Consider the following 115,343-nt stretch of genomic DNA (forward strand, 5'->3'; position numbering starts at 1 on the left):
ACTTTCGTCCATTGCGGATGATTCCCTACTGCTGCCTCCCGTAGGAGTCTGGGCCGTGTCTCAGTCCCAGTGTGGCCGATCACCCTCTCAGGTCGGCTACGCATCGTTGCCTTGGTAGGCCGTTACCCCACCAACTAGCTAATGCGCCGCGGGCCCATCTGTAAGTGATAGCAAGAAGCCATCTTTCATCATCGGTTCATGCGAACCGATGTGTTATCCGGTATTAGCCCCGGTTTCCCGGAGTTATCCCAGTCTTACAGGCAGGTTGCCCACGTGTTACTCACCCGTCCGCCGCTCGTTCCACAGACGTCCTCCCGAAGGATTCAGTCTGCTTCCCGCGCTCGACTTGCATGTATTAGGCACGCCGCCAGCGTTCGTCCTGAGCCAGGATCAAACTCTCCATAAAAGTAGTTTGATTGGCTTGTTTGTTTCGTCTTAGTAACTTTCCACCAACCGTTGAAAGTTACCGAATTGACGACAGGCTATTTTGTTTAGTTTTCAAGGTTCGAATGTCAGTCGCATCAAAAAAGCGACTCAATCATCATAACAACTTCTCTTTTGTGTGTCAATAACTTTTTTATGTCTTTATTAACTGAAGAAACTGTTGGTGCCGCCTCAAAACAGCGACTTTATTAATATAACAATTAATCAATTGAAAGTCAATAAATTTTTAAGTTATTTATTAATGATTTTTGTTATGCTGAGTTGCGTTATTGTTTCCTTAACGCGACGATTAATAATTTATCATGGTTTTAAATCTATGACAATAGTTTTTATTGATTTTTTCAAAGAAAGTTTATTCTGAAAGTATTATTCAATTCATTCTGAGTTAAACAAGCTGCTCGCATACCGTCGCATCACATCATAAGTCTTCCATTCTACAACACTATAAGTTTAATTCTATCCTTATCAATACACCGTTTCTTTTTCATTAAAACCAAATAAAAAACTGCTTGCCACAACTCTTTTATAGAGTGCGACAAGCAGTTAGTAATATACATTATTTTTTAGCCACGATTACGCATTTGCGGGAACAGTAATACGTCACGGATTGATGCAGAGTTTGTTAAAAGCATTACTAAACGATCAATACCAATACCTAATCCACCAGTTGGAGGCAGGCCATACTCTAATGCTTCTAAGAAATCATCATCCATTAAGTGAGCTTCATCATTCCCTTGTTCACGTTCTTTTAACTGAGCTTCAAAACGTTGACGTTGGTCAATCGGATCATTTAACTCAGAGAATGCGTTAGCATGTTCCCGTCCAACGATAAATAATTCGAAACGATCCGTGAAACGAGAATCTTCTTCATTCTTTTTAGCTAATGGTGAAATTTCTACAGGATGTCCATAGATAAATGTAGGTTGCACTAAAGTATCTTCTACTTTTTGTTCAAAGAATTCATTAACAATATGACCATATGTCATGTTTTTGTCTACATCTACTCCGTGTTCCTTAGCTAGAGCATGAGCTTCATCATCAGACATTTCTGACCAGAAATCTACACCAACCACTTCTTTAACAGCATCAACCATATGCCATCTCTTCCATTGAGGTGTTAGATCTACTTCTTCTTCACCGTACTGAACCTTTGTTGTACCTAGCACTTCTTCTGAAATATGAGCAATAACGTTTTCAGTTAAATCCATAATGTCATGGTAGTCTGCATAAGCTTCGTATAGTTCAATCATTGTAAATTCCGGGTTGTGTCGTGTAGAGACACCTTCATTACGGAATACTCGTCCAATTTCATAAACTTTCTCCATTCCACCTACGATTAAACGTTTCAGGTGTAGTTCAATAGCAATACGCATATATAATGGTATGTCTAATGCGTTATGGTGTGTTTCGAATGGACGAGCTGATGCTCCACCTGGAATAGCGTGCATCATTGGGGTTTCTACTTCTAAGAAACCTTTATTATCTAAATAACGACGCATGGACTGAATTATTTTACTGCGTAAGATAAATGTCTCGCGACTTTCTAAATTAGTAATCAAATCTAAATAACGTTGTCGATAACGTTGTTCAACGTCTTTAAGGCCATGGAACTTTTCAGGTAAAGGACGTAGTGATTTTGTTAAGAAGAAGAACTCATCAGCTTTAACCGATAGTTCGCCTACATTTGTTTTAAACATAACACCTTTTACCCCTACAATATCCCCTAAATCTGCTTGCTTGAAAACTTCATAAGCCTCTTCGCCTACACGGTCTTTACGTACATAAATTTGGATTTGTCCTTCTAAATCTTGAATGTGCGCAAAACCGGCTTTACCTTTTCCGCGTTTAGTCATAATACGACCAGCTATAGTTACAGGGAATTCTTTCTCCTCTAATTCTTCTTTAGAATACTGGTCATACGATTCTTTTAGTTGATCAGACAAATGTGTACGGTTAAATTTATCACCGAAAACATTTACACCTGACTCTTGCAGTGCACGTAATTTTTCAATACGTGTTTGCATTTGATCATTTAGTTCTTCTGACACGATATTCACCTCAATAATCTTCTATTATTAATATAAGTTACGACGCTTTTGTAGCAACTTTTACTCTTAAACATTTTCATCTAATATTTCGATTAGCTTTTCTTTCAAGTTACAGTCGTTAATACGTTTTCTAACTTTACCATTACCTTTTAGGGCTTTCAAGTACCATGCTGCATGCTCATGCATTTCAAAGCACGCTTACCCTTCAATCTAATCATAACTTCTTATTATATAACCTAACATCATCTATATCACTTTGCGACAACATTTGATACCATTGTTCAATCGTTAAGTTGCCAAACGTAATGCCTGGAGCAATTTCTTTTAATGGAACCAAAACAAACGCCCGTTCGTGCATTCTCGGATGAGGCACGGTTAGGTCTTCCATTTCTATCGTCTTATTATCAAACAATAATATATCTAAGTCAATGGACCTTGGACCGAACCTGATTTTCCGCTCTCTTCCTAATTCTTGTTCGATCTGCTGACAATAATTTAATAAAGCAAAAGGTTCTAAGCTTGTCTTCGCTTTAACGACCATATTTAAAAAGTCAGCCTGCTCTAAGTAACCAACAGGTTTCGTTTCATATATAGAAGAAAGACTAACTAATTCCAGTTCTTTATGGTCACTTAACGCTTGAATGGCATCTGACAAATGTTCCATCCTCGGTTCGATGTTTGTTCCTAATGCTATAAACACATCATGCATAATCTTGTCTCTCCCGAGTTATTTCAATCGCAACTTTATCATAGTAACCTGGAATAGGAGGTCCTGGTTTATCAACTTTTACCGTACACGCTTCTAGTTTGTCAAATTGATCAAACAATTGATGTGCAATATCCTCAGCAACAGCTTCCACGAGATTTTTCGCTTCACCTTCAACGATCTTCTGAACGAGTTGATACACTTGACCGTAATGTATACTGTCGTTCATGTCGTCTGTTTCTCCTGCTTTTTTTAAAGCTGTCATTAGTTCGACGCTTACCGTAAAGCGTTGTCCCAGCTTATTTTCTTCAGGATACAACCCATGATAACCGTAAAACATCATATCCTTAACTATAATTTTATCCATGCAGGTAGTCTCCTTTTCCCATCATTAAATCCATCATTTTAACTGCTCGTTGGACTTCTTTTACATCATGAACACGCACTAGATCAACACCTTGTTGAATACCATAGCAAACTGTAGCGATGGTACCTTCCACACGTTCTTCAGCTGGCAAATCCAGAGCATGTCCAATCATTGATTTACGAGAAGTTCCTAATAAAATTGGATAGCCTAATACTTTTAGCTCGTGCAAACGTCGCATAGCTAATAAGTTTTGCTCATAGGTCTTTCCAAAACCAACACCCGGATCTAAAATGATGTGTTCATCAGGTACACCATGTTTTTTAGCAATCTCTATACTTTCAGAAAGACTCTTCTTCATATCCTCAATCATGTCATCATATTTAGTTTCGGTTTGATTGTGCATAAGGATTATTGGGACGTCATGTTGTTTAGCTACAGCAGCAATTTCGGGGTCTGCCTTAGCTCCCCAAACATCATTAATGATGGAGGCACCTGCTTGAAGAGAGGCATCAGATGTTTTGGCTTTAAAAGTATCAATAGAGATCGGTATGTTAACTTGGTCTTTTAATTGTTCAATAATGGGGACCACTCGATCAATCTCTTCCAAGGCATCAACCGGTTCGTGCCCTGGACGTGTAGATTCACCACCAACATCTATGATTTTTGCGCCATTAGCTTCCATCTCTTGTGCATGTTGAACAGCCTTTGACGTTTCATTAAACTGACCACCATCTGAAAATGAATCAGGTGTGACATTTAAAATCCCCATAATCACTGTTTCTTTGTCAAAATTTAATTCGTATTGATCTTTAATGTTTAACTGACGCACATTAATCCCGCCTTACTGCTTTAACTGCTCTAAATCTTCAGCACTAAAATGATAGACTTCATGACAAAATTGGCAAGTTGCCTCTGCTCCGTTGTCTTCTTTTATCATTTGGTCAATCTCTTCGTTCCCAATGCTCATAATAGCTGTTTCTAGACGTTCTTTTGAACATTTACATTTAAATTGAACATCTGTTTTAGATAACTGCTTCCATTGTGAGTCTTCGAAAATCTCATTTAAAATATCTTCAGGCGTATAACCATCATGAATCAAAGCTGAAATCGGACGAATTTCTCCTAACCTTTTCTCCAGCTTTTTCACCGTTAATTCATCAGCATCTGGCATCATTTGAACAATAAACCCACCTGCAGCCAAGATTGATAAATCCGGGTTCACTAATACTCCCGCACCAACTGCTGAAGGAACTTGTTCGGATGAAGCGAAGTAATACGTAAAATCCTCACTAACTTCCCCAGAGATAATTGGTACTTGACCAGTGAAATTACTTTTCATCCCTAAATCTTTTACAATACTTAGAGTCCCACTCGTACCTACCGCACGACGAACATCTAATTTGCCTTGTTCATTTAAGTCAAAATCAACATGTGGGTTTTTAACATAACCACGTACATCACCGTGTGCGTTACTATCAGCAATCACGTACCCAATCGGTCCGTCACCTTCTAGTTTAGTTGTTAACTTGTCTTCTCCTTTTAACATCGAACCCATCATAGCTGCAATCGTCATTGTTCGTCCAAGTGCAGCTGAAGCCGTTGCCCACGTTTCCTGTCTTCGGCACGCTTCATTAACTAACTCAGTTGAACGAATAGCAAATGCACGAACTTGGCCATCGTAGGCTGTTCCTCGAATCATATAATCACTCATGTTGTTCACCCTTCGTTTTTCTTATTAATACAGTATATTTCATATAAACCTTTTAGTGTTAATGCTTGATCGACATGATCAATTGTTTTAGAACCTTTAGCGATGAGTTTAGAAAGTCCACCGGTTGCAATGACTGTAGGTGTTTGATTAGCTCTATCTTTCATACGATTAACAACTTCGTCAACTTGTCCAATATACCCAAAATAAATACCTGATTGCATCGCTTCTACAGTAGAGCTTCCCACTACATCAGCTGGCCTGGCAATTTCAATTCTAGGTAGCTTCGCAGCTTGTGCATAAAGAGCTTCTGTCGAAATATTAATACCTGGGGCAATAGCGCCACCTTCATAAGCTCCATCTTCATTGACATAACAATACGTAGTTGCCGTACCGAAGTCTATAATGACTAAAGGAGCACCATATTCCTTGATAGCACCAACAGCATTAACAATTCTGTCAGCCCCAATTTCCTTTGGGTTCGGATAGTTCATTTTAAGGCTAGTTTCTACAGAAGTATGACCAACAATAATTGGTTCAAGGTGGAAATATCTTTCACACATTTTTTGTAAAGAAAACATTATTGGAGGTACAACTGAAGATATAATGACTCCTTCAAAGTCTTTGAAACCTAAATCATTATGTTCTAACAATGATTTAACCTGCATCGCATACTCGTCTTCAGTTTTATGACGATTAGTTGCGACTCGCCACTGATAAACTAATTCCCCTTCGTCAAAAACACCTAAAACCGTATTGGTATTTCCAACGTCTAAAACAAAAATCATGCCTTCAACCCATTTCTTTATATTTAAATTGATTACACTACTTGTATTTTAGTGAAGTTTAACACGTAAATCATAACATAAATTATTTAAACTGTGTGGTTTGAAAGTTTGGTAACAAGAGTAAAGAAACGAATGAGGTTTTCTGGTTTAATTTAATGACTGTCTTAGTGCTCAAGTTCAAAAAAGTAGTGCTTAAGCTTGCCATTTTAGTACTCGAGTTATACAGGCATTTACCCATGTTCATGAGTTAAGTACTCAAGACCATATGCTTACAGTCGTTTAACCGAATGATTCTGCCCCTAATTCATCTCAAAAAAAAATCCTCACTGCTACCAGTGAGGATTTTAATTTATAATTATTCTTTTCGATTAGAGTCATCATCTTCATCGGATAGCGGTTCTTCTTCACGCTTTTGAATGTTGACTTTAACATCATGTTCTTCAGATTTAGTCTCTTCTTCAGAAGATTGCTCATCAGGTTGGTCATCAGTTGCAGATAACTCGTCTTCCTGATCATCTTTTGGTTTCTCAGGCAGTACACCTTTTTCAAATAATCCATGAATTTGAGCGGCATCTAACGTTTCAACTTCTAATAACGTTTTCGCTATTAGTTCAAGTTGTTGTTGATGCTCAGTTAGGATATTTTTCGCTCGCTCATAGCAAGATTTAATAATCGATTGAATTTCCTGGTCAATTTCATATGCAATTTGATCACTGTAGTTAGGATCATTTTGAATATCACGACCTAAGAACACTTGCCCACCGGTACTACCAAATTGTAATGGTCCTAGTTTGTCACTCATACCAAACTCAGTCACCATTTTACGTGCTATACCTGTTGCACGCTGGACGTCATTATGAGCACCTGTGCTCACTTCACCGAAGATGATTTCTTCAGCGACACGACCACCAAGTAAACCGGTAATCTTATCTAGTAATTCCGGCTTCGTCTGGAAGTAACGGTCTTCTTTAGGTAGCATCACCGCATAACCACCAGCTTGACCACGTGGTACAATCGTTACTTTGTGAACCATATCGGCTTCATCTAACACTTTACCGATGACTGTGTGACCACTCTCATGGTATGCCACAATGTTTTTCTCTTTCTCAGAGATGACTTTACTCTTCTTAGCAGGACCTGCAATGACACGGTCGATTGCTTCATCAACGTGTTCCATCGAAATTTTCGTCACGTCATCACGAGCCGCAACAAGTGCCGCTTCGTTTAATAAGTTCTCAAGATCCGCACCAGAGAAACCTGGAGTACGCATCGCAATTGTTTTTAGATCCACTGTATCATCTAATGGTTTGTTCTTGGCATGTACAGCTAGCACCTCTTGACGACCTTTAACATCTGGAGCATTAACCGTTATTTGACGGTCAAAACGTCCCGGACGTAATAATGCCGGGTCAAGAATATCCGGGCGGTTGGTCGCAGCAATCATAATGATTCCTTCATTAACACCAAAACCGTCCATTTCAACTAGTAACTGGTTTAATGTTTGTTCACGCTCATCATGTCCACCGCCGACACCTGCGCCACGTTGACGACCTACAGCATCAATCTCATCAATAAACACAATACATGGTGCATTTTTCTTCGCATTTTCGAATAAGTCACGTACACGTGATGCACCAACACCAACAAACATCTCTACGAAATCAGAACCACTGATTGAGAAGAATGGTACGCCCGCTTCACCAGCTACAGCTTTTGCAAGTAATGTTTTACCTGTACCAGGAGGTCCCACTAATAGGATCCCTTTAGGAATTCTTGCCCCAAGCTCAGTGAACTTGCGAGGGTCTTTTAAGAAATCGACCACTTCAACGAGTTCTTGCTTCTCTTCATCAGCCCCTGCAACATCAGGGAATTTCGTTTTCTTTTTATCTTCGGTATACATCTTCGCCTTACTCTTACCAAAGTTCATCATGCGGCCACCGCCGCCTTGCATTTGGCCTAGTAAGAAGAAGAATAGGATAAACAGAATAATAAATGGAATTAACGTGGTAAAAAAGCGTGCCCAGGCACTCGGCTCTTCAGCTTTCTCAATCGTTAAAATGGCTTGCTCTTCAGCCTGCTCAATAATATTACTTACGACTTGATCATTCGCAGGAATTTCAGCACTGAAAGCTGTCGTTTCTCCATCTTTCACATACTGACCTCTTGCTTCGTAAGCTTCATTTGTATATTGTAAGGTCATTTCTTCAACCTGACCTTCAGATAGTGCATTTGTAAATTCAGTATAATTTAACTGTTCCGTTTCCGGGCTTGGGTTATTTAACATCCCGATAATGGCTATAAGCACTAAAAATATAATAAAGAAAAAGAATGTATTTCGGAACACTCGGTTCATTACGTACCTCCTCCTAAGCGACAAAACTAAACTAATACTACCATAATAATTTCGGTACTCTCAACTTATAGCAGTTGAACATTTTCTGACAATTCGTACAAGCTATCTAATTCAATTTATGAATAGATTTCTGGTTTTAATACTCCGATATAAGGAAGGTTACGATATTTTTCCTGATAATCTAACCCATACCCTACAACAAAAGCATCTGGTACTTCAAAACCGACTAAATCAGCTTTAACATCAGACTGTCTTCCACTTGGTTTATCTAATAAAGTAACAATCGTGATTGAATTTGCTCCACGATATTTAAATAAATCAACTAGGTAACTTAACGTTAAACCACTATCGATAATATCCTCGATAATGAGTAAGTCACGACCCTTAACTTTTGTATTTAAATCTTTAATAATCTTAACTTCACCAGTTGAACGCATACCGCCTTCGTAACTGGACACATCCATAAAATCCATTTCAATGTGAGTGTCCACACGTTTAAGCAGGTCGCTCATAAATGGCATTGCGCCTTTTAGAACTCCTATAGCTAATGGAAACTTTCCATCAAACTTCTCAGTGATTTCAGAAGCTAATTCCTTTGTTTTAACTTGAATATCTTCTTCAGGTATTAAAATTTCTTTAATCTCATCGTGCATGGAGATCCCCCTAATCATTGTTATCGATTGTTATTTGAACAAGCTTATTATGGCTATCTTTTACTAAGTGACTCTTACAAATGTATGGTACCCAAATAATTTCACCATCTCCATTAACGATAATGGGCCATTCATCTCTTAAGTACTCAGGAATCTTTTGATCAATAAACAAACTTTTTATTTTTTTATGACCATCCATACCTATAGGTTTAATACGATCACCACTTTGTCTCGTTCGCACAGTAAGCGGGAACTCCATGTGATTTTTATCACATAAAATTTGATTAGAAGACATATTTGAAGGTGATTCTACTTCATGGACTCGTACCACCCACCCGTTAGGAAGGGTTAGTGCATCCCCTATTGATAGTTGTAATTCATAGGGCTGAGTCTTAAAGGAGCCTTTGATGATCTGACATTCATCATAAGCTTTAACAAAGGTAAAATGGTCAGATATTCTATACTGACTATTCGATTGTGTTGAATAAAGCCATTCAATAAACGGCTCAAAATAATCTTTATCAAACGAATAGGCAGAATGAAGATAGTTTAATATTAGATGAAAGGTTCGTCTTTGTAAAGACAATGACATTCCTTTAAACTCACTAATTAAAAAGCTGACTTTTTCTTTGTGAAATGTAGCGATTTTTTGTAATTCTTTACTCGCTAAGTCCATTAACAATTCGTCATCTTCAAGCAGTTGTCCTTGAAGTTGAGCCATACTTTTCTGTAAGTTCGGGTTCTCACTTTTTAATAATGGAATCACATGATGTCTAACTCTGTTACGTGTATAATCATCTTCGTCATTTGATGAATCGATTCTTGGAGATAATTGATGCTCTTTTATATATTGCCATATATCATCCTTCGTCAAACATAGAAATGGACGAATTATAATATGGTTGTCGAATGAACGTTTTACAGGTATGCCATTCGGTCGAACACCTTTAGAAAATTGCATCACCATCGATTCGACTAAATCATCCTGGTGATGACCAAAAACTAATTTTGCTTCTGAGTGTTCTTGCATTTGTTCTTTAAAAAATTGATATCTCAACTCTCGTGCAGCCACTTGAGTACTAACTCGGTTTAATCTTTTATAAGCAGCTACATCAACTTGTCCTATTGAACAAGGTACACCCAGCTTCTCGCACACCTCTTTAACAAATAATGCATCATTTAAAGAATCTTGTCCTCTTAGTTGATGATCCACCGTTAAGGTATATAACTTCAAATTCCAGGAAGCTTGAATCGAGACAAAATAATATAAGAGTGCTAACGAATCCGGCCCACCAGACACAGCTAAAAACAATGTATCACCTTGTTCGAATAACTGATGTTTCTGATTGTATTTATCTATTTGTTTGTTCATAACTGGTACACCATCTTCGGATTATTACTATTCTTTTATCGTATCACTTTATAAAAAAGAAGTTCAATAAAAGTACACTCCTAATTTTACATGATAAAGAAATAAAACAATACCAAATGAATGCTTAAAATCGAACTTATTCCAATCACTTCTGGCCAAGGGCTTGGTGTGCGCTTGTTTTTTCTTTTTTTAGGAGAGCGTTGTTTTTGTACACGCGCCTGACGACTATTAACTTGCTCAATGTCTTTCTTCATGTCATGGGCGGAAAGATACTGTCCTTTTAAAGCTTTATAAATCACAGAATGCAATGGTTTTAAATTAGTTGCCTGTTGTGTAAGTTTTATTATATCTTTCTGACCAGGTTTATGGATTTTAATATGTGGGTCCATACTTAACATACAGACAGCATAGGCAAATAAATCATACTGGGGTTCTGCTCGCCGATCTCCCATTTTCCAATACCCTCGGTCAAACCAGGTGGTATATTCACGGATAGCTCGACCTCTTTGAGTGACACCCCCTACATCTACTAACCTCGCCCGTTTAGTTTGTTTATCAATCAAAATATTGTCCGGCTTTAAATCTCCAAATATGTATCCTAACTCATGTAGTTGCTTCAATTGTGTGAGTAGCTGTGAGCTTATCGGAAATAACCAAGACAGACCATGACTTTGAATCCAATCCCCTAGTGGGACACCATCAATAAACTCCATGACATAGAAGGCGTGCTTTTGACTATGGTTAATCGTTGCATCATCCACATCTAATAAAAGAGGTCCAAGTGGCATACCTTGGACCTTCTTCAAAGCTTTAAGAACATTCACCTCCGCCGCTATGACAGAAGAGTCTTGACTAATTTTTAATGCGACTTGTTTTTGACCGACTGTTGCTAAATAAATTGACCCTCGAGCACCTTCACCGAGTAATTTCACAATTGAATAAGTCCGTTTATTCCATATCCCTTTTAATCTTTGGTGCTTAGTAAGACGAACCGTAGGATGAATCGATGATGTCATCTGACTCTTCCCTCCACTCCTCTAATGCAGGTACCTCTTGGAATGAACGAACAACCTGTTTTAATGCAGCCCCAGTTGGCGTGATGCCTCCTGCAGCTAGTTTAGGAAACACTTTAGCCACACGCTTACCATCATTCGTCCATGGGAGTAACTCTTTAACAATTTGATTTCGAGCCGGAAATTGAAAGATGGAGTAATGATGATTCCCAGTTCTAGCTTGTAAGCTTAAAATAAAATCATCAATGGCATCTTTCACACCTTCCATTTTGTGTTGCATACTTGCACTTGTATCAACCAGAATCAAAACTTGTAAATCTACTGATTCTCCTAAATCTTCGACCACACGCTGAACTTCCCCTCGTGTTTCTGGTGGAAGATCCTCTTCATCCGTTTCTTTCCCAAAAATCTCTTTTAATTCTTTAGAAACAAAACCTTGAATGGTTTGTGTCATTGCCTGACGTGTAACTGTCTGAACCGTTTCAGATAAGACATCTGCATAAACAATTCTACTAATACCATTACCAGCTTTAGCAATGTCATTAACTTCTGATAATCCAACAGGCTCCTCAGTCTGATCATCATCAAGGACTCCGATTACATTTACAGCAATTCCTTTTTGAGAAATCATTTCACTCACTTGAATTGGGTCTTCCCCTTGGTTTGAACAACCATCTGTAATTAATAAAATTTGACGTATCGTTCCAGCTTTCATAATAGCGCCTCCTTCATCTTTTTAACCATTGTTAACTAAAAAGGCGCTTGATATACCACTAGATTCAAAGATTTATACACTATATGAATAGGCAAATGATGCCCACTTTGGTTTACTTTTTTCAACCCGTGTTACCAAAACGGTCATATCATCAATAACTTTTCCGTGATTGCTCCTTACTACTTCTTCCAGGATTAAGTCTGCGATTTCTTGTGGATCATCCGTTTGCATCTCTCTTAACTTCCGTTTAAGCCACACTTCTCTATTTTCCTCAATTCTGGTGGTTTCCAATACCCCATCGCTAACCATCACCAAAATATCCCCATCTTTAAGTGATTCATTGACTGGATCAACATCAAATTCATCCAAGATCCCTATTGGAACATTACTTCCTTCAACCGGATAAACGCCACCCGCTCGAATGATATAGCTGATTGAAGCTCCAATTTTCAGGAAGTTTGCCCTCGGCTCTTGAAGGTCAATGATAGCCAAGTCAAGCGTGGCATAAATTTCATCAGAGGTCCTAAGAGATAAAATTGAATTGATAGATTGGATCGCCACGCGTTCATTAATACCAGATTGTAAAATTTGTTTTAATAGTTTAAGCGTTTCAGAACTTTCTAAGTATGCTCGTTCACCATTACCCATCCCATCACTTATGGCTACAGCATAACGACTTTTTCCAAGCTCCAGCATTATATAACTGTCACCCGACAAGAAGTTGCCATTCTTAGCTGCATGTGCAACGCCTGTTGTGAGCTGATATCGCTTAATTGATGAAAAGTTAAATGTACGATAACCACTTGTTTGATCAGCGGGGTCTTCTGACTCAATAATAATAGATTCATCAAACAGCTCAGATAACATTGGAGCAATAAGTTTTTCACCTTCTCCCCGATAATCAGTAAAGTGAAGGGTCATTTCTATATCCACATTTCCTTGATCGATTGAATACAATTCCAGGCGGTCAAGAGACAAGTTCAATTGTTGAATCATTTGTTTAATTTCTTCTTCATGCCAATCATGCTCTTGTCTTTCCTTCATGATTTCCTTAGCAAAATTATTCATCACTTCTGATACACCATTTAACTGTTCTGATACAAACTTACGACTTTCTTTAACTTGCTGTTTAAGCCTTTTATTAGCCTGATAAAAAGAAAGCTCATATCTCATTTGATCAACCATTTGATCTTGTTTAATACAGAAGTTTTTTAATTTCCCAACGTTGAAATTTAACTCAGAGGTATCATGATCTTCAATAGATTGAATCGTATTTTGTAAAACTGAATAAGTACGATCGAAATTGTTCACCCAACAGTTATGTTTTTTCAAGCACGTCTGACATGTTTTTTCCGTAACTCGACTTAAGTATTCATCAACTTCAGAAGTTGATTCTAAATTCTTTTGCTCTAAATCATAAAAAGCAAAGCTATGTGATAATGCCTGAAACATTTCAGAAAAACGTTCAACACGTTCAGCTGTCGCATTTCTAACTTTCTTTACATATTGTTCCTGGGCCTCTTTTTCTTCTTCGGTGCCTGGAATAAACGTTGCAATCTGCTTGATCACTTTCTTCGGAGTCAAAATAAACACCATAGCTGCAACAGCAGACTCAATTAATAGTTGCTCAAAAGATAATAAATCCACTTGATATAAACCAATAAGTACAGTTGCCACAAACATCCCAAGAACGACTCCATATTTATTTGTGACTTTTAATAAACCTCCCAGTAAGCCTGCTAATGCTAATAAACTGACTTGATATAAATGGAAAGTGCTAACTAAGCTGAGCATTAACCCGACAATAACTCCAATAGCTGACCCTACTGTAGCACCCGCAATAAATGCACTTAATAAGATAAAATATTTCGACCCAACTTGCTCTAGCCCAATACCCGACACTGTAATTCCAACGAATCCAGTTAACACAGCTGTTGTCAAAATAACTAAACAAATTAGCTCCTCAACTTTCACCTTAACTGTTGGTCGTTTATTTGATAAATAAGGAAAAGAATGAAGAAAAATCATAATTAAAAAGGCACTCAAAACAGCTTCAACAGCTAGTATCGCTGAATCGTACATGACCATATTACCTTGCTGTAAATAATACAGACCTCGTCCAATAACAGAACTGATTAAAGTTGCTGCAATCATAGGACCTGTTAACTTAGCCATTTTAGTTAAAAACAATTTATAAAAGAACATAAGAATGATGCCTGCAGATACAATATAAATGGCTTGATTTAGATTAATCGATACAGCTCCTAGAGATAAAAAAAGAAACACAGCAAAAGCTGACTGTTTCCTTGTAATAATGGTAGCTGCTAAAAATGCCAGAGCAAACGGAGACAGTGAAGATAAAATAATGGCCCTTCCTAAGAAAAAGCCAATAATATAAAGTAACCAGCCTTGATCAAACAGCTTCTGATAGACAAAAGATTTAATAGATTGAGAGATTTGATAGGCTTTTTGGAATTTTGGTTGTTCAGTAGCCACTGTGCCAACTTTTGATAACATGTCCATTTCCACGACCACTCCTTTAACATTGATTCAAACACATTCTCTATTAAATTTTTTGTCAAAATAGAGTGGTATAATAAAAAAACTTTTCGACTTTTTATAACCGCATTTCTACAAGTTTATGTAAAACGACAAGTTTTTTAAAATAAACCTGTCAATTAACCAAAAGTTATTAAAAAAATTGTTGACACAATAAATATCGTGTTGTACTATAATTTTTGTGCTTGAAAAAATTAAATGAACACATTTACTTAATGGCGGTGTAGCTCAGCTGGCGAGAGCGTACGGTTCATACCCGTGAGGTCGGGGGTTCGATCCCCTCCGCCGCTACCATTTTAATAAGGCCCGTTGGTCAAGCGGTTAAGACACCGCCCTTTCACGGCGGTAACACGGGTTCGAGTCCCGTACGGGTCATCACAAAAAACCTTCAATCATAAATTGAAGGTTTTTTAATATTCGTTTGACTCTACTTCGAAAATTCAGCTTTTACTAAAAAAGCAACATCATATTGTTGCAATTCATCAATATGACTATTGAAGTCTTCATAGAAATCTCTTGTTAGTGAACTTATAAAACCCTTATCACTAAAACATATATTTGCTAAAACTACTTCACCTTCGTCCAAAGTTTTACTTTCGTATATATTTCCACTTATGCTCGTCATCTGATCAAATTCACCTGTGTTGATATCAGGTCCCTTTAGCGTTCCTATTCCAAAATCACTTTGAATTCCAATGTTAAAGTATGGATTCTGTTCTTTGTCCTTCGTATTCGAAATTATTATCGAACCATTTCCATCAATTTGGGTTTTTAAACGATTTAATTTTCCATCTACCAATTCACCTAGTTCGTATTTTTCAATCCACACAGCGACTTCTTTGTAGTCACGATTAACACTAAAATCAAATACAAACGATTGATCTGAAGTAGTTTTAAGTATGGCATTCTCCCTATCTGTTAATTCAACAAGAGAAATGGTGTTTGTTTTAGAATTATTAACACAAGAACTTAAAGTAAAAACCATTAAGACCAATAAAACAGCAATTAACTTTTTCAGCTTAACCCCTCCCTTTCTGTAATCTATTCTCGACCCTATTTATCAGCATAAATCCACAAATGAAAACACCACTATTTTAACATATATATCCATTTGTTTTTAAAAATCTATTCATTTAATTGAATGTAGAAGTTTGGACACTTACCTGATACTCACGAACCCACCATACAAAAACTATAATTTTCCAAATATAAAACTACCTATCGCACTGATAGGTAGTTTAGTTTATAAAATCTTTATATTATCGACTCACAAATCTTTTTTCGACAGCAAGTTATCCTCTTTTAGCACCTCGACCTCCACGGCGGGATTCCGTATGCTTTTTAAGTGACGCTAGCTTATCTTCGCTTTCTTTTAGAAATTTATTCATCTGAGTTTCGAAGTTTTCGCTACGTTTCTTCTGTACTTGTTTTTCATACTTTTCATTAGCTTTCTTAATTGATAAGCCAATTTTCCCGTCCTTCTCAACATTTAAAACTTTTACTTCGACTTCGTCTCCAACAGAAAGGTGTTCGTTAATATCCTTAACGAATTTATTAGCAACCTCACTAATGTGCACTAATCCTGTAGAGCCGTCTGGTAGTTCAACGAATGCTCCAAAGTTTGTTATGCGGGTAACCTTACCACGCAACTTGCTGCCTACTTCAACTGACATAAAAGAAATGCTCCTCCTTAAAAATTTAAAAGATATATTCTTATATATTATATATAAGAAAAGAAATAAGTGTCAATAAGAAGGGTCCTCATCTGGTAACTTAAAAATAATTTCTCCATCTTTAGAGAAGAAATAATCCTTTCTGGCGATTTGTAATAAGTAATCTACATCACTTAACAACTCTATTTCTCGCTTCAGATCGGCATTTTCTTGTTTGTATTCTTCTAATTGAGCTATTTTTTTATGATATTCTTGTTGCTTTTCATCCATTTGAGCTCTTTGATTCATATGGGTCATGAACAAGGAGCCAATTAACACAAAGAAAAGCACACCAAAAGCGGTCAAACGACGAATTAAACGTTTCTTTTCTCTCGTTTTCCTTGCCAATTGCTGTTCATGTTCTTGTACGTACGATGATTCAATTTTTGTGACGTTACGTTTATTACGAATCGGCTTCGTCATCTTTCCGCCCCCTGTTTTTCCAAAGGTTAAAGATTCCCTGCTTTACTTTATATACCATTCTACTACATGTCTTAAACAAATTCAGTAGGTATTTTTGGAGAAATTTTGGAATAAAAGGTCGAATCAGAAGAATAATTAATCGATAAATGACATCGATTATCTTCCATAATATGGTCAGTGTTCCAACAATTAATGCAACAAGCAGGCGAATAACCCAAAAGACAGGTTGCAATATTAGTCGGTCTATAACATTTTTAAGGAAATTAACAATTCCTATAAATAATTTTATAAATCCTTTTAATAATGGAATATAAACGGGCTGCAACAATGCAAAATAAGCAGAAATACCTAATAATACTGCCAAAAATAAATAAAACCTTATCATGCCACCATTAGTTAAAAATAGAAGGTAAAAAATTAAGCAGCCTTGAGTTAAGAAAAACAATGTATCGACGATCACTCGGTTCCAATAGGTGGACGGGCGAAGCAACAATTTATAGGTATCAAACATGGCTGTTACAAACACACCCGCCCCTACCATTGTAACTAACGTCATTAATTGAGTATCTAGATTCATTATTTAAATATTTTGCTTAAAAAGCCTTTTCCTTTATTTCCTTGGTGATCATCGATATAACTAAAGGCTTCAATCTTCCCTTGAATCGTCAATAACCCTTCTTCAACATTGAGGTTTTTCATGTGTAAGTTCTCTCCACGAACGACAAGGTAGCCTAAAGTTGTTTGAAGTAAAAACTCCTCTGTGTCAAAGCTATCAACATCCTTAACTCCTGTTAGTTCCATGCGTCGTCGGTTAACTAATTTTAACTCATGATCACGTTCGCGATCTCTTTCATTTTTATATCCATTTGCATCAAATTGCATGTCCAATCCCTCCTATCACTATTCCTATGATAGAAAGGACAAGATTAGCACTAAAAATTGATAGTTTTAGTACTAATCTGCTTGTTGTTGAGAGACTTTTTCTTCTTTTACGACCGTATATAATGTATTTGCTTCATCTTTTCTTACTTGTTCACTTAAACGCTCAATACGTATCGTAAGCAAGGTGTGTCCGAAGCGAATTTTCAACTCGTCACCTACTGTTAGCTCTGTTGAAGCTTTAGCGGGTCTTCCGTTTAATTCAATTCTCCCTTGACTTGCCACTTCTTTTGCGACTGTCCTTCTTTTTATTAATCGTGATAGTTTTAAAAATTTATCTACTCTCATAAGTACACTCCTTGATTGTTTATAATTGTTTAGCTTTTTCCCAGTATTGATCCATCTCTTCTAATGATGCTTCAGTAATTAATTTTTGGTCTTCTACCATCATTTGTTCAACCTTTTTAAAACGTTGAATAAATTTATGACAGGTGCGATGCAATGCGAGCTCTGGATCAATTTTATAAAAACGAGCGGCATTAACTAGTGAGAAGAGTAAATCACCGAACTCCATCTCAGCCTCATCAAGTGAACCATTCGACAATTCCGCTTCAAATTCCTTTATTTCTTCTTTTACTTTATCGAACATTAACTGCGGTTCGTTCCAATCAAAACCAACTTTAGAAACCTTTTTCTGAATCTCTTGAGCAAACAATAACCTTGGCAGTGACTCATTTAAGTCCTCTAATACAGAATCTAGCTTTGGTCTATCTTTCTGTTTGATTTCTTCCCAATTCGCTGTCACTTCATCAGCAGATGCTACGTCAATATCCCCAAATACGTGAGGGTGGCGTTCAATCATTTTATCTGTAATAGAACGTATGACATCATCTACCGTGAAAAAACCACTGTCTTCAGCTATTTGGCTATGTAACATTACCTGTAGTAACACATCACCTAATTCTTCAGCTATATGATCGTCATCTTCTTCATCTATTGCCTCGATCACCTCATAAGCTTCTTCGATAAGATATTTTCTTAGTGATTCATGTGTTTGTTTTTTATCCCACGGACACCCATAAGGCCCCCTTAGTGTCGCCACGACATCTCTTAACACCGAAAATTGATGATGTAATACAGCGTCATCAGCTGGTTTTACATACAATGTTGTTAAATTAGAGAACTCAAAATCACGGTCCAATTCATATAATGGGACGGTTTGCACTTTTTGTTGTTCTGTACCTGCTGCTTGTACAATCGTAATGGGGTAATCGTAAGGCAAATCCTCCATTAGCGTAATTTTAACATCAGCCGCTACCATACCATCATATACCTGACCGATGAGCAAGTGCTGACGATATTGAATGGTGTGACGCTGTAAATTTGTCCCATCCAATAGCTGAAAACCTTCAATCGGGTCCGCTTCAACTGCTGTAAACAACGCATCAAGGAAACTTTGGCCACCCAAAATATCGATTTCAATCTTTTCACTTTTTGACTCCAACAACAGTTGAACGGTCTTTTCTGCTACCATGGGATGACCAGGAACAGTGTAAATAATATCCTCGTTTTGACTAACTTTTATTAATTCGTCAACAATCCCTTGATAAACCATTTCAAATTGATCATGAGACTCATATATATCATCCATAAACTCAAATTCAATGCCTTCTTGCGCTAATTCTTTAACGACAGGATGCTCAATCGTACGGGTAAATATTTTTTGATTAGCCTGTTTTAATTGGCGATAAACACCGAGCGGAATTTCATTAATGGTGCCCACGCCCAGCCCTATTACTGTTATTTTTCCCAAGCTATATTGCTCCCTTCACATCAATTGCCTTTCAATTCTTTCAAATCCTGCTGATTGAATAGTTTTAATACGAATAAACCGATCCCAACAATAATGACTCCTAATATGCAGAGTATCAAAGTTAGAATAGCTAAAGTCAATCGAGACGGTTCAATAACATAATCTGTTAGAGTGGATTGAGTGAATGTTACTACTCCCCACATGACTAACAGTATAAATATAGATTTTATTATAAAAAGGATTGAAGCATTTATTTCAGAAATAACCTTCCACTTCCATAGAAAAACACATAAGAGAAATGCAGCAGCTCCAATATAAGCCCAACTAGAGCCAATTATTCCGAATTTAGGGATAAGGATTAGATTTAATATATACTTAATTCCAATCATTATTAAGATCCATTTCAGTTGCTGTAGACGATAATTATACTGCTGTAAAAATACAGATAACATAATAATCATCGAAAGCAAAAACACGATCAGCATCATCCACTGTAAAGCTGCTGTTCCATCATTGGTTTTAAATAAAAGTGGATTCATAAGTGGCATAATTGCTATTAAACCAATAGATGCTCCCAATGATAACAAGAATGTCCATTTAAAAGCGAGTTCCATCCTCAGATGGTTTTGACCTAGCGTTGGAATTAAAGCTAAAGCTAACGATGAACCAATAACGAGTCCCATTTGAATAATCGGGTGACTACGGTCAAATATCCCTTTCATGCTTTTAGCTTCTTCAAACGAGAACCCAAATTGTTGTAACAACTCAACCATTGTAAATACATCAACCACTTGTAAAACCAGATGCATCATATAAATTAAACTATAAATCGCTACTCCAATTAACAACACCTGAGTTAGTGAACGATTAAGTTTAAAACGATGGAACTTGATGGTTCTTCTCTTCCAAAAATACAATCCTATTAACATAATACATGCAACCATAGTTCCAATTATTGTGGACCACGCCGCATAAGAACCTATTTGATATACAGATAAATTGGTATATTGAATAATCCAATAAGTCATTACAATAATTAATACAACTCGAATAAATTGTTCAATAATCTGGGATATCGCTATATATTGGGGTAAATTAACGCTTTGAAAGACTCCCCTTAAAGTAGAAGATAAAGGGATTAACAAGAACATCGCACCTGCTACTTGAATTGAACCATTTAGATTAGGGTCTCCCATCCACTGTGCAAATAAATCAGAGAAAAAATAAAAACCTAAAAATAAAGCTACTCCTAAACCAAATAATATGGAAAACACCATCCACTCATGAGGAACATGGTTAGAGGCGGTTGACTTACGATTTGAGCCTATTTGTGATATAGCACTAGGTATACTATAGATTGATAAGAGTAATGCGACAGATAGTATAGGGTAAATTTGCTGATAAATATATAACCCCTCATCGCCCGCCATGTTTTGCAACGGCACCCGATAAATCATGCCCAGGACTTTACTAATAAAACCTGCAATTGTTAAAAATATAGCCCCTCTCACCCATAATGCTTGCTGACTCATATGAAACCCCGTTCTAATTATATTTTGCATTTATTATAGCACACCAGAAAATGAATAAAGTCCGGAAAACAACATAAAAGGTCCGGAAAAATGCTGTTTTTAAGGGTTTTTGACAAGATTCGACCCTGGAAAACTAACCAAAAGCTCCGGAAATATCAAAAAAGGGTCCAGAACTTAACCGTAGGGTACCTTATAAAAGCAAAAAAACAGTAAGGGTTTACCCCTTACTGTAAGCTTCGAACTATTCCATTTGCCTGGCCAAAAAGTTTGCAGCTGCTTGACATACTTTAACTTCTACGTCCGTTAAAGCACCTTTGTCCATAAGTAAAATAACACTACCCACTGGGTCACCATTCGATATGATCGGTTGAATAAGATACGATGAAACCGTCTCCTCTTTGCCTTCTACAATTTCAATAGATGACTCATTTTTTTCAACTTTACCTTCACGCTTGTCCATTGATTCCTCAACGACTTTACCGACATTTTTGTTTAAGTACTCTTTTTTTGATGCTCCTGCAATAGCTATAACTTCATCACGATCTGATACTAGTATTTTTTGGCCTAAGGAATCAAATAATGCATGGGCATACTCTTGTGCAAATTCACTTAATTCATTGATTGGTGAATATTTTTTTAGGATGACTTCACCTTCACGATCGACGAATATTTCTAATGGATCCCCTTCACGAATACGTAACGTTCTTCTAATCTCTTTAGGGACAACAACTCTGCCGAGATCATCAATACGGCGTACAATTCCTGTTGCTTTCATTTCTTGAAATCCCCGCTTTCTTTGATGTACTTGCATAGGTGTGATGACATATACTGAACACCTGCTAGTAATTTTTAGTATGAGACAAGAAACATAATCTATTCATGGGTTAGCTGTTTTTTTGTTTCGCCGAGTTTTGATAATAAATCTTCAACGATGTCATATCGCTTGTGTTTATTGTTTCTTTGGAATTGCAACTTCAATTTTAATTGCTTTCCTTCAGTTGCTAGCTGAACCATTCTACCATAGCTATTAGCCAGTTCAAACAGCTGAGCACCGTCAACTTTTTGACTTTCTTCAGTCTGCATTAGAAGGTCTATCTTATTTTTACGTTCCTCAATATGTTCGATTCGCTCTTGTTGTGCAAGTAGACGAATACGAGATACTTGTAATAAATCTTCAACTTCTTTAGGGTACTCACCAAATCGATCAATTAATTCATCTTTAATGTCGTATACTTCATTAATGTTATCCATTGCTTTAATTTGTTTATACATCTGAATTTTTTGAGCTTCATCAGTGATATACTCAGAAGGAATATAAGCATCAATGTCTAATGACATTTCAACTTCGAAAGGTTTGGTTTCCTCATATGTTTTCCCTGCTTGTTTTGCTTGAATAGCATCATTCAACATTTGTGAGTACATGTCAAACCCGACTGAATCAATAAAGCCATGCTGTTCTGTACCAAGTAAATTACCTGTACCACGGATGGATAAATCGCGCATCGCAATCTTAAACCCTGAACCTAATTCCGTAAACTCTTTAATCGCTTCTAATCGCTTTTCTGCCACTTCTGTTAAAACTTTATTCTGTTGATAAGTAAAGTAAGCATAAGCCAGTCGGTTCGAACGGCCTACGCGCCCTCTTAACTGATAGAGCTGACTTAACCCCATCTTATCCGCATCATAGACGATTAGTGTATTTACATTAGGGATATCTACCCCTGTTTCAATAATCGTTGTACTTACTAGTACATCAAAATTCCCCTCTAGGAAATCAAACATGATTCCTTCAAGTTGACGTTCATTCATTTGACCATGCGCAAAGTTCACTCGGGCATCATCTACGAGCATATCTATTTCACCGGCTATTTTTTCAATCAAGTCTACTCGATTATACAAGAAAAACACCTGTCCACCACGAGCCAGCTCTCGTTCAATCGCTTCCCGAATAAAAGCAGGGTTGTACTCCAGCACATAAGTCTGAATAGGAAATCTGTTTTCCGGTGGTGTTTCAATCACTGATAAATCACGCACTCCGACCATCGACATGTGTAATGTTCTTGGAATAGGTGTTGCCGTTAGAGTTAGCACATCAACATTTGTCTTAAGTTGTTTGATTTTCTCTTTATGTTTAACTCCAAAGCGTTGTTCTTCATCAACGACCAGTAAACCAAGATCTTGAAATACAACATCCTTAGATAACACACGATGCGTACCAATAACGACATCAATTAAACCTTTTCTCAGCTTATCGAGTGTTTCTTTTTGCTGTTTTGGTGTACGGAAACGACTGAGCAAGCCAACATTTACACCAAACTGCTGAAAACGCTCTTGGAACGTTTCAAAATGTTGTTGCGCAAGAATCGTTGTTGGGACTAAAACGGCTACTTGTTTATTATCAAGTACGGCTTTAAATGCTGCTCTGATGGCAACTTCCGTTTTTCCATAACCAACATCCCCACATAATAAGCGATCCATTGGGCGTTCTCTTTCCATATCAGTTTTAATTTCTTCAATACAACGTAATTGATCTTCAGTTTCTTCATACGGGAATGCCGCTTCAAAATCACGTTGCATCTCTGTATCTTCAGAGAATGCATGACCTTTAGAAGCTTCACGCTCAGCGTATAACTTAATCAAATCATCTGCAATATCTTCAACAGATGATTGAACACGAGATTTAACTTTTTTCCATTCGCTTCCGCCTAATCGATATAGCTTAGGCTCTTTTCCTTCTGACCCAACATACTTTTGGACCTGGTCAATCTGATCAACAGGTACATATAATTTATCATTACCCGAGTAATTAACGACCATATAATCTTTATGGACGTCATTCACTTCAAGCGTTTCAATACCTAAGTATTTACCTATCCCGTGGTTAATGTGAACGACATAATCGCCCACTTTTAACTCTTGATAACTCTTTATCCGTTCAGCATTAGATATCTTTTGTCTTTTTCGCTTTTTAGGTTTTTGTTTTTTAAACAATTCTTCTTCAGTTAACACCGCAAACTTAAAAGCAGGCATTTCAAACCCTTGGTTAAGAACACCTTGTACGACTATAGGTTCATTTACTGGTAGCTCCTGATCTTGATCAACTTTATAAGCAGTCATTTCATAGTCATCTAACACACTTACAATGCGGTCCATTCTCTCTTCACTTGATGCAAGAATGACGACAGAGAAGCTGGCATTTGTCCAACGTTCAATTTCACTTTTAAGCATTGGCATTTGCCCATGGAAAGTCTGCATTTGTCTACTGGATAAATTAATAATATTCTCAGGTTTTGTATTAGGAATATGTCTTAAGAAAAGTGAAAAATATACCTTTTGATAATTAGTTTTTTGCATGACAGTAGCCCAGTCAAAGGTTAACGTTAGCCCGTTAACTAATGACTGGGTTTCTAGCATATCTGTATACCAATTGGCTTCTTCACGGTCGAGTTGTTCTGCCGTCTCACTTACCCGACTCATTTCATCAAAAATAACTACGGTTTGATCTGAGACATAATCTATTAAACTATGTACTTCATCATAAAATAGTGAGAGATATTTGATCATGCCAGGGAAGTGTTCGCCTTGTTCCAAACGCTCTATATCATATGAAATAGTTTCTCTAAGCTTTTCTTGGGCTTCTGGTTCTTTTATTTTCTTTAATGACTTCGCTAATAAATCTTTTAATTTTTGAGCACCTTCGTCCATTTGTTCTTGAGTTAATAAAAACTCATCAACTGGACCAATTTGAATATCTTCTAACTCTTCTTTAGAACGTTGATTTTCAGCATCAAAATATCGAATAGATTCTACTTCATCATCAAACCACTCTATACGAACAGGGTAATTTTCAGTTAATGGATATAAATCTATAATCCCACCGCGTCGACTGATTTCCCCAGGAGATGTAACCATATCCGTAAACTTATACCCCATCGAGATAAATTGTTCGACTGACTCTTCATACGAGTGTATTTCCCCTGCTTTTAAATAAGCTGTTGTTATTTGGTTTGAATTTTTCGGAGGTAATACACGTTTAAGAGCAGCTACAGGAGCAACTAAAATACCTTCCTCTTGCCGCTGCCACTTCTCCCATACTTCTAAGCGTTGTGCTTTTAATTCAGGAGAAGCTGTCTCGGTTTCTGCTGCTAGTAATTCATTGACTGGATATAGATATACATTTTCGTGACTGGATATTGAATGAAGTTCATCATAAACCTTCTGAGCTTGTGATAAATTATGAGTGACGTATAAGACAGGACGTTCTGTCTTTTCCTGGAGAGCGGATACAAGTAACTGTCTAGTCGTATTCGTTAAACCAGCTACTAACTGCTCATTCATGCCGTCGTCTAGTCCCTCAATAAGATTGACGATATCATCTTGTTCAGTAAGGTATTGTTTTAAATTTAACAAAAGCTTTCTCCCCTATCTTATAGCAAAACATCTCATGAGAAAAACAGAAAAATGCTTTGGTGAACAACCAAAGCTTAAGTACATTTTATAGTTTTATTAATGAATAAATGTATCATTTTCAAATAAATTAGGATTTTGAGCAAGAATTTCTTCACAATGTTCGCAAATGAGTTGAACAGACACTTCACCTTCATCATTCAACTGAACAATATCTAATGCAAAAGGTTGTTGTCCTATTAAATCATAGACTCTGTCTTCATCTTCTATGACACCCATCGATTGCTGACAGTGTCTACATTTCATATTAACTGCCACCATATAACCTCCCTTGGCAAACTACTAGTTAGTTTTTCCAAACTGCAGGAGATTTATGCAGCTAACTTACTGGTTATACGTGTTCATCACTTCTAGGAAAGGTTTTTTCATCCAATCCTCTACAGCATGTGATGAGCGTTCAATGGCTACATCGACTTCTTTACGAGTCGCCTTTGGAAATTTCCCAAGAACATAGTCAACCACAGGCAGATCATTTTCAGGGCGTCCGATTCCAAAACGAATTCGGTTAAACTCTTTCGTGCCAATTTGTTCAATAATGCTTCTAATACCATTATGACCACCATGGCCGCCTTTTTGACGTAAACGAATCTTACCAGTAGGTAAATCTAAATCATCATAAATAACCACTACATCTTCTGGCTCTAAGTCATAGTAATCCATCACTTTTTTAACGGCTTGTCCAGATAAATTCATGTAAGTTTGTGGTTTAATTAGTATGATTTTTTCTCCGTTTAAGTGCTCAACTGTGTAATGTGATTCAAAGCCACTCTTGCTTAATTTCCAGCCATGATCTGATGCAATATGGTCTACAACCATAAAGCCTATGTTATGGCGTGTCTTGCGATATTTAAATCCTGGATTCCCAAGGCCTACTATACACTTCATTTTTTGTGACTCCTTTATTGATTAAGAAAAGTAAAAAATTCCTCACTAAAGTTTGATATTTTTTAGTGAAGCTACAGGCGGACGCTTTCCGCGGGCACGGCTTCAACGAAGGAACATCAATGAATAATCTCCATTGCACCTTTGCACCGAGGAAGCTTACTTCGAAGCATTCCTAGAAGACGCAGGTGCATCCCGCGTGAATTTCGGCTCGTGCTTTTCCCGCGAAGACCTGGACGGTCAAGTGTCGACGTTGGCCACAAAATCTACTTGCTTTACTTCTTTGCGTTATTTTGCGCCGAGTAACCGCAGGCGCAGGACGTGGCCGTTTTTAGTCGACCAGGAGTCGTCGCCTTTCGCTCAATAATTACTTTAATATTCATCACTTAGCAAAATAAAAATTAACAGAATCAAAGAAAAAAAGATCGAAGTCTATGATAGTGTGACTTCGATCCCTTTATTAGTATTTTGAAATGAATTAAGAATTATTCTTTGTCATCATCAGATTTTTCATTAATGACTTCTGGCTCTGCATTTTCTTCTGCAACACCTTCGTCACCTTCTTCAGGTACTTCCTCTTGCTGAGGTGGAAGGATCGTAATGATTGTTGCATCATCATCATCTAAGATTTCATAGTTCTTACCAGATTTTAAGTCACCAACAGTTACACTGTCACCAATATTTAGTTCTGAAATATCAATTGAAATTTCTTCAGGAATATTATTTGGTGTAGAACGAACGTTTAGTGTGTGCATAGCTTGCTGCTTCACACCGCCGTCTTTAACACCTTGTGACTCACCTTCAAAGTTAATGTTAACTTCTACATCAACTTCAGTAGACATATCTACTTGATAAAAGTCAGCGTGAACTAACTTATCTTTAATTACGTCTGATTGGTAATCGTAAAGCATTACGCTTAACGAATCTTTACCTTCTACTGCTAATGAAAATACAGCGTTACGACCTTCGTCGCGAACGTTTTTAATTAGTTCAATTTCTTCTACTGCTACTGTAACAGGTTCTTTCCCTTTACCGTAAACTACGGCTGGAACGTAACCTTCTTTTCTTAAATTTTTAGTTTGATATCTTCTTAAATCAGATCTGTCTTTGGCTTGAATAGTTGCTGCCATGTTTTCTCAACCTCCGTTAATAAAATACTCTATTTATATCCCTTACCCTTTATTATACCTTTTTAAACGGAGATGTAAAATTTTTTAGTCGAATAGGGTACTAATTGAACGGTGTTCATGTACTCGTTTAATGGATTCTGCAATCAATTTACCTACCGACAATTGTGTAATCTTAGACGATTGTTTCTCTTCTGATAATGGGATAGTATTTGTCACTGCAAGTTCTTTAATCTTCGAGTTATCAATGCGCTCAATCGCCGGACCAGATAACACCGGATGAGTACAACAAGCATAAACTTCTTTTGCACCGTTTTCCATCATCGCATTAGCTGCTAGCGTAATAGTACCCGCTGTATCAATAATGTCATCAATTAAAATTGCAGTTTTTCCTTCTACTTGACCTACGATATTCATAACCTCAGCCACATTTGGCTTTGGACGACGTTTATCAATTATCGCAATCGGCGCTTTTAAGCGATCAGCCAATTGTCTTGCTCTCGTCACACCGCCGTGATCAGGTGACACAATGACAACGTCTTCTAAGTTCTTTTCTAAGAAATGTTCGCTTAAGATTTTTACACCAATTAAGTGGTCAATTGGAATATTAAAGAATCCTTGAATTTGTGCTGCATGTAAATCTAGAGTAATTACTCGGTCAGCGCCTGCTGTTTCTAGTAAATCAGCAACTAATTTAGAAGTAATTGGCTCTCTCGAACGTGCTTTACGATCTTGGCGAGCATAACCATAATAAGGCATTACAATGTTAATGGTTCGAGCAGATGCACGTTTTAATGCATCAATCATAATAAGTAATTCCATTAAATGTTCATTTACCGGAGCACTTGTCGATTGAACAACAAACACATCACATCCACGGATGCTTTCTTCAATATTGATTTGAACTTCACCATCACTGAAACGTTTAACCGAACACTTACCAAGTTCCACACCAGCTTGGTCAGCGATTTCTTGAGCTAATGCTGGGTTTGAGTTCAAGCTGAAGACTTTTAAGTAAGGGTCATTATAATGATTAGACATAGATTGAGAACCTCCAAAAAGATTTTTATTATTTACGTTTATTTAAACGTTCTACATAACCTTCTTTATTTTCTTGACGAGAACGTGCAATGGATAGAGCCTTTTCAGGAACATCTTTAGTAATGGTTGATCCAGCAGCTACATAAGCACCTTTTTTCACAGTTACTGGGGCTACTAAGTTAGAGTTACAACCGATAAACGCCTCATCTTCAATGATGGTTTTATATTTATTTTTACCATCATAATTAACCGTAATCGTACCACAACCAATATTTGCATCTTTACCAACTTCGGCATCACCAATATAAGAAAGGTGAGAAACCTTACTATTAGAATCTATTTGAGATTTCTTAACTTCTACAAAGTTACCTATTTTCACATGGTCCCCGACATCACTTGCTGGACGGATGTGGGCGAATGGTCCAATGTTTACACTTTGTCCGACTTTACTTTCAGTAACCACACTTTGTTTAATGACGGTGCTTTCACCAATATAACTATCCATGATTTCACTATTCGGACCAATGGTTGATTCGTCTTTAATAGTAGTTTTCCCACTAATTTTACAACCAGGTTCTATGATAACGTCTGAGCCAATAATTACGTCTGGGCCGATATAAGTATTATCTACATCGATGATTGACACACCTTGACGCATATGATGCTCGTTAATACGTTGTTGCATGATCTTCTCTGCTTTTGATAGAGCGACTCGGTCATTAACACCTAATGTCTCTTCAAAGTTTGGTGTCGTATAAGCTACAACCTTCTGACTTCTCTCTTTTGCAATGGATAGAACATCAGGTAAATAGTACTCACCTTGCGAATTATCGTTCGATACAAGATCTAATGCGTCAAACAGCAGTTCATTATCAAAACAATAAACCCCTGTATTAATTTCATTTACTTTCAATTCATCATTATTAGCATCTTTATGCTCAACTATTTTCTCTACTTCGTTATCGTCATTGCGAATAACCCTACCATAACCAGAAGGATCATCTAATTTTGAAGTTAAAACAGAGACTTGAGCTTGTTCGTTTTCATGGAAATCCATTAATTCTTTTAACGTTTCTCCTGTTAGAAGAGGTGTATCTCCACAAACGACAATCGTGGTACCTTTTTTATCTTTAAGATATGGCTCAGCCATTTGAACAGCATGACCCGTACCTAATTGTTCTTCTTGGAGTACATATTTCGTGCGACTGCCTAGTTGTTCTTTAACTAAGTCAGAACCAAAACCGATAATGGTAATGATCTCGCTAAGATTGAGATCTGTTAACTGATCCACCACATGTTCAACCATTGGTTTCCCGCATACCGGATGTAGAACTTTGTACAACTTCGACTTCATGCGTGTACCTTTTCCAGCCGCAAGTACTACGGCATATCTATTTGACATGTTTTTCCCTCCAACACATTCATCCAATATGAATATATCTTAAAACATGAGCAGTTGCAACTTAATCGAGTACTGAAAGATTTAACAATTTTGTGAGATTAATTAGCAGACGTTTTACCAATTTTAAAAGTAAACTAACAGATTTAATATAATTAAATTTTTTATAAAAAAGAGGTTTATAAATTTAATTGAGGGGTACTTTTTAATATAAATAATAGGTTGAGAAGAAGTAATAAATTATGCGCTGCTAAAATTAAGAGAATGCTAAGTAGGATATTCTTCTAGGAAGAGCGAAAGGCGGTGACTCCTGGCCACGTCCTGCGCCTGCGGTTACTCGGCGCAAAATAACGCAAAGAAATAAAGGAAGTAGCTTTTGTGGCCAACGTCGACACTTGACCATCCAGGTCTTCGCGGGAACAGCACGAGCCGAAAATCAAAGTAGGTGCACCTGCGTCTTCTAGAAACGCTTCGAAGTAGGCTTCCTCGGTGCAAAGGTACAGTGAAGAGTGTTCATTGAAGTACCTTCGTTGAGGCCGTGCCCGCGGAAACGTCCGCCTGTAGCGATTCGTAGAATCAACATCGAACTATAACAGAGCCAAAACAAAAAAGAGCCTAACCCTTGTCCGATTAGACTCTTTTTAGAGATTAAGAAGCACCTGCTTCTTCATATTCAACTTCTTCACCGACGCGGTGGTATTCTTCTAAGACTGCATCTTGAATTTTACCACGTGTGTCTGAATTGATAGGGTGAGCGATATCTCTGAATTCCCCATCTGGAGTTCGTTTACTTGGCATAGCTACGAATAAGCCATTATTACCATCAATGACGCGAATGTCGTGTACGACGAACTCCCCATCCAATGTGATCGATGCAATAGCACGCATGCGACCATCCGTGTTCACACGGCGCAATCTTACGTCAGTTACTTGCATTATGTCTCACCACCTTTTAAGATTTCTAGGCTTCAGTCACCAAAGCCTCTTCAAAAGCTCGATAGATTGAAAAAAGATATAAAATCAATCTAAATATAAGGACTTTGTTATCAATTTCCACATTGTTTTTAAAATTCCTGCAATATTTTTAAAAAAATTTTAAAAAATCTTTAAAAATTATAAATTTAGCTAGATTTGTCAATGTTTATTAAATAAAATAATTACCTTTTGAAACTTGAATCGTTTGTTTGACTTCATCTACTTCTACAAATTTTAATAGGGATATATAATCATCTACTTTACGATCCTCATCTTCATCTTCCGCTTCAGCTAAAACACCGATCCCTTTTACTGTTGCATTAAATTCCTGCATGAGGTTCATCATCCCTTTGATTGTACCTCCTGCTTTCATAAAATCATCAACAATTAATACATTAGAGCCTTCTTCGATACTACGTTTAGCTAAAACCATAGTCTGGATTTTTCTCGATGAGCCAGATACATAATTAATACTAACTGTTGAACCTTCTGTAACCTTTGGATCTCGGCGAATAATAACTACCGGTACACCTAACACCTGAGCAACAGCGTAGGCTAGTGGGATGCCTTTTGTAGCTACTGTGACAACATAATCAATATCTAAGCCATGAAAAGCAGCTGCAAATACTTTACCAATTTCACGAATATGTTTTGGGTGACCTAATATATCACTCATATACACATAACCACCCGGCAGAATGCGAGCAGGGTCTTTAAGCAATTCAATTAATTCTTCCATACAATGATTGGCATTTTCTTTAGATAAGTCAGGTATGTATTGAACACCGCCAGCAGCACCAGAAACTGTAGTAAGCTCTCCAATCCCCATTTTCTGGAACATTCCATCTATTATGTCTATATCTTCACTAATGGATGATTTTGCTGCTTCATATCGATTCACAAAATACGGTAAAGAAAATAACTCTCTGGGGTGTTCTAAAAAGAAATTAGTCATAGCGACCAATCTTTCACTTCGTTTCATGATTCATTCCACCTTAAAAACCGAATATTTTATTATAATATAACATTATAATTCGGTTAATTCCATACATTCAACCTAATATTCGGACCATATACACTTCTGAACAAAATCCTCTCAAACTGTTATAAATGCGCTCTGCCTTTTCTTCTTTTGCCACTAATGAAAATACAGTTGGACCGCTTCCGCTCATTAATACACCTGTTCCACCTGCTTTGTTCATGCGCTGAATGATTTGTCTAACTTGATGATGCATGGTAGAAGTAATCGGTTGAAGAACATTACCTAAATGTTTACAAATACCTTTAAAATCATGATTCTCTAAGACCTCAATCATAGCTTGAGTATTCGGGTGATTTAATTGTTCTAAATTAACCTTACTATAAATGTCTTTTGTAGATACACCAATGCTCGGCTTAGCTAAAACCACCCAACAGGCTGGAGGAGACGACAATGGCTGCAATTCTACACCACGCCCTTTTGCCAGGGCTGTCCCACCCATGACACAAAAAGGGACATCCGAACCAATCTCAGCCCCAATTTCCTGTAATTCTTCTTGACTTAATCCAATATTAAACAATCGATTTACACCACGCAATGTAGCTGCAGCATCACTACTACCCCCAGCTAAACCAGCAGCAACAGGAATATGCTTATCCAGATGGATACGTACCCCTTGTTTAATATCAAAACGTTCTTTAATAAGGGTTGCTGCTTGAAAGGCCAGGTTTCTTTTATCATTAGGTACAAAGCGATTTTCTGAAGCAATCTCTACACGATTACTGTTCATTACTTCAAACGAAAGTCGATCGGCTAAATCGATGGTTGTCATGACCATTTCAACTTCATGATAGCCATCGTCTCTTTTATGTAAAACATCTAAAGTTAAATTAATTTTTGCTGGCGCCTTTTCGTAAATCAATTGATTTCACCTACCTAAGATTCGTCTTTACGATTGTATCACATCTAAAGGTTTAGATTAATAAGATTTAAAAAAGGATAGGTCATTACGACCTATCCCTTTGCATTTGCTCTTGTGCCATTTGCACGGCGCGTTTGACCATATTTCCGGCATCTCGAGACTTAATTCCGCCCCATCCTTCTTTTTGTACCGTGTCGTAAAAACCTAATTCCTTTGCGATCTCTTCCTTCAAACGATCAGACATAACGCCTCTTCGCTTTCCCATCGGCTGATCACAACTCCTTTTGTCGTTTTTTACGACACTCTTAGTATATGTAATTGTTAGGATTTAAACTTGGTAATGGATGGGGTACGTAAAGTTTGAATGTTATAATTACGCCATCTTGGTGACTTCATCTGTGAAGGTAATTTCTACCGTTTCAGTTAAAACATCGGTATAACTGTAAGAAACACGTTCAAATGCGTGTTCTTCTTGATCAAGCTCAACGATAAAAACTGAAGGATAAGTTTCAGCAAGTATACCTGAACGTTCGATTGTTTTACGACGTCCTCCATTTGCTTTTAACGTTAGTCGATCGCCTATTCTGTGATCTAAAACTTGTTTAATTTCCGCTAAGGTTTTTCCCATTAGACTCCACCTCACTAGTAATAATATACCACACCAACCAACCAAAAGTCAAATGAAATTTTATATTATATCAATTGGCGATAGTAAATGTCAACATTATTTTAATCTTTTTTTAATTTTACCTAGTTTTGAGAAATCATACACATTATTACCAAAAACTTTGGGCGTGGCGGGAATTTAAAGCCATATACTATATCTTATTCATCTTTTGATTTTTCGTTAGTGACAGGTAACTCTTTCATATATGGAAGTCCAACACGAAATAAACCTCTCGTTTCAATACCACCGATACCTTTTTCACGAGTGATGGTTTTACTAACTACATCAAATATATCGACCTTCTCCATAAAAGGCGTATAACCGACTTTAGCAACAACATAAACCGGATCCAATGCGTGAATATTGATACGAGTGGGTGAACTTGCAAAATTTGCACCAGCTTTGATTAGCGATTCAAAATGCGACTGACACGCACCAGCAAAAATTACTAATTGGTCTAAGCTCGGAGCATACTTGCGCGCTTCTCTAACCGCTTCAACAAAATATTTGCTGTTTCTGTAAGCTCGAATATCTTTTTCATCACCTTTTTGTTTAGAGTAAGAGTCATGCCCAGTGATTACTAAAATATCAGGCTGTACCTTATCCATCAGCGCTTTAACTTTCTCAGGCATTTGAGCTTCTTCAACATATATTCCGTGAACTTGCAAACCTAATCGTTTATAAAGCTGAATACATTTTTTTAAAAATAAAGAATCTCCGTCAATATGCAAAACTTTAGGACATATTCTAAATTGAGAAATGCTTTGCTCTTTCTCAGAAGTCGGTTGTGCATAATCACGAAATGATCGCAAATAATAATCTTGACGAAACATACGATAGGAGAGATCCTCTTCTTTTTTCATTTCTTTACGTTTTAAAAAGCGATCGCTTTCAGTAACTTTTTTAAGGTCTTTTAATGGTGCATCGGCTTTTAGCCGGAAGTCCTCACCAAACAGCATTACTTGATCTTCTTTTATTTCCTGAATGCGAAATAATAAGTCATGATCGTAAGAATACCTTGTTACAATATCTCCTTTTAGCCACTTCATGATTTTCTCCCCTTCTCAATACCTTCTCTTATACGATATTGAAAAGAGGAGAAAAATGTGCCTATATAGGGTTAATTCATTAATCGGCTGCATACATTAGCTAAGATCGCAAATTCTTCAATTGATAAAGACTCTCCTCGACGTGAAGGTTCTATATCAGCTCCCTCGAATAATTCCTGCAGTTGCTCCTTGCTTAACCGATCACTAAAAGCGCGTTGAAGATTATTTTTAATAGTTTTACGACGTTGCCCGAAGCTCGCTTGTACTAATTCAAAAAATATTTCTTCATCATCTACAATTGCCGCTGGTTGTTCACGTTTAGTTAATTGTAAGATGGCTGAATCCACATTCGGTTGTGGCATGAAACATGTTTTAGGAACTGTCATCACAACTTTAGAATGCGTGTAATACTGAACGGCAATTGATAATGAACCGTATTCTTTCGTATTTGGACCCGCAGCCATACGTTCAGCCACTTCCTTTTGCATCATTACCGTCATCGAGTCTATTGGAAGACGAGCCATAAGCAATTTCATGAGGATCGGTGTCGTTATATAATAAGGCAAATTCGCAACTACCTTGGCGGATTGTCCTTCATTCAAATGTTCAGATAAAAACTTATCTAATTCAACTTCAAGAATATCTTGATTAATGACAGTGATATTTTCGTAAGGACTTAATGTATCATTTAAAACTTCCATTAATCTCTGGTCAATTTCAAAAGCATAAACTTTTTGCGCTTCAATCGCTAGTTGTTCAGTTAAAGCTCCTATGCCTGGTCCAATTTCTAACGCAACCGTTTCGTGGTCGACCCCTGCTTTATCTACAATTTTCTTTAAAATATTTGTATCAATGATAAAGTTCTGACCGAGACTCTTTTTAAAGCCTAATTTATATTTATCCATTATTTCTTTCGTTCTAGAAATAGTTGCAATAGGTTTACTCAAACCGTTTCCTCCTCTAACACTGACTGCATCGTTTGTTCAAATGTTTGAACATCAATTTGAAACATATGTAAACGTTTTGCTAGTTGTTTACCATTAGCATAACCGATATTTAATCGCTCGCCTAACTGTTTTCTTCGTTCTTTAGCTTTACTCCCACCAATGAGTCCATACTTCAATAAATACGGTTGCCAATCGACTTGCTCATGTTCTTCGGGGTGATTTATTTCATAAACCTGACTTAAAGCTTCTCGAATATCCTCAACGGATGCATGTTCAATACCAACGCCTCGTTTGCCTAGAGCTTTTTTCTTCGGTAAGAAAGCATGCTTACAACCTGGAACATATTGATCAATCAAACGCCTTAAACGTTCGCCTGGATAGTCAGGGTCTGTAAAAACAATCACACCCCGTTTATCTTTAGCATGACGGATTTGATTATAAATTTGTGTGTTAATTGCTGAGCCATTTGTTTCGATGGTGTCTGCATCTACAGCTAATTTAATTTTAGCCGTATCATCACGACCTTCAACAACAATTACTTCTTTTATTTTCATATCTCAATATACCTCTTCACAAAAAATTAAGGATAATCCTTAGTATAGCAGGATTATCCTTTTCAATTAATACTTTTATTTTAATCAACAACTCTTACTTGAACGCTACGTCTACCCCAACGATAAGCATCGGAAGTTGAGTCAGTTAGAATATCAATTTTCTTACCTTTGATAGCTCCACCTGTGTCTAAGGCAATCGCTGTAAAGGTGTTATTTCCAATCTTAACCTCTACTTTCGACCAAAGTGGTATCACGTTAGGATCAACCGCAATGACTCGCAAACCATTATAATAAATGGAATTGGCTACATTTATTCCTGTAGCTGTGACTCCCGTACAACCAGAAGGACAAAACGCTGTGTACTTCGTTGACGAAAACGTCATCCATTCTCCGCTATCGGCAGAAGCTTGTTGAACTGGAACTTTTGTCCCTTCAGCAACAACACGATTAACACTTTCCTGAACGACTTTCTCTTCAACTAGATCTTTCGAAACGACTTCTCCATTTTCCTTAGTAATTTCATAAGTTAGAACCTTTTTGCCTTCCTGACCCGATTTTACTACTTTAGATTTTCCTCTAAGCATATCAGAATCTTCTTTTCTTTCAGTTTGAAAAGGAACAGCAACTTCTTCGGTTTCTGTTTCAGTCGTCACTCGTACGATTTCAATTGAACGTTTCTCTTTAACTGGATCATCTAATTTAGCATTAATACGGTCTTGTTCATTCAGGTCAATATCAAGACTTGCCAGGAATTCACCAACTGTTTGATTTGTAACTTTAGCGGTTTTAGTTTCACCACCATCTTTTACAGTTACTTCAAAAGCTTTATCAATCTGAACTTCTAGTCCTTCTTCAATAGGTGCTTCCATATCAACAGAAATCTCATCATATTTACCTAGTTTAATAGATTTCTCTTTTAAGAATTGTTGAACCGTTTCTTTTGTTGTGTAAAATTCTTTAGTTTCTTGATCAATCGTCACATTGACTTGATTTGCTTTTGTATACTCAATGACCATTCCGTCTTGGAGTTCTTCGTCTAAATTAACAGATAGATCATCATGTTTTGATACCTCTATGCCGAGTTCATTCATTACTTCACCGACATCTGCTGCGGTTGTTGTTGTATTTATTTTCTCACCATCTTGAATGACTTGGACATCTGCTGTCACTGTCTCGAATGTTATGTAACTTACTGTTCCCAAAAAGATGATGGCTGATAGTAAGATTAGTAGTGTTTTTTTGAGGCCAAAACGCTTTTGTTTCGGGTTAGCACCCCTTGTCGTGCTCATACATATGCCTCCTTCTTGTTACGCATTCGATTATATTGGACAAATCTAGCGTAAGTCAATTGATACCTGATTGATATACTAGTTTTATAGCACACAAACCCTGTAATTACAGGCGCTTTCCGCTTTATTAAGAATTTATTACAGAAGATAAAAAACGCGCGTCAGGTATCTAAAAGCATCATGGCCAAACCATGCCTTTTTTATACTTACGCGCGAAAAAAATTATTATGTCCACTATTACTTAATTGAAAATACATTTTTGGCATTTTTGGTTGTTTGTTCTGCTACTTCCTCTAGTGTAACCCCTTTGAGTTCAGCGATTTTTTCAGCGACTAACTTAACATACGCTGGCTCATTTCTTTTGCCTCGATTCGGGTGAGGGGCCAAGAATGGACAATCAGTTTCGATTAATAATCGATCAAGCGGGACTTCCTCTGCAACGATTTTAGGGTCTGTCGCATTTTTAAACGTGACTGGTCCTCCTAATGAAATGTAGAATCCAAGGTCTAAACACTCTTTGGCGTATTCCACCACATCATTATAGCAATGCATAATACCGCCGCATTCTTGGGCATTTTCTTCTTTTAAAATTTGTACGATATCTTCAGTAGCTTCACGATTATGAATTATGATTGGCATATTCACTTTTTTAGCCAACTGAATTTGTTTACGGAAGACATCTTTTTGAACATCATGAGGGGATTTGTCCCAATGATAATCAAGGCCCATTTCACCAATCGCTACTACTTTAGGATGATTGCTTAATTCTTCAATCCAGGCTAAGTCTTCATCTGTCATATCGATTGCATCAACTGGATGCCACCCAACAGCTGCATAAATAAAGTCATGTTCTTCTGCAATTTCAATAGCTAGTGGAATGGTTTTTCTGTCAAAACCAACGACCACCATTTGATTAACACCTTCGTCTAATGCTCGTTGAATAACTTCTTCTCGATCTTCCATGAACTGATCTGCATTTAAATGTACGTGAGTATCGAATAGCATGAATATTCACTCCTAATAATTTGTTTAAAAGTCCGGAAAACAGTATTTTAAGTCCGGAAAAACGGCCGAATCAATGAAAAGAAAACCTTCTAAGTGAAACAAAAGGGACGAATCCTCTCGTCCCCTTAAACTTTGGCTATGTTAAATATTATTGTTGATTCTCCGAATCGCTACAGGCGGACGCTTTCCGCGGGCGCGGCCTCAACTTCCCAAAACTCACTCCCGTTCGTTTTGCGTGATTTTCGGCTCGCGCTGTTCCCGCAGGAGTCGCCGCCTTTCGCTCTTCTTAGAGATTCTATTTCATTTTATCAACATTGAGCTTTAACAGTGCTTTAAATTATTATTTAATTTTCGCTCCGTTTGGTAATGTTTGGTCAACTGATGCTAATGATAGGTTACCTGAATCATCTTCACCGGCTAACACCATACCTTGTGATAACTCACCGCGAAGTTTTACGGGTTTTAAGTTAGCAACTAATACTACTTTGCGGCCCACTAACTCTTCAGGTTCATAATATTTCGCTATACCTGAAACCACTTGACGCTTTTCTTCGCCGACATCTAGTTGTAATTTAAGAAGCTTATCAGCCTTTTTCACCTTTTCGGCTTTCACAACTTCTGCTACACGAAGATCAACTTTGAAGAAATCATCAATTGTAATTTCGTCAGATTGCTCTTCTTCTTTTGGCTCTTCCGGTTCAGGCTGTGGTTTTGAGTTCTTAGTCATCATTTTCTTGATGGCTTCTACTTCTCTTTCAGTGTCTAAACGAGGGAAGATTGGTGTACCTCGTTTTACGACTTCTCCGTTTTTATATGCTCCGAATTGATTTAAACTTTCCCAAGCTTGAAGCTCTTCATCTGCAATTCCTAACTGTTCAAAGATGTTCTTAGGCGTAGAAGTTAAGAATGGCTGTAACATAATGGCGATTTGGCGAAGTGATTCAACTAAGTGTGCCATCACATTACCTAGACGTTCTTTTTTAGAGTCATCTTTAGCCAATACCCAAGGTTCATTCTCATCAATATATTTATTTGTACGGCTCACAAACTGCCATAACGTTGTTAGTGCTACAGAAAACTGCATATTTTCCATTGCATCTTCGACATCCTGGCGTGTTTGTTCAGCTAATTGCTTTAAGTTTGTATCGAATTCTGTTTCATCTGCTTTAAGGTTAGGAATTTCACCGTCAAAATATTTATTAATCATAGCCACGGTACGGTTCAGTAAGTTCCCTAAATCATTCGCTAAGTCATAGTTCGTACGTTCAACGAAAGCTTCAGGTGTAAATACCCCATCTGAACCAAATGGTACTTCACGTAGTAAGTAATAACGTAATGCATCGAGACCATAAATATCAATTAAATCAACAGGGTCAACCACGTTCCCTTTTGATTTAGACATTTTACCGTCCTTCATTAATAACCAGCCGTGCGCAAAAACCTTTTTCGGTAATGGTAAATCAAGTGCCATTAACATGATTGGCCAGTAAATCGTATGGAAACGAACAATTTCCTTACCAACTAAATGAACATCCGCCGGCCAGTACTTCTGATACTTTTCATCTTGATCCGTGTTGTAACCAAGTGCTGTAATGTAGTTGGTTAGAGCGTCAATCCAAACATAAATGACGTGTTTAGGATCGCCAGGCACTTTAATTCCCCAATCGAAGGTCGTACGTGAAACAGCTAAATCTTCCAGTCCTGGCTTAATAAAGTTATTTAGCATCTCATTCTTACGAGCTTCAGGTTGAATAAATTCAGGATTTTGATCATAAAACTCGACCAGACGATCCACATATTTACTCATTCTAAAGAAATAAGACTCTTCTTTTACCTTCTCTACAGGACGTCCACAATCTGGACAATTACCATCCTCTAATTGACGATCCGTAAAGAAAGATTCACATGGTGTACAGTACCATCCTTCGTATTCATCTAAGTAAATATCACCTTGTTTAACTAAGCGGTCAAATATTTTCTCAACGATTTCTTTATGTCGGTCTTGAGTCGTTCTAATAAAATCATCATGGGAAATATCAAGTTTGCTCCAAAGATCTTGAATGCCATTTACAATGTTATCAACATATTGTTGTGGCGTAACACCGTCATCTGCGGCTTTACGTTGGATTTTTTGGCCGTGTTCATCCGTACCCGTTAAATACATAACATCGTAACCTCTTAAACGTTTATAACGTGCCATCGCATCGCCAGCGACAGTTGTATAAGCATGACCAATGTGTAAATTTCCACTTGGATAATAAATAGGTGTCGTAATGTAAAAAGTTTTGTTATTTTCAGGCATTTTTGTAGACCTCCTTAAATTTTTGGTATCTTTTTGAAAATATTGTTTTCTATTTTTCAGAAATTTGGTAAACTATTGAACAGATGCTAGGTACTATTGTAACTATTTCATTATATTATTTCCATAAGTATGAAAAAATTCAGCGAAGCAAGTCATAACAAAAGATAGAGAACATATTTCAATTACTTAAAATAATTGATAAAACTTGGTATCGTTGGAATTTTTTGATTGACTGGAAATTTAAACAATGGTAATCTATCATCAAAAAGATAGCGATAATGATCGAGAGGAGAGAAAAAATGAAATCAACAGGTATTGTAAGGAAGGTAGACGAACTTGGAAGAGTCGTCATACCAATCGAACTACGTCGTACATTAGACATTAATGTCAAAGATTCATTAGAAATCTACGTAGATGATGACAAAATTATCCTTAAGAAATACAAGCCTTATATGGCTTGTGACATCACAGGTGAAATCTCTGACAGCAATGAAGCTGTTGGCGATGGCAATATCGTCTTAAGTAAAGAAGGCGCTCAGAAACTAATTTCTGAGATTCAAAAGAAGTTTAGTATTTAAGTCTTAAATATTACGGTTACAGCATCCTGCTGTAGCCTTTTTTTATGTCTATGGATTTGTTAAGGCTTTATCTTGATTCTATCGAATCGCTTACCGGCGGACTCTTTCCGGAACATCAAACCATAACTTTTACTTAATTTCTTTTATCACACCTATTGATGATAAGCTTGGTATACTTCATTCTTTGACTGATTTCGGTCTTTTGAAACCTTCTTAATCGCATCTTTTTTTGAAAACCCATCTGAAACATAATGATCCACATGTTCGATTAACGTTAATTCACTCCACCAGCTTGACTCTGTTGTTTGAAATTCTTCTTTACCTTCTACAATGATACAGAACTCTCCTCTTAGTTCCGCTTTTTCCGATTGCATAAATAGGTTAACCTCATCTAAGGTTCCATACACGTATTCTTCAAATTTTTTTGTAAGCTCTCTAGTCACTGCTATTTTTCGATCATTTGAATAAGTTTGCGCTAATACCTCAACCGTTTGTTTAACTCGATAAGGCGATTCATAGAAAATTAATGTGTGGTCCGTCTTTCCTAATCCTTCTAAAACATTTACCATATCCTTTTTCTTTCTTGGTAAGAAACCATAAAACGTAAACGTTTGTGATGCGATGCCTGAACCCACCAAAGCCGTTAAAGCAGCGTTAGCGCCTGGTAAGACTGTGACATCAATTCCTTCTTCTCTTGCACGCTTAACTAATTCAAACCCAGGATCAGATATAATAGGCATGCCCGCATCACTCACAAGAGCAATTTTTTGACCTTCCTTAAGCTTTTCAATGATTGATTCTTCACGATTGTGCTTATTATGCTCATGATAGCTTAGTAAGGGCTTGTCAATGTTAAAGTGATTCAATAGCTTCGATGATTGACGTGTATCCTCACAAGCAACTAAATCAACCGATTCTAACGTTTTTACCGCTCTAAATGTCATATCATCTAAGTTTCCGATTGGAGTCGGGACAATATATAATAACGGGTCATTAGAGTCGAAACTTTTCTGAACTTGAACCATGTAAACGACTCCCTTCTTCACCATACAATAATTTTGCAACCTCTTCTGTATAGTTGCCTTCGTGGTCATGAATATAAATCGGTGGTAAGACCTTCATTTCTGGACTGCCGTCTCGAATAAACTCCAATAAAACGATATTCGCTTCTTTCTCTGCTTTAGGATGAACAAGCTGCATTCGTTTTGGTTCTAATTTATACTGTTTTGCTATTTCGATAATCTCAGCTAACCGATTCGGTCTGTGAACAATCGATACTTTTCCGCCTGATTTAACGAGTTGACTGCAAGATTTTAATACATCATCTAATGTACAGTAGATTTCATGTCTTGCGATTGCTAAATGCTCATTATTATTACGTTTATCTAAATCAATCGTTTTAAAATATGGTGGATTACAAGTTACTAAATCATATCGATGAAATCCTATTTTATGGGCTAACCCGATTAAATCCTCATTAAGGATATCAATCTGGCTTTCTAGATCATTTAGTTTAACATTACGAATAGCCATATCATATAATCGCTCTTGTAGCTCAACACCAGTCATATGAACTTTAGAACGTTTCGATAAAAATAAAGGAATCACACCATTGCCTGTACATAGGTCTATAACCTTCCCTCGTGTAAGAGGTAAGTATGTAAAGTGTTGCAGGAGTACAGCATCAATCGAAAATGCAAATACAGATTGACTTTGTATAATGCGGCGTTTTCGATCTGCTAATAAATAATCTATACGCTCATCATCTTTTAGCTCTACCATTTGAGAAATTCCTCTCTACTTTCATACTACAAAACGAAACACACCCAACATCCGTTACAGGATATAGGTGCGTTCCCCCTAAAAGTATTATCCGAAAAATTTTAAACAAAAGATACAATCTTCTTCTTCACGTGGTGTACCAAAATACACATGACAAATATGAAATCCTTCTTCATAAATTCTGGCCAAATTATCATAACCTTCACCTATGGAAGGGTCATTACTATCTTTATGTTGATCTTTTGTTTTGAACTCTTGTTGATTAGAATCAGGTGTTAAATCATCAAGACGTTGGCGTAAATGATGATTCTCGTGTGCCAACTGATGATTTTCTTCTACAAGTTGAACAAGATCCTTTTTGATTGTTACAAAGTCTTCTTGTAGTTCTTGAAAACGTTTTTCAAGTAACGAAAAACGCTCTAACATTTCTTTTTTATTCACGTCATCCACCTCATTATTCTGTGGCTGGTACGGAAATGGCTCCTTCTTCGATTAGTTCATCTAATGTGTATTCTACAACACGTTCCATTTCAGACAATTCAACTTGTACTAGCTTTTCTAAAATATTTATGCCGACAACTTTACCTTTGCCGTTTGCTGTTGTCATGATTTGACCGATGTCTGGTAGTTCTTGCTTAGCATCTTCATACATGTCATTTTCATATTTTAAACAACACATAAGGCGTCCACAAAGACCTGAAATTTTCGCAGGATTAAGTGATAAATTTTGGTCTTTTGCCATTTTAATTGAGACAGGCTCGAAATCTCCAAGGAAAGTGGAGCAGCAAAGCATACGACCACAAGGACCGATGCCTCCTAACATTTTCGCCTCATCACGCACACCAATTTGTCTTAACTCAATACGAGTTTTAAAAATGGCAGCTAAATCTTTTACTAACTCACGGAAGTCTACTCGACCGTCAGCAGTGAAATAGAAAATAATCTTATTGCGGTCAAAAGTGAATTCAGCATCAACTAAATTCATATCAAGATTATGTTCTTTAATTTTGTCCTGACAAACTTGATAAGCTTCTTCTGTTTTTTCTTTATTTTCACTAACAGTAAGCTTGTCCTTATCATCCGCTAAACGAATGACTTTCTTCAACGGTAAGACGACATCTTCTTCGTCCACTTGTTTATTGGCAATAACAACCTTGCCGAACTCAACGCCTCTAACCGTTTCTACGATGACATAATCATCCGTTGTCATCTTAGTATCTCCTGGATCAAAATAATATATTTTACCCGCTTTTTTGAAGCGGACTCCAATAACTTCTACCAAAACGTTCACCTCACCTTTGTAACTGAAGGATTAAATTTTCCATTGCTAATGTCGGATGTACGTTTTGTGCTAGTCTTCTTTTTGTGTATAAAACTTCGTATATTAATGTTTTTGCTTCCGACAATGACACAATATAATGAAACTGTTCCAATCGTTCCATCTGATCAATTAAAACAACCGAATCTTGCTTATCTAAATGGAGCGAAATGATGTCTTGAAACCATATAAGTAAAAGTTCCAAGCCAAACTCTAATGATTCTCGCCCCTGGAAATGTTTTAAGTATACTTGATGTAAGTAAAGATATCCTTCTTCATTAGAATTCATTACTTTATCCATTAATTGTATCACTATTTTTCGTGCTTCGGCAAACCAGTCGTCTTCATTCCATTCAACAGCCTGATTAACGTCCATTTTCATAGATGAGAAAAGCTTTGCCGTTGATTCTGCAAGCCCTTGATCTAATAATTGCTGATATAAATGTTCCCCAGAAAGTGTATGAAATTGAATACGTTGACACCTGGAAACAATTGTATCGAGCATTTGACCCGAATGTTCTGTGATTAACACTGCTACTGTATCTTGACTTGGCTCTTCTAAAAATTTTAGTAAGCGATTGGCGGCATTTACTGTCATTTTTTCCGCTTGTTTGACAACATAAAATTTTTGATTAGATTCTAAGCCCGTATATGTGAATTCTTTCTGTAGATATTCAATCTGATCTTTTTTTATAGACTGCCCATCTGGTTCAATCCAATGAAGGTCAGGGTGGTTACCCGATTGAATTCTTTTACAGGACACACATTCATGACATGGTTCAGAAGAGTGTTCATCTTTATTTTCACAAAAGTAACGCATCGCAAATAAAAGACTGGCCTCTTGCTTGCCAGTCCCTGGTGGCCCATGAAATAAATAGGCGTGAGCTATACGTTGTCTTGTAATACTGTTGTTAATCATCTTAACCGCAACTGGTTGGAACTTTTCCAATTCAACCCATGTGGTCATGTTCGTTCATCCTATCTATATTAAGCTTGTAAATTTAATAAGAGCCCTTTTATTTCTCCAATAACATCAAGCACATCAATTGAAGACTTTTGTTGGTCCAATACATCATCTGTTAATTGGATTAATTTTTCATCAACTTGCTTAACCAGCATTAATTTTCGATTATCACCATTCATACTCCAGCTTCTCTGTTGATCAAGTTCGAGACCATATTGAACGGCTTCTTCCATAAACTGTTGAACCATTCGTTTATAACGGGCTAAATCTTTAAACGATCTGAACTTAGCAACTTTCTCCCCTTGGGCTGAAAGGTCCCCTAATAATCGATTTAACTGAGCTTCATGCATTTTTTGTTTCTCTTGGCTCACGGTTTGTTGAAAAGACATAGTTGTTCCATTAGTCTTATTCGCATTAGCCTTTGATGTATCTAATTGTGTTTTTAAATCCTGACTAATTTTCATTTGCCGCTCACCTCAACTTAAAAATGATGAAATGCTTCAACGGGTAGCACAAAGACTGTAGCGCCTCCAACTTCTACTTTGACAGGTTTAGGGATATACGAATCCGCATTACCACCCATCGGAGAGATCGGCGCCACCATTTGCTCACGTTGACTGCAATTATCTCTAATGACTTCCAATGCTTGATCGACGTACTCGTCATCTACACCGATCATAAGTGTTGTATTTCCTTCTTTTAAGAAACCACCACTCGAAGCTAATTTAGTCGTTTTAAATTCGTTTTCAGATAAAGCATCCTGTAAACGATTCACATCTTTATCTTGTACGACTGCAAGGATTAGTTTCATCCTTTTCCTCCTTCAAACGTCTTTTATACTATTATAACAAGTTGTCTGAAGATTTAGCAGTAATTTATGGCAAAATTTTATTTTGATAAGTAAGAATTAATTAATCCTAAGCACTCACTCTGAACTTCTTCTTGTGTTTGATTGGCATTGATCGCTTTAATACGCTTAGGAAATCTCTCGACTAAAATCTGATAAGCCTCTGCAACTTTCTCGTGGAAGCTCACTTTCTCTAAATCCAGTCGATTCTGTTCTCGACCTTTATTATCAGCAATTCGCTGAAGACCAATTTCAGGATCCAACTCAAAAAGAACGGTTAAATTAGGCATGCAATTTTCAATAGCAAACTCGTTGATCGCATAGACTTCATCCATCCCTAAACCACGAGCATACCCTTGATAAGCTAAACTGCTGTCAATAAAGCGATCGCAAAGAACAATCTTTTCTTCATTTAATGCTGGAATAACACGTTCAACTAAATGTTGTCTTCTCGCAGCCGCATATAGAAGAGCCTCAGTACGACCGTCCATAGCCGTATGATTTTTATTCAAGATAACTTCACGAATTTTTTCAGATATATCTATTCCACCAGGCTCTCTTGTTTTTATAACATCGTAGCCTCGTGATTTTAATTGTTCATAAACATAATTTAATATGGTCGTTTTTCCGGCTCCTTCTGCCCCTTCAAACGTTATAAATAATCCACTCACAGAATTAAACCCCTTATTCTATAAAAATTTCTATTCCATTTTCTAAATCTTTTCCTTGATATTGAATATGTTTCCTTGATGAGATCAAGTTTAAAATCGTATCAACATGTTCTTGTTGAATACGTTCACCTTTTAATAATATAGGTATACCAGGCGGATAAGGAATAACGGAAGATGCTGTAATTTTTCCAATGGCACCATCCCAATCAACCCATGTTGAATGTAGTTTCTTCAACGACTGGTAATCATAATCAAACGCTTGAATATCTACAAAATTTGTTTCGTTATTTATTGTATCATGTTTAATTGTTTTATCGGCTTGCAATAAATAATCTTTTAAATTTTGAATCCAATTCAATTCAAGTGGCTTTGTTTGCAATCCAATCATTAATAATAATTGGTTTTCTTGAACCATTTCAGGAAAAACACCAATTTCATTTAATAAAACTTCTATATGACTCATATCCCAGTCATCTGACGTCAATGTGATTTTTAAAGGGTCATCAATTCCACTTCTTAATGGTAGTAATTCTATAGAAGGTAATGCCTTAAGCGCCTCCCTTAGTTTATTAACATTCATCATAATTTCATCATACGCCCTGCCAGTCAGTGAAGCCGCATACTTTCTCGCCAGATCTAAGGATGCCATAATTGGATACGAGGGACTGCTAGATTGTACAATTTGGAGGAAATTCTTAACTGTTTCATATGAAACATACTTGCTTTGTATGTGTAATAAGGATCCCATTGTCATAGCTGGTAATGTCTTGTGAGCTGAATGCACAACTAAATCTGCACCAAGCTGTAAAGCTGATTGTGGAAAATGATCACTTAGAGGAAAGTGAGCTCCATGTGCTTCATCAACTAATACTGGCATATCATAATGATGAGCTGACTCTATTATTTTTGATAACTCAAACGTTGAACCAAAGTAATCTGGATATGTTAAGAAAATCCCTTTAGCATTTGGGTGCTCGTGAATAGCTTCGATGACTTTTTCTGCCTCTAACTTTGAATACCGATTCGTTGTTCGATCATAATCCGGCGATACGAAAATCGGCTTAGCACCAGCTAGTTCTAATCCGTTCATGGCAGACTTATGACAATTCCTTTGAACGATTATAGAATCTCCTGGCCCGCAGACACTCAGAATCATCGCCAGGTTTCCAGCTGTTGAACCGTTAACCAGAAAAAAAGTATAGTCTGTTTGATATAAGTCAGCGGCTAGTTCTTCCGCTTCCAAGATAGCACCTTCGGGTTGATGCAAGTCATCCAAGCCTGTAATTTCGGTTAAATCATAAGGTAATATAGTTGAAAAAGCTTTCACGTTTGGAAAAATACGACCATTTTTATGTCCAGGTACATGATAAGAAATAGGATTTATCTCGACATGTTTCATTAAAGCTTCATACATTGGTGCTCTCGCCTGATCCATTTTTATTCACCTCTAATAAGATTCATCTTTATCATACCATCTATCACAGGTTTTCACGATTTAAACTCAATAAAAAAAGAGCGTGCATAATAGACGCTCTTAAATCCTAATTATTGAATTAATAGACTGGATACATGGCTTCGTTTCATTCGGTCAATATAATATTGATAACGTTCATCCTGAGGGTCGGTATCTAAAATCTCTTTTTCACAATCCGAGCAAATAAAAGATATGAGTAAATAAATGCCTTCGTTCTTCCATTCTTCACAGATTTTACATTGTTTCATAGATTTTTGTTCCACGTTCCCCACCTCCATCAACTAGGATGGCCACGTGAATATAGTTTTATACACGAAATCTATGATTTTTTTTATGAATTTTTATTACCAAAAACAACCACAGACTACTAATCTGTGGTTGTTCATTAAGGAATAATCAGTAAGTGAATAATGAGTAAAGCACCTACGCCAAAAATCCCCAGGAATCCTGCTATAGCAGAGGTGATTAAATTAATAGGAATATGAAGGCCAAACATTGCTCCAAATACATTAGCAAAAAAGATAAACAAAGCACCAATCACAATTTTAATGACACCTAAAGATGTCCAACGCATCACTTTTAAAGGCGGTCCAAAGAACAACAATAAAACCATAATAGCTACAAAAGCTAAAATAATGACTATTGGATCCATACCGAATCTCCTTTCGCTTGTCCTACTTTAACGTATGCAATTAATAGGCTAAGTAGAACAAATCAATCAGAGATTATCTAAACGAATTTTTAATTGCATAAGATAAGCCGATGAGTTTGAGTTGTAGTTGAAACATGTTATTATGTTCATCTATAAATATCCACATCTTAAAGGTGGTGCTAATATTAGTAGAATAAATATTGATTATAAATCTCCTAAAAAGATTCTAACCCCGACTAGCGGCTTTTTATATGACTATAGCCATTCATTAAACCCCTATACTGGCTGTGCATTTGGTTGTTCATACTGCTATGTAAGACAAAGCCCGGTTGGACTTTTTAGAAAACAAGAGTGGGGAACTTGGGTTGATGTCAAACAAGACGCCAAAGAAAAAATAGTGAAAGAAATAAGGAACTTAAAAAAAAGGGATAAAGAAGTCACCATCTTTATGTCATCGAGTACGGATCCCTATCAACCGATAGAATATAAAGAGAAGATTACAAGGGGTCTACTTGAAGGCATGACAGAAGTGCCACCAGACTTCTTATTTGTTCAAACAAGAAGTTCCCTAGTCACAAGAGATATAGATTTATTTAAGCAATTGAAGGATAGGTTAAGAATTAGTATGACCGTAGAAACAGATGATGATCAAATTCGCAAAAAATTTGCACCCTATGCTCCTCCCATCCAATCAAGAATTAAGGCAGTAACAAAACTTCGAGACAACCAATTACCCGTACAAATCGCAGTAGCTCCTGTTTTACCATTTTCAAAGAAGTTTCCAGAAGAATTATCTAAAGTTGTAGACCGAATTGTTATTGATGATTTTTACACAGGTGATGGTAGCAACGGAAAAAGAACTGAAAGATTAAAAATAAAAAAATTATATGATGATGAAGAGATGGACATGTGGTACGGAGAAGATACACATTTATTAGCTTTAGAACAATTTAAAGAACACTTCACAGCTGATCAAATACTTGTAAGTCAAGAAGGGTTCAAGCCTTACTAAGGGAAACATTACCTTATATCTAACATCTACTAACGGATGGCAAGGAAAGACTATATAAAGCGACTTAAAAAATACTAGCGAATTCCGTTTTGAGGTACAAAACATTAAATCGCATTTTAAAACACAATGCCATTCACAAAGAAATTGACATTAGAAATCCCATCAAAAAAGGACTTAGTTTTTTTCTAAGTCCTTTTATCATGGAACTTTCGTTGTTAAACTAATGCCTCCATTTAGTTCAAATGTAATGTTTCACCATCTAATATCATTATATTATTCAAAGTCTGGCTTCAACAATGAATACATATATAAATCATCAAATTTTCCACCAGTAAACTCATAACTTCTCAAAAGTCCTTCCTTAATAAACCCTTGTTTCTCTACTAATTTTTGTGACAGTAAATTAGGTGGTTCAATTAAAGCTTCTATCCGTTGTAGGTTCATATGCATAAATCCATACCTAATTACTGCATTTATAGCTTCGCTAGCAATTCCTTCTCCCCAGTGCTCTTTACTTAACTCAATGCCAATTTCAGAACGATAGTGCTTGGGTATCAAGTTTAAAAAACCACAGCTACCAATTACTTGCCCTTGGTTCTTTAATGTAATCCCCCACCTTATTCCTGTGTTCTTATCATATATTGATTGGTACCACGAAATCTCATCCAGTGCGTCATTTATAGACTTAAATGGTTCTAATCCAATATGTTTCATTACATCTCTATCAGACAAATACTTTAAAAGGCTGCAAGCATCATCGTTTGTTACTTTTCTTAAAATCAATCTATTAGTTTCAAGAATTGGAAATGAATTTACTTCTACCAAAATAATTACTCCTTTAGATAATATTATATTTATTAGTGAAGCAAGGCATCTAATTGAAGGAAAAATATTATTGTTGTTACATTATACTACCCTTTTAGCCCAGATCTTTTAAACTGATTTTAACATAATAGGTATGTTTTAAAATGTAACACCCTCAGTCATAGTTATTACAAAATATCAATTACGAATTACTAAGCAATATGCCTAAGTAAACTTATAGTTTAATTTGCTAGAGGTCGGTCAATTTTTGAACAAGGGACCCGATTCTGCAAAATAAAACACGTGAATTCAAGTTCACGTGTGAAAAAGTATATGTTTATGTCTGTGTGCACCTCTTAAAGGACTTCATTTGCGCTATACTAAATCCCTATATTAGTATGATTAGAATATTATAAGTCTCGTCGGCCTTCCAGTGCTTTAGATAAGGTTACTTCATCGGCGTACTCTAAGTCACCGCCAACTGGTAGTCCATGTGCAATTCTAGTAATGCGAATGCCTGATGGTTTAACTAAACGCGAGATATACATCGCAGTTGCTTCACCTTCAACGTTTGGATTGGTAGCTAAAATCAGCTCCTCTACTTCTTCATCTTTCAAACGTTCAATTAACGAAGGCACATTAATATCCTCTGGACCTATTCCATCCATTGGAGAGATTGCACCATGCAAAACATGATACTTCCCTCGATAGTCTTTCATTTTTTCCATAGCAATAACATCTCTTGGATCCTGTACGACGCAAATAATCGATCCGTCACGGTCACTGTCATCACATATACGACATGGATCCTTATCGGTTATATGTCCACACACACTGCAATGAGTAAGTTCTCGTTTGGCGTTTACCAATGATTTTGCAAAATCTAAGACGTCATCTTCTTTCATATCCAACACAAAAAAAGCCAGGCGTACTGCCGTTTTTGGCCCTATACCTGGCAATTTTGTAAAACTGTCAACCAGTTTGGAGATTGGTTCAGGATAATACATGATGCAAGCCTCCTAGAAACCTGGTATATTCATCCCTTGAGTGAATTGTCCCATTTTATCATTTGTTGTTTGATCAACTTGAGTTAACACATCATTAGTTGCAGCAATAATTAGATCTTGAAGCATATCGACATCATCTGGGTCTACAACTTCTTCATTAATTTCAATGTCAGTAATTTCTTTTTTACCGTTAGCAACAACTTTGACCATTCCGCCACCAGCAGTCGCTTCAAACGTCATTTCGTGTAGCTCTTCTTGAGCCTTCATCATTTTCTTTTGCATTTTTTGCATTTGCTTCATCATATTGTTCATATTTCCCATTCCTTTCATGATTAAATCCTCCTATTATTTTACTCTTTTATTTCTAACAACTCATCTCCAACCAACTTTCGGGCCTCTGACACCAAAGGGTCTTCTTGTTCTGACTCTTGTTCCTCGGATTCGGAAGGTTGTTGTTGATTTAAAAAATCTTCACGAATGGCTTGCCATTCTTGGTCAGGAATTGGAATAATCGTAAGCTTCTTACCAATATATTCAGATAAAGCTGTTTCGATCATTTCCTGATTTTCTAAAACTAAAGAGCAATGAATTTCATATTTAAATGAAAGAATTATTGATTTATCTGAGGCTGCTCGTGGTGTACTATCAACTAGTTTGGCACGTGCTGGCGGACTCGTTTTCTTCAAGCCTTCCATGAATGCAGCCCAATTCGCTTTTACATTTTTTAAGTCATCTTTAGTTGCTTCTGATAACGTAAAACGAACTTTTTCATAAGGAACCTTATAACGATTCCCTCGTGATTGTGGGGCACGTTTCTTTTGAGTTTTTTCCTCTTGAGAATCTGCCTTAACCCCTTGTTCCTTTAAGTTTTTCAACTCTTTTTCAAGTTGTGCTATTTGTTGAATAAGTTCTGAAGGGATCGCAGTCGCCTCACTAGATTGGGCATTTCCTTGTTGAGGATCAATTTCTTGAATGTTCAACAATGCAATCTCTAATAAAACTTTCGGACTGTTCGTCCACTTCATATCCTGTTGCGTTTCATTTAATATATCTATAGCTTGTTCCAGCCACTGACTGGTTAAACTTTCAGCGACTTCTTTAAATTTCTCATCTGGAATCGCTCTAACCAGAACATCATCCATGTGGGAGGCACTTGAAAACATATATAAATCACGTAAAAAGTGAATTAAATCAAAAACAAACCGGTTCGGATCCTTCCCCTCTTGCATACTTTCTTCTAAAGCATTTAGCGCCTCTTTAGCCTCACGATTATTTAAAGCTTCAATCATAGCTAGTAATCGTTCTTGAGGGATTGATCCAGTTACAGCTAACACATCTTCCATTTGAATATTGAGGTTGTCACTATAAGCAATCGCCTGGTCTAATAAACTTAAGGCATCACGCATACCACCTTCTGCTGTTAAAGCTACATGGATTAATGCATGTTCATCATATTGAATGCCTTCTTCATCTAAAATATGCTTTATTCTCTCGACGATTACCTGATGAGTAATTCGTTTGAAATCGAATCGTTGACAGCGTGAAATAATCGTTAATGGGATTTTATGTGGTTCTGTTGTTGCCAAAATAAAAATCACATGTCTTGGTGGTTCTTCTAATGTTTTGAGTAAAGCATTAAAAGCACCTTGAGATAACATATGAACCTCGTCAATAATATAGACTTTATACTCCACAGCACTTGGCGCATATTTTACTTTATCACGAATCTCGCGAATATCGTCAACACCATTGTTAGACGCAGCGTCAATCTCAATAATATCTGAAATGGACCCATCTTGAATGCCTCGACAAGCATCACATTCTCCACATGGTTCCTTCACTGGGGCATGTTCACAGTTGATTGCTTTAGCAAAAATCTTCGCCGCACTTGTTTTACCAGTTCCTCGTGGTCCTGAAAAAAGGTAAGCATGTGCTACTTTTTGCTGTTCCATTGCATTTTGCAATGTACGGGTGATATGTACTTGTCCAACGACATCCTCAAATTTCCGGGGACGCCAAACTCGATACAATGCTTGATAGGCCATGGACATACTTCTCCTTTAAGGTTTCTTCTCTATTATAACCGATTCAGAAGTGTGATTTCAAAACTAATTGTAGAAGGCTTTTAGATGAATTTTTGTGAAAGTAAGTAATAACGAAGAGTTTAGAGAGTAAATATGGTTAGTCCATATGAGGTAATTAAAATATGTAGCTGTGCACCTATCTTCGATGAAGTGATCCGTAAGCGTTACGTAAGATCACAGCTCGATCTAGGCGACCCTACGACACACGAGAATGACCGCTTACTGCTGCTTCCTTCCGGACCTGACAGGGTTTACGGGTTCTCATTGCATAGGACCCAAATGTCAACACTGCTCACTTACGGCAGACCTTAAAATCACTTCACCTCAGATAGGCATTCAGCCCCACTATAGCGGATTGTGGGTTACAGGGCACCGCTACCTCCCCACCTAGCACAGCAATTACAAGTATATAAGGTTTTTTAGCAAAATGCAATGGTGATCTCATTCCATATTATGTAAGGTGTATTTGTTAGTTTTATACGGGACAAAAAATATTTAAATGTTTGTTTATTCCCTTTTTATTAGGGTATATAACACATGTAGATCTTTTTTAAAAAATCGTTACCCTTGAAAATCAATTTCTTTTGCGTTAAATTCACAAAGGCTTGGTTTTATAAAAGGGAATTATTCGTGTTTGAACATCTAAGTGCATTTAGATGTTTTTTATTGTTAAAAAGTATTAGAAGAGCGATATGCTTTTCTACCAAATAATATGAAAGGGAGAGAAATATGAGAGAAAAACAGAAAGGGTTAACAACATTTAGTGCAGCTGCCAAAACTCCGGCTTTTATTGTTTCTTTAGTTATTGCCAGTATTTTTCTTGCGCTAGGTGTGTTTTTACCTAACTTTAGCGACTATGTAAATACCACTTTTGATTGGGTCGTAAAAAACCTTGGTTGGTCATTCATTTTAGGTGGAAGTGCCTTCTTAATCATTGCGATCTACTTAATGATTAGTCCTCTTGGTGAAATTAAACTTGGGGACGATGATGAAAAACCAGCGTATTCTACATCTGCTTGGTTTGCGATGCTATTCAGTGCAGGTATGGGTATTGGTTTACTCTTCTGGGGTGTTTCAGAACCGATTAACCACTATATGTGGCCACCAAGCGGAGAGGCTGAATCTCCAGCAGCTGTACACAAGGCTTTACAGTATTCATTCTTCCACTGGGGACTTCACCCATGGGCTGTATATGCCGTCGTAGCAGCAGCATTAGCATACTTTTCTTATCGTAAAAATTTACCGATGTTACTTAGTTCGACATTAGAACCTTTATTAGGTCGTAATAATTTAAATGGAGGCTGGGGTAACACTGTTAACATTATTGGTGTTATTTCGACATTATTTGGTATATCAACTTCATTAGGTCTTGGTGTAATGCAGATCGGTGGAGGTTTTGAACAATTATTTGGAATCGAAAATGATAGTGGACTTTGGTTAATTATTATTGTAGTTGTAACTACACTAGCTATTTTATCTACAACTTCAGGCATTGATAAAGGGATTAAGTGGTTAAGTCAAGCTAACTTAGGTGTGGCTGGTCTTTTACTACTATTCGTATTAATCTTAGGGCCAACATTATTCATTTTAGAAGCATTAACACATTCAACTGGTACGTATTTACAAAATATTTTCAAAATGTCTTTTGGTATCGATGCGGCTGGTGAAGGTACAAAAGGTTGGTATGATGCTTGGACGATTTTCTACTGGGCTTGGTGGATTTCCTGGGCTCCATTCGTAGGTGCCTTTATTGCCCGTGTATCTAGAGGACGTACAATCCGTAGTTTTACAGTAGGTGTACTACTCGTACCAACAGCAGTTAGTATCGTTTGGTTTAGTGTATTTGGTGGAGCAGCACTATTCTTAGAACATTTCAAGAGCAGTAGTATTTGGGATGCTGTGAGTGAGGACGAAGCACAAGGGTTCTTTGCTTTATTAGAAACGTTCCCATTCTCTAGTGTACTAATCGTTATTGCGATGATTTCTCTAACAGTATTCTTTATTACATCTTCTGACTCAGGTACGTATGTAATCGGTATGTTAACGTCTAAAGGTAATGTTAACCCACCATTAGGTCTACGTATTATCTGGGGTGTAATCGAAGGTGGATTTGCTGCAGTTCTACTATTAGCAGGTGGACTAAGTGCATTACAAACAGCAGCTGTCGTCGGTGGTTTTCCATTCATGCTCATCATGTTTGTGATGGTATACTGCTTGATATGGGCCCTTCACAAAGAACTAAGAGAAGGCTCTCTACCGCAAGAACGTGCTAGAATTTATGCAGCTTTAGCTGACTTAAGAGAAGAAAAGAAACTCCGTAAAGGAATTATTCAAGATCAAAGTTCGGAAAATAAAGATCAGTAAATATAAAAGTAGCTCTCATATTTGTGAGAGCTACTTTTTTCTTAGCTTTTTAAAAAACTGTTTTAATAATGATGCGCACTCTTCTTCTAGTACTCCACTCGTCACACTTGTTTGATGATTAAATCGAGTTTCATCTAGTAAATTCATTAATGTGCCCGCACATCCAGCTTTCGGATCACTAGCCCCATAAACAACATGCGGAATACGTGCTTGAACAATGGCACCGGCACACATCGGGCATGGTTCCAACGTGACATAAAGTATACACTCTTCTAGTCGCCAGCTCCCTATGTAAGCATTAGCTTCTTGTATAGCTAACATTTCAGCATGAGAATCACTGCGTTGGGTCGTTTCTCTTTGGTTATATCCTCTTGCAATAATTTCATCTTTATATACAATCACAGCTCCTATTGGAACTTCATTAATCTCTTCAGCTTTATTCGCTTCCTTCATCGCTTCTCTCATGTAATAATCATGCATCATTGTCACCTCTTATCTTTTGTATCATAACATAATCTTGGATGGCATAAGCCTATTTTTTACACATAAAGTGTATATAGGAAAATTAGAAAGGAGTGCACACCATTGATTATTCATGTCGTGCAACAAGGAGACTCCATTTATTCACTTGCTAATCAATATCAAACAACCGTAGATGAAATCGTGCAAGTTAACGGGTTAGATCGCCCTGAAGACCTTGTCATTGGACAGGCGCTTGTCCTTCCAGTCGGTACTTACACTGTTCAGCCAGGTGATAGTCTATATAGTATTGCAAATCGGATCGGTGTCTCTTATCAAGAATTAGCTAATTACAATAATTTAAACCCGAATACCCCGTTACAAGTCGGTCAAACCATTCAAATCCCAAGTCCAGAACCGAGAAACATTACTAGTAACGCTTATATTGAACCAACAGGTGATACAGTCAGTAATACCCTGCAACAATCTGCAAGAGCAAGAGCACCTTACTTAACTTATTTAGCACCCTTTAGTTATGATATTAACCGTGACGGGACATTAGTCGCTCCTCCACTGGATGACTTTCCTGCGATTGCCGAACAAAATAATACTGCCTTAATGTTAGTTGTAACGAATATTGAAGACGGAGAATTCAGTGAAGAGCTCGGTCGTATTATTATGACAGATGAAAATGTTCAAAATACCTTATTGGATGAAATTATTCAGGAAGCTAATGAAGTAGGTTATCAGGATGTTCATTTTGACTTTGAATTCCTGCCAGCTGACACTCGAGAAGATTATAATCAATTCCTTAGAAAAGCCAAACAACGTCTAAGCGAAAACAATTTAATGTTATCAACAGCATTAGCTCCGAAAACAAGTGCAGAACAAACCGGACAGTGGTATGAAGCTCATGATTACCAGGCACATGGTGAGATTGTGGATTTTGTTGTGTTAATGACCTATGAATGGGGTTATAGTTATGGTCCACCAATGGCTGTTTCACCGATTGAGCCTGTCCGAGGTGTTGTTGAGTATGCCCTAACCGAAATGCCTGCTGATAAGATTTTACTTGGACAAAATTTGTATGGTTATGATTGGACATTACCTTTCGTTGAAGGTGGGGATCCCGCTAAAGCCGTAAGTCCTAACCGAGCTATTCAAATTGCACGCGAGAATAACCAGGCAATTGAATTTGATGAAGAGTCACAAGCCCCATATTTCTATTATTGGGATGAAGATGGTAATCAACACGAGGTTTGGTTCGAAGATGCGAGGTCCATTCAGGCAAAATTTGATTTAATACGCGAATTAGATTTGAAAGGTATTAGCTATTGGAAATTAGGATTAGCATTTCCTCAAAATTGGTATATGTTAGATAGTCAATTTAATATAGAAAAAATCCGATAAATAAAGGTCCAGGTGATCGTCTCCTGGACCTTTATTATGATTAACTATTCACCTTTTATTAAAACAATTCTATTATGTGTTTCTGCATGTTGATACGCTTCTACCAATCCTTTCTCTTCAACCTGTTCGTGAGTTATCTCTCGATAAGGAACTTGAACATGAAAAGGCTCTTTAAACGGAAAGGGGGTTAGTGTAATTTCATTAATGGTTACCCAGTTAGCTCGTATAGACCCACTTAACCCCGCAAAACGTTGCCTAAAACCATCTTTGAACATGAAAATTTCGTTTTCCTTTGACGTACCTGGTTCATTTAAACAAATATATAAAGATAAATCATCGCAAAACTGCAATAAATTAAAATGAAATTCATTTATTTCATTAGTTAAACTACTAGAAAAAGTTTGTTCTAACCGATTTTGTCTGTCAATTTCCCGGGAAATGAATCGAGAAATGTCTGGGTCAGTCGAATCTTGGTCAAAGAAAGATAAAAAATGTTGACTGTTTAAATAGGCTGCATAATTAGATTGTTGTTCGACTTCATCAATTCCTTTTTTATAAGCTTCAATCTTAGGTTTCATTGGATAATCCATAAATGAATGTGGAACCTTTTTTTCGTAGTTCCAAATTGGTTCTTCATCTAATGGAATCCAAGCCCGATCATGTTCACGAATGGCCAATTTAACTTCATCACTAAAAGCTTGACCAATAAACAACTGATCTTGCCAATATGGAACAAAGTCCCCACTTAGCTTTGAATGGTCATACTGGGTAAACATCTGAATTTTTTCATTATGTGAAGTAACGATCATCCAATCATCCTTTTTACAGTATATTTACTATTTTATTTATGTAATATGATTAGTAACACCTTAGATTTATAAAAGGCTCAAACACGCTTAGTGCTTGAGCCTTCATAACTGCTATTGACTTAAAACTCTTAACGATTCTTTATTAAAAGCCGGAATGTCATCAGGTTGTCTACTAGTAATTAGTTGATCGTGGCAAGAAACTACTTCCTGATCTTTATAATTAACACCCGCATTCTCCATATCCACTTTAATAGAATGGAAGCCTGTCGCTGTACGCCCATCTAGTGTTTTAGCTGTAATTAACAGCTGTGGTCCGTGACAAATAGCAAAGACGGGCTTTTTCTGTTCCATAAAATGTTTCGCAAACCAAACAAAGCGTTCATCTCCACGTAAAATATCTGGAGAAAATCCCCCTGGAAGGAATAATGCATCGAATTCTTCAGGTTGAACTTCATCTATACTTGTATCAATCTCTACCTCAGCTTCACCCTGTTTACCTGTTACAATTTTACCTTTTTCTTTTTCAATCGTTACAACTTCATGACCTGCATCACGATAAGCATTCGCAGGTTCTGTGTATTCACTATCTTCAAACATATCTGTTAATAAGCATGCGATTTTTTTACTCATATTAATGAAACCCTCCTAAAATTAGGTACTTACATAATTATGCATTCCCTCTAAAGGCTAATTTAAACATGCTTACAACCTAGGTCGAAACTGCTGAAAAATCTTACTTTGTTCAATACCAAACCGTTCTTCTCCGGTTAAATCATTTATAATCTCCATATTACGTTGAACCGCCAACCCTAAGTTAGTTGCGGCTGTGCCATGAGAATGTTCAAGGTTAGTTACCACATATAACTTATGTTCCCTCGGTTCTTTAAATGCCAACTCATAATTTCGGTTCACTTTAAATAATTTTGCGTTTTCCCAAACGATGTCATCTTTATAGCGATTGATTAACCATTCTGGAATATTGGGTTTATAACCTGTAGCGAGAATAATTTTTTCAGTTTGATAATCAAATTCCAACTCTTCCTGCCACTGCTTACATTTTAATAGATATCCTTCATCTTGTTTTTCAATATCGTTCACTTCTGTTAATGGCTGAATCGTAATACGCGGGTCTTCACCACCAACTGAGTAATGATATAACATTTCATATATTCCGTTTAATGTCGAGTAATCAATGCCCTTTCGTAACGGGTCTAAAGTATCGAGGGTTTCCTTTCTCTTTTTAAATGGGAGTTGATGAAAGTAATCTACATAATCAGGAGCAAAAAATTCTTGGCCCAATTTCGCAGATTCCAGTTGAAATATACCTTCTGAACGTGTTAACCAAGACAAATGAAACTCTGCATGTTCACGTTCTTCTAATAAGTCGTAGAATATTTCAGCGGCACTTTGTCCTGAACCAACAATGGTGATATGATCAGATTTCTGTAAATTCTCCTTTTCAAACAGATAACGACTGGTATGAAGGACATCTTCATTAGGAAAACCTGACATATTATCTAACACCAGTGGTTCACTACCTGTTGCCATAACGACATGTTTACTGTAGTAAGATTCTGTTTTACCTCTATCCGTATCTAAAACGATTAGTTCATAGTGAGGTTGATCAGAATCTTTGTGATCAATTAAATCAACTACCTCATGTCCAAAATATAACCCATCGATTTGATCGGTCGCCCATTGTAAATAGTCATTATATTCATTACGAGGGACTTCCATCTTATGAAAGAAAAAGAATTTATATAGGCGATCATGCTCTTTTAAATAATTTAAGTATGTGTATTTACTTGTCGGGTCGGCAAATGTGACTAAGTCAGCCATAAAAGGAACCTGTAAATCAGCTCCTTCGATTAACATGCCAGGGTGCCATTCCATTCGTGGTGTTTGGTCAAAAAATATGCATTCTAAATCATCCATATCTTCAGTTAATGCAGCTAAACTCAGGTTATAAGGTCCAATACCTATTCCGATAAAATCATAAATTTTTTGATCCATTACACTCACCTACTTAATAGATTTGTACACTTATTATGTACTTTTATTAATTATTCTATCTTAGTTTTCCATAACTGTTCGAGTAATACCGCAATAACGGTACCAACGAGCATACCATTGCTGATTACTTGGCGTACTGTTCCTGGTAATTGGGCAAAACTTTCTGATGGAATAAACATTAAACCAGAGCCTAGCAACAAAGAAACCGTAATAATCGTCAAGCGACGCTGGGTTAATTCTTCAGCAAATAAATTTCTTATACCTAACCCCATTAATTGGACGAACGTAGCTAATAAAGCCGCATTCGCAACGGGTGATGGAATACCTGCAAGAAAGGAAATAATCGGTGGAAAAAAAGCTATGACAATAAGTAAAAGTGAAGCCCACATGAAAGGACTTTTTCTTTTCTCATCTGTCAATTGAATAAAGCCTGCAGAAGAAGCCAGAGGTACAACTGCTACACCAGAAAACACACCTGAAATACTGTGATTGACACCTAACATAAAACTTCCACGATTCATTTGATTAATTGAAAAATTTGATTTTCCGTTAATAGTCTCAGTTACGGCAGATAACGAAGCGACAATATTTGAGAGCAAAATTAAAGCTGTTAAGACAGCTACAGGAACGATACTCCAATCAAAAAGCGGCGTACCCCAAGCAAACCATTCCGGAAAAGCAAACCAGCTTGTTGAAGTTAGATTGTCCTTCGGTTGGTCTATAAAAAGAACAAATAATACCCACCCAAGTGCCATACCTAATAACACCGCGTAGCTTTTCATCCAACCTTTAAAAAATGTTGAAAAGATTAATACCGATAAAAAGGTAATCATAGCAATTAGAAATCCATCCATTTGAGCAACGATCACATCTTCGGATAGACCAAACATGCCTTGTAGAAACGTTCCACTCAACTGAAAAGTCAGTAAAGTTAAGAAAACCCCCGTCACTAAGGGGGTAAAATAGGATATTACTTTCCCTGATATTTTAAATACCCCAAAAATGATTAATATAACCCCAGTTAAAATCATAGCCATTTCTAAAAGCCTTAAAGCCTCCGTGCCTGCTGTGCCAATACTCGCCGCAAACACAGCAAATGTACTCACCCATAATCCAGCTGGGCCATCCACAATTGGAAGCTTATGACCAAGCCAGCCTTGTAAGAAACATGCGACACCTATAATAAAGAATGTTCGTTGCATCAGTAACATAATTTCCATTGTCTCCATTTGAAAAACTGATCCGATAACAATGGGAATAGCAACAGCATTGGCTAATAAAAAAATGAACCACTGTATAATTGAAAACATTAAATCACAAGCTTTCTGTACTTTAGTCTATTTCTGTCATAACTATACTACAATTAGCATGGTTAAAAAAATCTTTGTGACTGTATAATTTTCTAGTATTAAGCTAAACTTTCTAGTAAATATAAGCTTTTGTCTAGTATTTTTCTTATTTTGTCTAGTAAATCATTACTTCTTTCTAGAATTTATTCAAAATTGTCTAGTAAAGCGTCTGTAGTTTCTAGTAAGGCCTTTGAAATATATGTCTATAAAACGCCCTACATACAGAAAAAATCCCTTAAGGAGTTCAAACTCCTCAAGGGATTTACATGATTTATTCTTCTAACGTAGATGTGTCGCCTTCTGGTAAACCAAGCTCACGCGCTTTTAATAAACGACGCATGATCTTACCACTACGCGTTTTTGGAATAGAATTCGTTACTGAAATTTCACGTGGTGCTGCATGGGCAGCTAAACCAGTCTTTACAAACTGACGAATCTCTTCTAATAATTCATCTGACTCTTCATAGCCTTCATTTAATGAAATAAACGCCTTAATGATTTCGCCACGCTCCGGATCTGGCTTACCAATAACACCCGCTTCAGATACAGCTTCGTGTTCGATTAATTTACTTTCAACTTCAAATGGTCCAACACGTTCACCTGATGTATTAATCACATCATCTAACCGTCCTTGGAACCAGAAGTATCCATCTTCATCACGGTAGGCACTATCTCCAGATACATACCAGCCATTTATGAAATAGCTTTCAAATTTCTCTGGGCGTTTCCAAATGGCACGCATCATAGATGGCCAGCCTTCTTTAATCGCTAGGTTCCCCATACGATTTGGTGGTAGTTCGTTACCTTCATCATCAACAATCGAAGCTACCACACCTGGAATTGGTTTACCCATTGAGCCAGGGCGAATTTCCATTGTCGGATAATTACAAATTAACTGTGCACCTGTTTCAGTCATCCACCATGTGTCATGAATTCTTAAATCAAATGCCTCTAATCCCCAATGAATAACTTCAGGGTTCAGTGGCTCTCCAACACTTAAGATGTGGCGAACAGATGATAAATCATGCTTTTTAGCTGCATCTGCACCTGCACTCATTAATTTACGGAAAGCTGTAGGAGCGGAATACCAAACTGTTACATTATATTGATCTAATGCATCATACCAAGCATCAGGAGTAAAACGTCCACCCACAATAACGTTAGTGACACCATTTAACCAAGGGGCAAAGATACCATAACTCGTGCCTGTTACCCAGCCTGGGTCAGCTGTACACCAGTAAACATCATCTTCTTTAAGGTCTAACACCCATTTACCTGTTTGATAATGCTGAATCATAGCATTGTGAACATGATAAACACCTTTTGGTTTACCAGTTGAACCTGACGTATAGTGAATAAGCATACCGTCTTCTAAATCAACCCACTCAATGTCAAATTCTTCACTTGCTGATTCCATTTCTTTGTAATAATCAATGTAACCATCTTCAATATCTTTTGAATCACCAACTAAAACCACTTTCTTAAGGTCTGGTAATTCATCCTGAGGTACACGTTCTAATAATTCAGGAGTTGTAATGAGCATAACCGCTTCACTGTCTTCTAAACGGTCATGTACCGCTTGTTCCATAAAGGCTTCAAATAATGGGCCTGCAATAGCACCCGTCTTCAAGACACCTAAGAAACTTGCATAAAACTCAGGTGATCTCGGCATAAACATAAAGACACGGTCGCCTTTTTCAATACCTTGTTTCTTTAATACATTCGCAAATTGGTTACTCTTTTTGCGTAAGTCTTCAAATGTTAATTTCTCATCACGATCAGGTGCTACATAGTGTAATGCCACTTGATCTTTTTTATCTGGATTTTCTGCGTGTCGATCGATAGCTTCATAGGCAATATTTACTTTCCCTGTTTCATTCCAAGAAAAAGCTTTCTTCGCTTCATCCCAGTCAAAGTTTTCATAAGTTTGTTCATAGTTTTCTAAGTTATGTTGTCCGTTTGATGCTTGTAATTCTTTTACTTCTGCCATTCTATCACCTCAACTATTTTTTTAATAAATAACTTCCAAATGTATAGAAAAACTTAGCTAAGCTAAATTTTTTCAACTTAATTAAATTGTTTTTCTTGAATTGTGAAAATTCTGTTACTATATATTGTATATGAGAAACGGCCATTTTAAAAGTCATTCGTACCTTACAAAAATTTTACAATAATCATTTAGTCTTCTCATAAATATATAGAAATATGAATAAACCATGATGAAATATAATTATTACCAAGTATATGAGTTAGTCCAAATAATATGAGTCTACATAAAGGAGATACCACGTATGACGCTTCCTAAATCATTGAACGAAGGGGATACTGTGGGAATTATTGCCCCAGCTAGTCCACCTAACATAAATAATTTGGAAAAAGCCTTACCATTTTTGGAGTCGTTAGGGTTAAAAGTGAAACTTGCGCCCTACGTTAAAGAAGTGCAAGGATATCTCGCAGGGTCTGATCAACAACGACTGCTGGATTTACACCAAATGTTTGAAGATGAATCAGTCGATGCTATCTTCTGCGCAGGTGGTGGGTATGGTACAGGACGCTTAGCTTCGATGATTGATTATGAATTTATTAAAAAATACCCCAAGATCTTCTGGGGTTATAGTGATATCACTTACCTCCATACGGCAATTAGGCAACGAACTGGCTTGGTTACTTTTCATGGACCTATGCTCGCATCAGACATAGGCAAAGAAGATTTTCACTCTATTTCCGCTCAATCTTTTAATCAATTATTTGAACCAACAACCCTCGACTATAACGAAACCATTTCCCCATTAGAGGTCATTAGTGAAGGTGAAGCTACAGGTGAAATAGTTGGGGGGAATCTATCACTACTTGTGAGTACTTTAGGGACACCCTTCGAAATAGATACTAAAGATAAATTATTATTCGTTGAGGATATTGATGAAGCACCATATCGAATCGATTCATTTTTATCCCAACTTAAACATGCTGGAAAAATAGCAGAAGCTAAAGGGGTAATAATTGGTGATTTTAATAACTGCATACCGAAGAATGATCGCCCGTCCTGGTCATTAGAAGATGTGTTTCAAGATTATTTTTCGTCATTATCCATGCCTGTGATCAAAGGATTTAAAATCGGTCACTGCCAACCCCATTTTTCCATACCATTAGGCACGCGAGCGACACTATCCTCAACCCATAAAACATTAACCGTAGAACCAGGGGTTAAAAAGGAGACTAAACATGAAGATTAAATCGATTGAAACCTTTTCAATAACAGTACCCTTAAAACAACCATTCAAGACAGCCCTTCGAACAGTAACTAAACTTAAAACCATCATCGTTAAAATAACACTGGAAGATGGGACGGTTGGATATGGTGAGGCTCCACCAACACACGTCATCACTGGTGAAACAAAGCAAAGTATTGAGGCATGCATACATGAGGTTCTGAAACCTTTATTAGTCGGTAAGTCTATTCATCACCTTGAATCCCTTTTTGATGATATGAAACGTTCCATTGTTGGAAACTCAAGTGCTAAAGCTGCTGTCGACATAGCTTTATATGATTGCTTTGCACAACTTGCAGAAATGCCACTATATCAGTTACTTGGTGGGTGGAAAAACTCGATTGAAACGGATTATACCGTGAGTGTGAATGAGCCTGATCTAATGGCTCAACATGCTTCAAATTATATTAATCAAGGCTTTAATATCTTAAAAATTAAAGTAGGGAAAGATACCATTCACCAAGATATCGAACGCATTCAAACAATTAGAGAACATGTTGGACATGAACCTAATATTCGGCTAGACGCTAATCAAGGCTGGAGCGTCAAAGAAGCCATATATGCGATTAATCACATGGAAGATCTACAACTTAATATTGAACTTATCGAACAGCCTGTACCCGCTCATGACATTAAAGGTCTTAAACAAGTGACTCAACATACTCATACACCAATTATGGCGGATGAGAGCGTGTTTTCTTTATATGATGCTAAGGGTGTATTAGAGCTTGGAGCGGCTGATTTAATTAATATTAAGCTCATGAAATCAGGAGGCATTCATGAAGCATTAAAAATTGTTCGATTAGCTGAAGCGTACAACGTGGAATGCATGGTAGGAAGTATGATTGAAACAAAACTAGGTATAACCGCTGCCTCGCATTTAGCAGCGAGTCAAAAAAACATTACCCGCTACGATTTTGATGCACCCTTGATGTTAAGTCATGATGTAGTAGACGGTGGTGTTTATTACGACAAGAACATCATTCATTTGCCTGATCAACCCGGGTTAGGCATTAATTTTATAAAAGAAAGTATGAATTCATATGACTAATGAAATGATTTGGATTGTAGATGTTCCTGTAGCGACCATTTGGACGAATCCTGAAGCACCAAGACCTATTGATCAAGAAGGAATATCTAACCCTTTAAAAATTAGAAAATGGTATGAACGATTAAACAAAACGTTGAGGTTGGAGCTTTGTGATCAAAATTTAGTTCAATCTCAGCTATTGTTTGGAGAAGAAGTTTTTGTTGATAAAATTGAGGGAGAATGGGCTAAAATTTTTGCAGTACAACAGTCCTCAAAAAAAGACCCTCGTGGGTATCCTGGTTGGGTACCGCTCAATCAAATAAAACAGTTAAATTCTAATCAGTGGCACACAGACCAACAAGTAATTATCACAAGTAAAAAAGCTAAACTGACTTTAAATCATCATGAGTGGCTAGAATTAAGCTTTGCGACGATATTGCCCATGATCAGAATGACTCGAGAATACGTTGAAGTGCAAACATCGAAAGGTCCTGGAAAAATCGCTACAGAAGATATAGAAGTTTATTCTGACCTTAAACCACGAATAGGTATTGACCTGACCAAGAGTGGAGAGGCATTTATGGAGTTACCATATTTTTGGGGTGGTATGAGCTCTTTTGGATATGATTGTTCAGGATTCACCTATAACATGCATAAAGCAAACGGATATACGATACCCCGTGACGCATCTGACCAAGCCATGAATGGAGAGGATGTTTCACTTAATCAATTACAAACTGGAGATCTCTTATTTTTTGCACATGACAATGGGCAAGGTGCCATTCACCATGTCGGCTTTTACTATGGAAACGGGCAAATGCTTCACTCTCCAAGTACAGGAAAAGGAATTGAAATCATAACAATCAAAGGTACTAAATACGAACGTGAATTGTGCATCGCAAAACGTTATTATTTATGAGTTTAAAAAACTAAAAAATATAAAAAGAAGAGTATAGATAATATGATACTTAAAATTGAAACCATCCAAACCACACGATTAGATGATTGAAAGGTCTGCTCATTAATTTGTTTTTTCTTAATGAGGTAACTTGATGTCGCAAACACAATAATAAGTAAACCTAAAACAACTGAGAAAATACCAATCCATTGAGCGAGTTGATTTGAAAAATCTGAAGTTGAACTCATGGAAAAATGAATATTAACTATCAAAAATCCTATACCTATCATAGCTAGAGCCGTTCTAATCCAAGCTAAATAAGTACGTTCGTTAGCAAGGTGCTGTGTAATGTATTTAGATTCTATAGTCGATTTCATTCAGATCACCTCATTTAAATCTCATATTAGTTATTAATTGATTAATACCACAATTCTATACAAAAAACTCACCCTAATAAGGTGAGTTTTTAGAATGTTAGTTGTAGATTCTACGAATCGCTACAGGCGGACGCTTTCCGCGGGCACGGCCTCAACTTCCCAAAACTCACTGCCGTTCGTTTTGCGTGATTTTCGGCTCGCGCTGTTCCCGCAGGAGTCGCCGCCTTTCGCTTTTCATATGAATTACAATCTTATTTATTGTTTCGTTATTGAAATTTAACAGCAAATTAGATAAAGTCTAACCAAATTTTAATTGCTGACGCTAAAATGAGGGCAGCTAAAATCCAGTGTAGATATTTTGTGTTTATTTTTTTACCTGCATTAGCTCCTAATGGAGAAGCAATTAGGCTTGCCACAATCATTACAATAGCCGGTATTAATAAAACTTGTCCTGTCATTAATTTACCTGCTGTTGAACCGATTGATGAAATAAACGTAATTGCGAGTGATGAAGCAATCGTCATACGTGTCGGTATCTTGAGCACAATTAACATGATCGGCACTAAAACAAAGGCACCTGCTGCACCAACAATACCTGCACCAATACCTACAATAAATGCTAAGCTTGATGCCAACAGTTTATTAAAAGTCACTTGATCAAGTTCAACATCATCTAAACCTTTTTTAGGCATAAACATCATAATTACAGCAATTGTAGCTAAGATCGCGTACACAAAGTTTACAGACCCTTCAGATAAGAACCTTGAACTAAATCCGCCAATAAAGCTACCAATTAAGATACTAATACCCATATAAAGAATTAATGATTTATTTAAATAGCCACCTTTTCGGTAAGCCCATACACCACCAATGGTTGCAAAGAAAACTTGAACAGCACTTATTCCTGATACTTCATGAGATGTAAATGCTGCAAAACCTAATAATGGTGGGATGTATAAAAGCATGGGATACTTAACAATTGATCCACCGATTCCAACCATACCTGAAATAAATGAACCGACAAAACCAATTAAAAATAGGACTAAAATGAACATTAACCCATATTCCATCTCATTCACCTCCTGAGAAGAAAACCTTAAGCTTACGCCAAATCCTGATGGTGCCCGCCTTAGTTTTCACTTACTTTAATCCTTTATCAAAATCTCAATTGTGATATAAAAACAAAATAAATGCAGGAGGAGGCATCTCCCCCCACATCTTCAATCATGATTTACTTAACCGCACAACGGTTTGGTCCAATCTCCATTTCACGTTTCTTTTCAGTTTCTGGAGAAATTTTACCCATATTCGTTTCACGGATTTCTTGATAAGCGTTTGGTTGTGGTGGTAAATTTTCAGTTACCATGCGACGGAACTCTTGTTCATCTTCTACATTTAGACCATGGTTTTCTTGATATAACTCACCTAGTTTTTTACCAACTGAACCATCTTCATTTAACTCATCGTTAGTCATATAGTGAGCTGGTAATACGACTAGTTCATCAGAAAGTTCTTTATAACGTTTATATAGTGTTTCACGTAAGTCTCCTACCCAATCATCAGCCAAACCAGCTAAGTCTGGGCGACCAATTGAATCTACGAAAAGAATGTCACCTGACATAAGGTACTGATCGTCTACGATGAATGACGTAGAACCAATCGTGTGTCCTGGTGAATATAGCGCTTGAACACTGATTTTAGAAGAACCAATTTTAACATCTTCGCCGTCTTCTAAAGGTTTGAAATCAAATTGTACTTCAGTTGCATCTTTCGGTGGTAACCAATAAGTTGCACCTGTTTTTTCTGCGATTTCACGGCCACCTGAAATGTGGTCTGCGTGTAAGTGTGTGTCAAATGCGTGAGTAATTTTTGCACCTTTTTCTTCAGCAAAGTTAATGAACACATCAGCCATACGTACAGCATCAATTGTTGCTGCCTCACCGTCAGAAATCACCATGTAAGATAGGCAACCTTTACCTAGACGTACAAATTGGAATAATTCACCGCCATCTTTTAGATCTGCAATCTTAACTGGCTCTAAGTGTTCACTCCAAGCTTTCATTCCGCCTTCAACTGAATATACATTGTTAAAACCAGCTTCAACTAGTTGTTCAGCTACAAATTCCGACGAACCACCTTTAGCACAAACTACCGCAATATCGCGATCTTTTGGTACTTTATCTTGGATGGGTTCAATACCTTCAATTAAATCAAAATAAGGTACGTTTAAATATTCAAAATTGTCGCCTTCGATTTTCCAATCTTCATAAGCATCTTCATTACGAACATCTAGTACATATAAATCTTCTTTATTCACTACTCTTTTAGCAATTTCTTTAACATTCATAGTTTTTACAGTCATGGTTTATATACCCCCTGCAGTATTATTTTTGTGGTAATAAAAGAACTTGGGAACTGACCAAGTTCTCGTACTAAAAAGTTTTTTAGACACTATCTTTTATTTATCTTTTTATTTACTTTCAACGTCGCCGTCCCAATCGCTCATTCCAGGAACAACGTTATACACTTTTTCAAAACCTTTGTCGCTTAATAGTTGTGCTGCCATGTCACTACGATTACCAGTGCGGCAAACAACATAAATTTCATCATCTTGATTTAATTCGCTTGCGCGGTCTTCTAATTCGCCAAATGGAATTGATATCGCATTCGGAATATGACCAAATGCGTATTCAGCTGATTCTCGTACGTCTAAAACCGTTACGTCGCCTGAATCCATTTTTTGTTTTAGTTCATCATTATTAACTTTCTGATCAAATGAAGTCTCTTCACCTGATTCACCTTCAGAAGCTTTGCGTACATAATGTTTTAGTACGTCTCCTTCTTCTACTGTACCTAAATACTGATGTCCACTACGTTCAGCCCACGCCTTTAAGTCAGCTTTAGAACCTTGGTCTGTTGCTTCAATTAATAGAACTTTTCCAGGCTCTACATTGTCGATCTCTTTACGAGTTTTTACAATTGGCATTGGGCATGCTAGACCTTTGGCGTCTAAGACATGATCAAAATTAATTTCACTCATGATATAACCTCCTGTGTTGATTATTCTACTGAACCTTCCCAGCTAAGCATTCCGCCATCCATATTCGTGACATCGTAGCCTTTACTCTCTAAGAAAAGAGTCGCTTGACCACTACGTCCACCCGAACGGCAAACCATAATATATTCTTTATTTTTATCTAGTTCATTTTCGCGAAATTCAATTAAGCCGAGTGGGATATTTACCGCTCCAGGTATTTTACCCGCTTCAACTTCATCAACTTCACGCACATCGATTAAATTAAGATTTTCACCTTGTGCTAATTTTTGTTGCACTGTTTTAGGATCAATTGTTTTCATGATTTAAACCTCCATTAAATGAATAGGTTAATCGCGCCGTCTTCACCTTCAGCGATATAAGCAGCAACGCCACCATATTCAATATCATCTAGTAACTCTTCTTTTTTTAGACCTAATAAGTCCATGGTCATCGTACAAGCTAATAAGGTAACATCTTGTTCTTTCGCCATATCGATTAGATCTGGTAAAGGCATGACATTGTGTTTTTTCATAACACTTTTTATCATTTTTGGTCCCATACCTAAGAATTGCATTTTTGATAACGGCATATTGTTTGCGCCACGAGGCATCATTTTACCGAACATTTTCTCCATAAATGACTTTTTAGGTTGTAATTTTTCATCTTTACGTAACGCATTTAATCCCCAGAATGTGTGGAAAATCGTAACGTCATGGTCATATGCAGCTGCGCCGTTAGCAATAATATAAGCTGCCATTGTTTTATCGTAATCACCGCTGAATAGGATGATATTAGTCTTTTTCTTTTCAGCCATTTTAAAACTCCTCCTTATATTTAGGATGTGGAATCCTAGTACATTAACTAGGTCCCACAATCACTTATACCCGCATAGGTATATTATCAATCAAAAAAATTTATCCTTTTTTAATATAGAAAGTAAATACGCCATCATCTTCATTCATGTCTACTAGTTCATGACCTGAAGATTTGCACCACGCTGTTAAGTCACTTTTCGCACCTGCATCTGTAGCAACTACTTCTAAGATCTGACCACTGTCAATGTCCTCGATTGCTTTTTTAGTTTTCACAATTGGCATTGGGCATGCTAGGCCTTTTGCATCTAAAGTTTTATTAATATCCATTATAAATTCCTCCTAAGAAATTAATTATTATTTTAAATACCCCGTAGGGTATATTATAATATAATATGAAATTCGTCAATAGCTTAAAATAATTTTTTATTATCGGCTTTTGACTAACAAGTTCACTGCTTCTTTTACTCTATCTTCTGTGTCTTCGCCATTTTCCTGAGCATCTTGAACACATTCAATTAAGTTATTACTAACTATTACTCCAATTGTACGATCAATCGCTGTACGACTTGCTGATAACTGAGTAATAACCTCTTTACAATCTGCTCCTTCTTCCATCATACGAAGGACACCGCGTAATTGACCTTCTAAACGTTTTACTCTATTTTTAACCTTTGCATCGTATTCCATCATAAAAATCCTCCTCTCAAAGCTTGATACAACGCAAAACTATTGTTTGTTTTTTGATGTTACATATACATCATATACCCCATAAGGTATATTGTCAAACAAAAATAAACTGATACCGCTATGAAGCGATATCAGTTAGGTGGTATTAGTCGTCGTGACGGTCGTGATGCTTTTCACTGTCTCTTTGATCAAATTCAGAAACTGGTCTTACGCGTGTCGGCTCTAAGCAAGAAATGCCAGAGAAGTCACATAAGTCTACTTTGATACAGATACCTGTGCGTTGTAAAGCTGCAATTGAGTTACCAGGGAAGTAATCACATACCTCATCTCCACCAGGTCCAGGCGTAGAACCACCTCTTGTTACTGGCAGTAATAATTCAATTTCAGCACAGCAGTCTTTATGAACTCTATTTACTCGGAAGATTGGAGATTCAAAACAACGGAAGACTGGGCGACCATCCCCACCCATTCCTGTAGTTCCTTGTAATACCCCACTACCTATGAATGGATGACAAGTTCCTTTACAGTATAGAATGAAAGGAATAGTATCGTTTCTGTTTCCAGTACCGGCAGGTGATAAAAGATCATTAATCGACTGCTTACAACCTACTTCACAATCACCTAAACCTGCTACTTCGTCTTGTGCTGCTGCGATTTTTCTTACAGTTTTACACACACATTTATTCTTTTTACAATCAAAATCATCTTTGTGATCATCAAACATTTTAATTTCACCTCTCTTTTCGTGGTTACACTATAAAATATGTCTCTAATGAAAAAGTGTATAGGTTTTTGCTAGATATTTTTGGATTTTTAAAATGTGATAAATATACCCAAATGAGAGTCGAAATTTGTTATCATGGAATAATAGAAATGATATAGTCATTGGAGGAGTACATATGGGGGAATATCATGTACCTTTTATTGCGGTAGAAGGGCCTATAGGTGTTGGCAAGACCTCTTTATCTAATAAAATTGCCCAGCATTTTTACTATCATTTACTTAAAGAAATTGTCGAAGAAAATCCATTCTTAGGTAAGTTTTACGACAATATTGAAGAGTGGAGTTTTCAGACTGAGATGTTTTTCTTGTGTAATCGGTATAAACAACTAGAAGACATAGAGAAGCATTATTTAATGCAAAACAAATCAGTTGTTTCTGATTATCATATCTTTAAAAACATGATATTTGCTAAAAGGACACTGAACCAAAAGCAGTTTGATAAATACGAACAAATCTTCCATACATTAACGGATGATATGCCTAAACCTAATGTAATGGTTTATTTACATGCAAGCTTAGACACACTTCTAGAGCGTATCCGCATGCGTGGCAGAGAAGTAGAAAAGAACATTCAACCTGAATATCTTGAACAATTGTCTAAAGACTACGATCAATTTATGGATGAATTTGAAAGAAGTAACCCTAACATACCTGTCATCAGATTAAACGGCGATCATTTAGATTTTGTTAAACATCAAGAAGATTTAGATTATATATTGTCCGAGGTTGAAAAGCATATTCAAAAAGGGGAAGTTGTGACATGAAGGTCAATAAATACGGGATTCCAAACGATGCTGTCATTACGATTGCAGGGACAGTAGGTGTTGGTAAATCAACTATGACGAATGCTTTAGCAGATGCGTTAGGTTTTCGCACCTCATTTGAAAAAGTAGAAGGTAACCCATATTTAGATAAATTCTATAAAGATTTCGAGCGTTGGAGTTTTCATCTGCAAGTATATTTCTTAGCAGAACGTTTCAAAGAACAAAAAAGAATCTTTGAATACGGTGGCGGGTTTATACAAGACCGTTCAATATATGAAGATACAGGGATTTTTGCAAAAATGCATCGTGAAAAAGGTACAATGACTGAAACAGATTATTTAACTTACAAGAATCTGTTCGATTCTATGGTCATGACACCTTATTTCCCTCACCCTGACTTACTGATTTATTTAGAAGGCTCGTTTGACGACGTTTTAGATCGTTTGAAAAGTCGCGGTAGAAAAATGGAACAAGACACGCCTGTTGAATATTGGAGAGAAATGTATAATCGGTATGAAGAGTGGATTAATAATTTCAATACATGCCCTGTGATGCGAGTTAATATTAATGATTATGATTTATTCAATAATGAAGACTCTATTGAACCTATTTTAGAGCGTGTAGGAAATACGATTCAAACATCTAGAAATCTTTTAAAAGTATAAAAATACCGGTACGTGGCTGTCACGTACCGGTATTTTTTATTATGAAGCTTTATCTTTTTTCTTATTGCTCTTATTTTTATCTTGCTTTTCTTTCTTGTCTTGTTTCTCTTCATTTGTCGCATCTGAAGAACCCATGGAACTATGTCCATCAAATTTGCCGCCTTCATCAATGACTAAAGTGGCCATTTTTGCATCGCCTAGCAGTTTACCAGTAGATTCTACTTTCAATGTCTCTTGTGATGTTACATTACCTTTTATAGTACCTGCAACAGTAATATTACGGCCTTTTACTTCTGCATCAACCTGACCGTCTTGTCCAATCACCACATCACCTTTACAATTAACTGTTCCTGCAACCGTGCCATCCACACGAATACTAGCCTCTGAATCAACATCGCCTTTAAAAACAGTTCCAGCACCAATAATCGTATCAACATTATCTAACTTTTTATCTTGTTTTGAACGCATCTTGTAACCACCTTTTATTGATTTAATACTCTTTGAATAAACGTCATGTATGGATATGGATCAACTAATTCGCCATTTTTTAAAACTTCATAGTGTAAATGCACACCGGTACTCCGCCCTGTTGAACCCATTAATCCAATAAGTTCACCTTGTTTGACACGATCGCCTTCTTTAACATGTAATCGTGCTAAGTGTCCATATCGTGTTTTATATGAATTACCATGATCAATTAAAATAGATAAACCATAAGGTCCGTTACGTCCTGATAATTCAATCACACCGTCACCAGAGGCATAAATTTTTGTCCCCCATGGTCCTGCTAAGTCTAATCCACCATGAAAAGACTCGTCCTTTCTAAAAGGATCTGTTCTTGTACCAAATTCAGACGTAATTCGTTCACTATCAGCCGGCCAATAAATTGGAACTTCTTTAAGCTGTTCTTTTACCGATCCTAATTCCTCAATAGCCACTTCATATTTTTCTATAAGTTGTGGTACTTCTTTTCTTATAGATGAATAGTCTCCAAAGGAAGATAGTTGTTTATCCAGTGAAGTTTGTACAATACCAAAATCATCACTTGGACCGCCTTTTGGTCCATCACTAAATTCAGCTAACCTTTCTGGATTTAATGTTGTAATCATCTCTTTTAACTGCTCTTCTAATGTCTTAAGTTCAGTTAACCTGTTTTCAATAGCTAAACGATCTTGTTCAAATTGATTAAGGTCTTCATTCTGTTTCTCGATTTGACCATTCGCTTCAGCTAAAGATGTTTCTAAGGTTTGGTTTTCACCACTAAGCGTTTCAATCATATGTATTGTTAACCCGACACTTAATAAAGCAAAAATAAAAATTGTGATAAACCCGAATAAAAAGATTCTGGGTAAAGAGAATTGTTTGATCCCTTTATCGGCATCAGACATTACAACTATTCGCCATCTTTTAAACAAATTCATTAACTCGTGCTCCCTACTCGCACTCATTTTTCTTTATTTTGTCACATACTTTATTAAATTATAGAATATTTTTAAGAATTTTTTAACCTAAATTTAAAAAAAGACATAAAAAAATGGTTACATTGTGTAACCATGACTAGTTTTTTGTATAAATATGTATAATGGCGGAGGAGGAGGGATTCGAACCCCCGCGGGCCGTGAAGCCCCTGGCGGTTTTCAAGACCGCTCCCTTCAGCCGGACTTGGGTACTCCTCCGTGTGAGCTGACAAAAATAAATATATCACAGGAATCGACACCGTGCAATACATTTAATAGATTTCTTTATTTTCTGTAAGTTTATAGCTTGTAATTAACCTAGTATAGGTAAGGATTTGAACTTGTCACCCAGTGTCATTTGGGCTAATTCCCCATAAATTTAAGAATTTCCCCATATTTTTAAATAAATCCCCATAAAATTAAAATTTTCCCCATATATTAAATAAATTCCCCATAAAAATTATTTTTTCCCCATAAACTATTTGGATGTTTACAAAATAACTGATACTTGTAAGTAAAATCTCTCTTTTCCTAATAATGGATGTAACGAGCAATTGGTATCGTGATATTATTGAAAATAGTAATAACAACATTACATAACTATTCTTAATGCAACAACATGGGGTGAAATGATGTCATATTTAAACTTTTTATATTTAATCATAGGAGTGGTTTTAGGTTTTTTATTTATGGGAGTCCTAGGTATTATTTTAGGGGGATTTATAGGAATTCTTTATGGAACTACTCAATCAAACCAAAAACTAATTAAAAAATTAGAAAAGCAACTTAATGAACTAAATACTAATAACACTTAATATAAAAGGCGCTTGGGATAACCCAAGCGCTCATTTATTAGAACTCATTTATTTAATTTCAATACGCTCTTTATTACCCATATATGGTCTTAAAACCTCAGGAATCGTTACAGAACCATCAGCTTCTTGATAATTCTCTAAAATAGCCGCTACAGTACGTCCTATAGCTAATCCTGATCCGTTTAATGTATGAACAAACTCTGGCTTAGACTTAGCTTCACGACGGAAACGAATTCCTGCACGTCTTGCTTGGAAAGCCTCAAAGTTTGAACAAGAAGAGATCTCACGGTAAGTATCACTGCTTGGCATCCAAACTTCAATGTCATATTTTTTAGCTGCTGTAAATCCTAAATCACCTGTACACATGCTCATGACACGGTATGGTAATTTAAGTAGTTGTAGAATCTTCTCTGCGTGTCCAGTTAAAACTTCTAATGTCTCATAAGAATCTTCAGGTTTTACGAGATGTACTAATTCAACTTTATTAAATTGGTGTTGGCGAATAAGACCACGTGTATCACGGCCAGCTGAGCCTGCTTCAGAACGGAAGTTAGCACTGTATGCTGCGAATTTTTTCGGTAAATCTTCAACACCTAAGATTTCATCACGATGGTAGTTAGTTACTGGAACTTCGGCAGTTGGAATTAAGTAATAATCCCAGTCCTCAAGTTTAAAAACGTCTTCTGTAAACTTAGGGAACTGACCTGTACCTTTTAAGCTTTCAGTATTAACCATTTGTGGTGGCATCATTTCTTCATAGCCATGCTCATCCACTTGATAATCCATCATAAAGTTAATTAATGCACGTTCTAAGCGAGCACCTACACCTTTATAAAAGGCAAAGCGGCTTCCTGTAACTTTAGAGGCGCGCTCAAAATCTACAATGTCTAAATCTGTAGCGACATCCCAGTGTGCTTTTTCTTCAAAATCAAACTTGCGAACATCTCCCCACTGCCTTACTTCAACATTATCGTCTTCATCTTCTCCAACGGGTGTTGATTCATGTGGAATATTTGGAATAGATAGAAGTAGTTCGTTTAGCTTTTCTTCTACTTCTTTTAATTGTTCATCTAATTCTTTAATGCGGTCTCCAACTTCACGCATTTCTTTAATTATATGATCTGCATCTTTCTTTTCTTTCTTTAAAGCAGAGATTTCTTTAGAAACCTCGTTACGACGAGCTTTTAATTCTTCAGTTTCTTGTATAAGCTCACGTCGTTTCTGGTCCCATTCTTCAAAATGGTCTAGGTCTGTTAAGTCTTCTCCTCGCTTACTTAGCTTTTGCTTAACTTCTTGGAAATTTTGGCGTAGATACTTTAAATCAAGCATGATTAGTCCTCCTTATATTATATCGAATTATTTTTATCAAAAACAAAAAACTCGCCCCTTTAAAGAAAGGGACGAGTTGATATACCCGCGTTACCACCCTTGTTGAAGAATAGAATTCTTCCAACTCGGAAAGCTTTAACGGCGCTTACCGGATTAACCTACTTATAAGTTCAGCTAATCTGCTCAAGGATGGATTCATAAACTGTTTTTACTGGTTCACAGCAACCACCAGCTCTCTGTTAAAAACAAGCTTATTACTAATTCCTATCAATGCATTTCATAATTTTGTTACTCATAATATAACCGTTTTTTTAATTTGTAGCAAGTTTTAATTTATTTTTTTTAACTTGATCAATAAAATACTGCATTAAACGATGGTCATCTGTTAACTCTGGGTGAAATGCAGCTGCTAGAAATTGACCTTGTTGTGCGGCTACAATTTTATCTTGATAAGTCGCTAAAACTTCTGTATTTTCTTTTACTTCAGCTATGAACGGTGCTCGGATAAATACAGCTTCAAAATCATCAGCAACACCTTTAATTTCTAATTGAGTTTCAAAGCTATCTCTCTGGCGACCAAAAGCATTTCGTTCAACGACCATATCCATCAACTTTAAATGAGCGTCAGCTTGTCCATTAATTTTTTTAGCTAATAAAATCAAGCCTGCACATGTGCCAAATATAGGCTTTCCTGATTGCTCAAATTGACGAAGAGCATCGAAGAAATCATATTTATCAATTAACCGTCTCATCGTGGTACTTTCCCCACCCGGTAAAACTAAACCATCTATTTCAGTTAACTGCTCTTTTTTCTTTACAATGATTGCTTCGTGTCCACATGCTTCTACTGATTGTTTATGCTCACGAAAAGCACCTTGTAAACCTAAAACTCCGATTGTAAGCATAATTATTACCTCTATTCACTGCGATCTTGCATACGGTCATGTTCACCTAGAGTGTTCATTTCAATACCAGGCATTGCTGTACCAAGATCTTTAGATAGTTGTCCAATTAATTCATAATCATCATAATGTGTTGTTGCTTCTACAATTGCACGTGCAAATTTTGCAGGGTTATCAGATTTAAAAATACCTGAACCAACAAACACGCCATCTGCGCCTAGATGCATCATTAATGCTGCATCAGAAGGAGTTGCAATACCCCCTGCTGCAAAGTTAACAACTGGAAGTCTTCCGTTTTTACGAATTTCTAATAATACTTCATAAGAAGCACCATGTTCTTTGGCATAAACCATTAATTCATCTTCAGCCATAGCGGAAACTTCTTTGATTTGCTTTTGAACTTCACGCATATGACGAACAGCTTCAACGATGTTACCCGTTCCAGGCTCACCTTTAGTACGTAACATTGATGCACCTTCACCAATACGGCGTACAGCTTCACCTAGATTACGACAACCACAAACAAATGGTACCGTGTAATCATTTTTATTAATATGATAAATATCATCCGCAGGCGTTAATACTTCACTCTCATCAATATAATCAACACCCATTGATTCTAGAACTCTTGCTTCAACAATATGTCCAATTCGCGCTTTAGCCATTACTGGAATCGATACTGCATTTAGCACCTCTTCAGTAATCGTTGGATCAGCCATACGTGCTACTCCACCAGCTGCACGAATATCAGACGGTACACGCTCAAGTGCCATAACAGCAACAGCGCCCGCTTCCTCTGCTATTTTAGCTTGTTCTGCATTGACAACGTCCATAATAACGCCGCCCTTTTGCATTTCTGCCATACCTCTTTTAACTCTGTTAGTACCTACATTACTCATGTTATGAACCCCCTAAAATTTTTAAGCAAATAACCCTTTGATGCTTACAAATAAGTTAACGAAAAAATCTCCTATGGCTTGTAGCATTAGCATAAACCAATTTGATTTTTCAACATCCTCAGTTGTTACTAGAGGAACTGAGATTTCATCATCCCCACTTATATTACCATACTCATCTTGACCTTTATAAGTTAGAACCATTTTCCCGACTTCTAGATCTTTTTCTACTGGAGCAACTAATGTACCGTCATCTGTTAAAACTTCTTCATTCAATTCATATTTAACGGAGTAATTCTCTTTTTCTCCATTTTTAATCATTGTTTCAATAGCTTGACTAGACTCGATTTGCACTTCATCTTTTTTACCTTTTTTAACGGTGATAGTAGATTCACCCTCTATTTGATGGCCTTTTTCAAATAGCGTTACCGTTTTAAAATTGTTAAAACCGTAATCCATTAATTTTCGAGTTTCGTTAAAACGTTCTGATTTACTCTCAGTTTTCATAACAACTGTAATTAAACGTTGGCCATTACGTTTCGCTGTTCCAGTAAATGTATATCCTGCTAATTCTGTATGTCCAGTTTTTAGTCCGTCTAACCCCTCATAAGTAAAAGAAGCAACACCTTCACCCATTCCAGGCAACATCCAGTTATAATTTTCAATGACTTGCCCGTCAAATTCTTTGCGCGGTATTTTAGATGTTTCTAAAACTTCCGGATAATCATTTACTAGATGGTATGCTAATTTAGCTGTATCACGAGCAGACATTAAGTTTTCAGCCTCAGGATCTGTACCATCTGGGTAATTCTCGCCTAATGAACTGTTATTTAGACCCGATGAATTAACGAACTTATAATCTGTTAATCCAAGTTCTTCAGCCTTTTCATTCATCATTCTAACAAATTCGCCTTCAGTCCCAGCAATTAATTCTGCTAGTGCAATAGTGGTAGCGTTGTCAGAATTAATAACCATTGCATCATATAAATCTTTAACTGTATAAGGTTTATTCATCGTTAACCCAATACCAGAAAATAAATAATTAGCAGAAATATCATAGGCATATTGGCTAATTTGAGTTGTTGTATCCCAAGAAATCGTGCCATTTTCAATAGCTTCTAGTACTAAGTATTCTGTCATCATCTTCGTCATACTAGCTGGTGGTAATGCAATATCTGGATTTTTAGCATACAGGATTTCTCCTGTCTCTTGGTCCACAATAATTGCAGATTCAGCTTCCACATCAAAAGTGCTTGCTTCTGAAAAGTGTGGATTTATAAAAAACGTACTAAACGTTAAAATCATGATTAGTAATAATCGAACTAAACGAAATTCTCTTTTCATCTCTGTCTTCCCCCATCTTATGTATCTTTCACGATTTCAATTATACATGAATTTTTGCTCAATCTCATTGGTAATTTAGACAAATTATTAAAAATGATAGAAGAAGACCATTAGCAAAGTCATAAACTCTACTAATGGTCTATTGTAATCAATCATTTTAGTTCATAAGAACCTCTTCTATATATAATTCATTGTGCTCTAGTAAATGAATAATTTCCTGATTATCTACCTTTTTAATCATCGGTCTGGTAGGGTTCTTTTGATCAATAAATACAATCTCACCGACTTCATTGTTAGTCAACCTAACCTTCGTACCGTTTGAAAAGTATACAATGGAATCTACTAAGGCTTTAACAATTTTCATGTCCAACTTACCAAATTGTCGATTCATCATTTCTTCAATAACTTTAAATGGTGATTGTTTTTTTCGATAGATTCGTTCAGAAGTCATCGCATGGAACATATCACTAACTGCAATGATTCTTGCATATTTATGTAGTTTATCATGTTGAACTCCCACTGGATAACCAGAGCCGTCCAATCGTTCATGATGCTGTAACACTGCTACTTTTATACTCTTATTCAAGTATGGTTCGTGTTCAATCAATCGATAAGATAACACAGGGTGTCTTTTTACTCGTTCATATTCTTGGTTCGTTAAGACACCATCTTTTTTATATAAATGAACATCTTCTTTTAACATACCTATATCGCATAAATATGCCGCTAATGCAATCTGTTTACGTTCATTTGAATCAACACCAAGCTTCTTTGCTATAAATGAAGCAATCACGGGTACTGCTACAATATGATGATAAAAATAATCATTTTTATCGGTATAATGGTGAAGCTCCATTAAAACTTCTGAATTACTTTCTCCAATGTGGACCAGAGGTTGAATCAATTGTCTAATTTTTTTCAAATCTAATCTTGGCTGATCTTTCCAATTTTTAAATAGGTTCATAGTCTCTTTAACGGCATAGACATAATGCTCATAAAAAGACCATTCTTCTCGGTTGTCTTCTTTTTCTTTTGGTTCTACTTCTATTGTATTTTCGACTTCCTCAACTTGGAATGGATCACCGTTAACCAATCGATTCGCGACATCAATTTGAGGCACTTGGAAGTCTGTTAAAACTTTAATGTGAATAGGTTCAATAACAGTATTTTTTGGAACTATAGGAAATACTGTTTTCCCCATCACATCTTTTGTGACTAAACACCCGGGGACTAATTGTTTTGGTTTAACTTTCATAGAAAATTCCCCTCTCCCAAACCTTCGTGAATGTATTTATAGTCTTTCGAAGTATACTTTCTAGATGTAAAGGCCAGTAAGCCCGCTATTAGCTATATATTATATCGACCAAAATCTTCAACATATACAATGATTTAAATCTTCTTATGGTTAATTATAAAGAAAACTCGCCAAATTGACGAGCTTTCCTTACAATAATTGTTTTTATTCATCATCTTCTGTATCATTTGTTGGTTCTTCAACATTTTCTTCAGTAGTCTCTTCTGACTCCTGATCAGATGGTGGTCCATCTTCATTCACTTCTTCGATTTCTTCTTCATCTTCCTTTTCAACACGAGCTACTGTCGCTACTTCTTCTTCTTCGCCTAAGCGAATTAATTTAACACCTTGAGTATTACGACCTGTTGTTGAAATTGATTCTGAAGACATTCTGATCAGAACGCCACTAGCAGTCATTAACATGAGATCTTCTTCACCTGTAACTGGTTTAACCGCTACTACATTGCCATTTTTATCATTTAACTTACACGTTAAAATACCTTTACCACCACGGTTTTGTAAACGATACTCTTCTTCTGGCGTACGTTTACCATAACCTTTGGATGTCACGGTTAATACGTCAATTCCAGGGTCAAGAATTTCCATAGATACAACTTCATCATCTTCACGTAAAGTAATACCTTTTACACCTGAAGCTGTTCGACCCATTGAACGAACATCATCTTCGTTAAAACGTATTAATAAACCATTTTTCGTACCAATCATGATGTTTTTATCGCCATCTGTTAATTTTACAGAGATTAATTCATCATCTTCTCTAAGGTTAATCGCACGCAGACCACCACGTCTAATATTTGCAAATTTCTCTAATGTTGTACGTTTAGATAACCCTTTTCTTGTGGTAAAGAACAGGTACCAATCTGATTCAAATTCTTTAACCGTGATTACGGCATTTACCCACTCATCTTTTTCAACTTGTAGGACGTTAACGAGTGGAATACCCTTTGCGGTTCGACCATATTCAGGTATTTCGTAACCTTTTGCCCGATATACTTTACCCTTATTGGTGAAGAATAATAAGGTGTCATGGGTTGATGTAGACAGTAAATGTTCGACAAAGTCTTCATCATTGGTTCCCATACCTTGGATTCCTCGACCACCACGACGTTGTGCTCGATACGTTGTAGCAGGTAATCGTTTAATATAACCACGATGAGTTAAACTAATAATCACCGTTTCTTCAGGAATTAGATCTTCATCTTCAATGAAATCTGTTCCACCTACTGCAATATCAGTACGACGGGTATCATTGAAACGTTCTTTAATTTCTAATAGCTCTTCTCTAATGATTTCTAATACTTTTTCATCATCAGCTAAAATAGCTTTTAATTCTCCGATTAATTCCATAACATCTTTATATTCATTTTCAATCTTTTCACGCTCTAAACCAGTTAAACGTTGTAAACGCATGTCTAAAATAGCTTGAGCTTGTTTTTCAGATAAACCAAAACGTGACATTAAGCCATCTCTAGCTTCATCTGTGGTTTGTGATTTTCTAATAAGCTCAATCACTTCATCCAGATGATCCAAAGCAATTCGTAAACCTTCTAAAATATGAGCTCTGGCTTCTGCCTTATCTAGCTCATACTGTGTACGGCGAACGATGACTTCTTTTTGGTGTTCTAAATAATGGTTTAACGTCTGCTTAATATTTAATACTTTTGGTTGACCATTAACAAGTGCCAACATGTTAATACCAAATGAAGTCTGTAAAGCTGTTTGTTTATAAAGGTTATTTAAAACAACATTCGCATTTGCATCACGTCTTAATTCAATGACGATTCGTAAACCTTCACGGTCAGACTCATCACGTAAATCAGTAATCCCTTCTAGTTTCTTATCTCGTACTAACTCAGCAATCTTTTCGATTAATCTTGCTTTGTTAACTTGATACGGGATTTCTGTCACAATAATTGAGGTCTTTCCATTGGACTCTTCATGAATATCTGCTTTAGAGCGGATTGTTATAGAGCCTTTACCAGTTTGATAAGCTTGGCGAATACCACTACGACCTAAAATCGATCCACCAGTTGGAAAATCTGGTCCATGAATGAAATCTTCCATTAGCTCTTCAATCGTAATCTCTGGATTGCGACTTAACTCTAATACGGCATCAATGACTTCACCTAATTGATGAGGTGGGATATTGGTTGCCATACCTACGGCAATACCAGCTGCGCCATTCACTAAAAGGTTAGGAAATCTTGCCGGTAATACAACGGGTTCTTTTTCAGAGCCATCATAGTTTTCAACGTAGTCAATTGTATTTTTGTTAATGTCTCTTAATAATTCCATCGATAATTTAGACATTCTAGCTTCCGTGTAACGCATAGCTGCTGCAGCATCACCATCGACAGAACCAAAGTTACCATGACCATCCACTAACATATTTCTAAAGTTAAAATCCTGAGCCATACGTACCATAGCTTCGTATACAGCAGAATCACCGTGTGGGTGGTACTTACCGATTACTTCACCTACGATACGTGCTGATTTCTTATAAGCTTTATCTGCATGCATCCCTAAATCATGCATTGCATATAAAATACGTCTATGTACGGGTTTTAATCCATCACGAACGTCAGGTAGTGCACGAGCGACAATTACACTCATTGCATAATCTAAAAAGGACGTTCTCATCTCATTGCTAATATTAATTTCTTCTACTTTTGGTCGTTGTTGATCCAACCGTCATTACCTCCCTTGGGTCAAACGAGCACAAGAATATCTCATATTCATGGAGTACTTGTGCTCATTATTTCCCATATCAATTGCCATCTAATTAAATATCTAAGTTTTGAACGTATTGGGCGTTCTGTTCAATGAAATCACGTCTCGGTTCAACTTGGTCACCCATTAAAGTTTCAAAAATTTCATCAGCATCCATTGCATCCTCTAGCTTTACTTGCAGGAGTGTTCTAGATTCTGGATTCATTGTCGTTTCCCATAATTGAGTAGGGTTCATCTCACCTAAACCCTTATAACGCTGTAAATTCGGTTTTGGTGACGCTGGAAGCTCTGATAACATACGTTCCATTTCTTTATCGTTATAAGCATAATAAAGGTTTTTATTCTGCTTAATTTGATATAAAGGTGGCTGTGCAATATAAATATAACCACGTTCAATTAAAGGACGCATATAACGGTAGAAGAACGTCAATAATAACGTACGAATATGTGCACCATCGACATCTGCGTCAGTCATAATCACAATTTTATGATAACGTGATTGTTCAATATCAAATTCTTCTCCAATACCTGTACCTAATGCTGTAATCATCGCACGAATTTCATTGTTAGATAAAATTTTATCTAAACGTGCTTTTTCTACGTTAATGATTTTACCTCTTAAAGGAAGAATCGCTTGAAAATGTCGATCACGTCCCTGTTTAGCTGAACCACCTGCTGAGTCACCCTCAACGATGTATATTTCACTAATAGCCGCGTCTTTAGAAGCACAATCTGCTAATTTACCTGGCAAGCTTGATACTTCTAGTGCACTTTTACGTCGAGTCACTTCACGTGCTTTTTTTGCAGCAATTCTTGCTCGTGAGGCCATTAACCCTTTTTCAACAATTCGTCTGGCAGTTTTAGGGTTTTCAAATAAAAATTGTGAAAACTTCTCAGAGAAAATCTGGTCCGTAATCGTACGAACTTCACTGTTCCCTAATTTAGTTTTAGTTTGTCCCTCAAATTGAGGATCAGGGTGTTTAACAGAAATAATTGCTGTTAACCCTTCACGAACATCATCACCAATTAAATTAGGATCGTTTTCTTTATATAAGCTATTTTTTCTAGCGTAATCATTAATCACACGTGTTAACGCCGTTTTGAACCCTGATTCATGGGTTCCACCTTCAGCTGTGTGAATATTATTGGTAAATGAGTAAATATTACTAGCAAACCCATCGTTGTACTGAATAGAGAATTCAACAGTAATATCATCCATTTCACTCTCACCGTAAATCGGTTCATGTAACGTTTCACGTTTACGATTTAAGTGTTCAACATATTCAGCAATACCGCCTTCATAATAAAAATGTTCAGGCTCTTGATCTTCCACACGTTTATCTTCAATTGAGATGCGAAGCTGCTTATTTAAATAAGCCAGCTCTCTCGTACGATGTAATAATTGATCGTATTGATACTCTTGCGTTTCAGTAAAAATCTCCGGATCCGGTTTAAAAGTAGTTTTTGTACCCGTAATATCCGTTTCTCCAATGACTTTCACTTCTTCATTTGGGACACCACGAGTATATTTTTGGTAATAAATATTCCCATCACGGTGGACATACACTTCACAGCTTTCTGATAGCGCATTAACTACAGAGGCACCTACACCATGTAAACCACCCGACACTTTATAAGTTCCACTATCGAACTTACCACCAGCATGTAAAACCGTCATAATAACTTCTAACGCTGGTTTGCCAGCTTTTTTATGTAAGTCAACTGGAATTCCACGTCCATTATCAATAACAGTTATGCTATTATCTTCCTCTATGATGATTTGAATATGATCACAATATCCAGCTAATGCTTCGTCAATACTATTATCGACAATTTCCCAAACGAGGTGGTGGAGACCTCTTTCACTAGTTGAACCAATATACATACCTGGGCGTTTACGAACCGCTTCCAAGCCTTCTAGTACTTGTATCTGACTAGCACCATAATCATTTTGTTCGTTCATATTATCTTCCATCGCCATGATCTCACCTTCATTTTCCTATTGAATTACTAGCTTCATATCTTTAGTCTTCCAGTTCATAAGAATCTGTTATATCATCGACTTTATCTAACTTATAAGACAATTGCGCTCTCCGATTTAATGTAGAAACGGATAGGGAACTAAAATAAATATGATCGGTCGTAATGACAATCGATTTAGCTTCTTCATAAGAAGTATCTGAAACGTTCCCTTTTTCTCTTTGTTTGAAAATCATCTCTTCAATAATCGATGAGGAGTGAAATAAACTATAGTCAATAATTGAAATGACTTCTTTGGACCGTATTACATTTTCATCTCCAATATGTATAAACAACGTTCATCCCTCACCTTTCCTCTACTAATTGACCTTCGTGAATCGTAAAAATTTCAGCTTCACTAATGGTCTCATGAGCAATTCCATCTATGCTCGTCGTGGTTACAAATGTCTGTACTTTACCTTGTATGGTATTTAATAAATGAGATTGTCTATAATCGTCTAATTCACTTAATACATCATCTAGTAATAAAATTGGATATTCTCCTACTTCTTCAAAAATTAATTCAATCTCTGCTAATTTAAGAGATAGGGCTGTCGTTCGCTGTTGTCCTTGTGAACCATACGTTTGAACATTTTTATCATTCACATAAAAAATTAAATCATCTCGGTGTGGACCAACTAAGGTTGTTCCCCTGTCAATCTCTTTTTGTTCAATATGATTAAAATGTTCCTCATAAACTATTCTTATTTTTTCCGAATTCACGTCTTCTGATACGTCTATACTTGCATCATAATCAATATTTAACTGTTCATTCCCACGACTAATCCCCTGGTGAATTGGTTGAGCCCATTTTCTTAATTTCTGTAAAAATTGAAATCTTCTTTCCAGGATAATACTAGCGTGTTCTATTAATTGATCTGTATAAACTTTTAACATCGTTGAATCTGCATTTGGTTTGCGTTGAAGATCCTTTAATAATGCATTTCGTTCTTTTAAAATTCTTTGATATTGACCTAAATGATAAATATAAACAGGTTGGGTTTGACCAATTTCCATATCAATAAATTTACGACGTTCTTGAGGGCTCCCTTTAACCAAATTTAAATCTTCAGGTGCAAACATTACGACATTCATTGCACCAATATATTCGCTGAGGCGTTTTTGTTCTATATGATTAAATTTAGCTTTTTTCCCTTTATTTGAGAAAATAACTTCTAATGGGATTGATTGATTTCGTTTTAAGACCCGTCCCTCTATTTTACCATACTCTGCATCCCATTTGATTAATTCTTTATCGCGGGGTGTACGATGTGATTTGGTAAAGGCTAATACATAGATGGCTTCCATCAAATTAGTCTTACCTTGAGCGTTTTCACCAATAATGACGTTGATTTTTTTATCAAAAACAACTTTTTGTTTATCATAATTGCGATAATTGGTTAACGTTAATTCTTCAATATACATGAAGTAACTCCTCTAATCTTCAGCTCGTCCGACTTGAAACGCTCCTACTTCGTCAATTTCAACGATATCGTCGACTTTTAATTTACGTCCTCGGCGATCGTCAAGTTCACCGTTCACATAAACATCGAATTCTTTAAGGAATACTTTAGCCATTCCTCCAGAATCAATGATATTTGCTAATTTGAGAAATTGACCAAGTGTAATTTCTTCTGTATCTATTTCAATAATTTCAGGCATTTTTCCACCTTCTTTAATTTAAATTCCATGTAAGTTTATTTTACTAAAAATTTGGTTATAAGAAAAGAAACTGAACGATTTGAATACAAGTTCAAACAATCGTTCAGTCTTATAATAATAGCTCTTTCAAATAAGTTGTTGTTTTCCGAGTGTCGCAGTTGAAAGACACTTCGCTTTCCGTGGGCAACGCTTCAGCCTCCTCGTGAGCTATCGCTCACTGTGGGGTCTTCAGCTGTTGCTTTTCCCTCAGGAGTCTTCGTGTCTTTCAACTGCTTATCACTTCAATAAAAATTAATAATTTTCATTAAAAACAACTTTTAAAAAAGTAGCCCAATAATTATTTTGAATATTAATAAGTTCTTACTGGTGTGATTAGTTGCAGGATTTGTTCATCATCTTCTTCTGGACGAATCACAAATGGTCTCATCGCTCCAGTGAAGTTAATTGACACTTTATCACTATCAATTGCACGTAAAGCATCAATCATGTATTTAGCATTAAACGATATTTTCAATTCCTCACCATCAATAGAATCTGTTTCTAAAGTTTCCTCAACATGACCAATCTCCGGTGAATTACTTGTGATTTGTAATGTATTTTGCCCTTTTGTCACTAATTTAACAATATTATTTCTATTATCTTTTGCTAATAAACTCGCACGATCAATCGATTCAATTAATTCTTTTGAATTAACTTTTACAACAGTCTTACTCTGATTCGGAATTAAGCGTGATGTTTCTGGATAATTACCATCTAATAATCGAGATAAGAAATAAACATTCTTCGTTCTAAATAAGATTTGGTTATCCGTTACACTAATTTGAATCGTATCCTGAGTTTCATCTAGAATTTTATTCAACTCACTTAAACTCTTACCTGGAATAACAACATTGTTAAAAAATAGTTCTTCCGCATCGTTCATAGAAATTTTTCTTGAAGCTAAGCGGTGACTATCAGTAGCCACTAACTCCAAAAGATTTTCTTCTAACTTCAAATGAACTCCAGTTAATATAGGACGAGTTTCAGATACTGATACTGCAAAATTGGTTTGACGAATCAGCATTTTTAATAAATCAATTTGTAAGTCAAAGCTGTTTTCAGTTTGTAGCATCGGTAATTGTGGATATTCTTCAGCATCTTGTCCATTTAATTTAAATTCAGCATGACCTGATTTTATTTTTAGATTTAGATCGTCATCTACATCAATTTCTACTTGGTTATTAGGTAATTTCTTAATAATTTCTGGTAAAAACTTGGCTTGAACAACGATTTGTCCAGGAATAATTTCATGAATATTAATAACGCCATCTTCTTCTTTAGGAATAATAGATTCAATCGTAATATCAGAATTACTTCCAGTTAATTTAACTCCTTGATCATTAGCTTCTAGTTTAATACCTGAAAGAATAGGTATTGTTGTTTTTGAAGATATTGCTTTCATGACGTTTTGAATACTTGCCATTAACGGTTCGCGTTCGATTAATATTTTCATAATGCCCTCCTATGAACATCGTTTATATATTTATTTATTTTATATAGAAATATAGTAACAGTAATAGTAGGTCCTGTTAATTTGTGAATAACTCTAATTTAAGTTGTGTTTGTCGAGTTATTCACATGTGGATAACCTGTTTATAAATGTGCACAATCTATACACATGTTAACAGTCTAATTAGATTTAATAGTTTCAATTAAATCATCAATTTCTCTTTGAAGTTGAATATCAGCTGCCATCATTTTAGAAATTTTCTCATGAGCATGAATAACTGTCGTGTGATCTCGACCACCGAATTCCTCACCTATTTTAGGTAGAGAGAAATCTGTCAGCTCTCTAGATAAATACATGGCAATTTGTCTTGGAAAAGCAACGGATTTTGTTCGTTTTTTAGCAGCAAAATCTTCTAAACGAACATGATATTTTTCACCGATGATTTCTTGAATGCCTTTAATGGTAATTTCTTTTGGTTTTGAATTAGGTATAATATCTTTTAATGCACTCGCTGCTAAAGAGGCATCAATATCTTCATTAACTAATGATGAGTAGGCAACAACACGAATTAATGCACCTTCTAGTTCACGAATGTTTGTATCGATTTGATTCGCGATATATAACATAACTTCGTTTGGAATATCTAATCCGTCAGCTTTGGCTTTCTTACGTAATATAGCAATACGCGTTTCTAAATCTGGAGGGGTAATATCAGTAATTAATCCCCATTCAAAACGAGATCGTAAGCGGTCTTCCAATGTTGGTATTTCTTTTGGTGGACGGTCACTTGAGATAACGATTTGTTTATTTTCTTCATGTAATGTATTAAACGTATGGAAAAACTCTTCCTGAGTTTGTTCTTTTCCAGCTAAAAACTGAATATCATCAATTAATAGCACGTCCACATTTCTGTATTTATTGCGGAAGTCAATGGCTTTATTGTCACGAATGGAATTAATAAATTCATTGGTAAATTTCTCAGAAGTTGTATAAACGACTCTTGCGGATGGATTATGATCAATAACATAATGCCCGATTGCATGCATTAGGTGAGTTTTCCCTAAACCAACCCCACCATAAATAAATAGAGGGTTATAGGCTTTTGCTGGAGCCTCAGCTACTGCAAGAGAGGCAGCATGTGCAAATCGGTTTCCTGATCCAATAACAAATGTCTCAAATGTATATTTTGAATTGAGCATTGTTTTTGAAGAAGAGTTGTCTGATTTTAACTCATTCATTTTCTTAAGAGGCTGATTCATAGGTTCATCAATATCCTCGGTTTCCGGAATGATGAATTTAGGTCGTAACTCTGAACCAGTAATGTCATATATAGTTGAAGCAATTAATTTAGAATAACTATTCTCTAACCAATCTCTCGCAAACTCATTGGGGGCTGCGATAATGATATGGTCATTTTCTACAAATTTTGCTTCAGTCGATTTTAGCCAAGTATCAAAACTTGGTTTACTAACTTTTTTTTCTATCTCTGCTAAAGCTTTAGTCCATATTTCTGAAATATTGTCCACCTAGTTCACTCCCTTGTTGAGCCAGTAATTGCTCGATCACTAATGTATTACTGGGTTATACACATCTGTTTTAACCAAAATAAAACACCTTAACCATAAAATAATAATTAAGGCACAAAAATTGATATAGACGCACAAAAAATGAATGTGGATAATTTTATCGAATGATATCAGAACTTCTGAATATCTATCGACAAATTCCACAACATTGTGCATAAAATACTAAACAGCATGTGATTAAGTATCCACATTTTATTAACAATCTGTGGAAAAGTATCAAAGTGTGTACGACTTATCCACTAATTTAATAATATAATCATATCAGAAGATGACTTTTAGTTCAATGCTTTAAAATAGTTATCCACACACTGAACATACATGTTTAAAAATACTATCCACAACTGTTGAATTTGTGGGTATTTTGTCGAATAATGATGTGGATAATAAAAATTAAATAAAATCTATTCATGTTAGCTGTGGATAAAATAAGCACTTGTGTTATAATCGCTTATGCATTACAATGAAATATGCGTTGAAATATTGACATCAAGTACTAAAATTTTATATACTAATTTGGACTGTTTTTTGAAATATTGATACAACGTGTATGAAAATCTTCAGGAGGTGTAAATCATGAAACGCACTTATCAACCAAATAATCGTAAAAGAAGTAAAGTACACGGTTTCCGTGCTAGAATGAAATCGAAAAACGGACGTAATGTTCTAGCTCGCCGTCGTAAAAAAGGAAGAAAAGTTCTTTCTGCTTAGGCCACTGAAACATAATCAGTGGTCTTTTTTTCAGTTTTGAGGATTTTAATCTGCCTGTTTTGGGGTTATCCTATAAAGGTAGCGTAAGAGAATGGATGATTGAATTGAAGAAAGAATATCGTATTAAAAAGAATGAAGAGTTTCAAAAAATTCTTAGACGTGGACAATCTTTTGCCAATCGACAATTAGTTTTATACTATTTTAATAAAAAAGATCAAAGTCATTTCAGAGTGGGTTTATCAGTAGGGAAGAAAATAGGTAATGCTGTTAAACGAAATGAAATTAAGCGGTATTTACGACACGCATTAATAGATATGGAAGACCGTATTAGACCTGATTACGATTTCATTATTATTGCTAGAAAACCTACAAATCAAATGACATTTAATGAAATAAAAAAGAGTTTAACTCACGTATTAAAAAAAACTAACATGTTTCGTCATTAAATGATTGAATTTCTTATGGTAATAAACATATAAGAAGTGCTAAAATACTAAATAGAGTTTTAGTATTGAAACATAGATTATTAATGTATTTACATATATTATATAATCTCTGGGACTTGGTTAGGAGGAAATAGAAAGTGCGTAAAAGACTGTTTTTAATTTTAGCATTAGTTGGAATAGCAGTCCTACTATCAGGATGTATGGATGTTAATCAACCAATTACTGAGGATACTGAAGGTATATGGGCTAAATATTTTGTATGGCCTTTATCACAATTAATAACTTATATAGCTGAAGATATTTTCTTCCACGGTTATGGCTTAGCAATTGTTATTGTTACGATTTTACTTCGTACGTTAATCTTGCCATTAAACGTAAAACAATTAAAATCATCTCAAGCAATGCAATTATTACAGCCTGAGATTCAAGCTTTAAGAGAGAAATATTCTTCTAAAGATCAGCAAACTCAACAAAAACTACAACAGGAAACGATGGCATTATTCCAAAAACATGGAGTTAACCCGTTAGCTGGTTGTTTACCAATATTAGTGCAGATGCCGATTTTAATTGCGTTCTATCATGCGATTATGCGTACGCCTGCTATTAAAGAATATGGTTTCCTTTGGTTCGAATTAGGTGAACCAAGTATTATCTTAGCTTTAATTACAATGGCAACAACTTATATACAACAGAAGATTATGATGGCTGGTACTTCAGCTAGTGTTAACCCTCAAATGCAAATTATGTTATACTTATTACCACTAATGATTGGTGGATTTGCTTTATTCTTCCCATCAGCATTAGCCCTTTACTGGGTAGTAGGTAACTTATTTATGATTGCACAATCAATCTTTATTCGTAAACCAATGATGAAACAATTTGAAAAAGATAATGGGGGAGCGAAAAAGTGAGAGAAATAACGGCTAGTGGTCAAACAGTTGAAGAGGCAAAAGAAAATGCACTTCGTCAATTAGGTCTTACAGAAGAACAAGTTAATGTAGATGTGATTGATGAGGGTAAAAAAGGTTTACTAGGTGTGTTTGGATCCAAACGTGCTTATGTAAAAGTTCAAGAAAAAATTGATTTACTAAAGCAAGGGCAGCAATTCTTACAAGGCGTAGCTCATGAAATGGGTGTAGAGGTTGAGGTTAAATCAACTGAGCGTAATGGAGAATTGGTGTATGAGTTAATTGGAGAAAAAATAGGTCTACTTATAGGTAAACGCGGACAAACGCTAAATGCTTTACAGTATTTAACTCATTTAGCAGTTAATAAAGCCAACACCGGTGAATATATGACTGTAGTTGTAGATGCTGAGAATTACCGCGAAAGAAGAAAAGAGACTCTATATCAGTTAGCTGAAAAATTAGCTAGTAAAGCGATCCGTACTAAACGAGATGTAAAAATTGAACCAATGCCTTCATTTGAACGAAAGATTATTCACACAGCCTTGCATGACCACAGCGACGTTTCTACACTTTCAGAAGGTAAAGACCCGAATCGTTATATTGTTATTAAACCAAATAATTAATACACAAAGACCTTCCTTATTGGGAGGTCTTTTTTACTGATTATGTTTAAATGTTTGGGAAATGTGCATATCTTTAAGTGAATTATTAAGTTAACCGGACAAAAAATAAACTTTTCCGGAGCTTTTTACTGATGAACTCTTGTCATATTGTGTCGATAAATCTTAATCCACCCATTTTTCCGGACAAGCTAATAGAGTTTCCGGATATTTTTTGGAGTGAGTATTACATAATGTGTAACTTGGAGTACCTATATTAAAGGTTTGTAAAGGAAAATATTAGCGAAATATATATCTTTTCTTTTCTTGTGAATTATGTTAATGTTTTAAGTTAGGAAAATAACTAGAAAGGGGTGAAGGTCATGGAACAAGATACCATTGCAGCAATATCCACACCAATTGGTGAAGGAGCTATTGCAATTGTCAGGTTAAGTGGAGATGAAGCATTTTCAATTGCTAATCATGTATTTAATGGAAAAGATTTAACTCAAGTTGATTCACACACCATTCATTACGGAAATATTACTGATCCTAAAACAAATGAGTTAGTTGAAGAAGTCATGGTTACTACAATGAGAGGTCCAAAAACCTTCACCCGTGAAGATATCATTGAGATAAACTGTCACGGTGGAATGGTTTCAGTAAACCGTGTCTTGCAACTTATATTAAGAGAAGGGGCTCGTCTGTCAGAACCAGGTGAGTTTACAAAGCGTGCCTTCTTAAATGGTCGAATTGACTTATCTCAAGCCGAAGCGGTAATGGATTTAATTCGAGCTAAAACAGACCGTGCGATGAACGTTGCGTTAAAACAAATGGATGGACGTTTGTCTGGTCTTATTCGTGAATTACGTCAGGAGTTAATTGAGACAGTTGCTCATGTTGAGGTGAACATTGATTACCCAGAATATGACGATGTTGAAGAAATGACTCATGACGTTTTAATTGAGAAAACTAAACATGTAAAAAAGGAAGTCCAAAAGATTTTGCAAACGGCTAAACAAGGTAAAATCTTAAGAGAAGGTATTGCGACTGCGATTATTGGTCGTCCTAATGTAGGTAAGTCTTCTTTATTAAATAAATTAGCACACGAAAATAAAGCTATTGTAACTGAAATCCCAGGTACAACACGTGATGTGATAGAAGAATACGTTAACGTGCGAGGCGTGCCATTACGATTGATTGATACAGCAGGTATTCGTGAAACAGAGGATATTGTTGAAAGAATCGGTGTTGATCGTTCAAGGCAGGCTTTGAAAGATGCAGATTTAATTCTGCTTGTTTTAAATGGTAATGAAGAGTTTACGAAAGAAGATCGAGCATTATTTGAAGCGGCAGCAGGTATGGATGTTATCGTATTAGTAAATAAAACAGACTTAGATCAGAAAATAGATATGAATGCTGTGAAAGAAGTTGCTGGTGATATGCCGGTTATTACGACATCACTACTACAGGAACAAGGGATAGATGAGTTAGAAGAAGCCATTGCAAATACGTTCTTTGAAGGCGAATTAGATTCTGCTGACTTAACTTATGTATCGAATGTGCGACATATCCAATTATTAGAGCAAACCGAATCTGCTCTAGATGATGCACTTAACGGCATTGAAATGGATATGCCACTAGATCTTGTGCAAATCGATATCACACGTTCATGGGAGTTATTAGGTGAAATTATTGGCGATAATGTTCATGAATCATTAATCGACCAGTTATTCTCCCAATTCTGTTTAGGGAAATAGAATAGTTAAAAAAATACTGTTAATACCGTTGTTGTTATGGAGATTCGCTTCTGGTGGACGCTTTCCGCGGGCACGGCTCGAGCCAGGCTACTACATTGAAATAGCTTCTTTGCTGCCTTGCGCCGAGTAATCGCAGGCGCATCCCTGTGGGGTCTCGAGACTCGTGCTATTCCCGCGAAGAGCAGGACGCTCAAGTGTCGACGTTGGCCACAAAAGCTACTTGCTTTATTTCTTTGCGTTATTTTGCGCCGAGTAATCGCAGGCGCAGGACGTGGCCGACCTTAGTCGACCAGGAGTCGCCACCTTCGCTCATCACCATACAACAACTTAGTGCTAACTCTACAATTATCAATATTAATTATAATAAATATCAACCTTAAAGGAGGTTTTGAGGATGTACAATGCAGGACAATACGATGTAATTGTTATTGGTGCTGGCCACGCTGGTGTAGAAGCAGGGCTCGCAGCCGCTAAACGAGGCGCAAAAACATTAATGCTAACATTAAACTTAGATCTAATCGCATTTATGCCTTGTAATCCATCAGTCGGTGGCCCAGCTAAAGGCGTCGTTGTTCGTGAAGTTGACGCTTTAGGTGGTCAAATGGGTAAAGTCATTGATAAAACGCATATTCAAATGCGATTACTCAATACAAGTAAAGGACCAGCTGTTCGTGCATTAAGAGCACAAGCAGACAAAGTCCTTTATCAGCAAGAAATGAAGAAGGTTATCGAAAATCAAGAAAACCTGACACTACGTCAAGGAATGGTAGATGAAATCCTAATTGAAGATGGTGTCGTAAAAGGTGTTTTAACAGAAACTAAAGCAGCTTATTATGCACCAACTGTTATTGTTACAACGGGCACGTTTATGCGTGGAAAAGTATTAATTGGTGATATTGAATATGAAAGTGGACCAAACAACCAGCGAGCGACAGTTAAACTTTCAGAACAGCTTGAAGAACTAGGTTTTGATATTGTTCGTTTCAAAACTGGTACACCACCACGTGTGAACAGTCATACGATTGACTATTCAAAAACAGAAATTCAGCCAGGTGATGAAGAACCTCGAGCGTTCTCTTATGAGACGACGGAATTTATTACGGATCAGATTCCTTGCTGGTTAACGTATACAGGTGAATTCACACACCAGATTATTGATGAAAATTTATCAAGATCTGCGATGTATTCTGGTGCAGAACGTGGAACAGGACCAAGATATTGCCCTTCAATTGAAGATAAAATTGTTCGCTTTAATGATAAACCACGTCACCAGATATTCTTAGAGCCAGAAGGTCGTAATACAGAAGAAGTATATGTTCAAGGACTTTCAACTTCATTACCAGAAGATATACAGAAAAAGTTATTAGAGACAATTCCTGGATTAGAAAAATCTGAAATAATGCGTGCAGGTTACGCTATTGAATATGATGCTGTAGTACCAACTCAACTATGGCCGACGCTTGAAACGAAGAAAATTGACGGGTTATTCACAGCCGGTCAAATTAATGGAACATCTGGTTATGAAGAAGCAGCGGGTCAAGGAATTATGGCAGGAATCAATGCTGCTGCAAAAGCTCTTGATCAAGAAACACTGATTTTAGATCGTTCGGAAGCTTATATCGGTGTTATGATTGATGATCTTGTAACCAAAGGAACCAACGAACCTTACCGTCTATTAACATCTCGTGCTGAACACAGACTACTACTGCGTCACGACAACGCAGACCTTCGTTTAACGGATATTGGCTATAAAATGGGATTAATCCCTCAAGAACGTTATGATCGTTTTACGAAGAAGAAAGAGTTAATTGACTCAGAAGTAGATCGTCTAAAATCAATAATTATTAAACCAACAAAAGACGTTCAACAGTTAATAGAAGAGTTAGGTGGATCACCACTTAAAGATGGCGTGAAAGCATCAGACTTATTACGCCGCCCTGAAGTTAAATATAGTCACATTAAACAAATTGTTCCGCATGATGAGAATTTACCTTCTGATGTTGAGGAACAAGTTGAGATTATAGTGAAGTATGAAGGGTATATTAAAAAATCACTTCAACAAGTTGAAAAGATGCGTAAAATGGAAAACAAGTATATTCCAGATGGTATCGACTATGACGATATTCAAGGTATTGCAACAGAAGCTAAGGAAAAACTAAAGAAAGTTCGTCCTTTATCTGTCGGGCAGGCTTCAAGAATATCAGGTGTAAATCCATCAGATATCTCAATTCTTCTTGTGTATATCGAACAAGGTGTTAGATCGCAAGCATCAAATGAATAGAGGTTGCTTATGAAAGAAACAGTATTCATTGAACAATTAAAAGAACGGGGAATAGAATTAACAGACAAACAGCTTCAACAGTTTCAAACGTATTTTGAAGTTTTGGTGGAGTGGAACGAAAAAATGAACTTAACAGCTATAACGGACCGGGAAGATGTTTATTTAAAACATTTTTTCGATTCGGTATCAGCTGCTTTTTACTATGACTTTAATCAGGTTGAAAGTATATGTGATGTAGGAGCAGGAGCAGGTTTTCCATCGATTCCATTAAAAATTATTTACCCGCATCTAAATGTTACAATCGTCGATTCATTAAAAAAACGTGTTACTTTCTTAAACCATTTAGCAGATCAACTGCAGCTGAATGGTGTTGCTTTTTATCACGATCGAGCAGAAACATTCGCTAAGAATAAAAAGTTTCGAGAAACATTTGACGTTGTAATGGCTAGAGCCGTTGCACGTACGTCAGTGTTAAGTGAATTATGTTTGCCTTTAGTTAAAATGGGTGGGCAATTCATTATGATGAAAGCAGCTAATTTCTCTGAAGAAAAAAAGGTGGGTGAACTTGCTGTTAAAACATTAGGTGGCGAGTGGAATGCTGTTCATCAATTCCGTCTTCCAATTGAAGATAGTGAACGAAACATTGTGGTTGTTGATAAAAAGCGAAAAACAACTAAAAAATATCCTAGAAAACCAGGGACTCCAAATAAAGATCCAATCGAATAAATTGTCGGATTATAAGTTATTTTGACGTAAAGTTAACTCTAGCAATCTATAAATTTTACTTCTACCAATCTATAGTTTATGGTAAAATATAAACAGTGATTAAACATTTATTCAAATTAATTTAGTCTTCAAAATGTAATGTTTCACGTGAAACATTACATTTTTTACATAAGAAAAGTTGCGTTTTCATGCAGCGTAAAACAGAAGTTTATTACATATAAATTACGTTCATTGCACTTTTCTATTTAGATTCATTGAATTTTGAAGGTGGGTGCCTAGATGAGTTCGTTAAGTAAGTTATTCGGTAAAAACGAGCAAAAAAATGAATCAAACGAAAGTCAATATTCAAATGAAGTTGTTGAACTTCAAGTTGAAAAGATTCAACCTAATCAATACCAACCTCGTACTATTTTTGACGACTCAAAAATTGAAGAACTAGCTCAAACGATTCGTACGCATGGAATTATTCAACCGATAGTCGTTCGTAAGTTAGAAGATGGTTCTGGCTATGAATTGATAGCTGGTGAAAGAAGATGGCGAGCCGTTCAGATGTTAGAGTGGGAGACTATTCCTTCAATTGTTAAGGAAATGACGGACACTCAAACTGCATCAGTTGCACTTATAGAGAATTTGCAGCGTGAAGAATTAACGGTAATTGAAGAAGCGATTGCTTACGATCAGTTATTACAAATTCACGGATTAACCCAAGAAGCCCTTGCTCAAAGGTTAGGTAAGAGTCAGTCAACAATTGCTAATAAACTAAGACTACTCAAACTTCCGAGTGTTGTGCAACAAGCTATTCTTAATAAACAAATCACGGAGAGACATGCTCGCGCACTTATTTCATTAAAAGATCCCGAAAAGCAAGAACAAGTTCTTTCATTAATTATTGAAAAACAATTGAATGTTAAACAGACGGAAGAACAAATCGAACAAATATTAAATCCAGATGAAGATAAAAAGAAGAAGAAAAAGCCACAAATCAAAGGCGTTAACAAAGATGTTCGAATTGCATTAAATACCATCCGACAGTCGTTAAGTATGGTACAAGATACGGGTATGAATATTGAGTCTGAAGAAAAAGATTCAGATGATTTTTATGAAATCACGATAAAAATTGCAAAAAAGTAACACTTAATCATGATCATTCCCCATCTTTTTGAAAGATGGGTCTTTTTTTCTATTATATTCATCTAACAATTGCTGTCATAACATGATAGAATATTAGTATTGAAAACTTTAAGATTGGGCAGGTGACATTATGGGGAAAGTCATTGCCATTGCAAATCAAAAAGGTGGCGTTGGTAAGACGACTACAGCTGTTAACCTAAGTGCTTGTTTAGCTCACGAAGGTAATAAAGTCTTACTCATCGATATAGACCCACAAGGAAATGCAACTAGTGGCATTGGAATAAATAAAGGTGATATGTCTTCTTGCATATACGATGTATTAATTGAAGAAGAAGATCCGAAACAAGTGTGTGTAGCATCTAATGTACCAAATTTGGACGCTATACCAGCAACTATTCAATTAGCAGGTTCTGAAATCGAACTTGTACCAACAATTTCAAGGGAGCTTCGATTACGCAAAGCACTTGAAAATATCCGAGATGACTACGACTATATTATGATTGACTGTCCACCGTCATTAGGTCTGTTAACTTTAAATGCATTAACTGCTGCTGATAGTGTCATTATCCCGGTACAATGTGAGTATTACGCTTTAGAAGGTTTAAGCCAACTGTTAAACACAGTAAGGTTAGTTCAAAAGCGACTCAATCAAGATCTAACTATTGAAGGCGTACTTTTAACGATGCTTGATGCTCGTACAAATTTAGGTATTCAAGTCATTGAAGAAGTGAAAAAATACTTCCAAGATAAAGTGTTTAATTCAATTGTTCCGAGAAATATCCGTTTAGGTGAAGCGCCAAGTCATGGAGAACCAATCATTACATATGATCCTAAATCAAAAGGCGCTGAAGTTTATAGCGATTTAGCGAAGGAAGTGATGGCAAATGGCCAGAGGGTTGGGTAAAGGTTTAGAAGAGTTATTTGGAGTAGAAGAAGAAAGTGTTCAAGAAATTCAGATTGATCAAATTCGTCCTAATCCTTACCAACCTAGAAAAAACTTTGAGGCGGATGCAATTGAAGAGTTAAAAGATTCAATTATGCAATACGGCATTTTACAGCCTATTATTGTACGGAAAGCCATAAAAGGTTTTGAAATTGTTGTAGGTGAAAGAAGGTACCGTGCTTCTAAAGAAGGTGGTTTAAAAACCATTCCTGCAGTTGTTCGTGAATTAACTGATGAGCAAATGATGGAATTAGCCTTACTAGAAAACCTTCAAAGAGAAGATTTAAGTCCAATGGAAGAAGCAGAGGCTTATGAGCGACTCATTCACGAATTAAACATTAAGCAAGATGAGTTAGCTAAACGATTAGGTAAAAGTCGTCCACATATCGCAAACATGATGCGTCTTTTATCCCTTCCTGAAAAAATTCGTGCTCTTATTAATAGTAAAGAACTATCGATGGGGCATGGTCGTGCATTATTAGCACTAAAAGAAGAAGATGAAATGATCTTAGTAGCTGATAAAATACGTAAAGAACATTTGAATGTTCGCCAAGTAGAAAAGTTGATCATTCAGCTAAACGAAAAGAAGAAAAAGAAGAAGAAAACAACTAAAAAAGATGTATTTCTTTCATCTAAAGAAGCAGAGTTACGAGACTTTTTTGGTACGAGTGTTAGCATTCAACAAGGAAAGAAAAAAGGTAAAATTGAAATTGAATATTATGACCAAGATGATTTTAACCGAATCCTTGAGTTGTTAACTCATAATTAATAAGTAATCATTATTAAACTCGCCAAAATGGCGGGTTTTCTTTATACGTTATAAAAATGTTTCACGTGAAACATTTTGCATAGAGGTGAAAGACTATGGAATTAATTGGAGCAATAGTAAATGGAATTTGTATTATGTTAGGTACAGCGTGCGGCTTGTTGTTCACTAGAATTCCTGAAAGAATCAAAGAAACCATTATGAATGGAATAGGTCTAACTGTAATTATCATTGGATTGACTATGGGATTTGCCTCAGACCGAATAATAGTAATCATTTTAAGTTTAGTATCAGGGGCAATCATTGGTGAAGGAATTGATCTGGACGAGAAATTGAATCGTTTAGGTTCACACATTGAAATTAAATTTAAGAAACCAGGGCAAAATTCTAAGATTGCTGAAGGTTTTGTGACTGCATCACTTATTTTTGTAATAGGTGCTATGGCAGTAGTAGGGGCGTTGGATAGTGGATTAAGAGGAGACCATGAGGTTTTATTTACAAAATCACTCATTGATGGTTTTGTTGCCCTTGTATTAACTACCACGATGGGATTTGGTGTTGTTTTTTCGGCTATTCCAGTTGTGTTGTATGAAGGTGGAATCACGTTATTCGCCACGCAAATCAATCAATGGGTTCCTGATGATCTATTGGATTTATTTATAGATGACATGACAGCAACAGGGGGATTGCTCATTCTTGCAATCGGTCTGAATCTGTTGAAAATTACACAGATTAGAGTAGCTAATTTATTACCTAGTTTATTTACAGTTGGTTTTGTGCTTTATATATATCTACAAGTTCAATCATGGTTAGGCTAAGAGTCTGGGACATAACAAATATGTTCAACATTCAAGGCGAACAATATGCTACTTTAGCGGAGGAAATATACGTAGACTCCTGCGGGAGGAAAGGCCTAGGTGAGACCCCACAGTGCTTAGCACGAGGAGGCTCACCAGCCGCCCGCGGAAAGCGAAGTATAATTCCGTAGCGGAATAGTTCGCGATTTTCTTTGATAAAATTACTTTTGTCTCAGCCTCTTTTTTTCTTAATGATTTGCTTTAAAGCTGCTCGTTGGATTAGTTTTAAAAAATGTTTTCGGCTTGTTGAGCTTTATATCTGTATAAGATAAACCCTGAGCAATTTGCTGTGCCATTTTGAGGACAACAGATAGTCTAGTGTTTTGTAGTATACTAAACTCCATAAATCCACTTATATTGATATAGCCTTTAATATATATATCTCCAATTGGCTTTAATTCTTTCTTTTTTAATGCTGCACCAGGTGTTAATGACCCTAGTCCAATATCGACTGATTTTACCTTAGGCATCGATGAAAGAGCTGCATCAATTGCAATTACAAATGGGTTGTCATTAGATCTATAAATAGTATCTATTGTTTCTTTTAAGTTTTTAGCATGCACAGGCTCATCAACTGTCCCAAAAACTTGAATGGAGCGAATCGGTTTTTTATTTAAAAAATATCCTACAAGAGGACCTAGACTATCTCCAGTAGAACGATCAGTCCCAATACACAAAACAATTATAGGACGATCTTGTGGAAGGTGGAAATTAATATATTGATACAAATGGTGACTAAACATAGGATGGTCTGTATGTAGATTCATAGAAGGTTGGTTGAGATTAATAGATGTCATACTCATTACCCCTTGTACATATTTTTACTAGTATATGGAGTATTTCGCTTAGATATACATAAGGGGATGAATTGATGTTAAATGGAATGCGATGGATTGGTTTAATTGTTGCTACTATGATTGGAGCTGGGTATGCTTCTGGTAGGGAGATATGGGAGTTTTTTGGCCATGAGAGTGGACTAGCTATAGTGTTGTTTGCTGTCATGTTTACATTGAGTTGCTTCGTTATACTAAAACTAAGCTATGAATTGAAGACAGAAAATTATCTACCTGTTCTTCAATCAATAGTAGGGAAGAAGTTTGCCAACGTTTATGATTGGGGTATTTTGTTATACTTGTTCACGATGTTATTTGTAATGATTTCTGGTAGTGGAGCAACAGTCCAGATGTTTGAACTTCCTTATTATATAGGTGTAATTCTGATTATTGTATTGCTATTAGTCGTTATACCATATGGAATGGACGGTATATTATCAATTAATCGTTTTTTGTTGCCTTTATTGATAGTTGGTCTTTCGGTCGTATTATTTACATTCGTAATCAAAGAACAAGTGCCAATAATATATCATTATTTGGAACAGTCTAATTGGGCATCTTCAATTCCTTTTACGTCATTAAATGTAGTACCATTAATAGCTGTGATAGGAGCAGTAGGGAAGGAAATTAAAAGCGAGAAAGAGATTTATGTAGCTAGTATAGGGAGCGGAATAATTCTAGGCGTGATTTCTTATCTTTACAATATTAGTTTGATTCATGTTTCAGACCAATTATTCTTCTATGAAATTCCTCTGTTTGCAATATTAAATGGTTATCCAGTTCAAATGTTTTTCTTGATGTCATTATTATTATGGTTTGCCATCTATACAACAGCAATAACTAGCTTATTTGGTCTGATTGCAAGAGTAAAAGACTTTTTTAAATTTAATAAAGCAATGGTAGGAATTATATTAATTATAGCTGCACTGCCATTCACTTTAGTTGGCTTCTCGAATTTAATAAGCTATCTGTATCCTTTGTATGGTCTCATCAATTTGTATGTTTTAGCCATGATCTTGTTATTTCCTATCATAAAACGAGCCAACCATACTAAAATTTGATAAAATAATAATGGACTAGTTGATGGAAAGAGAGGATTGATTACTATGGTAGAGAAAAATTTTGATCTAAATGATGTTGTAGAAATGAAGAAACCTCACCCATGTGGAACTAATGAATGGAAAATCATACGTATGGGTATGGATGTAAGAATTAAATGTCAAGGGTGTAACCATAGCGTCCTCGTACCAAGAAAGAAATTTGAAAAAAAACTAAAAAAAGTTTTGAAAAAATCTGAGGAATAAAATGTTTCACGTGAAACATTTTTAAATTAAATAATCATTTTTGAACAAACAAGGGTATTAATACCTTTGTTTTTTTATTTTTCGCTATAGCTTGTGTTTTTAGCGCCAAATATCTATAATTGTTATGGACTAATCTTGATTTAGTTGGGTACGGAATTGAAGGAGTGTATAAATATATGTCATTAACTGCAGGGATTGTAGGTTTACCAAACGTAGGAAAATCTACATTATTTAACGCCATCACACAGGCTGGAGCTTTATCTGCAAATTATCCATTTGCGACCATTGATCCAAATGTGGGGATTGTAGAGGTTCCGGATCAACGTTTACACACGTTAACTGAGATGGTTGACCCTAAGAAAACAGTTCCAACTTCTTTTGAGTTTACGGATATCGCTGGAATTGTAGAAGGGGCAAGCAAAGGAGAAGGATTAGGAAACCAATTCTTATCACACATCAGACAGGTAGATGCGATTTGTCATGTTGTTCGTTGTTTCGAAGATGAGAACATTACACATGTTTCTGGTAAAGTAGACCCTATTTCAGATATTGAGACAATTAATCTTGAGCTCATTTTGGCAGACCTAGAGACCATTATGAAACGCTATGACAAAGTAGCGAAATTAGCCAAACAGAAAGTAAAAGATGCTGTTTTCGAATTTGAAATTTTAGAGAAGCTAAAAGAAGCATTTGAAAACGAACAACCGGCACGTGCTTTAGAGTTTACAAAAGAGCAAGAAAAGTATGTTAAGCAGTTACATCTATTAACAATTAAGCCAATTCTTTATGTAGCCAATGTTGGCGAAGATGAGTTATTAGATGTAGAAGATAACGAAAGTGTTAAGCGCGTAAGAGAATTTGCGGCAAATGAAGGAGCAGAAGTCATTGTCGTATGTGCTAAAGTTGAATCTGAGATTGCTGAGTTAGAAGGCGAAGAGAAAGAAGAGTTTTTACAAGAACTTGGGATTGAGGAGTCAGGATTAGACCAGTTAATTAAAGCCTCATATAATATGCTTGGCCTTGCAACGTATTTCACAGCTGGTGAGCAAGAGGTTCGCGCATGGACGTTTAAAAAAGGTATGACAGCACCTCAAGCAGCGGGAATCATTCACACTGATTTTGAACGTGGATTTATCCGTGCTGAGACGGTTTCTTATGACGAATTAGTTGAGGCTGGATCGATGGCAAAGGCAAGAGATAATGGAAAAGTTCGATTAGAAGGTAAAGAGTATATCGTAAAAGATGGAGATGTCATTCATTTCCGATTTAATGTTTAATTAATCAGGGATAATTTATAGTTGTTAGTTTAGTTTATCAGTGATATAATACTTTATTGTGAGTAATTAGATTTACTCCTTGCTCTACAAAAAATGTGGGGCCGCAAAGTCCAAGAGGAGGTGAAGACGGATGAATAAATACGAAATCATGTATATCATCCGCCCAGATGTCGAGGAAGAAGCACGCAAAGCTGAAGTTGAGCGTCTTCATAAAGTGTTAACTGATAATGGCGCGGAGATTACGAATGTTGACGAAATGGGACAACGTCGTCTTGCATATGAAATTAACGACTATCGTGATGGTTACTATGTAGTTGTTAACTTTGATAGCGAGACTGTAGCGGTTGATGAATTTAGCCGTGCTGCGAAGTTCTCTGACGATGTACTTCGTCATATGGCTATTCGCGAAGACGATCAATAAGGAGTGTTTGGTGTGTTAAACCGAGTCGTATTAGTTGGAAGATTAACGAAAGACCCTGATTTACGCTATACTCCAAATGGTGTAGCAGTTGCGAACTTTACAGTAGCTGTCAATCGACCTTTTTCTAACCAGCAAGGAAACCGTGAAGCTGATTTCATTAACTGTGTGATATGGAGACGCCAAGCGGAAAACCTAGCAAATTATATGAGTAAAGGTAGTATGATTGGTGTAGATGGTCGTATTCAAACTCGAAATTTCGAGGGGCAAGATGGTAAACGCGTTTTCATGACCGAAGTGGTTGCAGAAAGCGTACAATTCCTTGAATCAAAAGGGTCATCTCAGGGTGGACAAAATGCTCAACGCAGCATGGATTCAAACACATCAAACAATCAAGGACCAAATAACCAAAATCAAGGCGGATTCCAACAGTCGCAAGATGAAAAGAATCCATTCGAAGATAGTGGTGAACCGGTCGACTTATCTGATGACGATTTACCATTCTAATTAAGCATTCTAATCAAAGGAGGGTTATCACATGGCACGTCGTGGACGTAAACGTAGAAAGGTGTGTTTTTTCAAATCGAACGGAATTACACACATCGATTACAAAGACGTTGATCTACTAAGACGTTTCGTTTCTGAGCGTGGTAAAATTTTACCTCGTCGTGTAACTGGAACATCTGCTAAATATCAACGTAAACTAACTAAAGCAATCAAACGCGCTAGACAAATGGCTTTACTACCATATGTTACTGGCGAATAATAGAGAAGAGGGGGCGCTTTTAATAAGCGCCCCTTCATTTTTTTAATCAATAATTCCTATGTCTTTAATTGTGACCTTAACGTTAGGAATAATCTCCAAATTTTTATAATCTTTTTCCCAGTTCATTTGTTTCCACTCATTATAATGATAAGCTTGAGCTTTTCTGCCTAAACTTAGAATGTCAGAATTAGCTTCTTGTAGTTTCTTGATAATACTCGTTGCTTCTTTTGTTAATTCTTCTTCGAGGGTTTTAGTTAATTCTTTTATGTTTTTAATTTCTTTAAGTTGATTAGGAGGATATTCTAAAATTCTGACGGAAAAGTTTAAATCAATAGTTATTTTGTTTTGGTCTAGTTGATACTTAATATCTTTTTTGTTTTTTAAGACGTCAATGGTTACATAATTATATACATCATAATCTTTTTTCTTCGGTATTTGCCTAGTGATTCGAGATTGTTTTCCTTTATGACCATCCATTAAAGTTAAAAGAACAGCATCTTCATGTCTAATGACTTCTCCAGTGAAATTTTTATCATGAAACAAAGCGAGGCCACTGAATCTAACACTGTTATTTTCATCACTTTTAGATAGGTAAGGAAGAACGAAGTCTTCACCAGGTTCAAATAGTTCTGCGCAAATCATTTGTAAGTTTTCTCCAGAATACAAAGTAGTGTTTGTTGCGGCATTAATTATCCCTACTAAATATTTACTCTGGTTGGCTTCGTTTGCTGGTTGCGTATTAATAACCTCCGTGGCACTTCCTTCAGTAATCGCAATCATTGCATTTAGATTGTTGTAAGCATTCCGATAAAAAACATCAAGTATAGGATATATATCTTTCTTTGCCAATTCTTCACCAAGGAGAATTACTTGGAGCTTAGAAGGGTCAATAGAATTTGAAACCATTATATCAAGGTGGTTACGTACGTCTAATGGAGTATTAGCCTCTGTAGTTACTGTTTGAAGTTTTTCAGTTTCCGAATGGATGCCGCCACCTTGAACTGTTGGGATTAAAACTGTACTTTCTATATTCTCATTCTTTCCCTGATCAAAAGAAACACCTACTATGATTTTTGCATTTTTAAAGGGCCTTTCATCCCAACAACCTGTTAGCATAGAAAGTATAATAATAAAAGTGAGTAATTTAACTATTATTTTCTTCATGATGAATGACCTTCTTTATGTCTCTTTTTCAACAAAAGCATAACTAAATACAAAAGGATGGGTAACGCAATTGAAAATATATAACCGGAATTTGAAACATATTTAGCGTAGGTTTGAATGGTAATAAGTTTTGAATCAATTACTATAACTAAAAGAAAAATGAGAGTAGCATTAACCCACACAAACTTAGTTCTTTTCTTACTTTTAAATAATTGCATAGTCCCGAGACTAGCCAGATATAGAAATGTACTAAAGGAAGTTGCAACTGACATAATCCATATAGTCAGGAATAATAAATCAATTCTTGAAACAACAGCGAATTCAAATGACTTTAACAAATAGAGCACTGGTTGAGGTACCACTTTAATTTCTTCTGTACTAAAAAAAGTAAAAGAGATAAACACAACAAATAAGTAAAAGAAACCGACAAACCAAATGGCACCTGACATGGTTTTTAATTTTTGTTTAGCCGTACCTTTTACGACAGGTAATACAAATAAAATAACAACAAACCCCAATAACGCAAGAACGGATTGATTAACTCCTTTTAAAATTGGCATAATTCCCTCTTTTGCAATTGGGAAGAGGTAATATATTTTTAATTCCGGAATGGCATTAAGTAAAAGAACAAATAAAATAATAAAGAACGTTGAAAGAAAGGTGTAAATCCTTCCTATAACGGTAATATGACTTGAGGAAAGGTATACACAACTCAATAGTAGGAACAACATATTAACCCAATATGGAGTATGGGGTAAGACCCATAGATTAATTAGGTTACTAAAAAGGATTAGAATTAATGATCCAACAAAAACAAAATACAAAACATATAAGAAGTTAATAGACTGACCGATCCATTTTCCATATATAATCATTTGCATATCGTATAAATTCAACGTAGGAAAACGGTTATACATTAACCAAAATATCAATATGATAATTTGTATTAGAAATATACTGATAATTAGTGATATCCATCCATTTTGTTTGCTTACTTGGTGTAAGTCATAAGGTAAAGAAATTACTCCAATACCAATTTGAGTCTGAATAATAATAAAGAAAAATTGATTTAATGATAGGAGGTTATTTTTCATTATCATCCCACTCTCGAGAACGCTCAACTATAACTGATTTTTGAGCATTAACATCTTTTGGTCTTGTATTGAGTTTATATATCGGTAAGCGTAAAAAAGTATCTTTTAAATCCTTTACAAATAAAGGGGATACTGGTGCAAAATAAGGTGCCCCTAATGATTCTAATCTAGATAAGTGTATAAGCAGTACTAAAAAGCCAATAGCAATTCCAACGAATCCAAAGGTTCCAGCCAATAATATAAGAGGAAAAGTTAAAATTCTGAGTGTATTACTCATTTCATTAGAAGGAACCACAAACGAAGCAATAGCTGTTAAAGCAATAATGACGACCATTAAGTTAGAAACTAGACCTGCTTTAACAACTGCATCACCAATAACTAAACCACCAACAATACCGATTGTCTGACCAATAGGTGCGTAACCTTATACCGGCTTCTCGTATGAGTTCAATGACAATTACCATCATTAAGGCCTCAATAATGGGCGGGTAAGGAATCTCATTAATAGATGCTTTAACAGGAATAATTAAATCATGAGGTATAACTTCAAAGTGAAACCCTATAATAGCTATATATACGGACGGTAAGCCAATAGCAATTAAAAAACTTGTTAGACGAACTAATCTTAAAAATGTACCTGAAATCCAACGACTGTTATAATCGTCTGGTGATTGGTAAAAAGCAAAAAATGACACAGGTGCTATTAAACAAGAAGGACTACCTTCTGAAAAAATAGCAATTCTCCCTTCTAAAATATTAGCAATCGTTCGATCTGGCCGTTCAGTTGATAATATTTGAGGGAAAGGAGACATCGGTGTATCCTCAACAAATTCTTCAATATAACCTGGGCTGATAATCATATCACTATCAATTGTTTCTATGCGTCTTTCTATTTCTTTTACATTATCATCGGAAGCAATCCCTTTTAAATAGACAACAGCAATCTTGTTATTTGTTTGTGAGCCTTTAGAGTAATACTTAACAACTAAGTTATAGTTTTCAATTCTCTTTCGAATTAAATTAATATTAGTAGAGATATCTTCAATAAACCCGTCATGAGACCCTCGTATAACGAGCTCATTCATCGGCTCTTGTACATTACGCAATTTAGTATTTAACACATTAAAAGACAAACCATAATTTTTATTGTTTTGTAGAATGACTGCATGGCCTTTAAGTAAAAACTTCCCTATATCATCTATTAGAGTTAGTTGATTTCCATAATCTAAGTTGCTGTAGTTTGAAACTTCTTTATGATAAAGAGGTTGAAATATGTTTTGTTGAATTTTTTCAGATAATACAAGTGACTCAATATAGACTAAACATGCCTCTCCATTATCTAATACTCTAATTTTTAGATCATCCGCATTGTTGAGGAGTTCTTTAACTAATTCAATATTTTTCGTTAAGGAACTGGAGATCTTTATAGATTCTTGTTTTGGTTGTTGTTTTTCATTAAAACTCTTAAGTATTTTCTTGAAGAGCACACTTCTCACACCCATATTAATTTATAATGATTAGTATGAGTGTATTTACCATTTTTTATTAGGGCGACCAATTAAAATTATTCTTTTACACATAGGTATAAACATTGGTAAAATAAGATGAATATATGTATGAGTTGTGAGGTTATTAAATGAAGCAAAGTATATTAAAAGATGGAGTAATGTTTGGTGCAATATACATCGTCATGTTATTTGCATCATACTTCATACCTTTATTAGGCATTGTTCTAACATTTGTATTACCCATCCCATTTGTTATCTTTTCTTATAGATATGGGTTGAAAGCATCGCTGATTATGTTTTCATTTACATTGATTATTAGTTCAGTCTTTGTAGCAGCTATATCCGTGCCAATGGCGTTGTTTATGGGCTTGGGTGGTCTTGCAATCGGTTTAGGATTATATAATCAAAGGAGAGCTTATGAGACACTGGCATTAGGTACAGTAGGTTTTTCAGTTGGGTTAGCTTTAGTTTATGTGTTAACTCAATTTTTCTTCCAAGTGAATTGGATGGAAGAGTTCAGATTAGCAATTGATGAAACTTTAAGTACCTATTCAACAATGGTCAATCAGTTCAGCGAGGTTAGTGAAGAAAACCTTGAAGCTATTAGAGAACAGATGAAAATGATGGTTTATAAATTACCATCATTTATCGTCATGTTTGGGTTGTTTTATGCATGGGTGACACAATGGATTAGTCATAAGCTTATAAATAAATTCGAGCAAAGGTCATTTGCTTTTCCAAAATTTAAAGAATTTAACTTACCATTATCAATCATTTGGTATTATTTTTTAGGCTTAGTTTTAGTATTAATTTTTCCTAGCCCAGACGATTCGTTATTTTTAGTAGCAGAAAATTTATATACATTATCTGGGTTATTATTATCACTTCAAGGCTTAGCATTTTTGTTCTGGGTAGTACATTTTAAGAAATGGCCAAGAGCGATACCAATTATTGTGATTATTTTATTAGTCATTCAACCTTTATTGTTACTTTATCCTTTACGAATATTAGGTATAATTGACTTAGGCTTTCAACTAAGAGATCGGTTAATGAAAAAGTGATAGGTAAGAAACGATCCTTTGGGAGATGAAAATGAATGAATGATTTAAAAGAATTAACGGAAAACAAAAGCATTTGGTTACTTTATGGTTTAGCCGGATTGCTCACAATTATTGTTATTTATTATCAGTGGGTAGTTGGTTCTGTCTTAACAGTAATCTTAGCTATCTTAATATTTCTCACCTATCGAACAGAATCGAGAAATAAACAAAAAACAGAGAATTATATTTCTACATTATCTTATCGAGTAAAGAAAGTAGGGGAAGAGGCATTACTAGAAATGCCCTTTGGAATTTTATTAATTAATGAAGATTATCAAATTGAATGGGCCAATCCATATATGAATCAGTTCATGGATGGTGATACGACACTAATTGGGGAACCATTAAATTTGTTATCAGAAGAACTAACTGCAGGAATGAAAGATGAAGAAGATGAGAAATGGATTAGTTTAGGGGAACGAAGATTTCAATCAATTATTAAAACAGAAGAGCGATTGATTTATCTGTTTGATCGAACAGACCAAATTCTTTTGGAAAATCGTTATGATAATGAACGCACCATTTTGGGGGTAATTTTTCTAGATAACTATGAAGAATTAACTCAAGCCATGGATGACACCTCAAAAAGCCATATTAATTCAGAGGTTACTTCAATTTTAAATAATTGGTCTAATGATTATGGCATTTATTTAAAACGTACATCTCAAGAGCGATTTTTAGCAGTGATGAATAAAGAGATTTTGACTCAATTAGAAAAAAGTAAATTTGAAATTTTAGATGAAGTAAGGGAATTAATTTCTGACCAAAATGTACCACTAACTTTGAGTATCGGTATTGGTCGAGGTTCATCGGATTTACCAGAGCTTGGCGATTTAGCACAATCAAGTTTAGACCTTGCACTTGGCCGTGGTGGAGACCAAGTCGCTATAAAAGATGAAACCGGTCGTGTTAAGTTTTATGGTGGTAAAACGAACCCGATGGAGAAACGTACCAGAGTAAGAGCACGAGTCATCTCACATGCTTTACGAGAGTTAGTCCGTGAGAGTGAAAAGGTATTAATTATGGGGCACGTCACACCGGATATGGACTCAATTGGTTCTTCCATAGGTATATTAAAATTAGCACAACAAAATGGTAAAAAAGGTTATGTCGTATTTGATCCTGACGGAGTTAATACTGGGGTTCAACGTTTAATGGATAAAATTGAAGAACATGAAACGTTAAATGATTTGTTTATTACACCAGAAGACTCCATGGATATGGTGACTAAAGATACCTTAATTGTTGTTGTAGATACCCATAAACCATCTATGGTGATGGAAGAACGCCTATTAAATAAAACGGAGCACGTGGTTGTCATCGACCACCACCGTAGAGGTGAAGAATTTATAGAAGAACCTACTTTAGTATATATGGAGCCTTATGCTTCATCGACAGCTGAGCTGGTTACAGAACTTCTTGAATATCAGGATGGTCCATTGAGATTAGATGTATTAGAAGCGACATCATTATTAGCAGGTATAACAGTAGATACGAAGTCATTTACATTAAGAACAGGATCACGTACGTTTGATGCAGCTTCTTATCTTCGTTCAAAAGGTGCTGATACAGTATTAGTTCAAAACCTATTGAAAGAAGATATAGATGTTTATGTCAGACGAAGCGAGTTAGTTAAAAATGCAACCGTGTATAGAGAAGGCGTCGCAATTTCTAAAGGGTTAGATAATGAAAATTATGGCGCGATTATCATCGCTCAAGCTGCTGACACCTTATTAACAATGAGTAATGTCAAAGCTTCATTTGTCATTGCCAAACGTAAGGATGGTAAAATAGGCGTTAGTGCTAGATCACTAGGTGATATTAATGTTCAAATTATTATGGAAAAAATGAATGGTGGCGGTCACTTAACAAATGCTGCCACACAATTAGAAGATACAACTTTAGAACAAGTTGAAGAACAATTACGAGACATCATCGAAGAATATTTTGAAGGAGGCGACGATTCATGAAGGTAATTTTTACGAAAGATGTTAAAGGAAAAGGTAAAAAAGGGGAAGTTAAAAACGTCTCTGAAGGGTATGCACGCAACTATTTATTAAAAAATAATCTAGCGGTGGAAGCAACTAAAGGTAACCTTAAGCAATTAGAAGGTGAAGAGAAGAAAGCTAAAGAGAAAGAAAATGAAATTTTAAATGATGCTAAGATTCTTAAAGATCGTTTAGAAGATTTAACCGTTGAACTTCGGGCAAAGTCTGGTGACGGTGGTCGTTTATTCGGTTCAATTACGAGTAAGCATATAGCTGACGAGTTAAAGAAAAAGCATGACATTAAAATTGATAAACGTAAGATCGAGCTAGATGATCCAATAAGAACATTAGGATTTACAAACGTACCGGTAAAAGTACATCCTAATGTAACAGCCACAGTACGAGTTCATGTACAGGAGAAATAGTGGCTCCGCGTTAAAGGGGGAACTGATGTGTCAGATATAGTAGCACATGATCGAACACCACCACATAATATAGAAGCTGAACAAGCCGTATTAGGGGCAATCTTTTTACAACCGAATGCGATTGTAACAGCAAGTGAAATATTAATGCCTGAAGACTTCTACCGTGTGAGTCATCAGCGCATTTT

The 115,343-nt window shown here is 36.2% G+C and carries 118 protein-coding genes, 3 tRNA genes, 1 rRNA gene, 1 other RNA gene and 1 other annotated feature (1 of these 124 running past the window's edge); of the genes, 33 read left to right on the plus strand and 90 right to left on the minus strand.

From position 1 onward, the window contains the following. From E3U55_RS09270 to spoIIE, 13 genes are all read right to left on the minus strand, one after another. A 16S ribosomal RNA gene (locus E3U55_RS09270) occupies nucleotides 1-406 on the minus strand; the annotation flags it as partial. A 601-nt stretch (nucleotides 407-1,007) separates the two neighbouring features. Next, a complete protein-coding gene (lysS, locus tag E3U55_RS09275) occupies nucleotides 1,008-2,492 on the minus strand; it encodes a lysine--tRNA ligase (RefSeq protein WP_134340157.1) in 1,485 nt (494 codons plus the stop codon). A gap of 214 nt (nucleotides 2,493-2,706) precedes the next feature. Next, entirely contained in the window at nucleotides 2,707-3,201 is a 495-nt protein-coding gene (folK, locus tag E3U55_RS09280) for a 2-amino-4-hydroxy-6-hydroxymethyldihydropteridine diphosphokinase (RefSeq protein ID WP_134340158.1), read from the minus strand. Beyond that, a complete protein-coding gene (folB, locus tag E3U55_RS09285; protein ID WP_134340159.1) occupies nucleotides 3,194-3,565 on the minus strand; it encodes a dihydroneopterin aldolase in 372 nt (123 codons plus the stop codon). Before folB ends, folK begins: the two co-directional genes overlap by 8 nt. Next, a complete protein-coding gene (gene folP, locus E3U55_RS09290) occupies nucleotides 3,558-4,334 on the minus strand; it encodes a dihydropteroate synthase (protein WP_134340283.1) in 777 nt (258 codons plus the stop codon). The genes folB and folP overlap by 8 nt, the downstream gene beginning before the upstream one ends. 72 nt (nucleotides 4,335-4,406) lie before the next feature. Beyond that, nucleotides 4,407-5,276, minus strand: coding sequence for an Hsp33 family molecular chaperone HslO (hslO, locus tag E3U55_RS09295; RefSeq protein ID WP_134340160.1), 870 nt, complete (start codon nucleotides 5,274-5,276; stop codon nucleotides 4,407-4,409). A gap of 5 nt (nucleotides 5,277-5,281) precedes the next feature. Next, nucleotides 5,282-6,061, minus strand: a complete 780-nt coding sequence (locus E3U55_RS09300) for a type III pantothenate kinase (protein ID WP_134340161.1) — start codon at nucleotides 6,059-6,061, stop codon at nucleotides 5,282-5,284. 355 nt (nucleotides 6,062-6,416) lie between these two features. Further along, on the minus strand, nucleotides 6,417-8,414 hold the full coding sequence (ftsH, locus tag E3U55_RS09305) for an ATP-dependent zinc metalloprotease FtsH (protein WP_134340162.1): 1,998 nt from the start codon (nucleotides 8,412-8,414) through the stop codon (nucleotides 6,417-6,419). 116 nt (nucleotides 8,415-8,530) lie between these two features. After that, nucleotides 8,531-9,067: a hypoxanthine phosphoribosyltransferase gene (gene hpt, locus E3U55_RS09310; protein WP_134340163.1), complete on the minus strand. Its 537-nt coding sequence runs from the start codon at nucleotides 9,065-9,067 to the stop codon at nucleotides 8,531-8,533. Between the two features lie 10 nt (nucleotides 9,068-9,077). Continuing rightward, entirely contained in the window at nucleotides 9,078-10,439 is a 1,362-nt protein-coding gene (gene tilS / locus E3U55_RS09315) for a tRNA lysidine(34) synthetase TilS (protein ID WP_134340164.1), read from the minus strand. Between the two features lie 86 nt (nucleotides 10,440-10,525). Then, entirely contained in the window at nucleotides 10,526-11,455 is a 930-nt protein-coding gene (locus E3U55_RS09320) for a serine/threonine protein kinase (protein ID WP_134340165.1), read from the minus strand. Further along, a complete protein-coding gene (locus tag E3U55_RS09325) occupies nucleotides 11,418-12,167 on the minus strand; it encodes a VWA domain-containing protein (RefSeq protein ID WP_134340166.1) in 750 nt (249 codons plus the stop codon). The genes E3U55_RS09320 and E3U55_RS09325 overlap by 38 nt, the downstream gene beginning before the upstream one ends. A gap of 72 nt (nucleotides 12,168-12,239) precedes the next feature. Beyond that, complete coding sequence (gene spoIIE, locus E3U55_RS09330; RefSeq protein WP_134340167.1) at nucleotides 12,240-14,690, minus strand: stage II sporulation protein E; 2,451 nt, start codon at nucleotides 14,688-14,690, stop codon at nucleotides 12,240-12,242. Nucleotides 14,691-14,943: 253 nt separating this feature from the next. On the opposite strand from spoIIE, the gene E3U55_RS09335 reads away from it, so the two are divergent. Both E3U55_RS09335 and E3U55_RS09340 read left to right on the plus strand, forming a co-directional pair. Next, nucleotides 14,944-15,020, plus strand: a tRNA-Met gene (locus E3U55_RS09335). 9 nt (nucleotides 15,021-15,029) lie between these two features. Further along, nucleotides 15,030-15,101 (plus strand) — tRNA-Glu (locus E3U55_RS09340). Between the two features lie 52 nt (nucleotides 15,102-15,153). Here E3U55_RS09340 and E3U55_RS09345 read toward each other — a convergent pair. The 26 genes from E3U55_RS09345 to metG form a co-directional block, all read right to left on the minus strand. After that, on the minus strand, nucleotides 15,154-15,720 hold the full coding sequence (locus E3U55_RS09345) for a hypothetical protein (RefSeq protein ID WP_134340168.1): 567 nt from the start codon (nucleotides 15,718-15,720) through the stop codon (nucleotides 15,154-15,156). Between the two features lie 298 nt (nucleotides 15,721-16,018). After that, nucleotides 16,019-16,399, minus strand: a complete 381-nt coding sequence (locus E3U55_RS09350; RefSeq protein WP_134340169.1) for a S1 domain-containing RNA-binding protein — start codon at nucleotides 16,397-16,399, stop codon at nucleotides 16,019-16,021. A 72-nt stretch (nucleotides 16,400-16,471) separates the two neighbouring features. Then, nucleotides 16,472-16,861, minus strand: coding sequence for an FtsB family cell division protein (locus E3U55_RS09355; RefSeq protein ID WP_134340170.1), 390 nt, complete (start codon nucleotides 16,859-16,861; stop codon nucleotides 16,472-16,474). Then, the gene (gene yabQ / locus E3U55_RS09360; protein ID WP_134340171.1) at nucleotides 16,842-17,438 is read right to left on the minus strand and encodes a spore cortex biosynthesis protein YabQ; all 597 of its coding nucleotides are present in this window, start codon (nucleotides 17,436-17,438) and stop codon (nucleotides 16,842-16,844) included. Before yabQ ends, E3U55_RS09355 begins: the two co-directional genes overlap by 20 nt. After that, on the minus strand, nucleotides 17,438-17,743 hold the full coding sequence (yabP, locus tag E3U55_RS09365; protein ID WP_134340172.1) for a sporulation protein YabP: 306 nt from the start codon (nucleotides 17,741-17,743) through the stop codon (nucleotides 17,438-17,440). The genes yabQ and yabP overlap by 1 nt, the downstream gene beginning before the upstream one ends. Nucleotides 17,744-17,815: 72 nt before the next feature. Beyond that, the gene (locus tag E3U55_RS09370; protein ID WP_134340173.1) at nucleotides 17,816-18,088 is read right to left on the minus strand and encodes an RNA-binding S4 domain-containing protein; all 273 of its coding nucleotides are present in this window, start codon (nucleotides 18,086-18,088) and stop codon (nucleotides 17,816-17,818) included. A gap of 19 nt (nucleotides 18,089-18,107) precedes the next feature. Then, a complete protein-coding gene (yabN, locus tag E3U55_RS09375; protein WP_134340174.1) occupies nucleotides 18,108-19,553 on the minus strand; it encodes a bifunctional methyltransferase/pyrophosphohydrolase YabN in 1,446 nt (481 codons plus the stop codon). A 20-nt stretch (nucleotides 19,554-19,573) separates the two neighbouring features. Then, nucleotides 19,574-21,085 carry a polysaccharide biosynthesis protein gene (locus E3U55_RS09380; protein ID WP_194840863.1) on the minus strand — a complete coding sequence of 504 codons (1,512 nt, stop codon included), beginning with the start codon at nucleotides 21,083-21,085 and terminating at the stop codon, nucleotides 19,574-19,576. A 241-nt stretch (nucleotides 21,086-21,326) separates the two neighbouring features. Beyond that, entirely contained in the window at nucleotides 21,327-21,860 is a 534-nt protein-coding gene (spoVT, locus tag E3U55_RS09385) for a stage V sporulation protein T (RefSeq protein WP_134340176.1), read from the minus strand. Nucleotides 21,861-21,958: 98 nt separating this feature from the next. Then, a complete protein-coding gene (mfd, locus tag E3U55_RS09390; RefSeq protein WP_228547523.1) occupies nucleotides 21,959-25,495 on the minus strand; it encodes a transcription-repair coupling factor in 3,537 nt (1,178 codons plus the stop codon). Between the two features lie 96 nt (nucleotides 25,496-25,591). Beyond that, the gene (locus tag E3U55_RS09395; RefSeq protein ID WP_194840864.1) at nucleotides 25,592-25,810 is read right to left on the minus strand and encodes an anti-sigma-F factor Fin; all 219 of its coding nucleotides are present in this window, start codon (nucleotides 25,808-25,810) and stop codon (nucleotides 25,592-25,594) included. A gap of 66 nt (nucleotides 25,811-25,876) precedes the next feature. Then, a complete protein-coding gene (pth, locus tag E3U55_RS09400; RefSeq protein ID WP_134340178.1) occupies nucleotides 25,877-26,437 on the minus strand; it encodes an aminoacyl-tRNA hydrolase in 561 nt (186 codons plus the stop codon). A 482-nt stretch (nucleotides 26,438-26,919) separates the two neighbouring features. After that, nucleotides 26,920-27,564, minus strand: a complete 645-nt coding sequence (locus E3U55_RS09405; protein WP_134340179.1) for a 50S ribosomal protein L25/general stress protein Ctc — start codon at nucleotides 27,562-27,564, stop codon at nucleotides 26,920-26,922. Between the two features lie 84 nt (nucleotides 27,565-27,648). Further along, nucleotides 27,649-28,602: a ribose-phosphate diphosphokinase gene (locus tag E3U55_RS09410; protein WP_134340180.1), complete on the minus strand. Its 954-nt coding sequence runs from the start codon at nucleotides 28,600-28,602 to the stop codon at nucleotides 27,649-27,651. Nucleotides 28,603-28,630: 28 nt separating this feature from the next. Continuing rightward, a complete protein-coding gene (glmU, locus tag E3U55_RS09415) occupies nucleotides 28,631-30,004 on the minus strand; it encodes a bifunctional UDP-N-acetylglucosamine diphosphorylase/glucosamine-1-phosphate N-acetyltransferase GlmU (RefSeq protein WP_134340181.1) in 1,374 nt (457 codons plus the stop codon). Between the two features lie 645 nt (nucleotides 30,005-30,649). After that, the gene (gene spoVG / locus E3U55_RS09420; protein WP_054754931.1) at nucleotides 30,650-30,937 is read right to left on the minus strand and encodes a septation regulator SpoVG; all 288 of its coding nucleotides are present in this window, start codon (nucleotides 30,935-30,937) and stop codon (nucleotides 30,650-30,652) included. Nucleotides 30,938-31,145: 208 nt separating this feature from the next. Continuing rightward, nucleotides 31,146-31,958, minus strand: a complete 813-nt coding sequence (purR, locus tag E3U55_RS09425; protein WP_134340182.1) for a pur operon repressor — start codon at nucleotides 31,956-31,958, stop codon at nucleotides 31,146-31,148. Between the two features lie 70 nt (nucleotides 31,959-32,028). Next, the gene (gene ispE / locus E3U55_RS09430; RefSeq protein WP_134340183.1) at nucleotides 32,029-32,877 is read right to left on the minus strand and encodes a 4-(cytidine 5'-diphospho)-2-C-methyl-D-erythritol kinase; all 849 of its coding nucleotides are present in this window, start codon (nucleotides 32,875-32,877) and stop codon (nucleotides 32,029-32,031) included. A gap of 85 nt (nucleotides 32,878-32,962) precedes the next feature. Next, on the minus strand, nucleotides 32,963-33,142 hold the full coding sequence (locus E3U55_RS09435) for a small, acid-soluble spore protein, alpha/beta type (RefSeq protein WP_134340184.1): 180 nt from the start codon (nucleotides 33,140-33,142) through the stop codon (nucleotides 32,963-32,965). A gap of 108 nt (nucleotides 33,143-33,250) precedes the next feature. Then, nucleotides 33,251-33,505, minus strand: a complete 255-nt coding sequence (gene veg, locus E3U55_RS09440; protein WP_134340185.1) for a biofilm formation stimulator Veg — start codon at nucleotides 33,503-33,505, stop codon at nucleotides 33,251-33,253. A 197-nt stretch (nucleotides 33,506-33,702) separates the two neighbouring features. After that, nucleotides 33,703-34,593, minus strand: coding sequence for a sporulation peptidase YabG (gene yabG / locus E3U55_RS09445; protein WP_134340186.1), 891 nt, complete (start codon nucleotides 34,591-34,593; stop codon nucleotides 33,703-33,705). 71 nt (nucleotides 34,594-34,664) lie between these two features. Beyond that, nucleotides 34,665-35,540, minus strand: coding sequence for a 16S rRNA (adenine(1518)-N(6)/adenine(1519)-N(6))-dimethyltransferase RsmA (gene rsmA, locus E3U55_RS09450; RefSeq protein WP_134340187.1), 876 nt, complete (start codon nucleotides 35,538-35,540; stop codon nucleotides 34,665-34,667). After that, nucleotides 35,537-36,094, minus strand: coding sequence for a ribonuclease M5 (rnmV, locus tag E3U55_RS09455; RefSeq protein ID WP_134340188.1), 558 nt, complete (start codon nucleotides 36,092-36,094; stop codon nucleotides 35,537-35,539). The genes rsmA and rnmV overlap by 4 nt, the downstream gene beginning before the upstream one ends. Before the next feature lie 80 nt (nucleotides 36,095-36,174). Beyond that, complete coding sequence (locus E3U55_RS09460; RefSeq protein ID WP_134340189.1) at nucleotides 36,175-37,383, minus strand: G5 and 3D domain-containing protein; 1,209 nt, start codon at nucleotides 37,381-37,383, stop codon at nucleotides 36,175-36,177. A 237-nt stretch (nucleotides 37,384-37,620) separates the two neighbouring features. After that, nucleotides 37,621-38,388, minus strand: a complete 768-nt coding sequence (locus E3U55_RS09465; RefSeq protein ID WP_134340190.1) for a TatD family hydrolase — start codon at nucleotides 38,386-38,388, stop codon at nucleotides 37,621-37,623. A 340-nt stretch (nucleotides 38,389-38,728) separates the two neighbouring features. Then, nucleotides 38,729-40,690 carry a methionine--tRNA ligase gene (metG, locus tag E3U55_RS09470; protein WP_134340191.1) on the minus strand — a complete coding sequence of 654 codons (1,962 nt, stop codon included), beginning with the start codon at nucleotides 40,688-40,690 and terminating at the stop codon, nucleotides 38,729-38,731. A 299-nt stretch (nucleotides 40,691-40,989) separates the two neighbouring features. On the opposite strand from metG, the gene E3U55_RS09475 reads away from it, so the two are divergent. Beyond that, nucleotides 40,990-41,268, plus strand: a complete 279-nt coding sequence (locus tag E3U55_RS09475; protein WP_134340192.1) for an AbrB/MazE/SpoVT family DNA-binding domain-containing protein — start codon at nucleotides 40,990-40,992, stop codon at nucleotides 41,266-41,268. A gap of 152 nt (nucleotides 41,269-41,420) precedes the next feature. Here E3U55_RS09475 and rsmI read toward each other — a convergent pair whose 3' ends face one another. From rsmI to E3U55_RS09530, 11 genes are all read right to left on the minus strand, one after another. Next, a complete protein-coding gene (gene rsmI, locus E3U55_RS09480; RefSeq protein WP_134340193.1) occupies nucleotides 41,421-42,293 on the minus strand; it encodes a 16S rRNA (cytidine(1402)-2'-O)-methyltransferase in 873 nt (290 codons plus the stop codon). After that, nucleotides 42,262-43,050 carry a tRNA1(Val) (adenine(37)-N6)-methyltransferase gene (locus E3U55_RS09485; RefSeq protein ID WP_134340194.1) on the minus strand — a complete coding sequence of 263 codons (789 nt, stop codon included), beginning with the start codon at nucleotides 43,048-43,050 and terminating at the stop codon, nucleotides 42,262-42,264. The genes rsmI and E3U55_RS09485 overlap by 32 nt, the downstream gene beginning before the upstream one ends. An 87-nt stretch (nucleotides 43,051-43,137) precedes the next feature. Next, on the minus strand, nucleotides 43,138-43,491 hold the full coding sequence (locus E3U55_RS09490) for an initiation-control protein YabA (protein WP_134340195.1): 354 nt from the start codon (nucleotides 43,489-43,491) through the stop codon (nucleotides 43,138-43,140). 13 nt (nucleotides 43,492-43,504) lie between these two features. Further along, nucleotides 43,505-44,332 carry a PSP1 domain-containing protein gene (locus tag E3U55_RS09495; protein ID WP_134340196.1) on the minus strand — a complete coding sequence of 276 codons (828 nt, stop codon included), beginning with the start codon at nucleotides 44,330-44,332 and terminating at the stop codon, nucleotides 43,505-43,507. Between the two features lie 10 nt (nucleotides 44,333-44,342). Beyond that, nucleotides 44,343-45,335 (minus strand): DNA polymerase III subunit delta', encoded by a 993-nt coding sequence (holB, locus tag E3U55_RS09500; protein WP_134340197.1) that lies wholly within the window; start codon nucleotides 45,333-45,335, stop codon nucleotides 44,343-44,345. A gap of 20 nt (nucleotides 45,336-45,355) precedes the next feature. Then, nucleotides 45,356-45,796, minus strand: a complete 441-nt coding sequence (locus E3U55_RS09505) for a YaaR family protein (RefSeq protein ID WP_134340198.1) — start codon at nucleotides 45,794-45,796, stop codon at nucleotides 45,356-45,358. Between the two features lie 17 nt (nucleotides 45,797-45,813). Next, a complete protein-coding gene (locus tag E3U55_RS09510; protein WP_134340199.1) occupies nucleotides 45,814-46,143 on the minus strand; it encodes a cyclic-di-AMP receptor in 330 nt (109 codons plus the stop codon). Nucleotides 46,144-46,220: 77 nt separating this feature from the next. Further along, nucleotides 46,221-46,850, minus strand: a complete 630-nt coding sequence (tmk, locus tag E3U55_RS09515; RefSeq protein WP_134340200.1) for a dTMP kinase — start codon at nucleotides 46,848-46,850, stop codon at nucleotides 46,221-46,223. A 13-nt stretch (nucleotides 46,851-46,863) separates the two neighbouring features. Continuing rightward, on the minus strand, nucleotides 46,864-48,285 hold the full coding sequence (locus E3U55_RS09520; RefSeq protein WP_134340201.1) for an aminotransferase class I/II-fold pyridoxal phosphate-dependent enzyme: 1,422 nt from the start codon (nucleotides 48,283-48,285) through the stop codon (nucleotides 46,864-46,866). A gap of 110 nt (nucleotides 48,286-48,395) precedes the next feature. Then, nucleotides 48,396-48,587 (minus strand): sigma factor G inhibitor Gin, encoded by a 192-nt coding sequence (locus E3U55_RS09525; protein WP_134340202.1) that lies wholly within the window; start codon nucleotides 48,585-48,587, stop codon nucleotides 48,396-48,398. A gap of 122 nt (nucleotides 48,588-48,709) precedes the next feature. Continuing rightward, the gene (locus tag E3U55_RS09530) at nucleotides 48,710-48,976 is read right to left on the minus strand and encodes a pro-sigmaK processing inhibitor BofA family protein (protein ID WP_134340203.1); all 267 of its coding nucleotides are present in this window, start codon (nucleotides 48,974-48,976) and stop codon (nucleotides 48,710-48,712) included. Between the two features lie 193 nt (nucleotides 48,977-49,169). Between E3U55_RS09530 and E3U55_RS09535 the strand changes: the two genes are divergently transcribed. Beyond that, nucleotides 49,170-49,988, plus strand: a complete 819-nt coding sequence (locus E3U55_RS09535) for an SPL family radical SAM protein (protein ID WP_407644112.1) — start codon at nucleotides 49,170-49,172, stop codon at nucleotides 49,986-49,988. A gap of 273 nt (nucleotides 49,989-50,261) precedes the next feature. On the opposite strand, the gene E3U55_RS09540 is transcribed toward E3U55_RS09535, so the two are convergent. From E3U55_RS09540 to ffs, 5 genes are all read right to left on the minus strand, one after another. After that, entirely contained in the window at nucleotides 50,262-50,813 is a 552-nt protein-coding gene (locus E3U55_RS09540) for a GNAT family N-acetyltransferase (RefSeq protein WP_407644111.1), read from the minus strand. Between the two features lie 389 nt (nucleotides 50,814-51,202). Next, on the minus strand, nucleotides 51,203-51,799 hold the full coding sequence (recR, locus tag E3U55_RS09545; protein ID WP_134340205.1) for a recombination mediator RecR: 597 nt from the start codon (nucleotides 51,797-51,799) through the stop codon (nucleotides 51,203-51,205). A gap of 12 nt (nucleotides 51,800-51,811) precedes the next feature. After that, on the minus strand, nucleotides 51,812-52,129 hold the full coding sequence (locus E3U55_RS09550; protein WP_134340206.1) for a YbaB/EbfC family nucleoid-associated protein: 318 nt from the start codon (nucleotides 52,127-52,129) through the stop codon (nucleotides 51,812-51,814). 20 nt (nucleotides 52,130-52,149) lie between these two features. Continuing rightward, nucleotides 52,150-53,844, minus strand: coding sequence for a DNA polymerase III subunit gamma/tau (gene dnaX / locus E3U55_RS09555; protein ID WP_134340207.1), 1,695 nt, complete (start codon nucleotides 53,842-53,844; stop codon nucleotides 52,150-52,152). Between the two features lie 167 nt (nucleotides 53,845-54,011). Continuing rightward, nucleotides 54,012-54,279: signal recognition particle sRNA large type (gene ffs, locus E3U55_RS09560), an RNA gene on the minus strand. 333 nt (nucleotides 54,280-54,612) lie between these two features. Here ffs and E3U55_RS09565 point away from each other — a divergent pair. Further along, entirely contained in the window at nucleotides 54,613-56,247 is a 1,635-nt protein-coding gene (locus E3U55_RS09565; RefSeq protein ID WP_134340208.1) for a BCCT family transporter, read from the plus strand. Between the two features lie 30 nt (nucleotides 56,248-56,277). Here E3U55_RS09565 and tadA read toward each other — a convergent pair whose 3' ends face one another. Continuing rightward, nucleotides 56,278-56,727 carry a tRNA adenosine(34) deaminase TadA gene (tadA, locus tag E3U55_RS09570; RefSeq protein WP_134340209.1) on the minus strand — a complete coding sequence of 150 codons (450 nt, stop codon included), beginning with the start codon at nucleotides 56,725-56,727 and terminating at the stop codon, nucleotides 56,278-56,280. A gap of 105 nt (nucleotides 56,728-56,832) precedes the next feature. On the opposite strand from tadA, the gene E3U55_RS09575 reads away from it, so the two are divergent. Continuing rightward, entirely contained in the window at nucleotides 56,833-58,116 is a 1,284-nt protein-coding gene (locus E3U55_RS09575) for a LysM peptidoglycan-binding domain-containing protein (protein WP_134340210.1), read from the plus strand. A gap of 44 nt (nucleotides 58,117-58,160) precedes the next feature. Here E3U55_RS09575 and E3U55_RS09580 read toward each other — a convergent pair whose 3' ends face one another. The 5 genes from E3U55_RS09580 to acsA all read right to left on the minus strand — a co-directional run bounded on the left by E3U55_RS09580 (nucleotide 58,161) and on the right by acsA (nucleotide 64,277). After that, nucleotides 58,161-58,925, minus strand: a complete 765-nt coding sequence (locus tag E3U55_RS09580) for a DUF3891 family protein (protein ID WP_134340211.1) — start codon at nucleotides 58,923-58,925, stop codon at nucleotides 58,161-58,163. Between the two features lie 111 nt (nucleotides 58,926-59,036). Next, a complete protein-coding gene (locus E3U55_RS09585; protein ID WP_134340212.1) occupies nucleotides 59,037-59,555 on the minus strand; it encodes a type 1 glutamine amidotransferase domain-containing protein in 519 nt (172 codons plus the stop codon). 72 nt (nucleotides 59,556-59,627) lie between these two features. Beyond that, entirely contained in the window at nucleotides 59,628-60,938 is a 1,311-nt protein-coding gene (locus tag E3U55_RS09590; RefSeq protein WP_134340213.1) for a lysine N(6)-hydroxylase/L-ornithine N(5)-oxygenase family protein, read from the minus strand. Between the two features lie 50 nt (nucleotides 60,939-60,988). After that, nucleotides 60,989-62,248, minus strand: coding sequence for a purine/pyrimidine permease (locus E3U55_RS09595; RefSeq protein WP_134340214.1), 1,260 nt, complete (start codon nucleotides 62,246-62,248; stop codon nucleotides 60,989-60,991). A 310-nt stretch (nucleotides 62,249-62,558) separates the two neighbouring features. Next, nucleotides 62,559-64,277 carry an acetate--CoA ligase gene (gene acsA, locus E3U55_RS09600; protein WP_134340215.1) on the minus strand — a complete coding sequence of 573 codons (1,719 nt, stop codon included), beginning with the start codon at nucleotides 64,275-64,277 and terminating at the stop codon, nucleotides 62,559-62,561. 301 nt (nucleotides 64,278-64,578) lie between these two features. Between acsA and E3U55_RS09605 the strand changes: the two genes are divergently transcribed. From E3U55_RS09605 to E3U55_RS09615, 3 genes are read left to right on the plus strand one after another with little or no spacing between them, the layout of a single operon-like run. After that, complete coding sequence (locus E3U55_RS09605) at nucleotides 64,579-65,520, plus strand: S66 peptidase family protein (protein ID WP_134340216.1); 942 nt, start codon at nucleotides 64,579-64,581, stop codon at nucleotides 65,518-65,520. Then, nucleotides 65,510-66,607: a mandelate racemase/muconate lactonizing enzyme family protein gene (locus E3U55_RS09610; RefSeq protein ID WP_134340217.1), complete on the plus strand. Its 1,098-nt coding sequence runs from the start codon at nucleotides 65,510-65,512 to the stop codon at nucleotides 66,605-66,607. The genes E3U55_RS09605 and E3U55_RS09610 overlap by 11 nt, the downstream gene beginning before the upstream one ends. Then, a complete protein-coding gene (locus tag E3U55_RS09615) occupies nucleotides 66,600-67,505 on the plus strand; it encodes a C40 family peptidase (RefSeq protein WP_134340218.1) in 906 nt (301 codons plus the stop codon). Before E3U55_RS09610 ends, E3U55_RS09615 begins: the two co-directional genes overlap by 8 nt. Nucleotides 67,506-67,507: 2 nt before the next feature. Here E3U55_RS09615 and E3U55_RS09620 read toward each other — a convergent pair whose 3' ends face one another. The 9 genes from E3U55_RS09620 to E3U55_RS09660 all read right to left on the minus strand — a co-directional run bounded on the left by E3U55_RS09620 (nucleotide 67,508) and on the right by E3U55_RS09660 (nucleotide 73,124). Further along, on the minus strand, nucleotides 67,508-67,861 hold the full coding sequence (locus E3U55_RS09620) for a YidH family protein (RefSeq protein WP_134340219.1): 354 nt from the start codon (nucleotides 67,859-67,861) through the stop codon (nucleotides 67,508-67,510). A 287-nt stretch (nucleotides 67,862-68,148) separates the two neighbouring features. After that, nucleotides 68,149-68,931 carry a sulfite exporter TauE/SafE family protein gene (locus E3U55_RS09625; protein WP_134340220.1) on the minus strand — a complete coding sequence of 261 codons (783 nt, stop codon included), beginning with the start codon at nucleotides 68,929-68,931 and terminating at the stop codon, nucleotides 68,149-68,151. Between the two features lie 161 nt (nucleotides 68,932-69,092). After that, nucleotides 69,093-70,223 (minus strand): MBL fold metallo-hydrolase, encoded by a 1,131-nt coding sequence (locus E3U55_RS09630; RefSeq protein ID WP_134340221.1) that lies wholly within the window; start codon nucleotides 70,221-70,223, stop codon nucleotides 69,093-69,095. A 108-nt stretch (nucleotides 70,224-70,331) separates the two neighbouring features. Next, nucleotides 70,332-70,901: a sulfurtransferase TusA family protein gene (locus E3U55_RS09635; RefSeq protein WP_134340222.1), complete on the minus strand. Its 570-nt coding sequence runs from the start codon at nucleotides 70,899-70,901 to the stop codon at nucleotides 70,332-70,334. A gap of 20 nt (nucleotides 70,902-70,921) precedes the next feature. Beyond that, nucleotides 70,922-71,218, minus strand: a complete 297-nt coding sequence (locus E3U55_RS09640; protein WP_134340223.1) for a rhodanese-like domain-containing protein — start codon at nucleotides 71,216-71,218, stop codon at nucleotides 70,922-70,924. Between the two features lie 14 nt (nucleotides 71,219-71,232). Further along, nucleotides 71,233-71,712 carry a DsrE/DsrF/DrsH-like family protein gene (locus tag E3U55_RS09645; RefSeq protein ID WP_134340224.1) on the minus strand — a complete coding sequence of 160 codons (480 nt, stop codon included), beginning with the start codon at nucleotides 71,710-71,712 and terminating at the stop codon, nucleotides 71,233-71,235. A 100-nt stretch (nucleotides 71,713-71,812) separates the two neighbouring features. Continuing rightward, complete coding sequence (locus E3U55_RS09650) at nucleotides 71,813-72,040, minus strand: sulfurtransferase TusA family protein (RefSeq protein WP_134340225.1); 228 nt, start codon at nucleotides 72,038-72,040, stop codon at nucleotides 71,813-71,815. Nucleotides 72,041-72,139: 99 nt separating this feature from the next. After that, nucleotides 72,140-72,400: a metal-sensitive transcriptional regulator gene (locus E3U55_RS09655; RefSeq protein ID WP_134340286.1), complete on the minus strand. Its 261-nt coding sequence runs from the start codon at nucleotides 72,398-72,400 to the stop codon at nucleotides 72,140-72,142. A gap of 145 nt (nucleotides 72,401-72,545) precedes the next feature. Further along, entirely contained in the window at nucleotides 72,546-73,124 is a 579-nt protein-coding gene (locus E3U55_RS09660) for a CotY/CotZ family spore coat protein (protein ID WP_134340226.1), read from the minus strand. A gap of 175 nt (nucleotides 73,125-73,299) precedes the next feature. Between E3U55_RS09660 and E3U55_RS09665 the strand changes: the two genes are divergently transcribed. Both E3U55_RS09665 and E3U55_RS09670 read left to right on the plus strand, forming a co-directional pair. Continuing rightward, nucleotides 73,300-73,947 (plus strand): deoxynucleoside kinase, encoded by a 648-nt coding sequence (locus tag E3U55_RS09665; RefSeq protein WP_134340227.1) that lies wholly within the window; start codon nucleotides 73,300-73,302, stop codon nucleotides 73,945-73,947. Then, on the plus strand, nucleotides 73,944-74,612 hold the full coding sequence (locus E3U55_RS09670) for a deoxynucleoside kinase (RefSeq protein ID WP_134340228.1): 669 nt from the start codon (nucleotides 73,944-73,946) through the stop codon (nucleotides 74,610-74,612). Before E3U55_RS09665 ends, E3U55_RS09670 begins: the two co-directional genes overlap by 4 nt. A gap of 39 nt (nucleotides 74,613-74,651) precedes the next feature. Here E3U55_RS09670 and E3U55_RS09675 read toward each other — a convergent pair whose 3' ends face one another. The 3 genes from E3U55_RS09675 to E3U55_RS09685 all read right to left on the minus strand — a co-directional run bounded on the left by E3U55_RS09675 (nucleotide 74,652) and on the right by E3U55_RS09685 (nucleotide 76,288). Further along, nucleotides 74,652-75,080, minus strand: a complete 429-nt coding sequence (locus E3U55_RS09675; RefSeq protein WP_134340229.1) for a bactofilin family protein — start codon at nucleotides 75,078-75,080, stop codon at nucleotides 74,652-74,654. A gap of 14 nt (nucleotides 75,081-75,094) precedes the next feature. Further along, nucleotides 75,095-76,033, minus strand: coding sequence for a M23 family metallopeptidase (locus E3U55_RS09680; protein ID WP_194840865.1), 939 nt, complete (start codon nucleotides 76,031-76,033; stop codon nucleotides 75,095-75,097). A 162-nt stretch (nucleotides 76,034-76,195) separates the two neighbouring features. Next, nucleotides 76,196-76,288: transfer RNA gene (locus E3U55_RS09685), tRNA-Ser, on the minus strand. A 413-nt stretch (nucleotides 76,289-76,701) separates the two neighbouring features. Between E3U55_RS09685 and E3U55_RS09690 the strand changes: the two genes are divergently transcribed. Continuing rightward, nucleotides 76,702-76,884 carry a hypothetical protein gene (locus E3U55_RS09690; protein ID WP_134340231.1) on the plus strand — a complete coding sequence of 61 codons (183 nt, stop codon included), beginning with the start codon at nucleotides 76,702-76,704 and terminating at the stop codon, nucleotides 76,882-76,884. Nucleotides 76,885-76,932: 48 nt separating this feature from the next. On the opposite strand, the gene serS is transcribed toward E3U55_RS09690, so the two are convergent. From serS to dnaA, 12 genes are all read right to left on the minus strand, one after another. Beyond that, a complete protein-coding gene (gene serS / locus E3U55_RS09695; RefSeq protein WP_134340232.1) occupies nucleotides 76,933-78,213 on the minus strand; it encodes a serine--tRNA ligase in 1,281 nt (426 codons plus the stop codon). Between the two features lie 64 nt (nucleotides 78,214-78,277). Then, nucleotides 78,278-78,493: a binding site (T-box leader), on the minus strand. A gap of 31 nt (nucleotides 78,494-78,524) precedes the next feature. Continuing rightward, a complete protein-coding gene (gene pdxT / locus E3U55_RS09700; protein ID WP_134340233.1) occupies nucleotides 78,525-79,118 on the minus strand; it encodes a pyridoxal 5'-phosphate synthase glutaminase subunit PdxT in 594 nt (197 codons plus the stop codon). An 11-nt stretch (nucleotides 79,119-79,129) separates the two neighbouring features. Further along, nucleotides 79,130-80,014, minus strand: coding sequence for a pyridoxal 5'-phosphate synthase lyase subunit PdxS (pdxS, locus tag E3U55_RS09705; RefSeq protein ID WP_134340234.1), 885 nt, complete (start codon nucleotides 80,012-80,014; stop codon nucleotides 79,130-79,132). A 21-nt stretch (nucleotides 80,015-80,035) separates the two neighbouring features. Continuing rightward, on the minus strand, nucleotides 80,036-81,355 hold the full coding sequence (locus E3U55_RS09710) for a serine hydrolase (protein WP_134340235.1): 1,320 nt from the start codon (nucleotides 81,353-81,355) through the stop codon (nucleotides 80,036-80,038). Between the two features lie 157 nt (nucleotides 81,356-81,512). Beyond that, complete coding sequence (locus E3U55_RS09715; RefSeq protein WP_134340236.1) at nucleotides 81,513-82,610, minus strand: HD-GYP domain-containing protein; 1,098 nt, start codon at nucleotides 82,608-82,610, stop codon at nucleotides 81,513-81,515. Between the two features lie 204 nt (nucleotides 82,611-82,814). Next, on the minus strand, nucleotides 82,815-85,310 hold the full coding sequence (gyrA, locus tag E3U55_RS09720) for a DNA gyrase subunit A (RefSeq protein ID WP_407644113.1): 2,496 nt from the start codon (nucleotides 85,308-85,310) through the stop codon (nucleotides 82,815-82,817). A 142-nt stretch (nucleotides 85,311-85,452) separates the two neighbouring features. Beyond that, nucleotides 85,453-87,381 (minus strand): DNA topoisomerase (ATP-hydrolyzing) subunit B, encoded by a 1,929-nt coding sequence (gene gyrB, locus E3U55_RS09725; protein WP_194840866.1) that lies wholly within the window; start codon nucleotides 87,379-87,381, stop codon nucleotides 85,453-85,455. Nucleotides 87,382-87,424: 43 nt separating this feature from the next. Beyond that, nucleotides 87,425-87,715 carry an extracellular matrix regulator RemB gene (remB, locus tag E3U55_RS09730; protein WP_134340238.1) on the minus strand — a complete coding sequence of 97 codons (291 nt, stop codon included), beginning with the start codon at nucleotides 87,713-87,715 and terminating at the stop codon, nucleotides 87,425-87,427. Between the two features lie 10 nt (nucleotides 87,716-87,725). Beyond that, a complete protein-coding gene (gene recF, locus E3U55_RS09735; protein WP_134340239.1) occupies nucleotides 87,726-88,844 on the minus strand; it encodes a DNA replication/repair protein RecF in 1,119 nt (372 codons plus the stop codon). Nucleotides 88,845-88,856: 12 nt separating this feature from the next. After that, nucleotides 88,857-89,081, minus strand: a complete 225-nt coding sequence (yaaA, locus tag E3U55_RS09740) for a S4 domain-containing protein YaaA (RefSeq protein ID WP_134340240.1) — start codon at nucleotides 89,079-89,081, stop codon at nucleotides 88,857-88,859. A gap of 349 nt (nucleotides 89,082-89,430) precedes the next feature. Next, nucleotides 89,431-90,573, minus strand: a complete 1,143-nt coding sequence (gene dnaN / locus E3U55_RS09745; protein WP_134340241.1) for a DNA polymerase III subunit beta — start codon at nucleotides 90,571-90,573, stop codon at nucleotides 89,431-89,433. 176 nt (nucleotides 90,574-90,749) lie between these two features. Further along, nucleotides 90,750-92,096, minus strand: a complete 1,347-nt coding sequence (gene dnaA / locus E3U55_RS09750; RefSeq protein WP_134340242.1) for a chromosomal replication initiator protein DnaA — start codon at nucleotides 92,094-92,096, stop codon at nucleotides 90,750-90,752. A 633-nt stretch (nucleotides 92,097-92,729) separates the two neighbouring features. Between dnaA and rpmH the strand changes: the two genes are divergently transcribed. From rpmH to E3U55_RS09805, 11 genes are all read left to right on the plus strand, one after another. Further along, on the plus strand, nucleotides 92,730-92,864 hold the full coding sequence (rpmH, locus tag E3U55_RS09755; protein ID WP_134340243.1) for a 50S ribosomal protein L34: 135 nt from the start codon (nucleotides 92,730-92,732) through the stop codon (nucleotides 92,862-92,864). A 104-nt stretch (nucleotides 92,865-92,968) separates the two neighbouring features. Beyond that, nucleotides 92,969-93,310, plus strand: coding sequence for a ribonuclease P protein component (gene rnpA / locus E3U55_RS09760; RefSeq protein ID WP_134340244.1), 342 nt, complete (start codon nucleotides 92,969-92,971; stop codon nucleotides 93,308-93,310). A gap of 137 nt (nucleotides 93,311-93,447) precedes the next feature. After that, complete coding sequence (gene spoIIIJ, locus E3U55_RS09765) at nucleotides 93,448-94,221, plus strand: YidC family membrane integrase SpoIIIJ (protein ID WP_134340245.1); 774 nt, start codon at nucleotides 93,448-93,450, stop codon at nucleotides 94,219-94,221. Then, entirely contained in the window at nucleotides 94,218-94,841 is a 624-nt protein-coding gene (gene jag, locus E3U55_RS09770) for an RNA-binding cell elongation regulator Jag/EloR (protein WP_134340246.1), read from the plus strand. Before spoIIIJ ends, jag begins: the two co-directional genes overlap by 4 nt. A gap of 359 nt (nucleotides 94,842-95,200) precedes the next feature. Continuing rightward, nucleotides 95,201-96,577, plus strand: a complete 1,377-nt coding sequence (mnmE, locus tag E3U55_RS09775) for a tRNA uridine-5-carboxymethylaminomethyl(34) synthesis GTPase MnmE (protein ID WP_134340247.1) — start codon at nucleotides 95,201-95,203, stop codon at nucleotides 96,575-96,577. 394 nt (nucleotides 96,578-96,971) lie between these two features. Further along, nucleotides 96,972-98,858 carry a tRNA uridine-5-carboxymethylaminomethyl(34) synthesis enzyme MnmG gene (mnmG, locus tag E3U55_RS09780; RefSeq protein WP_134340248.1) on the plus strand — a complete coding sequence of 629 codons (1,887 nt, stop codon included), beginning with the start codon at nucleotides 96,972-96,974 and terminating at the stop codon, nucleotides 98,856-98,858. 9 nt (nucleotides 98,859-98,867) lie between these two features. After that, nucleotides 98,868-99,584: a 16S rRNA (guanine(527)-N(7))-methyltransferase RsmG gene (gene rsmG / locus E3U55_RS09785; RefSeq protein ID WP_134340249.1), complete on the plus strand. Its 717-nt coding sequence runs from the start codon at nucleotides 98,868-98,870 to the stop codon at nucleotides 99,582-99,584. 279 nt (nucleotides 99,585-99,863) lie between these two features. Next, the gene (noc, locus tag E3U55_RS09790; protein ID WP_134340250.1) at nucleotides 99,864-100,715 is read left to right on the plus strand and encodes a nucleoid occlusion protein; all 852 of its coding nucleotides are present in this window, start codon (nucleotides 99,864-99,866) and stop codon (nucleotides 100,713-100,715) included. Nucleotides 100,716-100,845: 130 nt separating this feature from the next. After that, on the plus strand, nucleotides 100,846-101,619 hold the full coding sequence (locus E3U55_RS09795) for a ParA family protein (RefSeq protein WP_134340251.1): 774 nt from the start codon (nucleotides 100,846-100,848) through the stop codon (nucleotides 101,617-101,619). After that, nucleotides 101,600-102,427, plus strand: a complete 828-nt coding sequence (locus E3U55_RS09800; protein ID WP_134340252.1) for a ParB/RepB/Spo0J family partition protein — start codon at nucleotides 101,600-101,602, stop codon at nucleotides 102,425-102,427. Before E3U55_RS09795 ends, E3U55_RS09800 begins: the two co-directional genes overlap by 20 nt. Nucleotides 102,428-102,522: 95 nt before the next feature. Beyond that, the gene (locus E3U55_RS09805; RefSeq protein WP_134340253.1) at nucleotides 102,523-103,242 is read left to right on the plus strand and encodes a DUF554 domain-containing protein; all 720 of its coding nucleotides are present in this window, start codon (nucleotides 102,523-102,525) and stop codon (nucleotides 103,240-103,242) included. A 227-nt stretch (nucleotides 103,243-103,469) separates the two neighbouring features. Here E3U55_RS09805 and yyaC read toward each other — a convergent pair whose 3' ends face one another. Beyond that, nucleotides 103,470-104,078: a spore protease YyaC gene (gene yyaC, locus E3U55_RS09810; protein WP_194840867.1), complete on the minus strand. Its 609-nt coding sequence runs from the start codon at nucleotides 104,076-104,078 to the stop codon at nucleotides 103,470-103,472. 74 nt (nucleotides 104,079-104,152) lie between these two features. Between yyaC and E3U55_RS09815 the strand changes: the two genes are divergently transcribed. From E3U55_RS09815 to rpsR, 6 genes are all read left to right on the plus strand, one after another. Then, nucleotides 104,153-105,175: a YkvI family membrane protein gene (locus tag E3U55_RS09815; protein WP_134340255.1), complete on the plus strand. Its 1,023-nt coding sequence runs from the start codon at nucleotides 104,153-104,155 to the stop codon at nucleotides 105,173-105,175. A 45-nt stretch (nucleotides 105,176-105,220) separates the two neighbouring features. Beyond that, nucleotides 105,221-105,418, plus strand: coding sequence for a DUF951 domain-containing protein (locus E3U55_RS09820; RefSeq protein ID WP_134340256.1), 198 nt, complete (start codon nucleotides 105,221-105,223; stop codon nucleotides 105,416-105,418). Between the two features lie 176 nt (nucleotides 105,419-105,594). Beyond that, entirely contained in the window at nucleotides 105,595-106,695 is a 1,101-nt protein-coding gene (gene ychF / locus E3U55_RS09825; protein ID WP_134340257.1) for a redox-regulated ATPase YchF, read from the plus strand. Between the two features lie 130 nt (nucleotides 106,696-106,825). After that, nucleotides 106,826-107,116 carry a 30S ribosomal protein S6 gene (gene rpsF / locus E3U55_RS09830; protein ID WP_134340258.1) on the plus strand — a complete coding sequence of 97 codons (291 nt, stop codon included), beginning with the start codon at nucleotides 106,826-106,828 and terminating at the stop codon, nucleotides 107,114-107,116. A 12-nt stretch (nucleotides 107,117-107,128) separates the two neighbouring features. Continuing rightward, nucleotides 107,129-107,620: a single-stranded DNA-binding protein gene (gene ssb, locus E3U55_RS09835; protein WP_134340259.1), complete on the plus strand. Its 492-nt coding sequence runs from the start codon at nucleotides 107,129-107,131 to the stop codon at nucleotides 107,618-107,620. 31 nt (nucleotides 107,621-107,651) lie between these two features. Then, on the plus strand, nucleotides 107,652-107,879 hold the full coding sequence (gene rpsR, locus E3U55_RS09840) for a 30S ribosomal protein S18 (RefSeq protein ID WP_134340260.1): 228 nt from the start codon (nucleotides 107,652-107,654) through the stop codon (nucleotides 107,877-107,879). Between the two features lie 42 nt (nucleotides 107,880-107,921). Here rpsR and E3U55_RS09845 read toward each other — a convergent pair whose 3' ends face one another. Genes E3U55_RS09845 through E3U55_RS09860 form a run of 4 tightly spaced genes read right to left on the minus strand, consistent with a single transcriptional unit; the run spans nucleotide 107,922 to nucleotide 111,624 of the window. Next, entirely contained in the window at nucleotides 107,922-109,043 is a 1,122-nt protein-coding gene (locus E3U55_RS09845) for a Ger(x)C family spore germination protein (RefSeq protein WP_134340261.1), read from the minus strand. Next, a complete protein-coding gene (locus E3U55_RS09850; protein WP_194840869.1) occupies nucleotides 109,040-110,137 on the minus strand; it encodes a GerAB/ArcD/ProY family transporter in 1,098 nt (365 codons plus the stop codon). Before E3U55_RS09850 ends, E3U55_RS09845 begins: the two co-directional genes overlap by 4 nt. Beyond that, nucleotides 110,127-110,549, minus strand: coding sequence for a spore germination protein (locus E3U55_RS17825; protein WP_134340263.1), 423 nt, complete (start codon nucleotides 110,547-110,549; stop codon nucleotides 110,127-110,129). The genes E3U55_RS09850 and E3U55_RS17825 overlap by 11 nt, the downstream gene beginning before the upstream one ends. Continuing rightward, on the minus strand, nucleotides 110,506-111,624 hold the full coding sequence (locus tag E3U55_RS09860; RefSeq protein WP_194840870.1) for a spore germination protein: 1,119 nt from the start codon (nucleotides 111,622-111,624) through the stop codon (nucleotides 110,506-110,508). Before E3U55_RS09860 ends, E3U55_RS17825 begins: the two co-directional genes overlap by 44 nt. A gap of 149 nt (nucleotides 111,625-111,773) precedes the next feature. Here E3U55_RS09860 and E3U55_RS09865 point away from each other — a divergent pair, with 149 nt between their 5' ends. The 4 genes in view from E3U55_RS09865 to dnaB are tightly spaced (at most 35 nt apart) and all read left to right on the plus strand, a layout consistent with a single transcriptional unit that may run on beyond the window. Then, nucleotides 111,774-112,706 carry a YybS family protein gene (locus E3U55_RS09865; protein ID WP_134340265.1) on the plus strand — a complete coding sequence of 311 codons (933 nt, stop codon included), beginning with the start codon at nucleotides 111,774-111,776 and terminating at the stop codon, nucleotides 112,704-112,706. A gap of 35 nt (nucleotides 112,707-112,741) precedes the next feature. Beyond that, nucleotides 112,742-114,715 carry a DHH family phosphoesterase gene (locus E3U55_RS09870; protein WP_134340266.1) on the plus strand — a complete coding sequence of 658 codons (1,974 nt, stop codon included), beginning with the start codon at nucleotides 112,742-112,744 and terminating at the stop codon, nucleotides 114,713-114,715. Beyond that, nucleotides 114,712-115,158, plus strand: coding sequence for a 50S ribosomal protein L9 (gene rplI, locus E3U55_RS09875; protein WP_134340267.1), 447 nt, complete (start codon nucleotides 114,712-114,714; stop codon nucleotides 115,156-115,158). Before E3U55_RS09870 ends, rplI begins: the two co-directional genes overlap by 4 nt. A gap of 27 nt (nucleotides 115,159-115,185) precedes the next feature. Then, on the plus strand, nucleotides 115,186-115,343 hold the 5' end (the start) of the coding sequence (dnaB, locus tag E3U55_RS09880) for a replicative DNA helicase (RefSeq protein WP_134340268.1). 1,210 nt of this gene lie beyond the right edge of the window; 158 of the gene's 1,368 nt are visible here — the first part of the coding sequence; its start codon is at nucleotides 115,186-115,188; its stop codon lies beyond the right edge, outside the window.

Source organism: Filobacillus milosensis (assembly GCF_004402015.1).
Lineage (GTDB): Bacteria > Bacillota > Bacilli > Bacillales > Alkalibacillaceae > Filobacillus > Filobacillus milosensis.

Coding starts and splice junctions, on each gene's coding strand:
- E3U55_RS09715 (WP_134340236.1), bottom strand. CDS start 82,610: ATGAAAGTTAAACCAAAACAATTAGTCCCCGGGTGTTTAGTCACAAAA.
- E3U55_RS09595 (WP_134340214.1), bottom strand. CDS start 62,248: ATGTTTTCAATTATACAGTGGTTCATTTTTTTATTAGCCAATGCTGTT.
- dnaX (WP_134340207.1), bottom strand. CDS start 53,844: ATGGCCTATCAAGCATTGTATCGAGTTTGGCGTCCCCGGAAATTTGAG.
- folB (WP_134340159.1), bottom strand. CDS start 3,565: ATGGATAAAATTATAGTTAAGGATATGATGTTTTACGGTTATCATGGG.
- E3U55_RS09870 (WP_134340266.1), top strand. CDS start 112,742: ATGAATGATTTAAAAGAATTAACGGAAAACAAAAGCATTTGGTTACTT.
- veg (WP_134340185.1), bottom strand. CDS start 33,505: ATGGGAAAAACCTTAGCGGAAATTAAACAAGTTTTAGATCACAGAATA.
- rplI (WP_134340267.1), top strand. CDS start 114,712: ATGAAGGTAATTTTTACGAAAGATGTTAAAGGAAAAGGTAAAAAAGGG.
- tadA (WP_134340209.1), bottom strand. CDS start 56,727: ATGCATGATTATTACATGAGAGAAGCGATGAAGGAAGCGAATAAAGCT.
- yabQ (WP_134340171.1), bottom strand. CDS start 17,438: ATGAATCTAGATACTCAATTAATGACGTTAGTTACAATGGTAGGGGCG.
- pdxS (WP_134340234.1), bottom strand. CDS start 80,014: ATGAGTAATGTAGGTACTAACAGAGTTAAAAGAGGTATGGCAGAAATG.
- pdxT (WP_134340233.1), bottom strand. CDS start 79,118: ATGCTTACAATCGGAGTTTTAGGTTTACAAGGTGCTTTTCGTGAGCAT.
- folK (WP_134340158.1), bottom strand. CDS start 3,201: ATGCATGATGTGTTTATAGCATTAGGAACAAACATCGAACCGAGGATG.
- E3U55_RS09655 (WP_134340286.1), bottom strand. CDS start 72,400: ATGGAATACGATGCAAAGGTTAAAAATAGAGTAAAACGTTTAGAAGGT.
- E3U55_RS09510 (WP_134340199.1), bottom strand. CDS start 46,143: ATGAAACTAATCCTTGCAGTCGTACAAGATAAAGATGTGAATCGTTTA.
- E3U55_RS09405 (WP_134340179.1), bottom strand. CDS start 27,564: ATGGCAGCAACTATTCAAGCCAAAGACAGATCTGATTTAAGAAGATAT.
- E3U55_RS09680 (WP_194840865.1), bottom strand. CDS start 76,033: ATGAATTTGTTTAAAAGATGGCGAATAGTTGTAATGTCTGATGCCGAT.
- E3U55_RS09475 (WP_134340192.1), top strand. CDS start 40,990: ATGAAATCAACAGGTATTGTAAGGAAGGTAGACGAACTTGGAAGAGTC.
- E3U55_RS09410 (WP_134340180.1), bottom strand. CDS start 28,602: ATGTCTAATCATTATAATGACCCTTACTTAAAAGTCTTCAGCTTGAAC.
- E3U55_RS09610 (WP_134340217.1), top strand. CDS start 65,510: ATGAAGATTAAATCGATTGAAACCTTTTCAATAACAGTACCCTTAAAA.
- E3U55_RS09585 (WP_134340212.1), bottom strand. CDS start 59,555: ATGAGTAAAAAAATCGCATGCTTATTAACAGATATGTTTGAAGATAGT.
- E3U55_RS09465 (WP_134340190.1), bottom strand. CDS start 38,388: ATGCTATTCGATACTCACGTACATTTAAATGCAGATCAGTTCATGGAA.
- spoVG (WP_054754931.1), bottom strand. CDS start 30,937: ATGCAAGTAACTGACGTAAGATTGCGCCGTGTGAACACGGATGGTCGC.
- folP (WP_134340283.1), bottom strand. CDS start 4,334: ATGGGGATTTTAAATGTCACACCTGATTCATTTTCAGATGGTGGTCAG.
- yabP (WP_134340172.1), bottom strand. CDS start 17,743: ATGCAATTTGATGCAAATGGATATAAAAATGAAAGAGATCGCGAACGT.
- E3U55_RS09550 (WP_134340206.1), bottom strand. CDS start 52,129: ATGAAAGGAATGGGAAATATGAACAATATGATGAAGCAAATGCAAAAA.
- pth (WP_134340178.1), bottom strand. CDS start 26,437: ATGAAGTGTATAGTAGGCCTTGGGAATCCAGGATTTAAATATCGCAAG.
- yaaA (WP_134340240.1), bottom strand. CDS start 89,081: ATGCCTGAAATTATTGAAATAGATACAGAAGAAATTACACTTGGTCAA.
- E3U55_RS09805 (WP_134340253.1), top strand. CDS start 102,523: ATGGAATTAATTGGAGCAATAGTAAATGGAATTTGTATTATGTTAGGT.
- E3U55_RS09640 (WP_134340223.1), bottom strand. CDS start 71,218: ATGAAAACAATTGATCCTAAAACAGTGCAACAAAAATTAGCACAAGGT.
- E3U55_RS09800 (WP_134340252.1), top strand. CDS start 101,600: ATGGCCAGAGGGTTGGGTAAAGGTTTAGAAGAGTTATTTGGAGTAGAA.
- E3U55_RS09645 (WP_134340224.1), bottom strand. CDS start 71,712: ATGGCTGAAAAGAAAAAGACTAATATCATCCTATTCAGCGGTGATTAC.
- E3U55_RS09630 (WP_134340221.1), bottom strand. CDS start 70,223: ATGACTGTAAAAACTATGAATGTTAAAGAAATTGCTAAAAGAGTAGTG.
- E3U55_RS09620 (WP_134340219.1), bottom strand. CDS start 67,861: ATGAAATCGACTATAGAATCTAAATACATTACACAGCACCTTGCTAAC.
- E3U55_RS09370 (WP_134340173.1), bottom strand. CDS start 18,088: ATGAGAGTAGATAAATTTTTAAAACTATCACGATTAATAAAAAGAAGG.
- gyrB (WP_194840866.1), bottom strand. CDS start 87,381: ATGGCGATGGAAGATAATATGAACGAACAAAATGATTATGGTGCTAGT.
- holB (WP_134340197.1), bottom strand. CDS start 45,335: ATGACCACATGGGTTGAATTGGAAAAGTTCCAACCAGTTGCGGTTAAG.
- E3U55_RS09300 (WP_134340161.1), bottom strand. CDS start 6,061: ATGATTTTTGTTTTAGACGTTGGAAATACCAATACGGTTTTAGGTGTT.
- E3U55_RS09850 (WP_194840869.1), bottom strand. CDS start 110,137: ATGAAAAATAACCTCCTATCATTAAATCAATTTTTCTTTATTATTATT.
- E3U55_RS09660 (WP_134340226.1), bottom strand. CDS start 73,124: ATGTTTGATGATCACAAAGATGATTTTGATTGTAAAAAGAATAAATGT.
- ychF (WP_134340257.1), top strand. CDS start 105,595: ATGTCATTAACTGCAGGGATTGTAGGTTTACCAAACGTAGGAAAATCT.
- E3U55_RS09530 (WP_134340203.1), bottom strand. CDS start 48,976: ATGGATCCAATAGTCATTATTTTAGCTTTTGTAGCTATTATGGTTTTA.
- E3U55_RS09690 (WP_134340231.1), top strand. CDS start 76,702: ATGTCATATTTAAACTTTTTATATTTAATCATAGGAGTGGTTTTAGGT.
- E3U55_RS09485 (WP_134340194.1), bottom strand. CDS start 43,050: ATGGTAGAGCTAAAAGATGATGAGCGTATAGATTATTTATTAGCAGAT.
- E3U55_RS09350 (WP_134340169.1), bottom strand. CDS start 16,399: ATGTCAGTTGAAGTAGGCAGCAAGTTGCGTGGTAAGGTTACCCGCATA.
- E3U55_RS09710 (WP_134340235.1), bottom strand. CDS start 81,355: ATGAAAAGAGAATTTCGTTTAGTTCGATTATTACTAATCATGATTTTA.
- purR (WP_134340182.1), bottom strand. CDS start 31,958: ATGAAACGAAGTGAAAGATTGGTCGCTATGACTAATTTCTTTTTAGAA.
- E3U55_RS09520 (WP_134340201.1), bottom strand. CDS start 48,285: ATGGATCAGGCGAGAGCACCAATGTATGAAGCTTTAATGAAACATGTC.
- hslO (WP_134340160.1), bottom strand. CDS start 5,276: ATGAGTGATTATATGATTCGAGGAACAGCCTACGATGGCCAAGTTCGT.
- E3U55_RS09320 (WP_134340165.1), bottom strand. CDS start 11,455: ATGACATCATCGATTCATCCTACGGTTCGTCTTACTAAGCACCAAAGA.
- spoIIE (WP_134340167.1), bottom strand. CDS start 14,690: ATGGACATGTTATCAAAAGTTGGCACAGTGGCTACTGAACAACCAAAA.
- E3U55_RS09865 (WP_134340265.1), top strand. CDS start 111,774: ATGAAGCAAAGTATATTAAAAGATGGAGTAATGTTTGGTGCAATATAC.
- E3U55_RS09795 (WP_134340251.1), top strand. CDS start 100,846: ATGGGGAAAGTCATTGCCATTGCAAATCAAAAAGGTGGCGTTGGTAAG.
- rpmH (WP_134340243.1), top strand. CDS start 92,730: ATGAAACGCACTTATCAACCAAATAATCGTAAAAGAAGTAAAGTACAC.
- metG (WP_134340191.1), bottom strand. CDS start 40,690: ATGCCTGAAAATAACAAAACTTTTTACATTACGACACCTATTTATTAT.
- hpt (WP_134340163.1), bottom strand. CDS start 9,067: ATGCACGATGAGATTAAAGAAATTTTAATACCTGAAGAAGATATTCAA.
- recF (WP_134340239.1), bottom strand. CDS start 88,844: ATGTATATTGAAGAATTAACGTTAACCAATTATCGCAATTATGATAAA.
- serS (WP_134340232.1), bottom strand. CDS start 78,213: ATGCTTGATTTAAAGTATCTACGCCAAAATTTCCAAGAAGTTAAGCAA.
- E3U55_RS09815 (WP_134340255.1), top strand. CDS start 104,153: ATGTTAAATGGAATGCGATGGATTGGTTTAATTGTTGCTACTATGATT.
- E3U55_RS09665 (WP_134340227.1), top strand. CDS start 73,300: ATGGGGGAATATCATGTACCTTTTATTGCGGTAGAAGGGCCTATAGGT.
- E3U55_RS09565 (WP_134340208.1), top strand. CDS start 54,613: ATGAGAGAAAAACAGAAAGGGTTAACAACATTTAGTGCAGCTGCCAAA.
- E3U55_RS09380 (WP_194840863.1), bottom strand. CDS start 21,085: ATGAGTCAGCAAGCATTATGGGTGAGAGGGGCTATATTTTTAACAATT.
- gyrA (WP_407644113.1), bottom strand. CDS start 85,310: ATGAGAACGTCCTTTTTAGATTATGCAATGAGTGTAATTGTCGCTCGT.
- E3U55_RS09355 (WP_134340170.1), bottom strand. CDS start 16,861: ATGACGAAGCCGATTCGTAATAAACGTAACGTCACAAAAATTGAATCA.
- mnmG (WP_134340248.1), top strand. CDS start 96,972: ATGTACAATGCAGGACAATACGATGTAATTGTTATTGGTGCTGGCCAC.
- tilS (WP_134340164.1), bottom strand. CDS start 10,439: ATGAACAAACAAATAGATAAATACAATCAGAAACATCAGTTATTCGAA.
- E3U55_RS09580 (WP_134340211.1), bottom strand. CDS start 58,925: ATGATCGTTACTTCACATAATGAAAAAATTCAGATGTTTACCCAGTAT.
- E3U55_RS09505 (WP_134340198.1), bottom strand. CDS start 45,796: ATGAAAATTAGTCAGGATTTAAAAACACAATTAGATACATCAAAGGCT.
- rnmV (WP_134340188.1), bottom strand. CDS start 36,094: ATGAAAATAAAAGAAGTAATTGTTGTTGAAGGTCGTGATGATACGGCT.
- noc (WP_134340250.1), top strand. CDS start 99,864: ATGAGTTCGTTAAGTAAGTTATTCGGTAAAAACGAGCAAAAAAATGAA.
- rpsR (WP_134340260.1), top strand. CDS start 107,652: ATGGCACGTCGTGGACGTAAACGTAGAAAGGTGTGTTTTTTCAAATCG.
- E3U55_RS09460 (WP_134340189.1), bottom strand. CDS start 37,383: ATGAGCACGACAAGGGGTGCTAACCCGAAACAAAAGCGTTTTGGCCTC.
- rsmG (WP_134340249.1), top strand. CDS start 98,868: ATGAAAGAAACAGTATTCATTGAACAATTAAAAGAACGGGGAATAGAA.
- E3U55_RS09605 (WP_134340216.1), top strand. CDS start 64,579: ATGACGCTTCCTAAATCATTGAACGAAGGGGATACTGTGGGAATTATT.
- E3U55_RS09625 (WP_134340220.1), bottom strand. CDS start 68,931: ATGGAATATGGGTTAATGTTCATTTTAGTCCTATTTTTAATTGGTTTT.
- yyaC (WP_194840867.1), bottom strand. CDS start 104,078: ATGACATCTATTAATCTCAACCAACCTTCTATGAATCTACATACAGAC.
- E3U55_RS09820 (WP_134340256.1), top strand. CDS start 105,221: ATGGTAGAGAAAAATTTTGATCTAAATGATGTTGTAGAAATGAAGAAA.
- recR (WP_134340205.1), bottom strand. CDS start 51,799: ATGTATTATCCTGAACCAATCTCCAAACTGGTTGACAGTTTTACAAAA.
- spoVT (WP_134340176.1), bottom strand. CDS start 21,860: ATGAAAGCAACAGGAATTGTACGCCGTATTGATGATCTCGGCAGAGTT.
- yabG (WP_134340186.1), bottom strand. CDS start 34,593: ATGAAGTGGCTAAAAGGAGATATTGTAACAAGGTATTCTTACGATCAT.
- E3U55_RS09615 (WP_134340218.1), top strand. CDS start 66,600: ATGACTAATGAAATGATTTGGATTGTAGATGTTCCTGTAGCGACCATT.
- glmU (WP_134340181.1), bottom strand. CDS start 30,004: ATGTCAAATAGATATGCCGTAGTACTTGCGGCTGGAAAAGGTACACGC.
- rpsF (WP_134340258.1), top strand. CDS start 106,826: ATGAATAAATACGAAATCATGTATATCATCCGCCCAGATGTCGAGGAA.
- dnaN (WP_134340241.1), bottom strand. CDS start 90,573: ATGAAAATATTAATCGAACGCGAACCGTTAATGGCAAGTATTCAAAAC.
- E3U55_RS09670 (WP_134340228.1), top strand. CDS start 73,944: ATGAAGGTCAATAAATACGGGATTCCAAACGATGCTGTCATTACGATT.
- E3U55_RS09650 (WP_134340225.1), bottom strand. CDS start 72,040: ATGGATATTAATAAAACTTTAGATGCAAAAGGCCTAGCATGCCCAATG.
- acsA (WP_134340215.1), bottom strand. CDS start 64,277: ATGGCAGAAGTAAAAGAATTACAAGCATCAAACGGACAACATAACTTA.
- E3U55_RS09635 (WP_134340222.1), bottom strand. CDS start 70,901: ATGAGTGAAATTAATTTTGATCATGTCTTAGACGCCAAAGGTCTAGCA.
- E3U55_RS09325 (WP_134340166.1), bottom strand. CDS start 12,167: ATGAAAGCTGGAACGATACGTCAAATTTTATTAATTACAGATGGTTGT.
- E3U55_RS09845 (WP_134340261.1), bottom strand. CDS start 109,043: ATGAAGAAAATAATAGTTAAATTACTCACTTTTATTATTATACTTTCT.
- E3U55_RS09675 (WP_134340229.1), bottom strand. CDS start 75,080: ATGCGTTCAAAACAAGATAAAAAGTTAGATAATGTTGATACGATTATT.
- E3U55_RS09435 (WP_134340184.1), bottom strand. CDS start 33,142: ATGGGAAAGCGAAGAGGCGTTATGTCTGATCGTTTGAAGGAAGAGATC.
- ftsH (WP_134340162.1), bottom strand. CDS start 8,414: ATGAACCGAGTGTTCCGAAATACATTCTTTTTCTTTATTATATTTTTA.
- mnmE (WP_134340247.1), top strand. CDS start 95,201: ATGGAACAAGATACCATTGCAGCAATATCCACACCAATTGGTGAAGGA.
- E3U55_RS09590 (WP_134340213.1), bottom strand. CDS start 60,938: ATGGATCAAAAAATTTATGATTTTATCGGAATAGGTATTGGACCTTAT.
- rsmI (WP_134340193.1), bottom strand. CDS start 42,293: ATGGTTCAAGTTCAGAAAAGTTTCGACTCTAATGACCCGTTATTATAT.